The organism is Shewanella sp. FDAARGOS_354 (assembly GCF_002209245.2).
Taxonomy (GTDB): domain Bacteria; phylum Pseudomonadota; class Gammaproteobacteria; order Enterobacterales; family Shewanellaceae; genus Shewanella; species Shewanella xiamenensis.
The window spans coordinates 1,268,774-1,384,116 of sequence record NZ_CP022089.2 but is presented as its reverse complement, the minus strand read 5'-3'; the positions used below and the strand labels follow the sequence as shown (position 1 = coordinate 1,384,116).

96 protein-coding genes, 2 tRNA genes and 4 pseudogenes (2 of these 102 running past the window's edge) are annotated in these 115,343 nt (G+C 45.2%); 59 read left to right on the top strand and 43 right to left on the bottom strand.

Translation table 11 applies throughout. The annotated features are described in order from the left end of the window. Window positions 1-1,312, top strand: the 3' end of a protein-coding gene (locus tag CEQ32_RS06270) for a TonB-dependent receptor (RefSeq protein ID WP_088585715.1). The gene continues 1,346 nt to the left of window position 1, outside the view; 1,312 of the gene's 2,658 nt are visible here — the last part of the coding sequence; the start codon falls outside the window, past its left edge; the stop codon is at window positions 1,310-1,312. A gap of 98 nt (window positions 1,313-1,410) precedes the next feature. On the opposite strand, the gene CEQ32_RS06265 is transcribed toward CEQ32_RS06270, so the two are convergent. From CEQ32_RS06265 to CEQ32_RS06255, 3 genes are all read right to left on the bottom strand, one after another. Beyond that, window positions 1,411-3,021, bottom strand: a complete 1,611-nt coding sequence (locus tag CEQ32_RS06265; protein WP_011787758.1) for an IS1634-like element ISSpu7 family transposase — start codon at window positions 3,019-3,021, stop codon at window positions 1,411-1,413. Window positions 3,022-3,153: 132 nt separating this feature from the next. Continuing rightward, a complete protein-coding gene (locus tag CEQ32_RS06260) occupies window positions 3,154-3,513 on the bottom strand; it encodes a TraR/DksA C4-type zinc finger protein (RefSeq protein WP_037417804.1) in 360 nt (119 codons plus the stop codon). Window positions 3,514-3,654: 141 nt separating this feature from the next. Next, on the bottom strand, window positions 3,655-4,602 hold the full coding sequence (locus tag CEQ32_RS06255; RefSeq protein WP_088585714.1) for a tRNA-dihydrouridine synthase: 948 nt from the start codon (window positions 4,600-4,602) through the stop codon (window positions 3,655-3,657). A gap of 266 nt (window positions 4,603-4,868) precedes the next feature. Here CEQ32_RS06255 and CEQ32_RS06250 point away from each other — a divergent pair, with 266 nt between their 5' ends. The 15 genes from CEQ32_RS06250 (at window position 4,869) to nadE (ending at window position 20,292) form a co-directional block, all read left to right on the top strand. Then, window positions 4,869-5,297, top strand: coding sequence for a hypothetical protein (locus tag CEQ32_RS06250; protein WP_037417772.1), 429 nt, complete (start codon window positions 4,869-4,871; stop codon window positions 5,295-5,297). Between the two features lie 91 nt (window positions 5,298-5,388). Beyond that, window positions 5,389-6,228, top strand: a complete 840-nt coding sequence (locus tag CEQ32_RS06245; RefSeq protein WP_047540409.1) for a DUF692 domain-containing protein — start codon at window positions 5,389-5,391, stop codon at window positions 6,226-6,228. After that, window positions 6,228-6,968, top strand: coding sequence for a DUF2063 domain-containing protein (locus tag CEQ32_RS06240; RefSeq protein ID WP_037417766.1), 741 nt, complete (start codon window positions 6,228-6,230; stop codon window positions 6,966-6,968). Before CEQ32_RS06245 ends, CEQ32_RS06240 begins: the two co-directional genes overlap by 1 nt. Before the next feature lie 157 nt (window positions 6,969-7,125). Next, window positions 7,126-7,248, top strand: a complete 123-nt coding sequence (locus CEQ32_RS23195) for a hypothetical protein (protein ID WP_011072094.1) — start codon at window positions 7,126-7,128, stop codon at window positions 7,246-7,248. A gap of 100 nt (window positions 7,249-7,348) precedes the next feature. After that, window positions 7,349-7,717 carry a YbaN family protein gene (locus CEQ32_RS06230; protein ID WP_037417764.1) on the top strand — a complete coding sequence of 123 codons (369 nt, stop codon included), beginning with the start codon at window positions 7,349-7,351 and terminating at the stop codon, window positions 7,715-7,717. Between the two features lie 180 nt (window positions 7,718-7,897). Beyond that, on the top strand, window positions 7,898-8,449 hold the full coding sequence (apt, locus tag CEQ32_RS06225; RefSeq protein ID WP_023265726.1) for an adenine phosphoribosyltransferase: 552 nt from the start codon (window positions 7,898-7,900) through the stop codon (window positions 8,447-8,449). A gap of 129 nt (window positions 8,450-8,578) precedes the next feature. Beyond that, the gene (dnaX, locus tag CEQ32_RS06220) at window positions 8,579-11,632 is read left to right on the top strand and encodes a DNA polymerase III subunit gamma/tau (protein WP_088585713.1); all 3,054 of its coding nucleotides are present in this window, start codon (window positions 8,579-8,581) and stop codon (window positions 11,630-11,632) included. A 169-nt stretch (window positions 11,633-11,801) separates the two neighbouring features. Then, window positions 11,802-12,131, top strand: a complete 330-nt coding sequence (locus tag CEQ32_RS06215; protein WP_007648738.1) for a YbaB/EbfC family nucleoid-associated protein — start codon at window positions 11,802-11,804, stop codon at window positions 12,129-12,131. A 12-nt stretch (window positions 12,132-12,143) separates the two neighbouring features. After that, window positions 12,144-12,743, top strand: coding sequence for a recombination mediator RecR (gene recR / locus CEQ32_RS06210; protein ID WP_055647120.1), 600 nt, complete (start codon window positions 12,144-12,146; stop codon window positions 12,741-12,743). Between the two features lie 279 nt (window positions 12,744-13,022). After that, complete coding sequence (htpG, locus tag CEQ32_RS06205) at window positions 13,023-14,936, top strand: molecular chaperone HtpG (RefSeq protein ID WP_088585712.1); 1,914 nt, start codon at window positions 13,023-13,025, stop codon at window positions 14,934-14,936. A 117-nt stretch (window positions 14,937-15,053) separates the two neighbouring features. Further along, window positions 15,054-15,917: a co-chaperone YbbN gene (locus CEQ32_RS06200; RefSeq protein ID WP_088585711.1), complete on the top strand. Its 864-nt coding sequence runs from the start codon at window positions 15,054-15,056 to the stop codon at window positions 15,915-15,917. Window positions 15,918-16,058: 141 nt separating this feature from the next. After that, a complete protein-coding gene (adk, locus tag CEQ32_RS06195; protein ID WP_037417813.1) occupies window positions 16,059-16,703 on the top strand; it encodes an adenylate kinase in 645 nt (214 codons plus the stop codon). A gap of 80 nt (window positions 16,704-16,783) precedes the next feature. Then, window positions 16,784-17,830 carry a ferrochelatase gene (hemH, locus tag CEQ32_RS06190; RefSeq protein WP_181159813.1) on the top strand — a complete coding sequence of 349 codons (1,047 nt, stop codon included), beginning with the start codon at window positions 16,784-16,786 and terminating at the stop codon, window positions 17,828-17,830. Window positions 17,831-18,020: 190 nt separating this feature from the next. After that, the gene (locus CEQ32_RS06185) at window positions 18,021-19,325 is read left to right on the top strand and encodes an inosine/guanosine kinase (RefSeq protein WP_088585710.1); all 1,305 of its coding nucleotides are present in this window, start codon (window positions 18,021-18,023) and stop codon (window positions 19,323-19,325) included. Window positions 19,326-19,461: 136 nt separating this feature from the next. After that, the gene (nadE, locus tag CEQ32_RS06180) at window positions 19,462-20,292 is read left to right on the top strand and encodes an ammonia-dependent NAD(+) synthetase (protein ID WP_088586953.1); all 831 of its coding nucleotides are present in this window, start codon (window positions 19,462-19,464) and stop codon (window positions 20,290-20,292) included. Between the two features lie 89 nt (window positions 20,293-20,381). Here the strand turns inward: nadE and CEQ32_RS06175 are convergent, their stop codons facing one another. Then, window positions 20,382-20,906 (bottom strand): DUF6942 family protein, encoded by a 525-nt coding sequence (locus tag CEQ32_RS06175; protein ID WP_088585709.1) that lies wholly within the window; start codon window positions 20,904-20,906, stop codon window positions 20,382-20,384. A 172-nt stretch (window positions 20,907-21,078) separates the two neighbouring features. Between CEQ32_RS06175 and CEQ32_RS06170 the strand changes: the two genes are divergently transcribed. Continuing rightward, a complete protein-coding gene (locus CEQ32_RS06170) occupies window positions 21,079-22,554 on the top strand; it encodes an alpha/beta hydrolase (RefSeq protein WP_088585708.1) in 1,476 nt (491 codons plus the stop codon). Window positions 22,555-22,748: 194 nt separating this feature from the next. Continuing rightward, a tRNA-Pro gene (locus tag CEQ32_RS06165) sits at window positions 22,749-22,825 on the top strand. Window positions 22,826-22,974: 149 nt separating this feature from the next. Here CEQ32_RS06165 and CEQ32_RS06160 read toward each other — a convergent pair. The 6 genes and pseudogenes from CEQ32_RS06160 to CEQ32_RS06135 all read right to left on the bottom strand — a co-directional run bounded on the left by CEQ32_RS06160 (window position 22,975) and on the right by CEQ32_RS06135 (window position 31,804). After that, window positions 22,975-23,250, bottom strand: a complete 276-nt coding sequence (locus CEQ32_RS06160) for an integrase (RefSeq protein WP_082458947.1) — start codon at window positions 23,248-23,250, stop codon at window positions 22,975-22,977. Window positions 23,251-23,728: 478 nt separating this feature from the next. Beyond that, window positions 23,729-23,938 (bottom strand): hypothetical protein, encoded by a 210-nt coding sequence (locus tag CEQ32_RS06155; protein WP_088585707.1) that lies wholly within the window; start codon window positions 23,936-23,938, stop codon window positions 23,729-23,731. Between the two features lie 211 nt (window positions 23,939-24,149). After that, window positions 24,150-24,533, bottom strand: coding sequence for a VOC family protein (locus tag CEQ32_RS06150; RefSeq protein ID WP_088585706.1), 384 nt, complete (start codon window positions 24,531-24,533; stop codon window positions 24,150-24,152). Window positions 24,534-24,649: 116 nt separating this feature from the next. Further along, complete coding sequence (locus CEQ32_RS06145) at window positions 24,650-26,767, bottom strand: alpha-amylase family protein (protein WP_088585705.1); 2,118 nt, start codon at window positions 26,765-26,767, stop codon at window positions 24,650-24,652. A gap of 87 nt (window positions 26,768-26,854) precedes the next feature. Next, window positions 26,855-28,836: pseudogene (locus tag CEQ32_RS06140) on the bottom strand (glycoside hydrolase family 13 protein). Window positions 28,837-28,968: 132 nt separating this feature from the next. After that, a pseudogene (locus tag CEQ32_RS06135) lies at window positions 28,969-31,804 on the bottom strand (TonB-dependent receptor). Between the two features lie 497 nt (window positions 31,805-32,301). On the opposite strand from CEQ32_RS06135, the gene CEQ32_RS06130 reads away from it, so the two are divergent. From CEQ32_RS06130 to CEQ32_RS06115, 4 genes are all read left to right on the top strand, one after another. Next, window positions 32,302-33,924, top strand: coding sequence for an alpha-glucosidase (locus tag CEQ32_RS06130; protein WP_088585704.1), 1,623 nt, complete (start codon window positions 32,302-32,304; stop codon window positions 33,922-33,924). Window positions 33,925-34,063: 139 nt separating this feature from the next. Beyond that, window positions 34,064-35,332 carry a sugar MFS transporter gene (locus tag CEQ32_RS06125; protein ID WP_088585703.1) on the top strand — a complete coding sequence of 423 codons (1,269 nt, stop codon included), beginning with the start codon at window positions 34,064-34,066 and terminating at the stop codon, window positions 35,330-35,332. Window positions 35,333-35,483: 151 nt separating this feature from the next. Continuing rightward, window positions 35,484-36,698, top strand: a complete 1,215-nt coding sequence (locus CEQ32_RS06120; RefSeq protein ID WP_037418205.1) for an RsmB/NOP family class I SAM-dependent RNA methyltransferase — start codon at window positions 35,484-35,486, stop codon at window positions 36,696-36,698. A gap of 335 nt (window positions 36,699-37,033) precedes the next feature. Beyond that, window positions 37,034-39,289, top strand: a complete 2,256-nt coding sequence (locus CEQ32_RS06115; protein ID WP_088585702.1) for an EAL domain-containing protein — start codon at window positions 37,034-37,036, stop codon at window positions 39,287-39,289. A gap of 83 nt (window positions 39,290-39,372) precedes the next feature. On the opposite strand, the gene CEQ32_RS06110 is transcribed toward CEQ32_RS06115, so the two are convergent. Together CEQ32_RS06110 and asnS are read right to left on the bottom strand one after the other, a co-directional pair. Then, entirely contained in the window at window positions 39,373-40,383 is a 1,011-nt protein-coding gene (locus tag CEQ32_RS06110; protein ID WP_088585701.1) for a D-alanine--D-alanine ligase, read from the bottom strand. Window positions 40,384-40,627: 244 nt separating this feature from the next. Next, window positions 40,628-42,028 carry an asparagine--tRNA ligase gene (gene asnS / locus CEQ32_RS06105; RefSeq protein ID WP_037418214.1) on the bottom strand — a complete coding sequence of 467 codons (1,401 nt, stop codon included), beginning with the start codon at window positions 42,026-42,028 and terminating at the stop codon, window positions 40,628-40,630. A 195-nt stretch (window positions 42,029-42,223) separates the two neighbouring features. On the opposite strand from asnS, the gene CEQ32_RS06100 reads away from it, so the two are divergent. Then, the gene (locus tag CEQ32_RS06100; protein WP_037418216.1) at window positions 42,224-42,559 is read left to right on the top strand and encodes a hypothetical protein; all 336 of its coding nucleotides are present in this window, start codon (window positions 42,224-42,226) and stop codon (window positions 42,557-42,559) included. A gap of 24 nt (window positions 42,560-42,583) precedes the next feature. On the opposite strand, the gene CEQ32_RS06095 is transcribed toward CEQ32_RS06100, so the two are convergent. Further along, window positions 42,584-43,171, bottom strand: coding sequence for a CoA pyrophosphatase (locus CEQ32_RS06095; protein WP_088585700.1), 588 nt, complete (start codon window positions 43,169-43,171; stop codon window positions 42,584-42,586). A gap of 24 nt (window positions 43,172-43,195) precedes the next feature. Beyond that, on the bottom strand, window positions 43,196-44,599 hold the full coding sequence (pabB, locus tag CEQ32_RS06090) for an aminodeoxychorismate synthase component I (protein WP_088585699.1): 1,404 nt from the start codon (window positions 44,597-44,599) through the stop codon (window positions 43,196-43,198). Window positions 44,600-44,720: 121 nt separating this feature from the next. Here pabB and CEQ32_RS06085 point away from each other — a divergent pair, with 121 nt between their 5' ends. The 4 genes from CEQ32_RS06085 to CEQ32_RS06070 all read left to right on the top strand — a co-directional run bounded on the left by CEQ32_RS06085 (window position 44,721) and on the right by CEQ32_RS06070 (window position 50,160). Next, on the top strand, window positions 44,721-46,265 hold the full coding sequence (locus tag CEQ32_RS06085; protein WP_037425222.1) for a fumarate hydratase: 1,545 nt from the start codon (window positions 44,721-44,723) through the stop codon (window positions 46,263-46,265). A gap of 261 nt (window positions 46,266-46,526) precedes the next feature. Then, window positions 46,527-48,578: an alpha/beta hydrolase family protein gene (locus CEQ32_RS06080; protein WP_181159828.1), complete on the top strand. Its 2,052-nt coding sequence runs from the start codon at window positions 46,527-46,529 to the stop codon at window positions 48,576-48,578. Window positions 48,579-48,710: 132 nt separating this feature from the next. Then, on the top strand, window positions 48,711-49,169 hold the full coding sequence (locus CEQ32_RS06075; RefSeq protein WP_037425217.1) for a GNAT family N-acetyltransferase: 459 nt from the start codon (window positions 48,711-48,713) through the stop codon (window positions 49,167-49,169). Between the two features lie 55 nt (window positions 49,170-49,224). Further along, window positions 49,225-50,160, top strand: a complete 936-nt coding sequence (locus tag CEQ32_RS06070; RefSeq protein WP_037425214.1) for a M14 family metallocarboxypeptidase — start codon at window positions 49,225-49,227, stop codon at window positions 50,158-50,160. A 162-nt stretch (window positions 50,161-50,322) separates the two neighbouring features. On the opposite strand, the gene adhE is transcribed toward CEQ32_RS06070, so the two are convergent. Continuing rightward, entirely contained in the window at window positions 50,323-52,923 is a 2,601-nt protein-coding gene (gene adhE, locus CEQ32_RS06065) for a bifunctional acetaldehyde-CoA/alcohol dehydrogenase (protein ID WP_088585697.1), read from the bottom strand. Between the two features lie 316 nt (window positions 52,924-53,239). On the opposite strand from adhE, the gene CEQ32_RS06060 reads away from it, so the two are divergent. The 13 genes from CEQ32_RS06060 to CEQ32_RS06005 all read left to right on the top strand — a co-directional run bounded on the left by CEQ32_RS06060 (window position 53,240) and on the right by CEQ32_RS06005 (window position 69,349). Continuing rightward, window positions 53,240-53,872 carry a YchE family NAAT transporter gene (locus tag CEQ32_RS06060; protein WP_011072194.1) on the top strand — a complete coding sequence of 211 codons (633 nt, stop codon included), beginning with the start codon at window positions 53,240-53,242 and terminating at the stop codon, window positions 53,870-53,872. A 256-nt stretch (window positions 53,873-54,128) separates the two neighbouring features. Then, window positions 54,129-56,123 carry a methyl-accepting chemotaxis protein gene (locus CEQ32_RS06055; RefSeq protein WP_088585696.1) on the top strand — a complete coding sequence of 665 codons (1,995 nt, stop codon included), beginning with the start codon at window positions 54,129-54,131 and terminating at the stop codon, window positions 56,121-56,123. Between the two features lie 203 nt (window positions 56,124-56,326). After that, window positions 56,327-56,414, top strand: a tRNA-Ser gene (locus tag CEQ32_RS06050). A gap of 352 nt (window positions 56,415-56,766) precedes the next feature. After that, window positions 56,767-58,002: a tyrosine-type recombinase/integrase gene (locus CEQ32_RS06045; RefSeq protein WP_069455092.1), complete on the top strand. Its 1,236-nt coding sequence runs from the start codon at window positions 56,767-56,769 to the stop codon at window positions 58,000-58,002. Window positions 58,003-58,129: 127 nt separating this feature from the next. Further along, the gene (gene mntA / locus CEQ32_RS23050; protein ID WP_028760130.1) at window positions 58,130-58,528 is read left to right on the top strand and encodes a type VII toxin-antitoxin system MntA family adenylyltransferase antitoxin; all 399 of its coding nucleotides are present in this window, start codon (window positions 58,130-58,132) and stop codon (window positions 58,526-58,528) included. A 15-nt stretch (window positions 58,529-58,543) separates the two neighbouring features. Next, entirely contained in the window at window positions 58,544-58,972 is a 429-nt protein-coding gene (hepT, locus tag CEQ32_RS23045) for a type VII toxin-antitoxin system HepT family RNase toxin (RefSeq protein ID WP_028760129.1), read from the top strand. A gap of 434 nt (window positions 58,973-59,406) precedes the next feature. Further along, entirely contained in the window at window positions 59,407-62,292 is a 2,886-nt protein-coding gene (locus CEQ32_RS06035) for an AAA family ATPase (RefSeq protein ID WP_088585695.1), read from the top strand. After that, window positions 62,289-63,695 (top strand): DUF7017 domain-containing protein, encoded by a 1,407-nt coding sequence (locus CEQ32_RS06030; RefSeq protein WP_069455090.1) that lies wholly within the window; start codon window positions 62,289-62,291, stop codon window positions 63,693-63,695. The genes CEQ32_RS06035 and CEQ32_RS06030 overlap by 4 nt, the downstream gene beginning before the upstream one ends. 63 nt (window positions 63,696-63,758) lie before the next feature. Continuing rightward, window positions 63,759-64,937 (top strand): PD-(D/E)XK nuclease family protein, encoded by a 1,179-nt coding sequence (locus tag CEQ32_RS06025; protein WP_069455089.1) that lies wholly within the window; start codon window positions 63,759-63,761, stop codon window positions 64,935-64,937. Between the two features lie 490 nt (window positions 64,938-65,427). Continuing rightward, the gene (locus CEQ32_RS06020; RefSeq protein WP_069455088.1) at window positions 65,428-66,519 is read left to right on the top strand and encodes a cytoplasmic protein; all 1,092 of its coding nucleotides are present in this window, start codon (window positions 65,428-65,430) and stop codon (window positions 66,517-66,519) included. A 118-nt stretch (window positions 66,520-66,637) separates the two neighbouring features. Further along, complete coding sequence (locus tag CEQ32_RS06015; protein WP_080612395.1) at window positions 66,638-66,850, top strand: helix-turn-helix transcriptional regulator; 213 nt, start codon at window positions 66,638-66,640, stop codon at window positions 66,848-66,850. A gap of 37 nt (window positions 66,851-66,887) precedes the next feature. Beyond that, window positions 66,888-68,357, top strand: a complete 1,470-nt coding sequence (locus tag CEQ32_RS06010; RefSeq protein ID WP_069455087.1) for a YfjI family protein — start codon at window positions 66,888-66,890, stop codon at window positions 68,355-68,357. A gap of 314 nt (window positions 68,358-68,671) precedes the next feature. After that, complete coding sequence (locus CEQ32_RS06005; RefSeq protein WP_069455086.1) at window positions 68,672-69,349, top strand: inovirus Gp2 family protein; 678 nt, start codon at window positions 68,672-68,674, stop codon at window positions 69,347-69,349. Between the two features lie 146 nt (window positions 69,350-69,495). Here the strand turns inward: CEQ32_RS06005 and CEQ32_RS06000 are convergent, their stop codons facing one another. From CEQ32_RS06000 to radC, 9 genes are all read right to left on the bottom strand, one after another. Then, on the bottom strand, window positions 69,496-69,789 hold the full coding sequence (locus tag CEQ32_RS06000) for a type II toxin-antitoxin system RelE/ParE family toxin (RefSeq protein WP_011071641.1): 294 nt from the start codon (window positions 69,787-69,789) through the stop codon (window positions 69,496-69,498). Continuing rightward, a complete protein-coding gene (locus CEQ32_RS05995) occupies window positions 69,777-70,061 on the bottom strand; it encodes a CopG family ribbon-helix-helix protein (RefSeq protein ID WP_011920070.1) in 285 nt (94 codons plus the stop codon). Before CEQ32_RS05995 ends, CEQ32_RS06000 begins: the two co-directional genes overlap by 13 nt. Window positions 70,062-70,347: 286 nt before the next feature. Then, on the bottom strand, window positions 70,348-71,070 hold the full coding sequence (locus CEQ32_RS05990; RefSeq protein ID WP_069455085.1) for a lecithin retinol acyltransferase family protein: 723 nt from the start codon (window positions 71,068-71,070) through the stop codon (window positions 70,348-70,350). Between the two features lie 79 nt (window positions 71,071-71,149). Continuing rightward, on the bottom strand, window positions 71,150-71,716 hold the full coding sequence (locus CEQ32_RS05985) for a site-specific integrase (protein ID WP_037430233.1): 567 nt from the start codon (window positions 71,714-71,716) through the stop codon (window positions 71,150-71,152). A 108-nt stretch (window positions 71,717-71,824) separates the two neighbouring features. Continuing rightward, window positions 71,825-72,232 carry a DUF2787 domain-containing protein gene (locus tag CEQ32_RS05980; protein ID WP_088585694.1) on the bottom strand — a complete coding sequence of 136 codons (408 nt, stop codon included), beginning with the start codon at window positions 72,230-72,232 and terminating at the stop codon, window positions 71,825-71,827. Between the two features lie 189 nt (window positions 72,233-72,421). Then, window positions 72,422-72,835 carry a DUF2787 domain-containing protein gene (locus tag CEQ32_RS05975; protein ID WP_088585693.1) on the bottom strand — a complete coding sequence of 138 codons (414 nt, stop codon included), beginning with the start codon at window positions 72,833-72,835 and terminating at the stop codon, window positions 72,422-72,424. Window positions 72,836-73,072: 237 nt separating this feature from the next. Beyond that, window positions 73,073-73,429 (bottom strand): type IV toxin-antitoxin system YeeU family antitoxin, encoded by a 357-nt coding sequence (locus CEQ32_RS05970; RefSeq protein WP_122040745.1) that lies wholly within the window; start codon window positions 73,427-73,429, stop codon window positions 73,073-73,075. Window positions 73,430-73,571: 142 nt separating this feature from the next. Continuing rightward, window positions 73,572-73,934: a hypothetical protein gene (locus tag CEQ32_RS05965; protein ID WP_088585692.1), complete on the bottom strand. Its 363-nt coding sequence runs from the start codon at window positions 73,932-73,934 to the stop codon at window positions 73,572-73,574. Window positions 73,935-73,974: 40 nt separating this feature from the next. After that, window positions 73,975-74,469 carry a RadC family protein gene (gene radC / locus CEQ32_RS05960; protein ID WP_192959155.1) on the bottom strand — a complete coding sequence of 165 codons (495 nt, stop codon included), beginning with the start codon at window positions 74,467-74,469 and terminating at the stop codon, window positions 73,975-73,977. 134 nt (window positions 74,470-74,603) lie between these two features. Between radC and CEQ32_RS05955 the strand changes: the two genes are divergently transcribed. From CEQ32_RS05955 to pglX, 11 genes and pseudogenes are all read left to right on the top strand, one after another. Continuing rightward, on the top strand, window positions 74,604-74,813 hold the full coding sequence (locus tag CEQ32_RS05955; RefSeq protein WP_192959167.1) for a helix-turn-helix transcriptional regulator: 210 nt from the start codon (window positions 74,604-74,606) through the stop codon (window positions 74,811-74,813). Window positions 74,814-74,959: 146 nt separating this feature from the next. Then, a complete protein-coding gene (locus CEQ32_RS05950) occupies window positions 74,960-75,916 on the top strand; it encodes a hypothetical protein (RefSeq protein WP_088585690.1) in 957 nt (318 codons plus the stop codon). 26 nt (window positions 75,917-75,942) lie between these two features. Beyond that, entirely contained in the window at window positions 75,943-76,986 is a 1,044-nt protein-coding gene (locus tag CEQ32_RS05945; RefSeq protein ID WP_088585689.1) for a helix-turn-helix transcriptional regulator, read from the top strand. Then, a complete protein-coding gene (locus CEQ32_RS05940) occupies window positions 76,983-77,684 on the top strand; it encodes a hypothetical protein (protein ID WP_011626014.1) in 702 nt (233 codons plus the stop codon). Before CEQ32_RS05945 ends, CEQ32_RS05940 begins: the two co-directional genes overlap by 4 nt. Before the next feature lie 307 nt (window positions 77,685-77,991). Next, window positions 77,992-78,510: pseudogene (locus tag CEQ32_RS05935) on the top strand (WYL domain-containing protein); the annotation flags it as partial. A gap of 110 nt (window positions 78,511-78,620) precedes the next feature. After that, on the top strand, window positions 78,621-79,829 hold the full coding sequence (locus CEQ32_RS05930; RefSeq protein WP_001206290.1) for an IS4-like element IS10A family transposase: 1,209 nt from the start codon (window positions 78,621-78,623) through the stop codon (window positions 79,827-79,829). 15 nt (window positions 79,830-79,844) lie between these two features. Next, window positions 79,845-80,207, top strand: a pseudogene (locus CEQ32_RS05925) (WYL domain-containing protein); the annotation flags it as partial. 16 nt (window positions 80,208-80,223) lie between these two features. Further along, window positions 80,224-81,024, top strand: a complete 801-nt coding sequence (locus tag CEQ32_RS05920; RefSeq protein ID WP_088585688.1) for a BrxA family protein — start codon at window positions 80,224-80,226, stop codon at window positions 81,022-81,024. Beyond that, window positions 81,008-81,556 carry a hypothetical protein gene (locus tag CEQ32_RS05915; RefSeq protein WP_001115853.1) on the top strand — a complete coding sequence of 183 codons (549 nt, stop codon included), beginning with the start codon at window positions 81,008-81,010 and terminating at the stop codon, window positions 81,554-81,556. The genes CEQ32_RS05920 and CEQ32_RS05915 overlap by 17 nt, the downstream gene beginning before the upstream one ends. Before the next feature lie 12 nt (window positions 81,557-81,568). Further along, the gene (gene brxC / locus CEQ32_RS05910) at window positions 81,569-85,258 is read left to right on the top strand and encodes a BREX system P-loop protein BrxC (RefSeq protein WP_088585687.1); all 3,690 of its coding nucleotides are present in this window, start codon (window positions 81,569-81,571) and stop codon (window positions 85,256-85,258) included. 4 nt (window positions 85,259-85,262) lie between these two features. Continuing rightward, on the top strand, window positions 85,263-88,379 hold the full coding sequence (pglX, locus tag CEQ32_RS05905; RefSeq protein WP_226871882.1) for a BREX-1 system adenine-specific DNA-methyltransferase PglX: 3,117 nt from the start codon (window positions 85,263-85,265) through the stop codon (window positions 88,377-88,379). 9 nt (window positions 88,380-88,388) lie between these two features. Here the strand turns inward: pglX and CEQ32_RS05900 are convergent, their stop codons facing one another. Beyond that, window positions 88,389-89,597 (bottom strand): IS4-like element IS10A family transposase, encoded by a 1,209-nt coding sequence (locus CEQ32_RS05900; protein ID WP_001206290.1) that lies wholly within the window; start codon window positions 89,595-89,597, stop codon window positions 88,389-88,391. 110 nt (window positions 89,598-89,707) lie between these two features. Between CEQ32_RS05900 and CEQ32_RS05895 the strand changes: the two genes are divergently transcribed. From CEQ32_RS05895 to CEQ32_RS23035, 5 genes are all read left to right on the top strand, one after another. Beyond that, window positions 89,708-90,343 carry a hypothetical protein gene (locus CEQ32_RS05895; RefSeq protein ID WP_226871881.1) on the top strand — a complete coding sequence of 212 codons (636 nt, stop codon included), beginning with the start codon at window positions 89,708-89,710 and terminating at the stop codon, window positions 90,341-90,343. A 12-nt stretch (window positions 90,344-90,355) separates the two neighbouring features. Then, window positions 90,356-92,659 carry a PglZ domain-containing protein gene (locus tag CEQ32_RS05890; RefSeq protein WP_088585685.1) on the top strand — a complete coding sequence of 768 codons (2,304 nt, stop codon included), beginning with the start codon at window positions 90,356-90,358 and terminating at the stop codon, window positions 92,657-92,659. A gap of 38 nt (window positions 92,660-92,697) precedes the next feature. Next, window positions 92,698-94,749: a protease Lon-related BREX system protein BrxL gene (gene brxL / locus CEQ32_RS05885; RefSeq protein WP_122040744.1), complete on the top strand. Its 2,052-nt coding sequence runs from the start codon at window positions 92,698-92,700 to the stop codon at window positions 94,747-94,749. Between the two features lie 254 nt (window positions 94,750-95,003). Then, window positions 95,004-95,231, top strand: a complete 228-nt coding sequence (locus CEQ32_RS23040; protein WP_226871880.1) for a HEPN domain-containing protein — start codon at window positions 95,004-95,006, stop codon at window positions 95,229-95,231. A 95-nt stretch (window positions 95,232-95,326) separates the two neighbouring features. Then, window positions 95,327-95,647, top strand: a complete 321-nt coding sequence (locus CEQ32_RS23035) for a hypothetical protein (protein WP_226871879.1) — start codon at window positions 95,327-95,329, stop codon at window positions 95,645-95,647. Window positions 95,648-95,759: 112 nt separating this feature from the next. On the opposite strand, the gene CEQ32_RS05875 is transcribed toward CEQ32_RS23035, so the two are convergent. Further along, the gene (locus CEQ32_RS05875; RefSeq protein WP_088585684.1) at window positions 95,760-96,041 is read right to left on the bottom strand and encodes a hypothetical protein; all 282 of its coding nucleotides are present in this window, start codon (window positions 96,039-96,041) and stop codon (window positions 95,760-95,762) included. 41 nt (window positions 96,042-96,082) lie between these two features. Continuing rightward, complete coding sequence (locus tag CEQ32_RS05870; RefSeq protein ID WP_088585683.1) at window positions 96,083-97,366, bottom strand: metallophosphoesterase; 1,284 nt, start codon at window positions 97,364-97,366, stop codon at window positions 96,083-96,085. 140 nt (window positions 97,367-97,506) lie between these two features. Between CEQ32_RS05870 and CEQ32_RS22935 the strand changes: the two genes are divergently transcribed. The 3 genes from CEQ32_RS22935 (at window position 97,507) to CEQ32_RS05860 (ending at window position 98,878) form a co-directional block, all read left to right on the top strand. Beyond that, window positions 97,507-97,662, top strand: coding sequence for a hypothetical protein (locus CEQ32_RS22935; protein ID WP_192959154.1), 156 nt, complete (start codon window positions 97,507-97,509; stop codon window positions 97,660-97,662). Between the two features lie 230 nt (window positions 97,663-97,892). After that, entirely contained in the window at window positions 97,893-98,081 is a 189-nt protein-coding gene (locus CEQ32_RS05865; RefSeq protein ID WP_037427785.1) for a hypothetical protein, read from the top strand. Between the two features lie 563 nt (window positions 98,082-98,644). Next, a complete protein-coding gene (locus CEQ32_RS05860) occupies window positions 98,645-98,878 on the top strand; it encodes a DUF6538 domain-containing protein (protein ID WP_226871878.1) in 234 nt (77 codons plus the stop codon). A 121-nt stretch (window positions 98,879-98,999) separates the two neighbouring features. Here the strand turns inward: CEQ32_RS05860 and CEQ32_RS05855 are convergent, their stop codons facing one another. The 16 genes from CEQ32_RS05855 to CEQ32_RS05780 all read right to left on the bottom strand — a co-directional run. Beyond that, entirely contained in the window at window positions 99,000-99,350 is a 351-nt protein-coding gene (locus CEQ32_RS05855) for a YdbL family protein (RefSeq protein ID WP_037417891.1), read from the bottom strand. A 24-nt stretch (window positions 99,351-99,374) separates the two neighbouring features. Next, window positions 99,375-99,575, bottom strand: coding sequence for a YnbE family lipoprotein (locus CEQ32_RS05850; RefSeq protein WP_011072131.1), 201 nt, complete (start codon window positions 99,573-99,575; stop codon window positions 99,375-99,377). Window positions 99,576-99,587: 12 nt separating this feature from the next. Next, window positions 99,588-102,836 (bottom strand): YdbH domain-containing protein, encoded by a 3,249-nt coding sequence (locus CEQ32_RS05845; RefSeq protein WP_088585682.1) that lies wholly within the window; start codon window positions 102,834-102,836, stop codon window positions 99,588-99,590. A 221-nt stretch (window positions 102,837-103,057) separates the two neighbouring features. Then, window positions 103,058-104,245, bottom strand: coding sequence for an aromatic amino acid transport family protein (locus CEQ32_RS05840; RefSeq protein WP_088585681.1), 1,188 nt, complete (start codon window positions 104,243-104,245; stop codon window positions 103,058-103,060). A 664-nt stretch (window positions 104,246-104,909) separates the two neighbouring features. Continuing rightward, window positions 104,910-105,545 (bottom strand): bifunctional phosphoribosyl-AMP cyclohydrolase/phosphoribosyl-ATP diphosphatase HisIE, encoded by a 636-nt coding sequence (hisIE, locus tag CEQ32_RS05835; RefSeq protein ID WP_088585680.1) that lies wholly within the window; start codon window positions 105,543-105,545, stop codon window positions 104,910-104,912. A 54-nt stretch (window positions 105,546-105,599) separates the two neighbouring features. Then, complete coding sequence (hisF, locus tag CEQ32_RS05830; RefSeq protein WP_088585679.1) at window positions 105,600-106,373, bottom strand: imidazole glycerol phosphate synthase subunit HisF; 774 nt, start codon at window positions 106,371-106,373, stop codon at window positions 105,600-105,602. Beyond that, on the bottom strand, window positions 106,355-107,092 hold the full coding sequence (hisA, locus tag CEQ32_RS05825; RefSeq protein WP_055648614.1) for a 1-(5-phosphoribosyl)-5-[(5-phosphoribosylamino)methylideneamino]imidazole-4-carboxamide isomerase: 738 nt from the start codon (window positions 107,090-107,092) through the stop codon (window positions 106,355-106,357). The genes hisF and hisA overlap by 19 nt, the downstream gene beginning before the upstream one ends. A gap of 103 nt (window positions 107,093-107,195) precedes the next feature. Further along, complete coding sequence (gene hisH / locus CEQ32_RS05820; RefSeq protein WP_023267314.1) at window positions 107,196-107,846, bottom strand: imidazole glycerol phosphate synthase subunit HisH; 651 nt, start codon at window positions 107,844-107,846, stop codon at window positions 107,196-107,198. Between the two features lie 148 nt (window positions 107,847-107,994). Then, window positions 107,995-109,086 carry a bifunctional histidinol-phosphatase/imidazoleglycerol-phosphate dehydratase HisB gene (gene hisB / locus CEQ32_RS05815; RefSeq protein ID WP_011716856.1) on the bottom strand — a complete coding sequence of 364 codons (1,092 nt, stop codon included), beginning with the start codon at window positions 109,084-109,086 and terminating at the stop codon, window positions 107,995-107,997. 82 nt (window positions 109,087-109,168) lie between these two features. After that, window positions 109,169-110,359: a histidinol-phosphate transaminase gene (gene hisC / locus CEQ32_RS05810; RefSeq protein WP_088585678.1), complete on the bottom strand. Its 1,191-nt coding sequence runs from the start codon at window positions 110,357-110,359 to the stop codon at window positions 109,169-109,171. A 66-nt stretch (window positions 110,360-110,425) separates the two neighbouring features. After that, complete coding sequence (gene hisD / locus CEQ32_RS05805) at window positions 110,426-111,727, bottom strand: histidinol dehydrogenase (protein ID WP_055648612.1); 1,302 nt, start codon at window positions 111,725-111,727, stop codon at window positions 110,426-110,428. Window positions 111,728-111,730: 3 nt separating this feature from the next. Continuing rightward, entirely contained in the window at window positions 111,731-112,630 is a 900-nt protein-coding gene (gene hisG / locus CEQ32_RS05800; RefSeq protein WP_055648633.1) for an ATP phosphoribosyltransferase, read from the bottom strand. Between the two features lie 666 nt (window positions 112,631-113,296). Further along, on the bottom strand, window positions 113,297-114,124 hold the full coding sequence (locus tag CEQ32_RS05795) for a hypothetical protein (protein WP_088585677.1): 828 nt from the start codon (window positions 114,122-114,124) through the stop codon (window positions 113,297-113,299). Between the two features lie 65 nt (window positions 114,125-114,189). Further along, entirely contained in the window at window positions 114,190-114,516 is a 327-nt protein-coding gene (locus CEQ32_RS05790) for a hypothetical protein (protein ID WP_088585676.1), read from the bottom strand. Window positions 114,517-114,584: 68 nt separating this feature from the next. Next, window positions 114,585-115,037 carry an acyltransferase gene (locus CEQ32_RS05785; RefSeq protein ID WP_088585675.1) on the bottom strand — a complete coding sequence of 151 codons (453 nt, stop codon included), beginning with the start codon at window positions 115,035-115,037 and terminating at the stop codon, window positions 114,585-114,587. Between the two features lie 91 nt (window positions 115,038-115,128). Beyond that, window positions 115,129-115,343 carry the 3' portion of a DUF2059 domain-containing protein gene (locus CEQ32_RS05780; protein WP_037417916.1) on the bottom strand. It continues 256 nt past the right edge of the window, so only the last 215 of its 471 coding nucleotides appear in the window; the start codon falls outside the window, past its right edge; its stop codon occupies window positions 115,129-115,131.

Genomic DNA, 115,343 nt, shown 5'->3' with positions numbered 1-115,343 from the left:
TCGTAAGGCGGCTCATACGGGCGTGTATCAAGGTAAGTTTGAAAGCACTCAAATTGATGGACTGGCTTCAACGCTGCTTGTTGATAATGGCGATGTCTCTGTTGCTATGGTCGGTGGGCTTGAATATGAAATGATTAAGTTTAAGCAAACCAGTGATCCAGAGTCTGCTTCGGGCATTATCTCAGGTGGCTCGGGTGGCGATGATGTGGATGCAACCCGTGATCGAAGTGCAGCTTATTTAGAATTCCAAGTTGGCTTACCCGCGAATGTTGAGTTATCGGCCGCCGTTCGGTACGAGCGCTATGAACAGGAAGGATCGCTCACTGGTGCCCAAGGGCAAGTAGTTAATTCATCAACCTTTGATGCCGTAGTGCCTAAATTTGGTATTAGTTGGCGCCCCGTGGATAGTTTGTTACTGCGTGCCAGTTACGGTGACTCCTTCCGAGCACCCAATATGGGTGAAATGTTCTCTTCACAATCTTTAAGTTTTGAAAAAGCCGTCGATTCGCTTTGGTGTAATGAGCCAGGTAATGTGGATGCGGTTTATTGTGCGACCAGTAATCAACACAAAACTTGGTATGGTGGTAATCCCGACCTTGAGGCTGAGGAGGGTAACTCATTGACGTTAGGTGGCGTGTGGAATGCTACTGATAATTGGAATATCGAATTATCCTACTTTTCGATTGCCTACGAGAATAAAATTGAGTCGATAAGTGTGAACGACATACTGCGTGATGAAATTAAAAATGGTTCATCACCTTATGTTCACCGTGGTTCCGATGGCAAGATTGAATATATTGAAGCGGGTGTGCGCAACTTAGCGACGGTTGAAACGTCAGGTATTGATTTTGTCACAGCTTATAACCTAGAAACGGGGATCGGTGATTTCAACTTCAGACTCGATTTAACCCATGTTTTGGATTTTAAAAAGCAAGATAATGCCGAATCAGAAATGATTGATTATGCCGGGCTTACTGATTCGCCTGATTGGCGTGGTAATTTTGCAACCAGCTGGAAATATGACGATTTTTCTGCGGCCTGGACCGTAGTGTATATTGGTCGTCAATCGGCTGATTACTACAATCAGTTAGAAGAAACCGATGTTTACGTCGATTATTCAAACTACTTTAAACACAACATCCAGTTTGCCTATAACCATGCTTACAATGGTTCAATCACGGTTGGGGTGAATAATGTGTTTGATGCCGATGCACCAAACTTTTATACCTATGCTGATTACCGTGATGTAAACGTTGGACTGTATGATGTGTTGGGCCGTACTTACTATTTGAGAATTAACCAGAAGTTTTAAGTTATCCTTCTCCCTGGATAACTCAAACCTCCGCTTGCGGAGGTTTTTTTGCTTGTGGAATATAGAGACGCTGCTTAATCCGACATTCCGCAGCTAATTTAGGAATAAACTACCTCATAGAATCTACCGAGTAATTTGAGTAGTTGTGTTTGGTGATCTTGAAGTCCAGTGATGAACCTTTGGCCGTTAATCTCTAGCGTATCTATGCCTTCGAATTGCAAGAAGACCCAACGTGCCGTCGGTCTGGAGGTCGTCTTGTTCTTTACCATACTTGGGAAGAACGCTTCGGTTTGTGCGAGTTGTTCTCTGATTTTGTGTTCTAAACTAGCGTAAACAAGCAAGCTCAACGTCATTATCATTAGCAACGCTTCAATGCGCTCAGGCTTTTTCAAGAAGATGGAAGAGGTTAAAAACTCAGGGCTTTTTAGAAAACGGAAGCCGCGCTCGACTTTTTGTTGCGATTTGTAATGTGCTAGAAGAGCCGCCATGGTGAGTGCTTCATTGTCGGTGTCATTCGTCGCGAGGATAAACATGCCTACTTTGAGCTTAGCCAGTTTTACTTTTTCTAGGTCGGTGAAGGGGGCGGCTTCGATAAAGTATTGGTATCCTGTCGGTGCTTCATCTGTCTTTGGGCGGCCCGAATGAGAGTAAGTCGGCTGTTTGATGAGAGTGCCTTGTTCAAACCCAAGTAAGTCACATTGTTTCTTGAAATCGTTAAACGCTAATTCTGCGTCAACTTCACAAGCGAATGGTTTTTTACTTAGCTTTTCCAACGCTTTGATTTCTTTTGCTATGTTTTTCTCTAAGTTCTTGAAGAAAGTGATTTCTTCCCGCTTGGTGGCCTGTTCACTGTGAACGAGCAACCAACGTTGATTGACCTTTCCGTAATCCGAGTCTATCCAACATCCTGAGTAGCCATGACCGATAGTGCTTAATTGCTCTGGCTCTAGCGCAAGTAGTGCTTGTTTTGCGAGCTTGATGGTCATGGGGACACGGGTAATGAATTTTTGATTTTGCTCATCTAGCGAGGAGATGCTTTCTTCGGTGTACAAAGCGGCATCAGCGATAAAGTAACGACTATTTTGCGCGGCTTTTAGGCAATGTATGTGTCTTTTAGTGACTTCAGCGAATGCCTTGGCATCATTGGTGTTACCACTCAGTGCTTGCATGTAAACAGGAATACCTGCTTGGTTTTCACAGATGAGTTCAAGCACGACTTGGTTAAGCTCTGGCCTATGATCCCGACTATAACCTCTTACAAGCTTAATCACGTTGGTGTTTTCATCTTGTGCATACTCACCATCAACGTGGAAGCTAGTGATATCAAGATGAACAGAATCGGTCGTCAAGCCCAGTTTATCAACAACACGCTCAGCAATAACCTGATAGAGCGCTGAGACATCGGCTTCGTATAGAGCATCTAATGTGCGGCCTAGTACATCATCAGTCAGGTGGTGTGCTTCAATGTCTTTGGCGAGTAGCTTAGATACAGGCTTGGTCTTAAAAAAGTCCGAGAACATGTGCAGTGTTCTGCTATGAAAGCCAAGTCCATTTAGGAGCATGGCCAATACCGCGTCACCATGAGAAACATTGTGGTCAGAATATTTTGGGATAACGGCATCTATCATCCGTGGCAGGCCAATTTCGTGACAAAAGGCGGCAATGAGACCAAGGTGATCTAAGCGTTTAATAACAGGATGGGTAGACATATTTTGAGACCGTCAAATAGCAGTAATAGATCAAAACTGTCGATCGCGGTCAAGATGGTGTCGTAGTTTTTATGAAAAGCTGATCGCCAGATCACACTATTTAAATTCTGGAATTAGCTGCGGAATGACGGCTTAATGACTCAGGCGCAGTTCATGACGATGCTCATGCTGGTAATGCTCAGCGCAGCAACTGCAACGTTGTTCGGTAGGATCTTGCATTAAACGTTCAGCTTCGATTTCAGTTTCGCAATCGGAACAAAGGCCATAAAGACCTAAGTCAAGTTGGCAGAATGCGGCATCGAGGCGGTTTAAACGACAAAATAGCGGGTGATCGGCAAGGTGGCTCTGTGCCAGTCGGTCGATGAGTTCCCCTAGGCTGAGGTTGGCACAATGCGTCCCAAGTATTTCAATAAACTGAGGGAGCGCGCCGATTTCCTTCCTTAGATTAGCTTCAAGCTCTGACAATTCTTGTCTGATATGGGTGGTGCTCACGTAAAATCGCCTGTTTTATCTGACTCTGGGCATTCAGTCTAATAGTTCCACTACCAACGACTATGATAAAGATCAAGTATCTGTACGATTTTTAGGGGTAACGTGGTGGTTAACATAAAAAACCACCACTTTTGTATGGGGTTACTGGCTTAGATGTTGTTGCGCTTGTTCTAGCACACGCACAATGTCTTCAGTAGTTTTATAGATCCTAAGTTCCCGAAATAGGGTATCTGCCTCGGGATATTGGCGATTGAGATAACTAAACCACTGCTTAATGCGCGCTGGATAATAATCACTCTTACGGCCACTAAGCTCCCTTTGGGTATAACTGAGCATTAATTGTAACGTGTCAGCCCAACTGTAGGGCGTTGCACCGGTTTTTATGGTGTCTGCAAGATTGGGGAGCGAGATCGCGCCGCGGCCAATCATGATACTGTCGCACCCCGTTACTTCCATACAACGTTTAGCGTCCTCACTATTCCAAATCTCACCGTTGGCAATTACTGGTATTGGCAAACGTTTGCGCACTTCAGTGATGTATTCCCAATAAGCGGGCGGTTTGTAACCATCAACCTTACTGCGGGCATGGATAGCAAGCTCTGTTGCGCCCGCTTCATAAACGGCCAGCGCATTTTCCATAAACAGGGATTTGTCTTCGTAGCCTAAACGGATCTTGGCTGTCACCGGATGCTCAGCGGGCACTGCTTGGCGCATGGCGCGCACAATATCGTGAATCGTATTAGGGTATTGCAGCAACACCGCGCCGCCATTACTGCGATTGACCATCTTGGCAGGACAGCCAAAGTTTGCATCTACGCCGTGGGAGCCAAGCTCAATTGCGCGCATGGCGTTTTCGGCCATGCAATGAGGTTCTTGGCCTAAAAGCTGTACGCGGACTGGGGTACCCGATGGCGTATAGCCACCGCTCAGTAGCTCTGGACAGAGTTTAAGAAAGACCTTTTCAGGTAATAGTTGGTCAACGACGCGCACAAATTCGGTGACAAGCAAATCGTAAGGGTTAATCGACGACAAAATATCTCGCATTAAGTCATCAACCACGCCTTCCATCGGAGCCAAAATTACCCGCACTGCTACAAACCCATATAGAGGAACAAAGGGCGTGCATTCTATCCTATTGGCTTGCTGTTACAAAGTGCGCAGAGAGGCTTGGCAACAATGACAACTATTTATGGCTATTTAATTGGCTAAATTCAGCTTCCTATCAGCATATTTTGATAATTTCTGTGATTTGGTGATATTTTTTGAAATGAAACTAAAGCGGTGCAGGTCTTTTGCAGTAAGCCAACGATAACCCTATTGTTGGTCACCATTAATCAATAAAAGGAAGCAAGAATATGAAATCAGTTAAGCAAACCGCGGTTGCAGTGGCATTAGGTACAGTGGTGGTTGGTTCAGCGTTTACTGTTAACGCGCAAACAAATTTATTTGGTTTTGAAACCATGGAATCAGGATATCAACTCGTTGGTTCTGAAGGTAAGTGTGGTGAGGGTAAATGCGGTGCAGATATGAAAAAAGCGGCTGCAGAAAAAGCTAAAGAAGGTAAATGCGGTGAAGCAAAATGTGGCGCCGATATGAAAAAAGCGGCTGCAGACAAAGCTCACGAAGGTAAGTGTGGTGAAGCAAAATGTGGCGCCGATATGAAAAAAGCAGCAGACAAAGCTCATGAAGGCAAATGTGGTGAGGGTAAATGCGGTGCTGATATGAAGAAAGCCGCTGAAAAAGTTGACGCTAAAACTGAAGCCGTAAAAAAGGAAGTCAAATAAGTTCAGTTGTACTTAGTGAGGTACTGCCCTAGCACATGGCCAGCCTATGCTGGCCTTTGTTTAGCAGCATCCAATTAAAGGGGTTAAAGCAATGCAAGATCGTGGATTAGTTGGATTAGGGTTACGGCGTGAAATGCTCAGTGAGTTTTGCCAATCGCTGCCGAGTGCTATCGATTTTTTAGAGGTTGCCCCTGAAAACTGGATGACGCTAGGTGGAAAATACGGTAAACAATTTAGACAATTAACTGAACAACATACCTTTTTTTGCCATGGTCTGTCGCTCTCAATCGGTAGCCCTGAGCCGTTGGATCTTGAGTTTGTTCGCCGTATTAAAGCTTTTATGGACTTACATCAAATTGATGTCTATTCAGAGCATTTGAGTTACTGCTCAGGAGCTGGCCATTTATACGATCTGATGCCTATTCCTTTTACCGAGGCCGCCGTTAAGCATGTCGCTCGGCGAGTTAAGCAAGTCGAAGATATTTTAGAACGACCGCTTATTTTGGAAAATGTCTCCTTTTATGCGGCGCCCAGTGCGCAGATGACTGAGCTGGCGTTTTTGACGGCAGTGCTGGAAGAAGCCGACTGCAAACTCCTGTTAGATGTGAATAATATTTATGTTAATTCGATAAATCATCAATATGATGCGGCGGCATTTTTAAAGGCGATGCCAACTGAGCGGATTGCCTACTTGCATATCGCAGGACATTTTAAAGAATCAGAAGAATTATTGATTGATACCCACGGCAGCGATATCAACGCCCCTGTATGGGCGCTCCTAGATAGTTGCTATGCCATGCATGGCGTATTACCCACCTTGCTCGAGCGTGACTTTAATCTGCCGGCAACAGCGCATTTATTGGATGAAATTAATCAAATTCATACTTACCAAGCCCAGGCCAAAAAAAATCTAGCGAAGAGGATTGCCTAATGGATTTTAAGCAAGTACAGCAATCCTTTATCGATTATATTCGTGATCCTAACAATTCCGTGCCGATCGGTGTACCTATTGAGCGGATGCAGGTTTACCGAGAGCTATTTTTTAATAATGTGATGGGTTTTGTTTCTAATGCCTTCCCCGTACTCAAAAGCTTATACACTGATGCGCAGTGGCAAACCTTAGTGCAGGCTTTTTTTAGTCGACATGATTGTAAATCACCGATTTTTATCGATATTGCTGGAGAGTTTTTACAGTTCCTGCAGTTTCAATATTCTCCAATAAACATTGATCCGCCCTTTATGCTGGAACTTGCGCACTATGAATGGCTTGAACTACGGGTGGCAACTGCGCAGCAAGATAGCCGCCAAGTCCTGATTGGTAAAGAGGGAATTACGCATCAAAATCTATGTTTAGCCGCAACGGCAACCGTGGCGCAATACCAGTACCCAGTGCAGCAAATACGGCAAGATTATCGCCCAGAAGCTCCTCTGCCGCAGCCAGTGTTTTTTTGCCTGTATCAGGATGAGGCAGGTGAGGTAGGCTTTTTGCAATTAACGCCTTTAAGCGCGCAAGTACTGGGTTATTTAACCGAAAAGGGGCAGAGCACCTTTAATGAATTGATTCAATGGTTGGTGTCGACTTATCCGCAAATGCTTACAGAGACCTTAACTCAAGGTTGTTTACAGTTACTCGAACAACTAACCGCTAAAGGTATCGTTCGCGGAACATAGAAAGATATGGTGCTTAAGTACGCAAAATAATTGCAATAACCATACAGAAAAAGGGTTTTTGTTGGTGTGGCAAACCGCTACAATGACGCCCGTTTTGTGATCTTAATCACTGTATGATTCCCGCGCACTTATCTACGCACACATTTGAGGAGCTGTAATGAGCAGTCAGCCATTTAAAGACCCATTTAACGTTATGTATTTTATTGGTTTTATTTTAGTCTTACTGTTGCCGACACTACCAGCAAGCCTGACTTGGTTAAAGCAATTAGGCTTAATTTAAGCAGGTTTTAATCTCAAATTGAGTATACTACTGGCCACTCTGAGAGTGGCTTTTGTTTTTGAGGTTCGAGGCATTTACACACTATGATTATTTACACGCTATGATATTGAAACGTGGTTTGTTTTTATTGATAGGCTGCCTTGCGCTGGGCCTTGGACTGCTAGGTATTATCGTGCCACTGTTACCGACGGTGCCGTTTATTTTACTCGCCGCTTTTTGCTTCGCCCGTTCAAGCACTCGCTTACATCAGTGGTTAATGACACATCCTTGGTTTGCCGATGCGCTCACCCAGTGGCAAGAGCACCGAGCCATGCGCCCAGGCCTTAAACGCAGGGCTATGCTACTCTCTGGCCTCAGTTTTAGTGTCAGTATTCTTGTTGTGCCAATCGTATGGGTAAAATTGTTGCTGTTAACCATGGCAATCGGGCTTCTCTGGTATCTGAAAACGATTCCTGAAATCGAATCCTAAGCACATTTGATCTAAGGCACAAATTGATAACCAATTCGTCACTTGAATACGCTGCTAGTTGCAACTCAAACCAAAGCGGCATAAGCTTTGTGCGAATTATTAAAGCTCGTCCACACTCGCTGTGGACGTTTTGTTTTTACTGCCAGCAATAAGCGTGGCGAAACGATTAAGTTAAATTAAATGGCTATGAATACAGAAACCTTATCCTTGATAAAGCAAAGCATTAAAACCATTCCTAATTATCCTAAGGAAGGGATTCTATTTCGCGATGTAACCAGTCTGCTGGAAAATGCTGCAGCCTATAAAGCGACTATTGATTTATTAGTTGAGCATTACCGCAACAAAGGCTTTACCAAGATTGTGGGTACCGAAGCCCGTGGTTTTCTGTTTGGTGCACCTTTGGCGTTGGAATTAGGTATTGGTTTTGTGCCAGTTCGTAAGCCAGGTAAACTGCCACGCGCGACGATTAGCCAAAGCTATGAGCTGGAATATGGCCACGATAGCCTTGAAATCCATACCGATGCGATTACCGCTAACGACAAAGTGCTAGTGGTTGACGACTTGCTGGCCACGGGCGGTACTATCGAAGCCACGGTAAAACTTATCCGCCAACTCGGTGGTGAAGTGCAAGATGCCGCCTTTGTGATTTCGTTACCTGATTTAGGTGGTGAGGCTCGTTTAACTGCCTTAGGTCTTGAGTTGGTTAAACTTTGTGAGTTTGAAGGCGAATAATTCTTCAGCCAAAGGCGCCTAGGGATAGTTTAATGGCATGTCGTTAATTGACATGTTATCTTGCAACTATCTCGGGGCGCGATCCCCTTTTTTGTACCAACATTCTTGTCATGCACATTGGGGAGTTCCATGTCATATCAGGTGTTAGCCAGAAAATGGCGCCCTGCCACATTCGAACAGATGGTCGGCCAAAGTCATGTGTTGCACGCATTAACCAATGCGTTAACCCAGCAACGTTTACACCATGCGTATCTTTTTACTGGCACGCGCGGAGTGGGCAAGACCAGTTTGGCGCGTCTCTTTGCCAAAGGTCTTAACTGTGAGAAGGGCGTAACGGCTTCCCCCTGTGGTGTGTGTGGCAGCTGTGTTGAAATTGCCCAAGGCCGTTTTGTTGACTTAATTGAAGTCGATGCCGCCTCGCGCACTAAAGTCGATGACACTCGTGAACTCTTAGATAATGTGCAATATCGTCCGACCCGAGGCCGTTTTAAGGTTTATCTGATCGACGAAGTACACATGCTCTCACGCAGTAGTTTTAATGCGCTGCTAAAAACCCTTGAAGAACCGCCAGAGCATGTGAAGTTTTTGCTGGCGACCACCGATCCGCAAAAGCTGCCGGTGACTGTGTTATCCCGCTGTTTGCAATTTAATTTAAAGAGTTTAACCCAGCAGGAAATTGGCACTCAGCTACAGCATATTTTAACCCAAGAGCAATTGCCCTTTGAGCACGAAGCCCTAACTCTGCTCGCCAAAGCGGCCAATGGCAGCATGCGTGATGCTTTAAGCTTGACCGATCAGGCCATCGCCTTCGGTGGCGGCACGGTAATGCTCAACCAAGTGCAATCTATGCTGGGCAGCATCGATGAGCAGCATGTGCTGGGCTTACTTAAAGCCTTAACCGATGCCAATATTGGCGTATTGATGCAAAGCTGCGCCCAGGTGCTCGCCTATGGCGCGGACGCCCAAGAAGTGCTGCGTAGTTTACTGGAATTACTGCATCAGATTACCCTGACACAATTTGCGCCAGCCGCCGCGCAGCAATCCCTTTATAGTGCTCAAATTCAGGCCTTTGCCGAGCAGTTAGCGCCTGAACAAGTGCAGCTGTATTACCAAATTTTACTGACTGGCCGTAAAGACTTACCCCATGCGCCGGATCCTAAATCGGGCCTCGAAATGGCGCTGCTGCGAGCGGTGGCATTTGTTCCCGAAAAGCCAGTAAAACGTTGGCAAGTCGAAGACACAGCTAAGGTAAGTTTGCCTTCTCAGCAGCCAATGTCTGCGACGCCCACATCAAATATGCCCGCGGTAGAACAGACGGTTAATCAGGCTGTGGCTGAAAAAAAAACTTCGCTAACTTCCGCCGTTGATTCCCTAGCTTTGCCACAAGTTGCAGCAACGTCTGCGCTTGCTACGGCTTCACTCGTCGAAGCATCGCAACAAGCTTTATCCGATGAGGATGCGGTTGATGAAGCGTTAGCACTCAATGCCGCATTGATTGCCGAGCAGCAAGTGATTTTAAGTCAAGCCCAAAGTCAGGGCTTTGGCGCAAATGTGGATGTTGTATCGAATACTGAGACAGAAGTAAGTGCTGTTTCTATGCCTGCATCAAATACTGATGCTGAACATCATCAAGCCGCGGTTGTTGATACCGCTAGTGTTAACCTTAAGCCTTACGCCAACCAGTTAACAGAACCTACAGTGGCATTATCTAATGAAAATGATGTCGAGGAAGAGACTCAAACGAGTGTTAACGAAAGTGTAGATAAGTTAACGCCTGATGCTTATTCAGCTGAGTCTTACGGGCAATACGATTATGCCGCCGCGCCGCTGGATGCTTATCAAGATGATTATGCGCAATTTATATCTGAGGAGCAGGGCGCATTCTCTGATATAGAAGATAATTCGTTTAATCGCGACAGTGCTCAGTCTATTGATCATAGTCATGTTGTGCATGAGTCCGCTGTTCATGGACATGCCGCTCAAGCGTCTGCGACACCAGCGCAAAAGTCGCAGTCTATTGCCGAAAGCTCTGCTTCAACAAGCCCTCTGGCTTCAACAACTCCTCCGGCTTCAACTACAGTATCCCTCGATGATGACGATATTTTATCGGCGGTATTAGCGGCGCGCGACTCCTTACTATCCGATCTCGATGCGCTCAGCACCAAGGATGGTGATGGAAAAAAGCTGGCAGCGGAAGTTAAGGTTAACCCCCCGAGTCAGAATGGCCATACTGCGCCAGTCTCTCACGCGCCAACACATAAAACGCCTTCAGTTGATGCATCTATTGAGCGGCAAGTTGTCAGTAACGAGTCCGATAACGACTTTGAGCTGCCCTTTGACGACGATTTCGAGGCCGAGATCCATCTTGAGTCACTATCCAATGTCACGCCGACTCCGCAGTTTGATCCAAACGATCGCCCGCCATGGGAAGAGGCACCCGTCGTTGCAACGGATGAGGCAAGCCCATTGGCTGCTAGCTCACACCTACAAAGTGGTGTGAGCGCGCCGCAAAAATCAGTTGGTGCGGCAGTATCTGGGCATGCTTCGGCTCAAACCTCGACAATCGATACCGAAGTGGAAGAGATTAAGACTGATCTGCAACGCACTGAAGCAAATACCGTGCTGCAACCGTCTCAGACACAGGAATTATCACAGACGCAGCAACGGACCCAACAGTCACCGCCAAGCGAGACGGTTTCATCGGCGTCATTCACCGCATTAGCACTGGCGCAATCGATTACCGGTCATCCGCTCGATTTGCATTGGTACAAGCTCATGGCGAGCCTCGATATTGGCGGTCGTGTGCGTCAGTTAGCGGTCAATTCGATTTGTCAGCAGCAGGCTAACCCCTTGCCATTACTGCTAAAACCCGATCAGAAACACTTGGCGGCGCAGGTGGCCATTGAGCAGCTCGAGCAAGCCTTAACCGCAGCCCTTGGGAACCCAAGGCAGGTTGAGGTGGTCATAGGAACCGATCCTACGCGGGAGACGCCCTTAGAGATGCGCAAACGTTTTCACCAAGAGTTACTGCAACAGGCGCAGCAGTCGCTAATAATGGATGACAATGTGCAATGGCTGATTAACCGCTTTGGGGCTGAGCTTGAGAAGGATAGCTTGCTCTATCCGCCTGAACTGTTAAATCAGCGCAGCGGGCTTATTCCTGCGTTACCTGAGCCCGAGTAATATTTCCTCTATGTATATGCTGCGTGGAATGGCAGAGTTTGTTAAAAACGCGCTATCAAGATCATAAGTTTAGCGATGGGATCGCGGCATTGATTGCCAATCCCATTTATTTCAGTAAGATTAGCCAGCTTAAAAGCTTGCGACTAACCCTAATAGAAGAGAAATGACTATGTTTGGAAAAGGCGGTATGGGCAATCTGATGAAACAAGCCCAGATGATGCAAGAAAAAATGGCAAAAATGCAGGAAGAAATTGCCCGCATGGAAATGGTCGGTGAGTCAGGTGCAGGTCTGGTTAAAGTGACCATGACAGGCGCACACACAGTGCGTAAAGTCGAAATCGACCCAAGCTTGATGGAAGACGACAAAGAAATGTTGGAAGATTTGATCGCGGCAGCCTGTAACGATGCAGCACGTCGCATCGAAGAGAATCAAAAAGCTAAAATGGCCGAAGTGACTGGCGGTATGCAATTACCACCAGGCATGAAAATGCCATTTTAATTGAGATAGACAATGAAATTTAGTCCACTGCTAGACGAGTTAATTCAGTCCCTACGTTGTTTACCAGGGGTTGGGCCTAAATCGGCGCAACGTATGGCGTTTCAATTACTTGAGCGAGACAGGAAAGCTGGGCTTAAATTAGCCTCTGCCCTGTCGAGTGCCATGAGTGATATCGGTCATTGTCAGTCTTGCCGAACCTACACTGAAGAAACGTTATGTCCGATTTGTGCTAGCCATAAGCGCGGCTCGTCTTCGACAATTTGTGTGGTCGAAACGCCAGCCGATGTGTTAGCCATTGAAGCAGGTGGACATTTTACGGGTCGCTACTTTGTATTGCTGGGCCATTTATCCCCCCTCGATGGCGTGGGGCCTGAAGAGTTAGGCTTGGCGCTATTAGAGCGTCACTTAGCCTCTGGCGATGTTGCTGAGCTGATTTTAGCGACCAATCCAACGGTTGAAGGTGAGGCCACAGCCCACTTTATCGCCGATATGGCAAGGCGCCACAAGGTGCTGATCAGCCGCATCGCCCACGGTGTGCCCGTGGGTGGTGAGCTGGAATATGTCGACAGCACCACCTTAGCGCTGTCCTTCAATGGGCGTATCCCGCTGTAGCCTGTGATGGCCTAAAGAATAAACCCGCTGGCCCTGTGCTCGCGGGTTTTTATTTTATAGCTGTATTTGTTTAGCGAACACGCCCTAGCGTGTCTAGGTCTAACATTCCTTTCTTAATTCTGACATAGGGATAGCGTAATTTCGGTTTGATACTGCCTTATTTTTCGCCATTTGATCTGTGATTTTATCTCCCCCCTTGAAAAGTGGATTTGCAGCCCCATTTTATAAAGCACTGAGCGTTTGCTTTAACCAAATTGCGTAACAAATAAGGAAAATTTCATGTCACAACAAGAAACTCATGGTTTTCAAACTGAAGTCAAACAGCTGTTGCATTTGATGATCCATTCTTTGTATTCCAACAAAGAAATTTTCTTGCGTGAACTGGTCTCTAACGCTGCGGATGCGGCCGATAAGCTGCGTTACCTTGCGTTAACCAACGACGCGTTATACGAAGGTGACGGTGAGCTACGTGTGCGTATCAGCGCAGACAAAGAAAAAGGCACTGTGACCATCGAAGACAACGGCGTGGGTATGACCCGCGATGGCGTGATTGAGCATTTAGGCACGATCGCCAAATCGGGCACCGCTGAATTCTTTAAAAACCTCTCTGGCGAAGCCTCAAAGGATTCGCAGCTAATCGGTCAATTCGGTGTGGGCTTCTATTCCGCCTTTATCGTAGCGAAAAAAGTCACCGTTCGTACCCGCGCGGCAGGTCATAAGGCCGATGAAGCCGTATTGTGGGAATCCGAAGGTGAGGGTAGCTTCACCGTTGAAACTATCACCAAGGCGAGCCGTGGTACTGAGATCACCCTGCACCTGCGTGATGAAGAGAAAGAGTTTGCCGATGAGTGGCGCCTACGTTCCATCATCACTAAATACTCAGACCATATTTCAATCCCAGTAGAAATGTGGCAGGAAGGCACCCCTGAGCGCGATGGCCCAGACGGTGAAAAAATTCCTGCAACCGAAGGCTATTGGAAGGTCATGAACAAGGCGACTGCGCTGTGGATGCGTAATAAGTCTGAGGTCACTGACGAAGAATACCAAGAATTTTATAAGCATATTTCCCACGACTACACAGACGCTCTGCTGTGGAGTCATAACCGCGTTGAAGGTAAACAGGAATACACTAACCTGTTGTATATCCCTTCAAAAGCGCCGTGGGATCTGTGGAACCGCGACCGTAAGCATGGCCTGAAACTCTTTGTTCAGCGCGTGTTTATTATGGATGACGCTGAGCAGTTTATGCCATCTTACCTGCGCTTTGTGCAGGGTTTGATTGACTCAAACGATCTGCCGCTAAACGTGTCTCGCGAGATTTTGCAGGACAACCACATCACCAAAGCGATGCGCGCCGGTATCACTAAGCGTGTGCTGGGTATGTTGGAAAAACTGGCAAAAGACGATGCGGAAAAATACCAAAAATTCTGGGCCGAATTTGGTCAAGTGTTGAAAGAAGGTCCAGCGGAAGACTTTGCAAACCGTGAGCGTATTGCAGGCTTACTGCGTTTTGCGTCGACCCATACGGGTAGCGCGGCACCGACTGTGTCACTCGATGACTACATTAGCCGCATGAAGGAAGGCCAAACCAAGATTTATTACATCGTTGCCGATAGCCACGAAGCCGCTGCCAACAGCCCACACTTAGAACTGCTGCGTAAGAAAGGCATCGAAGTGTTGCTGATGTCAGAACGTATCGACGAGTGGTTAATCAACCACTTAACTGAGTACAAAGAAAAACAATTGCACTCAGTCACCCGTGGCGAGCTGGAATTAGGTGAGCTGGAAGATGCGGCCGAGAAGGAAGCGCAGGAGAAACTCGCTGAAGAGTCTGCACCACTGATTGAACGCATTAAAGCGGCATTAGGCGCTAGCGTGGCCGATGTGAAAGTCACTTCACGCTTAACCGATACCCCAGCCTGTGTGGTCACGGGTGAAGGTGAAATGTCGACGCAAATGATCAAACTGATGCAGGCTGCCGGCCAGCCAGTGCCAGAGGTCAAGCCGACGTTTGAGATCAACCCTGCGCACCCATTAGTGTCGCGCCTTAATGATCTTCAAGATGAAGCCGCCTTCGCCGATTGGTCGAATCTGTTATTGCAACAGGCGCAATTGTCGGAGAAGGGCAGCCTAGCAGACCCATCGGCCTTTATTAAGCTGATGAACCAAATGTTATTGGCAAGTCTGAAGTAACACATTCGGGGCACTTGGGTCGAGACACAAGTGCCCCGATTCACTTTTAGGCACCAAGAGTCGCATTACCCTAGGGCATTTCCCCGTAGAGGTGCCAGTTTGGGAGTAAGGAAAACCATGGACAATATCCTCGATCTAACGAAAGACAATATTCAGCAAGTGGTTGATGCTTCGATGCAGCAACTGGTGGTGATGGTGTTTTGGGCCCAGCCACAGCCGCAGAGTGTTGCCATGGTGCAAACACTCGAGCAACTTGCCACCCAGCATGCTGGCCGTTTTGTGCTGGCGAAAGTGAACTGTGAAACTGAGCTGGAAATCGCGAACTATTTCCGCATTCAAGCACTGCCGACCACCTTAGTGCTCGATAAGGGCCAACCAATCGATGGCTTTGCGGGCATGCAGGAGGCGGCGCAGGTGAGCGCTATGCTGGAGAAACACTTGCCTCCGTTATGGCAATTGCAGCTTGAGCAAGCCAAAGCCTTGTTAGCCTTGAGCCAAGTATCGGCGGAGGATTTAACCACTGCGGCCGTGTTGCTGAAAGACGCCTATAGCGCCTCAAATCATGCTGCTGAGGTGAGTTTGGTGCTCGCCGATGTGTATTTGATACAGGGTGAACTGGCTCAAGCGCAGACTTTACTCGAACAGATTGGCCTTGCCGATCAAGACAGTTATTACCAGAGCTTAAAGGCGAAATTAACCCTTGCCTTGGATGCGGCAGACACACCTGAAATTCGTGATTTACAGCAGAAGTTCGAGCATAATCCGCAAGATTTAGTGTTATTACTCGAACTTTGTAAAGCCTTGCATTCGGCTCACCGCGATGAAGAAGCACTTGCGCATTTATACGGTGTGTTATCTAAAGACTTGAATGCTGAAAATGGCAAAGTAAAACAAGTCTTTATGGAGATTTTAACCGCCCTTGGTCAAGGTAATAGTCTTGCTAACCAGTACCGTCGCAAGCTGTATACCTTGCTCTACTAAGGATAAAATTTGCCACAAAACTGCGATTTATTTGCGGTTTCTGAGGCTAAAGTCGAAGCTAAAAGCCTTCTCAATGGCGGTCAGATGTGCGAAGATCGCCGCCCTAAGAAGAATATCAATGCGAAAAAGAGGACTCTTGAGATGCGCATTATCCTATTGGGCGCCCCAGGTGCCGGTAAAGGTACCCAGGCCCAGTTCATTATGGAACAGTATGGTATCCCACAAATTTCTACTGGCGATATGTTACGTGCTGCTGTTAAAGCCGGTACTCCGCTGGGTTTAGAAGCGAAGAAAGTGATGGATGCAGGCCAACTGGTTTCTGATGATCTGATCATTGGACTGGTTAAAGAGCGCATCGCACAGGACGACTGTGCTAAAGGTTTCCTGTTAGACGGTTTTCCACGCACTATCCCGCAAGCGGATGCGATGGCGGCAAACGGTATCAGCATTGATCACGTGATTGAAATCGATGTGCCAGACGAAGAAATCGTTAAGCGTATGAGCGGCCGTCGCGTTCACCCAGGTTCTGGCCGTGTTTACCACGTGGTATTCAATCCACCTAAAGTGGAAGGCAAAGACGATGTGACTGGCGAAGACTTAGCGATTCGTCCAGATGACGAAGAAGCCACAGTGCGTAAGCGTTTAGGCATTTACCACGAACAAACTAAGCCATTGGTTGAATACTATGGCAAAGTGGCTGCGGCGGGTCACACTCAATACCATAAATTTGATGGTACTCAGTCGGTTGCGGCTGTGAGTGAACAGTTAGCCAGCGTGCTGAAATAAGCATCATTCACTAAATTCGAGAACAAGTTCTCATATTAAGAAAAAGCCTGCGATTGCAGGCTTTTTTTATTGGCAACTGAATGTTAGCCTGCCGAGGTATTAGGCTGATAAAAGGTAACACATTGACTTCTCCCTCTCCTGCGTTTGGCGTGTTATTGGTCAATCTCGGCACGCCCGATGAACCCACTCCCAAAGCGGTTAAGCGATTCCTCAAACAGTTTTTAAGTGATCCTCGGGTCGTCGATTTGTCCCCTTGGCTGTGGCAGCCGATTTTGCAGGGGATAATCCTTAATACCCGACCCGCCAAGGTGGCCAAACTATATCAGAGTGTGTGGACAGAGCAGGGCTCGCCGCTGATGGTGATAAGCGAGCAGCAGGCACAAAAATTAGCCACGGATCTGAGCGCGACCTTTAATCAAACCATTCCCGTTGAACTCGGCATGAGCTATGGTAATCCTTCGATTGATAGCGGCTTTGCCAAACTCAAAGCCCAAGGCGCCGAGCGTATCGTCGTACTGCCGCTGTATCCGCAATATTCCTGCTCAACTGTCGCTAGTGTGTTCGATGCGGTGGCGCAGTATTTTGCTAAAGTGCGCGATATTCCTGAGCTGCGCTTTAGCAAACAGTATTATGATCATAAAGCCTATATCGCGGCGCTGGCACATTCAGTGAAACGCCATTGGAAAACCCATGGCCAGGCCGACAAGTTGATTTTATCCTTCCACGGTATTCCGCTGCGGTATGCCACTGAAGGCGACCCATATCCTGAGCAGTGCCGCACTACGGCCAAGTTACTGGCACAGGCTCTGGGATTAACCGATGGACAATGGCAGGTGTGTTTCCAATCCCGCTTCGGCAAAGAAGAGTGGTTAACCCCTTATGCCGATGAACTGCTGGCCGATTTACCCCGCCAAGGCGTGAAAAGCGTTGATATAATTTGCCCAGCCTTTGCCACTGATTGCCTCGAAACCTTAGAGGAAATTTCTATTGGTGGTAAAGAGACTTTCCTGCATGCGGGTGGTGAGGCCTATCACTTTATTCCCTGTTTAAATGATGATGAGCTCCATATCGAGCTGCTCAGGCAATTGGTGCAAGAACAAGCTCAACCTTGGATACGCGCAGAATGACGGTAAATTTCTCCCGTTGAAACCTAAACACGGCCTAGTTTCATGCTGATTTTATGGTAGAATCTGCGCCCTTTGTGGCTCGGGAGTGGATTTTTTATCTCTCTAGCCTAGACTCATTATTTTTAGGACACAATGAGCCAACGCTCGTTGTAATGCCCATTAGCATGGATGCCAGGAAAAGAGAGCCACTATGAAGTTTCCCGGTCAGCGCAAATCGAAACATTATTTTCCGGTCAAAACCCGTGACCCATTGCTTGAGCAATTAACGCAGCAACCTCAACCTTTTGCGACTTATATCAGCGGTATCGATCAAACCTTAGTGGATATTGAAGCCAAGGTAGAGGATGAGTTGCTCGGCCGTTATGGTTTACCCAAGGGTAATTCGACGCTTATCAATGATGAGCAAGCGCACGCCCTGTATACCGAGCTGAAACAAAACGGTTTGATCAGCGATGAGTTTGCGGGCGGCACTATTGGTAACACAGTGCACAATTATTCTATTTTGGCCGATGACCGCTCTGTGTTGTTTGGGGTGATGAGTCAAAATATCGAAGTCGGCAGTTACGCCTACCGTTATCTTTGCAACACCTCCTCTAAAGTAGACCTTAACTTCCTGCAACCCGTCGATGGCCCCATAGGTCGTTGTTTTACGCTGATTTCTGATTGCGGTGAGCGTACCTTCGCAATCAGTAAAGGGGCGATGGATAAGTTAACCCCAGAATACATTGATAAAGACGTAGTACAGGGCAGCTCTGCCTTAGTATTAACCGCCTATTTAATGCGTGCCAGCGGCGGCGACAGGATCACCGATGCGGCCATGTGTGCGATTGAATATGCCAAAGCAGCCGAAGTCCCTGTGGTATTGACCTTAGGCACACGCTTTTTGATTGAAGAAGATCCGGTTTGGTGGCAAAACTTTATCCAAGAGCATGTGACCATTTTGGCGATGAACGAAGATGAAGGCGAGGCGTTAACAGGGTTTCGCGATCCGCTGCTTGCCAGCGAAAGAGCCCTCGAGTGGTGCGATATGGTGTTAACCACTGCTGGCCCAATCGGGCTTTATACCGCAGGTTATACCGATGATGCCGAAAAGCGCGAGACCACTCATACGCTGCTGCCAGGTGCTATCCCTGAATTTAACCGTTATGAGTTCTCACGTCCTAAGCTCAAGAGTGACTGTGAAAATCCGATTAAAGTCTATGCCCATATTTCCCCTTACATGGGTGGACCGGAGAAAATAGGCAATACCAATGGTGCGGGTGATGGCGCGTTGTCGGCGTTATTGCACGACTTGGCGGCCAATACCTTCCATAAGACCAACGTGCCAGGCTCAAGTAAGCATAAGCGTGATGGCTTATGTTATTCATCCTTCTCACAAATTTGTAAGTACGCTAACCGCGTGGCCTATGAGGTATTAGCGCAGCACAGTCCGCGTTTGTCCCGTGGGTTACCCGAGCGTGAAGACAGCTTAGAAGAATCTTACTGGGAAAGATAAACCAGCATAGGTTTCAGTTAATAAGGGCAATAGCGGCAAACCGTTATTGCCCTTGTTGTTTTTAGGCGCAAATAAATGATAACGTTAGGCGGTTTACCGCTCCCAATAACAGCGAATATTTAAGGTGGAATTTTCGGTGAAAGCGCAGATCTTAAGAGAAATGAAGGTACTCAAGGCGATTGAGCCTGAGTTTGAAGTGCAGCGCCGCGTGGCGTTTATTAAAACCAAGCTCAAAGAGGCCAGCAGTAAGGCGTTGGTATTAGGGATCAGCGGAGGTGTGGATTCATCGACGGCGGGGCGTTTATGCCAGTTGGCCGTTGATAGCCTCAATAGTGAACATCCCGAGGGCGGTTATCAGTTTATTGCAGTGCGTTTACCCTATCAAATTCAAAAAGATGAGCATGAAGCTCAGCAAGCGTGCCAATTTATTCAGCCATCAAAATTAGTTACAGTAAATGTGCATCAAGGTGTTGATGGCGTGCATCAAGCCACCTTAAGTGCGTTTGTTGAGGCGGGACTGAGTATGCCGGATGAGGCGAAAGTGGATTTTGTTAAGGGCAATGTTAAAGCGCGGATGCGCATGATTGCCCAGTATGAGTTAGCGGGATTAGTTGGCGGGTTAGTGGTGGGTACCGATCATAGCGCCGAAAACATTACCGGTTTTTATACCAAATGGGGCGATGGTGCCTGCGATCTCGCGCCTTTATTTGGCCTCAATAAACGCCAAGTGCGCCAATTAGCGGCCTATCTCGGTGCTCCTGAGTCATTAGTTTACAAAGCGCCAACGGCGGATTTAGAGGACAACAAACCGCTACTCGAAGATGAAGTCGCGCTCGGGCTGACCTATGAGCAAATTGATGATTTCCTCGAAGGGAAAGTCGTTGATAAGGCTGTCGAAGAGAAGCTTATCAATATCTATAAGGCCACCCAACATAAGCGCCAGCCCATTCCAACCATCTACGACTGATTTTTACCACTAACCTTGGCATAGGCAATGCTGTCTAGGTTTTCTTTTAAAGCACTCGGCCTATCCGGGTGCTTTTTTATGAAATTTTATCAAGCAGATACGTTTTGTATATGCGAGCGCGTAAGCGCAATCAGGGCATTAGAGTATTGGCGGTAATCTAAGTAGGGCGTGAGTAGCACTTGTTTCTTCTGTACTGAGGAAGTTTGCATTATTTCAGTGACATCTTGCAGCTTACCCTGTGACGCATGCATCAGCGGTTGATAGGCAGTTTGCCGGTTTGATAGTGGTTTATTGAACTGCTCAGCACTCAATCCCAAAGGCTTCGCGGCAGCTTGCCCACACACAATATGAATATTGGCATGGGGCGATGGGGCACTAGCACCTATCAAGAGCATTTGGTGTTTTTTGAGTAATAAGTTGTCGCGATAATTGCGCCAATCTTCACTGGGGGTGCAAATTTTGGCCATAATGGTGAAGATCTTACGCCAGTGGTTACCGTTTAAGGCGATGAGTTCTGCTATCGCGTTATCCTGCTCCCAATGCCAATATGCAGGTATAAGTGGGGGATTGGGGAGATAAAACGCATAGGACGCTGTGGCTGGACCAATATGCATAATAAGTAAAATTTGCGAATATCGAATAAAAGTAGAGCGGATATTAACCTAAATAGAGTAAACCGCCGAAACTAAAATGCCATCAAAACAAATCTTAAATATGAATATTGAGGTTTATTTTTATCTAACCGTATAATCTGCATGCGTATTTTATCGGAATCATGGGGCAGCAATGAAAGCCATTATCATAGGCTCAACTAAACATTTATTTTTCGCTGCCTTTTATGGCTGTTTAGGGATTGCTGTTGCCTTATTAGTGACTGGAATCTATTTTCTCAATGCAAAACCCGATCTGTCCCTCTGGCACACGACTGAGTTAAAACACGAATTCCACTACAACACTAAACTTGATAACTTTCGTGATTACATTGCCTTAGAAGATAAGCTCTTTGCCGAGGTTGATAACAAAGTACTCAAAAAAGTGTCGGCGGCAGATGCATCGCCCGTCAATCGTTATGTTAAAAACAGCCTTGCCGATCCCGCGAGATGGCCACAAAACTGGAATCGCAGTTTTGAATGGCCTAAAACCAATGCGCCTTTTGGCGTATTGTTGCTCCATGGTATGTCAGATTCACCCTATGCCATGTCTAATGTGGCAGCACATTTTAAAGGCAAAGCCCATGTACTTGGATTAAGACTCCCAGGCCATGGCACCATTCCTAGTGGTTTGACGAGCCTGTACTGGCAAGACTTAGCCGCCGCAGTTAATTTGGCAACGGCGCACATGAAACAAGAGCTTAAAGGTAAGCCGTTATTCGTTATTGGCTTTTCAACGGGCGCCGCAGTGGCACTTAACCATGAACTTGAACTGATTAATCAAGATAAAGCGCCCGATTATGCAGGGATGATTTTTATGTCGCCAGCTATTGGGCTTGCTCCAATTGCGGCCGCGGCTCGCTGGCAAAGTTGGATAGGTCGCCTGCTCGACTTAGATAAGTTGCAATGGAATAGTATTCAGATGGAATACGATCCCTTCAAGTACATGTCTTTTGCCGTCAATGCCGGGGATGTCGTCTACCAATTGGCGTTACGTAACCAGAGTTTGTTAAGCGGATTAACGCCTTTGCAGCGTGAACAAATCCCATCGATTTTAAGCTTTCAATCTGTTGCCGATGCAACGGTATCTAGCGCAGCTGTTGTGAGTTTGTTGTATCAAACGCTACCGCAAAAGGGCCATGAATTAGTGCTATTTGATATGAATCGTACCGTTATCAACAGTAAGTTAATGACTAATGATCCACTACCCGCCTTGTTACCAACAGCTTCTGACAACATTCATTACCGTGGCACGCTGATTGAAAATATCAATAGCGAAACGACTCAGGTTCAAGCTCGGGAATTTGGATTTAGGCCACAGGATGAGTCGTTATCTCAGATTAAACACCTCCCGCTTTATTGGCCTGCGGGCGTGTATTCACTCTCCCATGTTGCGTTACCTTTTGCTGAAAATGATGGCCTATATGGCATGTCAAGCAATGAGAAGCTAACCCGCATACAAATAGGCGCAGCCGCTTCCCGTGGTGAGCGAGGCGTTTATAGTGTGCCTGCTTCAGAAATGTTACGTCAAAAATGGAACCCCTTTTTCCCTTATATGATGGACCGAATTGAACAATATCGAAGTGCACATATGCCGAATGAGGCACACTGAAAGGTATAATAGTTTGAAAATGTAGTCATTCAGGCCAGAAACTAAGCAGTTGATCAAACAGACTTCACTAAGCACTTGCGTTGATTGAAACCAATTGCTAAAGTCTGCGTCACTTAAGGTGAACCCCACTCGATAGCATCTTAAGTAATAAGTACTTAAGCTGACGTCATACAGTTTTATTAAGTACAATATTTCGGTATGTAGCGCAGCCCGGTAGCGCACTGTCATGGGGTGTCAGGGGTCGGAGGTTCGAATCCTCTCATACCGACCAAATTCATAAACAAAAAAGCCTGCAATCTTAATCAGTTGCGGGCTTTTTTGTGTCTGCTTGTTTATGCAAGGGTGGACTAACGGGGGACTAATGGGGGACTAACGGAATTCAAAAATTCTTTTTCCAATTAGTACTTTGCCTTAGTTTTATTAATGGCTGAATTTAATCTCAGCATGTGGAACTTCGGTCCATTGCAGGTGATCCCGCACATAGATTTTGGTGGACTTGGCATCGGTGTGAGCCATCCGACCTTGAGGGTCAACACCCATATCAGAAAACAATCTGGCAGATAGCGCGCGGATCTCGTGGAAGGTTGGGCGCTGGCTCATTTCTAAATGGTCGCACAGACCTAACTCATCCCTTAATGCCGAAAAGGCTCTGCTAAGGTAATTAGGATCAAGCTGATAGCGGTGGTCTGTGGCCACACTTTGCTTATTTTGTTTGTCTGGTCGGCGATGAACCACATAAGGGCAAAGGAACCCATCGCGACTCTTATCGATAATGGGGGATTACCATTAGCGAGACGGCCGCCCCATGGCCGCTCTTTGGCATCCATGCCATCGCGGCATTCGTGAATCCATTCACATCAGACGGGGCGGCCCAGCATCCACGGATGGACTTGAACAACATCCGTGTTTAACGGCCAGTTCGCCATCTGATAGGCAGGACGCCTGAATGTCGTACAATGCAGGGACGCATGAGAACGACCATGGCTCTCGTTCATAAGCTTAGAAACCCTAGGTTTCTATTCACCGTGTCGATGAGCAAATGCCATGGCTCGCCATAAGCTAATACCTGCAAAGCAGTTTTAATTTTTAAGAAGTTATCAACCACTCAGCTTTATTTTAACCCTGCCAGTTATTCATCGCATTTCTGGCTTTGAGTATTTCTACTACTTAAAAATCATATTCTTACAAAATAGGGGAGTACGATAAGGGCGATGCCGATGGTGATAAGTAGCGCGAGATTGGTGACAAAATAAGGGTAAATCATCAGGGTGAGGCCGACGGTCAGAGGGATGGGGGCGGCTTGGCGTTTGCCGTAGGTGAAAAAGCCAAGACCAAAGAGGCCAAAGACTAAACTCCATAACAATAAAGCTGGATTATCAAACACTTCGAGTTCCTCTGTGATTAGTGTTTAGTAAGCGCCGACCTGTTACTGTGCCATTTGTTGGTCAAACGATGAGCTAGTGCTGCGCCGCTGAATTGAGTCTACTGCTAAAACTCCCTTGGCGTAATTAAGCTTTATTCATCTTATTCGTTGCGTGAATCCACTATTTTAGTGCACTGTTTTATTTATATTTTTAATACAGTAAGGATTCAGGTTATAGCTCATATAACTCTAGGGGTAAGCCGTCGGGATCGCTAAAGAAGGTGAACTTTTTGCCTGTGTATTCGTCGATGCGGACGGGTTCGACGGCGATATCATGGGCCGTAAGATGCTCGATCGTGGTTTCAATCGATGCGACGCGAAAGGCAAGGTGCCTAAGACCGCAGGCTTCGGGATAGCTAGGGCGCTTGGGAGGATTGTCGAAGGAAAACAACTCGATTTGGCTCATATCCGGCAGTTGTAAATCGAGTTTGTAGGACTGACGCGCCTCACGATAATGCTCTGCCAGCACGCTAAGGCCAAGAATAGTCACATAAAAATGTTTGGACTTTTGATAGTCACTGCAAATAATCGCTGCATGGTGAATGCCGAGTAACATGGTTTGCCTCTGTGCTGTTTAACTGATTAAGGCTAGTGTGTTTTAAAAAAGCCAGAGTCACAACGGTGTGTGACTCTGGCGCTAACCTAAGATTTTTATCTTACTTCGCTAGTTGGCTAATGGGCGAGTTCAAATATCGCGGAGGACAGAGGGGCAAGTTGCAACTGAACTTGACCTTCACCTTGTTCGACGATTAACTGCGCCGTATGGTCTTCCAGTAAATCCTTAAGCTGATAGGTTGCATCGGTTAACTGCCATTGCGCAATCAGAGATTGGGGCAGTTTAAGTGAAAATAACTTGGCTTGGGTTTGACTAAAGTTACTGATAATAATCAGCTTTTTGCCTTTGTTAACGGTGGTATTGGCCTCAAAGCGGACAAAAGCGAAGGTTGAGTCATCATAACCCGTTGCGCTGCCATTGTTTGTCTTATTGCTAGCCTTTGCTGCCGACATCGCGCTACGGTTGGCAGCATCTAGCGAGTCATATTGCCCTAAGAGCGCGGGCGCATTCTGCCCCGTACTGAGGTTCAATAATTTTTGGTAATAGGTGCGCAGCGCGACTTCTGCTGGAGTAGATTGGCCGCCATCAAATTTACCTTGATTCATCCAGCGCTGATGGGCGGGGACGCCCGCATAATCAAAAATACTGGTGCGCGAAGCATGGCCAAAGCCTAGGTTTTGCGTCGCCGCTTCTCCTACTTCTTGACCAAAATAAATCAAGGTAGGTGAGGTACTTAAGGTTGCTGACACCACCATGGCGGGCAGGGCGTAGCGGGGATCGACCGCATCCGTTGAGGTGTTACCAGTTAAGGCGCCTAAGAAGGCGGCATTAGCGATGCGCTGCTCGTCGTGGTTTTCTAAAAAATGCAGCATATGCGAGTCGATATCTTGCACTTTGGCCTGATCTGCGGCGATCTGCGCGGTACTTTTTTGCCCTGCCATAATGGCTTTGAGGGTGTCGTAAAGATCGACCTTGTCGTAGAGGTAATCCATTTTGCCGAGCTGAATATAGTCGCGATACATCGCTGGGTTATAGACCTCAGCTAAGATAAAGGCTTCGGGATGGCTATGTTTTATATGACTATTTAAATAGCTCCAAAACTCGACGGGCACCATTTCGGCCATATCGTAACGAAATCCATCGACTCCCATCGCTAACCAATACTGGGCAATTTGATTGAACTTGATCCAAGAGTTATGTAATTCACGGGTTCGTTGTTGCCAGAAATCGTAGTGCTGCTCGGCGCCGAGGGTGGCATAGCGGGGCGGCAGTGCGGGGAAATCATGGCTGCCATCGGGGCGGACACCGTAATTGATTTTAACGGTTTCATACCAGTCGTTCATATCCGGCTTGGCAAGGCGTGAGCCGTTGCCCGTCCATTTGGCGGGGATCTCTTCAAATTGACCATCACTTAGGGGATGCGATTCGCCGCCTAACGGTTTGAGGCTATCAGGCAAATCGGACACTTGAAAACCAGAGGATTGCTTGTTATCAATCACATAGTAAAAGTTATTATGCTTTGCATATTCAAGGGTTTGGTTATCGTCTTCACCAAAATCGCGCACGCCCTCGGGCTTAGTGATGGAATAGTAATTACGCGCCACATGGTTGGGCACTATATCGATAATCACCTTTAAGCCTTGCTTGTGGGTGCGCTCGATAAGTGCCTGAAACTCCTGTAGGCGCTTTGCGGGATCGACGGCTAAATCGGGGTTTACGTTGTAATAATCTTTAACCGCATAGGGCGAGCCTGCGCGGCCTTTAACCACATCGGGATCATCATTACTGACGCCAATCGCGCTGTAATCGCCAATTAAAGCGTGGTGGGGCACACCCGTATACCACACATGTGTAACACCTAAGTCTTTGATACTTTTGAGCGCTGTGTCATCAATATCATTAAATTTACCCACACCGTTTTCGCTAATCGTGCCCCAAGGTTTATTGGTGGTGTTTTTATTGCCATAGAGTCGGGTAAAAATCTGATAAACAACGGGTTTGTACTTATTTTCTTGCTCGACATTGTGATGGGCTGACAGGATTTCGCCTTCGGCCACATTGAGATTGGCAGGTAGGGTTTTAGCCGCCACTGAATCCAACCCGGTTGCTTGAGTGGTGATTACTGGTGCGGCCATGGTGTGAAAGGCGCTAATGCTGCTGAGGGCCAGTACGCTTAATCCCTGTTGCCAGCGATAAGCGCGACGTTTGCTGCTGTTAGATAATAGAAAATTCAAACTATGTTCCTTTACTGACTTGGCGGCCAAACTATGGTTTGGCCGCGTTGTTAGCTAAGCATGCTTAGCTGCTTCATTGAGTATGGGTTATTGATGATTGAGTTCAAGCAGCATAACGCCAGCATGCGGCAGAATAACTGATTGATTCAGCTTGAACTTATCCCCTGTGAAGACTGAATTTGCCGAGCTATTGCCTGCCAATACCTTGCTAAAGCGGCTTAACTCCAGTGTTTGTGCTTGGTCGTTTTTGTTGTAAATCACCATCACTTTATCCGCATCGGCTTGGTAGCTGGCATTTTCCGCTGTGGCATGTTTAGCGACGCATCGAAATTGCACATAAATGCCGTTTTGCGGCACAAAGTGCAGTAAATCGCCCGTTTGCAGCACGGCTGAATGTTTACGGTAATTGAGTAGGGTGCGCACAAACGCAAGTGCTTGCTGCTGTTTTGCGTTTAGCCCTTTACCGCTAAAACCGTTGACCTTGCTATTGGCAAAGCCACCCGGAAAATCGCTACGCACTACACCGTCGTGGCGGCCTTCGGTCGGGCTGGTCATCAACACTTCGGTACCGTAAAACAGCTGTGGAATGCGTTTGGCCGTTAACACATAGGTGAGGGCCATTTGATACAGCGGCAGGTTTTCTTTAAGCAGACTATAAATCCGATTGGTATCGTGGTTGCCTTCAAAGAGGACTAACTGGCTTGGGTTTGCATACACCACATCATTAGCTAACATCTCGTAAAGCTTGATAAAACCAGTATCCCAACCTTCGGGCTCGTTGAGGCTTTCAACCAGCTTTTCATAAAGTGGAAAATCCATCAGGCTCGGCAAATCTGAGGTATAGCCATCGGCATTGATTTTGCCTTTTTGCCAATAGGCGACGGTAATGGGATTGGCGGTCCATTCTTCGCCGACAATATTAAAATGTGGGTATTCTGCCATTAAGGCCTTTGACCATTGGGCTAAAAAGGCTTTATCGGCGTAGGAGTAGGTGTCTTCGCGAATGCCCGAAAGCCCCGCGTATTCCACCCACCAAATGCTGTTTTGAATAAGATAAGTGGCAAGCTTCGGGTTGCGCTGATTGAGATCGGGCATCGAATCTACAAACCAACCGTCGACAAAATCCTGTTTATCCTGCGTGTCGGCGTAGGGATCTTGAACTGTAGTGCGTCTATGACTGGTAAAGCTCGGGCTGGTAGAACTGGCCGCAGGAGACGTTGTGGCGTTTTTTGCATCGGGATGCTGCGGGTAATTGAGCCAGTCACTGCTCGGTAAATCCTTAGCCACCAATGGTTTGAGCCGATATGGTTAAGCACGACGTCTTTAATTACTCCAAGGCCATGTTGTTTGGCCTCAGTGACTAACCTTTGGTAATCCTGATTGCTGCCAAAACGCGGGTCGACCCGATAAAGATTAGTAATGGCGTAACCATGATAGGAGTATTGGGCTTGGTTATTTTCAAGCAGTGGGTTGATCCACAGCTGAGTGACGCCCAGTTTGGCTAAGTAATCTAAGTGCCGGCGAATACCTTCGATATCGCAGCCATGGCGACCATCGGAATTTTCTGGCGCCGCATGCTCGAGCATATCGGCTTGATTATCATTGCTTGGGTCGCCATTGGCGAATCGGTCAGGGGTAATAAGGTAAATCACATCTTTATTGCTAAAACCTTGGCGCTCCCGGCTGCCATCAGCCCGCGCAGCTAAAGTGTAGGGCAGTTGGAAGAGCTGCTTGTCGCCAGCGAGAATGCGGATGTCAAAGGTCTGCGGTTTGGCTTGGCGCAAATCTAAATTGATAAACAAATAATGGGGATTATCCGTCTGCTCAATCCCTTCAAACACCACATCTTGGCCAGCTATCTCAACCTTAAGCAGCGTTGCATCCGCGGGCAGTGCATCGCTGTGGAGCATCAGTTGCAACTTAGGATTATGCATGCCCGCCCACCAAGAGAGCGGCTCAAGATGCAAAGATGCTGTACTGCTGACGGGGCTATGGCTGGCCTGTGCTAGAGCATATAAGGGAGAAGAGGCGGTTAACACAAGGGCGAAGAGTAGACTGTGACGTATCATACTATGGGCCTTTTATCGGGTGAGGTTTTAAGAGTGACTTTTGAAATGAATGTCGGCGTGTCATCTCACTTTTGTTATACATAAAAAATGAAAAGCCTGCTTCAGTGTGAAGCAGGCTTTTTTTACTCTGTCTTACAGAGAGTAGGTTAAACCAAGGAAATATTGTCTACCGAAGTATTGAATCGTCCCGGTTTGATGTTCTTCACCAAAATAGGTTTTGCTTGGTTCATCAGTGAGGTTATTGATTTGGAATAGGAATTTAAGGCCGTTATCCAGCGCGTAAGAGGCCTGATAATCCACAACTGTTTCCGCATCGAAGAATGCCAATTGAGATTCAACAGCAACTTGTTCTGAAACATAGCCACTACGATATCTCATGCTGACTCGAGTATCGAAGCCATCCAGGGTGTAGAACAATGTGGTATTCAACACATCTTCTGAAAGTCCTGGCAATGGAATGGTCAGGTTTGAACCACTTAAGTCGGTGGTAAATTCCACTTCACTATCGGAGTAAGAGTAGCTACCCGTGAAGCCTAAGCCATCCAACGGTGATGGTAGGAAATCAAACACTTGGGTATAACCTAACTCGATACCGCGGATATAGCCGCCTTTATCGTTGTTGATGGCTGTTTGATATTGACCTTCATTTTTTACAACTGGGAATTCAACACCATTATCGATAATGGTATCGGGAACGATAAAGCCATTCGCTTCAAAATCATAGTGTTGAATGGTGAAATCGTTAATGAAAGATTTAATATCTTTATAGAACAAGGCCACAACAACCGCACCTTCAGACTCTTCAAAGTAGTGCTCGTAGGACAAGTCATATTGATCCGCATAGAAAGGATCTAATAACGGACTGGTGTTACCCCACGCATTGTACTTTTTATATCCAGCAGTGGAGGCATTATCGTACCAAGACCCCATACCAGACTTTAATTTGTTAATCGGAGGACGTGACATCACTGATGCCGCAGCAAAACGTAGTTGATCGTTTTCAGTCAGGTGGAAGGTTAAGTTTAGTGATGGCAGGTAATCGGTATAGGTTTGGCCAACTTCATTGCGGATATAATCCGTGCTCACAACGCCCAGTTCATCGGTAATGGCTTCACCTAAACCATAACCTACTTGCTGTAAGCCGGTACTGCTTTGATCGGTATTAACAACACGAACACCTAGGTTACCTGTGACCTTAATATCTGCGATATCAAAGTCCAAGTTAGCTTGCACGTAGCCTGCCAATACATCTTCATTGACCGCGCCGCTTTGGATCATGGTCCAGTTATTTGACCAGTTCGCCGTTGGAGTGAAAGGTGATTGACCTGTTGCCGCGAGTTGCGCATTGACCAACTCAATTGCTTTATTAAAGTCAATAGCAAGGAAACTTGGGTAACCTGAGAGTTCTCCTCCAAAATCAACCACTTTAGCCATATCGCTGTTGAGCGTTAGAACTGGTTGGTTATTTGGATTTGGATCATATTCAAAACCGTAGCCTGCTTGTGAGCGTTGAGCGTTAAGCGTTAAACTCACGCTCAGCATAGCGCACACCAAAATCAACTGAAGACACAACGCCCATGTCTAAGGCATAGTTAAAGTCGAGTTTGTAGGCAACCAGATCGTTTTGCTGATTATAAGGCCACATTCCCACTTGTTTTAGACCCAGAGTGGTGGTGTCGGTATAGTCGTTGCTAAAGCTGACATCAGCAGGGTTTAAGCCATTCAGTTGATACGTAACAGATTCTGCAGAGCGTACTTCATTACCAATGTCATCGTACACTATGGCGCGGGTGCCGCCGTTAACGAATTCACCATCGGCTTTTGAATAGCTCACATCGGCTGCAACTGTCAATGCACCGCCGTTATTCCACTCAATGTTTAAAGAGCCAGAGGTGAGTTCTGAGTATTTAGAATCATTATCGTTAATTACGAAAATAGAAAAGTCGTCAGTACTATTGGTCCCCACAGAAACAGTACCACCTGTCATAGAACCATTTTCGACAACGGCATCACTGATAGTGCCATTTTTCAATGATTTAACGCGGAAACCACGGGCAAAGTTTTCTGAGGTAAATTTAGAGTGGAATAGATCGCCTTTCAGGCTCAGATTATCGGTCGGTTGCCAATGGATAGCAGCCATATAGCCATCACGGGTATCGTCGCCGCCTTTTTGTTGTAGTTCAAAACCTTCGCTAATTGCTTCATTGATACCGTCAGCGTTAACGTCTTTTTTATCATCATTAAAACGTAAACCAATGAACTGACTCGCAACGTAAGGCTGATACAGGTGGGCATAACCCACTGCAACCCCTAAGGTGTCTTCGAGGAATTTACCTTGATAAGCAAGGCTTAACCGATTGCCGTATTGCTCTGCATCAGAGATTTCATCAGCACGATCATTAAAACTGCCACGGGTGTTGATATTGAATGATTGGTCTTTGTCACTTTTAAGCGGGTCGGCGGTTTTTAATTCAACTGTACCAGCAACACCGCCTTCGATCAGCGAGGCTTTTGGGGATTTATAAACAGCCGCTTGACTGATTAATTCGGATGGATATTGGTCAAACTCAATGGCACGTTTACCGCCAGTGGTGACTTGTTCATGACCATTTAGAGTAGCAAACACGAAATCGCCATCGAGACCACGGATGTTCAGACCACTGGCTTGACCGCCAGTACGAACGGCGGTGACGCCTGGTAAACGGGTTAACGCATCGGCGATAGATTGGTCGGGCAGAGCGCCGAGATCATCGGCAGAGATAGATTCAGCGACGGTATCGCCAAAACGTTTATCATTGAGCGATTTGATTACACTGGTTCTGAAGCCTTTAACTTGGATTACTTCAATTTCTGCATCTTTTTTAGCTTTTACATCTTTATCTGTTACCGCATCTGCTGCGTAGGAGTGCATACTGGCGCCTGCAGCAACAAGTGCTAAGGTCAGCAAGCTGGGTTTAAATCGCATCATTTCTATCTTCCCCTTGAAGTCGCTTTTAACCGCTTATGTAGAGCGTTTTATCGTTATTACCGCATTGTATTTACGGCATTTTTTGGTATTTCGGCGCTTAATTGACTGCATAAGTGCTGCGTTTATGACCAAAATGTTATGCAACGGTGAAGATACTACTCCCGGTAATCTTGACGTAACAATATTGTGCATACGTATTCAATAGGCTGAAGACAGGATCAAAGTCGGATTTTGTATAAAAAATGTATTAGCTAAATCATAAATGGATATGCGTAACTCTATGTTAATAAAAATTAAATTCTTACCTGATTGAAGCTTAGTATCTCTTGTCTCCTTTGCATACGTATGCAGGTGTATTGAACCTTATTTCCTTCTTCACGTATGCTCGCTGTCACAAATACAAGCCGTAGCGCCTTTACTCCGCAGTAACATTACTGTAACTGCCTGTTAGTGAGTTCTTGGGTTAGCTCGCTGAAGAATAAGGATAAAGGGGCATTATGAGTGAGTTAACCTGGTGGCGTGGCGCCGTAATTTATCAAGTCTATCCACGCAGCCTTTTAGATACCAATGGTGATGGCGTAGGCGATCTTCGCGGGATCATCACTAAGTTGGATTATATTGCCAGCCTGAATGTGGATGCCATTTGGATTTCACCCTTCTTTAAATCCCCTATGGCCGACTTTGGTTACGATATTAGTGATTATCGCGAGGTCGATCCTTTATTCGGTTCGATGCAGGATTTCGATGAGCTGATTGAAAAAGCCCATCAACGCGGTATTAAAGTCATTATCGACCAAGTGTTAAGCCATACCTCGGATCAACATGCGTGGTTTATCGAGAGTCGTGAGAACCGTACCAATCCTAAGGCCGATTGGTATGTGTGGGCGGATCCGAAGGAAGATGGTACCGCACCCAATAATTGGTTAGCGATCTTTGGTGGTTGCGCTTGGGAGTGGGAACCGCGCAGGCAACAATATTATCTGCACAACTTTTTGCGCAGCCAACCCGACATAAACTTCCACAATCCTGAAGTTCGTCAAGCCGTGTTAGATAATGTGGAGTTTTGGCTGAAGAAGGGTGTCGATGGTTTCCGCTTAGATGCCATTACCTTCTGTTATCACGATGAGCAGCTTCGAGATAATCCGGCAAAACCCAAGGATAAACGCCAAGGGCGGGGATTTAGTGAAGATAATCCCTATGCCTATCAGTACCATTATTACAATAACGATCGCCCACAAACGATTCAGTTTATTGAAGAATTACGCCAACTTATCAATCGTTATCCAGGCGCTGTGACCTTAGGTGAAGTTTCTGCTGAAGACTCACTCGCTGTAATGGCTGCCTATACCAAGGGCGAAGATCGGTTACACATGGCTTACAGTTTTGAGTTGCTGACCGATGACTACAGTGCCACTTATATTCGCCAAACGGTAGAAGCGCTGGAAGGCAGTATTGGCGATGGCTGGCCCTGCTGGGCAATCGGTAACCATGATGTGCAGCGGGTAGCGAGCCGTTGGGGGCGTGGTAAGCAAATACCCGATATGGTGAAAATGCTTAATGCGATGCTTTGTTCGCTGCGTGGTAGTGTCTGTAGTTATCAAGGGGAAGAGCTTGGCTTAACCGAAGCGCCAATTGAATTTCACGAGTTACAAGACCCTTTCGGCAAAACCTTCTGGCCGATGTTTAAGGGGCGAGATGGTTGCCGTACTCCCATGCCATGGGAGCAACATGCAGATTTTGCAGGCTTTAGCCAAGTAACCCCTTGGTTACCAGTGACAAGCGAGCATCGAGCTCTGGCAGTTGATGTACAAGAAGCAGACCCCGCATCTATGTTACATGGTTATCGTCAGTTCCTTGCATGGCGCAAAGGTTATCCTATTTTGATTGAAGGGGAGATAGCCTTTCTCGATGCGCCAGAGCCGTTATTGGTGTTTGTGCGTAAACTTGGGGAACAGAAGCTATTGGTTTGCTTCAACCTATTAGACACTGAGACTCAGTTGTCGCTAGCAGGGCTTAAGTTACAGCAAGAATTAACTGGACATGGTTTAAAAACCGCACACTTGCAGGGTGATAACTTGATATTTTCAGCCTATGCCGGCTTCTATGCACTATTGGTCTAGTTGGTTGTATAAGTTAGCGGTCTTCCAGCTATGGCCTCAAACAAGCAGTGACAACTCGATTGTTACTGCTTGTTGTTTTACGTAAACGCCTAAGGGACATACCCTTTAGATAATAAAAACATGATTAGAGAGCACAACTATGGCGTCATCTATTAACACCAGCAGCCACACGAGCAGCGTGAGCGAGGCGGGAAACGGTAATTATCGTTTTGCGTTAGTCTCATTGACCTCACTGTTTTTTATGTGGGGCTTTATCACTTGTTTGAACGATATCCTGATCCCCCATCTTAAGGCGGTGTTTTCACTCAATTACACCCAAGCGATGTTGATCCAGTTTTGTTTCTTTGGGGCTTATTTCTTGGTATCTATTCCCGCAGGTCAACTTGTTAAACGACTTGGCTACCAAAAAGGGATTGTCACAGGCTTAGTGATTGCCAGTATCGGCTGTGGCTTGTTTTACCCTGCCGCATCCCTTGCAACCTACGGTTTATTTCTCGGCGCACTTTTTGTGCTTGCCTCAGGCATCACCATTTTACAGGTGGCAGCCAACCCCTATGTCAACGCCCTTGGTAGCGCAGAAACTGCATCGAGCCGTTTAAACCTGACACAAGCTTTTAACTCACTTGGCACCACAGTTGCGCCGTTTTTTGGGTCTATTTTGATTTTATCGGTGGCGGCAACGGCGTCTTCTGAATTAGCGCAAGCCAATGCCGAGGCGGAAGTCGTTAAACTGCCTTACTTGTTGCTCGCCGCAGCTCTTGCCGTACTTGCCATCATTTTTGCTAAGTTAGATTTGCCAGTGATCCGTGAACATACTGAAACAACTGGTGGGGTTCAAACCCATTTAGGTAAAACCAGCGCACTACAAAGCACGCATTTAGTGCTGGGCGCAGTGGGGATTTTTGTCTATGTGGGCGCTGAGGTTTCTATCGGTAGCTTCTTAGTCAACTTCCTTGGTGAATCACACATAGTCGGTATGCCAGAAGAACAAGCGGCCCATTACATCGCCTATTACTGGGGCGGCGCGATGGTCGGACGTTTTATTGGCTCGGCTGTGATGCAAAAAATCCCCGCAGGCACAGTGCTTGCATTCAATGCCTTTATGGCGGCATTGTTAGTGTTGGTGGCCATGACAACCAGTGGCAGCATTGCCATGTGGGCGATTTTGGGCGTGGGATTATTTAACTCAATCATGTTTCCGACCATTTTCAGCTTAGCACTGCGAGATTTAGGTCCCCATACTTCTCAGGGCAGCGGTATCCTCTGTTTGGCCATTGTGGGCGGTGCGATTGTGCCATTATTGCAGGGCGTGTTAGCCGATAACTTAGGCATCCAACTGGCATTTATTCTGCCTGTGGTGTGCTATGGTTTTATTCTATTCTATGGTGCTCGGGGCTCCAAAATGTAAGAGCATTTGAGTGTTTTATGAAAGCGATCCCTGTGATCGCTTTTTTATTGGGCTTTTGCGGTGCTTAATAGCAACTGAGCATCTGTTTACTTGCGTATTCGTGCCTGACCTCCTATGATCCCTCGGTTTTATTACTCACGGTGACCTGTAAATGTTGAATTCTCCGCTTTCTGCCAGCTCGAATGAATTAGTGATCAATATCTTAGCTATGGTGCTAAGCGAAGGAAAACCCTTAGACCGGGCTTATTCTCAGCATTTTTCAGGATTAAAGTTAGTACCCGCCGAGCAGGCGCGGATCGCGACTGTAACGGGCGATATTCTACGCCGCTTAAATCTTTACTGTTTCTTAGCCGACATCAAGCCGGAAGAAATGGCGCGTTTAGGCTCAAAGCTACTTAATGTGTGGCACTTATTTCACGCGCTGGAACTGCCTAAAATGCAGTACTCACTGCCAGTGGATACTGATGATTTAGCCGCGCGTATTGAACAGGCTAAAACTAACCCCGTACTTTGGGACGGTTGCCCGGAATGGTTAGATACCATGGGACATGAGCAGTTGGGGGCTTCGTGGGAAAAAGAGCGCGCGGCCTTAAGCACGCCACCTAAACGTTTCCTGCGGGTTAATGGTTTAAAAGTCACCCGTGATGAATTAACGCAAAAATTAGCGGCCGAATTTGTCTCAACTCAAGCGGTCGAAAGCGTTGATTCTGCCCTTGAAGTGACATCGGATTCGGCACTGTTTCGTACTAATAGCTTTAAAGATGGCTTATTTGAGCAGCAAGATGCGGGCTCACAACGGGTAGCCGCTGCGCTCGATGCCAAACCGGGTATGCGAGTGATTGATGCCTGCGCTGGTGCTGGCGGAAAAACCTTGCATATTGCTGCACAAATGCAAGGTAAAGGGCGTTTGTTAGCGATGGATGTGGAGCAATGGAAACTCGACAATCTGAAAGAGCGCGCCCGTCGTAATGGTGCCCACAATATTGAAACACGGTTAATTGTCGGTTCTAAAACCATTAAACGCTTAAAACTTAGCGCCGATCGCGTCCTGCTCGATGTGCCCTGTTCTGGCCTTGGGGTATTAAAGCGTAATCCCGACGCCAAATGGCGTGATACCGCTGAACGTTTACCTGTGTTGATGGAACTGCAAAAGCATATTCTCAGCAGTTACAGTCGCATGGTGAAGGTCGGTGGCATTGTGGTGTACGCGACTTGCTCGATTTTCCCCTGCGAAAACCGCGGTCAAGTGGATGCCTTTTTAGCTGAAAATCCCAATTTCCGTTTACTCGAGGATGAAACGATCAGTCCAGCCGATACTGGTTTTGATGGTTTTTATCTCGCAAAGCTTGAACGCATTCAAGAATAAACCGCAGTATATTCGCCTAATTTCCTAGAGGGTTGACGCTTCGAGATTACATGAAGTGTGCCCTTGCTAGAGCATGCTCGCGAAATGCGCTGTGATGTATGGTTGTTCTTATGGGAGGTCGAGTGGTTTTAAAAGACTTTTAGTGTAGGGACTTGCAACCCAATTGCGGCAAAAATAACCCTTTAACGTCAATATTCCTTAGACTAAAGCAACCTTTGGTTACACATCGAAAGGTTGCTTTAGCTTGTTTATACTCCTAAAATTCACTTCTAATTTACAAAGGTTAATCGACCTTAGTAATGTCGTTAACTTACACGCTAACTGACAAGGGTACTATGGACGAAGGAATGCAGGTTGTAGGTGCGGTTGGTGAGTTAAGTGCCCCGTTTAATCAAAACGTTAGCCTCGAGTGTTACAACGGTATTCTTTCAATGCTGCTCAATGGTGCGCCATTGGCAGAAATTCTCCATGCCTTAGTGTTAAAAATTGAAGATCAACGCCTTGGCACCCACGCCTCGGTCTTATTGCTCAGTGAGGACGGTAAAAGAGTGCTCATGGGGGCCGCGCCCCATTTACCTGATAGTTATAATCAAGCTATCCATGGCGTCGAAATTGGCCCTGAGGCCGGTTCCTGTGGTACCGCGGCCTATACGGGGGAAAGGGTGATTGTTGAGGATATCGAACATCATCCTTATTGGGCCTTGTATAAATCCTATGCACTTGTGCACGGGCTAAGGGCATGTTGGTCTGAACCCATCAAAGATTCTCAAGGCAAGGTGCTTGGCACCTTTGCAATGTATTACAAAGCGATTAAAGCCCCAACGGCTGCGGATTTGACCTTAATTGCTGAAGCGGCAAGGTTAGCGAGTCTAGCAATAGAGCGGAGTCGTTCATTGGAATTCCAGCGGCTTGCAGTGAAAATATTTGATCGCTTACCACTTGCGCTGGTGATCACTAACGCAAAGCATTCCGTTCTTTATGCCAACGATGCGTTTAAACAAATGGTTTGGCCACAAATTGATAATATTCAAGATTTTAATCCTGAGCAAATTTTTTCCCCCTCCGAACCTCACGAAATCGCTTCACTGTTTAAGCATCTTGCTGAGGGGAAAATGTGGCAGGGAGAACTGATTGGGCAACGTAATAATGGCGAGACTTTTTATCTCGATTTAACCGTCACGGTTTTTCGTGAATCCCATAGTAGCGAAAACGGCTTTGCTTGGCTTTTTTCCGATGTCAGCGAACGTAAAAAGGCCGCTCAACTTATTAAATATCAAGCCAATAATGATTCATTAACTGGGCTTGCAAATCGCAATGCTTTATTTAGACAAATCCAAGAGCTTATTTGTGCCGATAGCCTAACGCCTGGCTTTAGCTTTATGTTGATGGATTTGGATAACTTTAAACAAGTAAACGATACCTACGGTCACGACAAAGGCGATGTCCTCTTAGTGCAGATGGTGGAACAGGTTAAAACTTGTTTGAACGAGCAGGCGGTGTTTGCACGCTTAGGTGGTGATGAGTTCGCCATCCTACTGCCAGGGGTTGTGACTCAAAGAGAACTGTCGCAACTCGCTGATAAGATCAATAAGCAAGTTTATCGACGTTATGAATTATCCCTCGATAAAGGCGTTTATAGCTCTGTGAGTATTGGTATTGCGCGATTCCCTGAAGATGCCCTCGATTTAGAGCAACTGTTAAACTGCGCTGACCAAGCGATGTATATCTCTAAGGCGAATGGCCGTAATAGATATCATTTTTTTACCGAACAAATGCAACAAAATGCAGAGCGTATTGCTAATTTACACACGCTACTTAAGCAAGCATTAGAGCAAAAAGCTTTCGAGTTGTACTTTCAACCGATAGTCGATGCGACAACGGGGCTCATTGTGCGTGCTGAGGTGCTACTGCGCTGGCAGCATGAAGGACAGTTTATTTCCCCCGATGAGTTTATCCCCATTGCTGAAAACAGTGGTTTAATTGTCAATATTGGCCGTTGTGTACGCCAAGCGGTGATGCAAACCATTATTGAAATGCAAGCGCTCGGTTGGCCGATGAGTTTAGCGATTAACGTGTCGACCTTTGAATTTTGGTCTCATGAGTTGCAGGATGAGTTTTGTGATTCGTTCGCCGATATTATTGAAGGTTTAGGGGTAGAGGATTTTCCCTATGAGTTGATCACCTTGGAGATCACCGAATCCCTGTTAATGAAAAAACATACTCATTTAATTCAAGTGCTTAATGAGTTACGTGGTCGAGGTATTAACATTTCCCTCGATGATTTTGGCACGGGTTATTCTTCGTTGTCTTATTTAGCGAATTTCCCTATTGATCAAATTAAGATCGACAAGAGCTTTATTGATAGGCTCTCGGAAGGTGAGCGACATCTTGCCTTGATTGAAGCGATAGTACGCTTAAGTCATGCACTTAATCTGCGAGTCACCGCGGAAGGGGTTGAAACTCAAGAACAGCTTAAGGTAATGATGGATAACCATATTCAAGAAATTCAGGGTTATCTATTTTATAAACCCATGCCCAAGGCAGCATTTTTTGAATTACTGGCGAAACAAGCGGCCATGTCGCCGCGTTGATCATCATCACTATGTATCATCTCAAACAATAAGAGCGCCATTGGCGCTCTTATTGTGACTAAACCTTTCTCTGATTAAGGTGGTTACTTTGCCGCTAACTGGCTGTTAATCACTAAACTTAAGTATTGGGTGAAATCATGCCCATGATTTTGCAGCATCTTAGGGAACATCGAAATGGGCGTCGAACCTGGGAAGGTATTGATTTCGTTCAGCAGGATTTCATTGTCCGCGGTTAAGAAAAAGTCGATACGGGACAGGTGACGTAACTTCATGCCTTTAAAGGCTTTAATCGCATAGGCTCGGATCTGATCGCTGATTTCAGTCGGTACATTTTGCGCGACGACATCGGTTCGGGCCTTACTGTTTTTCGCGTACTTTTCATCGAAGGTGTAGAAGGTATTGCTATCGCAGATGATTTCGCCGGGTAGGGTGGCGATCACTTCACCTTGATATTCGTAAACTGCGACTTCAAGTTCACGGGCTTTAATGGTTTTTTCAACAATCACGTAGGGCGCATAACCAAAGGCATCTTTGAGTACTTCGCTCACTTTGCTAGCCTCATCCACCTTATAGCAACCGACCGATGAGCCCTGAGACGCAGCCTTTACGAAAATTGACCCCCAATTTTCAAGTGCCGCTTGAGTTTGAGCAATAGCTTCATCATCGTATTGATTTAAAAAGATATAAGGCGTGTTGGGAATGCCTAAGGCGCTGAACCACATTTTGGCGGTGATCTTGTTAAAGCAGTTACTGCTCGCTTCGGATTCGCAGCCAAAGTAGGGCAGTTGAATAAGATTAAAGTAAGATTGAATATCACCCGTCTCACCTGGGTAACCGTGAATACAAGGGATCACATAATCCACGGGCCAAGGGGCTTTGCTCTCGTCACGAAAGCGGATCTCACGGTTATTGGTCAGCTCGCAGTTATCGCCTACGGCGGTTTGGTATTGGCCAAATTTATCCAGTACCACACGTAGTACATTGAACTGTTCTGATTTTGCTAACGAGGTTTCAAAATAATTAGCCGACAGTAGGGAAATATCGTGTTCCGCACTTCCACCGCCGCACAGCAAAAGTAAATTGATCTTTGACATTATGATTCCTCGATTGAGCAAAATGCTGTTGAGTTGCTTCGTGCAACTACGCCACTAACATGCAACTGGACTATTCAGAAAATAACGACACTGTATTAGCCGCTGCCATCTTAGATTTCTTCGCCCCTAAAGCGCAAGGACTCTGGCTAAGCTGTTTGATTGAGTGATGAATTTTAGCGCAGTTTGACAGCAATAAAAAACGCGCTGTTAGCGCGTTTTAAGGACAACTTTCTAAGAAACGATATTAGAAGTTCGCGGTACGTGGTGCACGTGGGAATGGGATCACGTCACGGATGTTCGATACGCCAGTGACGTAAGACACTAAACGCTCAAAGCCTAGACCAAAACCTGCGTGTGGCACTGTGCCATAACGACGAAGATCGCGGTACCACCAGTAATCCTCTTTGTTCAGATCCATTTCCTCTAAACGCATATCCAGCACGTCTAAACGCTCTTCACGTTGCGAACCTCCGATGATTTCACCGATGCCAGGGGCTAACACGTCCATCGCAGCAACGGTTTTACCGTCTTCGTTAAGGCGCATGTAGAAGGCTTTGATATCTTTTGGATAGTTCTTCACAACCACTGGGGCTTTAAAGTGCTCTTCGGCCAGATAACGCTCGTGCTCAGAGGATAAGTCGATACCCCAAGACACTGGGAATTCGAACTCACGGCCACATTTTTGCAGAATATCTACTGCATCGGTGTAATCCACTTGGGCGAAATCGCTCGAGACGAAGGATTGCAGACGCTCAATTACGGTTTTATCCACGTGTTGGGCGAAGAATTGCAAATCGTCCATACGCTCAGCTAATACCGCGTTGAAGGCGTATTTCAGCATGCCTTCAGCGAGACTGGCGATATCGCTTAAGGTGGCGAAAGCCACTTCGGGCTCAACCATCCAGAATTCCGCTAAGTGACGGCTAGTGTTTGAGTTTTCAGCACGGAAAGTCGGGCCAAAGGTATAGATTTTTGACAGGGCGCAGGCGTAGGTTTCGCCGTTTAATTGGCCCGATACGGTTAAGAAAGCCTCTTTACCGAAGAAATCTTTGTCGTAGTCTACTTTGCCATCACTGGTGCGTGGCAGGTTTTCCATATCCAGTGTGGATACACGGAACATTTCACCCGCGCCTTCACAGTCAGATGCGGTGATCAGCGGTGTAGATACCCACACGAAGCCATTTTCGTGGTAGAAACGGTGAATGGCTTGAGATAAACAGTTACGTACGCGAGCAACGGCACCAATGATGTTGGTACGTGGGCGTAAGTGCGCCAATTCGCGTAAATGCTCAATAGAATGACGTTTAGCCGCCATTGGATAAGTGTCTGGATCTTCAACCCAGCCAGTCACTTCAACTTGAGTCACTTGCAGCTCATAGGCTTGGCCCGCGCCTGGAGATTCAACAATCTCACCGGTTACGATCACCGAGCAGCCAGCGGTTAGCTTTAACACTTCGTTGTCGTAATTTTCTAAGCTATTTGGCACGACACCTTGAATAGGATTGAAGCAGGAGCCGTCATAGACTGCCAAAAAAGAGATGCCAGCTTTAGAGTCACGACGAGTTCTTACCCATCCACGTACGGTGACTGTAGAACCGACTGCGTGCTCACCTTTAAATACAGAAGCGACTGATGCAATACTCATTGTTGCTTAGTTCTCCAACGAAACGTTTTATATGAAAATTTTGGAGGTTTATATTACCTTGCTGGTGGCTTTTCTCAAGCTGAAAAAGGTATCCTGAGGTGAATATTACCGCTATTAAGCAATATATACCCAATCAACCACAATCCGACATCTTTAGGTTGTTTGGTTATCGTGCGTTAAACGTTTGGAGGCGATATGAGAAAAGTTAAAATATTCCAGCTCATCCTCGCGACATTATCTATTTTGGGTTGGACATTGGCAGTGTACGCGCTGATGGTGTTTGGCGAGGCTCGCCCCGAACGAGAGGTCGGGTCCTACTTGAGTCGCGGTGAAACCTTCAGGCACTATTGGGACCCAAGTGAAACCGAATTACTGCAATATATCATCTGGGGCTGTGGTGCGATAAGTCTGATAAGTCTGGCGTTTAACTACTATGTTGCCCACCACAGTAAACTGGGTTATTGGTTTAATATTCCCTTGCTGCTGTTAACGTCGTTAGTGGCGGGCTTATATGTACATTTTGTGATTTAAATTATCCAAAAGAGCAATCCGGCTTTACAGCATCTCCTCGGGCAGACTCACATGCCGACAGAGGTGATCGATGATCGCTGCTGTCGCTCCCCAGATAAAACGCTGTTGATACGGGATAAAGTGTACGCTGTAATAACGGCCTTTGCGTAAGAATGCGTTACGATGCCGATGGCTTGGTTCGATAAAAAAACTTAAAGGCACGGTAAAACAATCGGCAACCTCGCCTGGATCGAGTCTTAAGGTAAAATCTTGCTTGATGATCCCGACCACTGGGGTAATTTCAAACCCAGTAAAGGTATTGTGGGCAGGGAAAGTACCTATCACATCCACATTTTCTCGGCAAAGACCAATTTCCTCTTCGGCTTCTCGTAATGCCGCCATAATCGCACTTGGATCACTGGGTTCAATCTTTCCTCCCGGAAAACTGATTTGCCCTGGGTGCGCCCGAAGATGCATGGGTCTTTGGGTTAAAATCAGATTGAGCTCGCCTTGGATTTCCTGCAAGGGAATTAACACCGCCGCTTTTCGCAGTCCTTGGTGAGGGAGCGCCGCCGGATCTTGCTTAGCTAATGGGTGTAGATTGAATCTGAGTCTAAATTCCGTTTGATCCATAGGTTTCCCACTCATTCCTGTCGATTATTGAGGGCTATCTAACAAGGGTAAGATTCGACTGACTTTATCGAAGCTTTCTTGATATTCGGCATCGACATTGGAGTCGGCGACGATCCCTCCGCCAGCCCAACAATAGAGCTTGCCGCGCTCGGCAACAATAGTGCGGATGGTAATGCTCGTATCCATTTGCCCATCTTGGCTGATATAGCCTATTGAACCACAATACAGACTGCGGCGTGAGGGTTCCAGTTCTTCAATAATTTCCATGGCGCGAATTTTGGGGGCGCCGGTAATTGAACCGCCGGGAAAGGCTGCCCGCAGTAAGTCACTGGCGTGGTATTGTGGATCGAGTTTAGCGGTGACGGTACTCACTAAATGGTGCACAGCCGGAAAACTTTCTATGGCAAATAAGTGTGGTACTTGCACTGACCCGGGCGCCGCTACTTTGCCGATATCATTACGTAGCAAATCCACAATCATCACGTTTTCGGCGCGATCTTTAGGGGAGTTGGCGAGTGTTTGTGCCACCTGTTTATCCCGCTCTGGATCGGTATGACGCGGCAAGGTGCCTTTAATCGGTTTGGTTTGAATATCATCCCCGCGCAGCTGAATAAAACGCTCAGGCGAAATCGATAAAATCGCGTTGGCCTCAAGCCGCATAAAGGCAGAGAAGGGCGCCTGATTGGCACTGCGCAGTTTGCAGTAGGCGAGCCATTCATCGCCTTGATACTCAGCTTCAAATCGCTGAGTTAAATTAATTTGATAGCAATCACCGCTTTGTAGATATGCCTGTACTTGATTAAATTTTGAGGTGTACTGGGCTTTGGTGAGTTGCGCCGACCAAGGGCTTGTGAGACTAAACTCAGTCTGTTTTGTGGTGTTGGCTATTTTTGCTTCAATTATGTTCAATTGAGTATCGAGGGCGGCATCGCCTAAATAGTGCACCATAAACCAGCTTTGCTGCTGATAATCAAAAATCAGTGCCCAGTCGTAAAAGCCAATATTCATCTCGCCGAGGTGAATATCCTTAGCCGCTGTGCTGGGGAGCTGCTCAATTCGGCGGCCTAAATCATAACTAAAACTGCCCATAGCGCCACCACTGAAGGGCAAATCGCAGGCAAAGGATTGTGGATACCAATAGCGCAGCAGCTGTTTGATCAGCGAAAAAGGGTCATCCTGCGGGCTGAGGTGAGTCGGTTTGGTTAATTCAGGCTGATGAACTTGAATGTCAGTCTGCTCGCCTTGGGTGATCAGGGTGGCGATGGGGCCTGCGCAAATCATATCGAATTTAGCGTCCTGATGGGCCGCATTGGCCGAGTCGAGCAAGATGGCCCAAGGCTCGGCTGCAAAGTGTTCGAAGATTGCTGCAGTGCTGAATGTCCAGTCAAGTTGGCGTACTGCCAGCGGTAATGCCGCCCTATTTGCCATCTATTAACCCTATCTAAAAATGTGATGTAGCCCAAAAAGATGGGAAAGAGTATCATATTGGCCCAGAAAGAATTACACAAAAAACAAGTAAGGCCCTAAAGGCTGCTGGAGCGCACCTACTATGTCATCTCACCATGAAACGTCTGAAAATGTAGTGATTAAACAAGCCGACTTCATTGAAAGTGTGGCCGATGCCCTGCAATACATCTCCTATTACCATCCCAAAGATTTTGTCGATGCCATGAGCGAAGCTTATGAGCGTGAGCAAAGTGCGGCGGCGAAGGATGCGATTGCGCAAATTTTGATTAACTCGCGTATGTCTGCCGAAGGCAAACGTCCACTGTGCCAAGACACGGGTATCGTGACTACCTTCGTTAAGATTGGTATGGGGGTTAAGTGGGACAAAACCGATATGACCGTGCAGCAAATGGTCGATGAAGGTGTGCGTCGTGCTTATACCAATCCAGATAACCCACTGCGTGCATCGATTGTGGCTGATCCTGCGGGCAGCCGTAAAAACACCAAAGATAACACCCCATCTGTGGTGCATATCGATATGGTGCCCGGTAATCATGTTGAAGTCGCTATCGCCGCCAAAGGCGGCGGCAGTGAAAACAAAGCCAAGATGGTGATGTTAAACCCATCTGACGATATCGCTGCTTGGGTTGAAAAAACGCTGCCAACGATGGGCGCGGGCTGGTGTCCTCCAGGTATGCTCGGCATCGGTATTGGCGGCACCGCTGAAAAAGCGGCCGTGCTGGCGAAAGAAGCGCTGATGGAAAGCGTGGATATCCATGAGTTAATGGCGCGCGGTGCACAAACTACCGAAGAAAAACTGCGTTTAGACATTTTCGAACGTGCTAACAATCTCGGTATTGGTGCGCAGGGCCTTGGCGGGTTAACCACAGTGTTAGACGTGAAAATCAAATCAGCACCTACTCATGCAGCATCCAAACCTGTGGTGATGATCCCGAACTGCGCGGCAACGCGCCACGTTCACTTCCATTTGGATGGAACTGGTCCTGCTGATCTTACTCCACCATCGCTGAGCGACTGGCCAGAAATCACCCGCGAAGTGGGCAGCGATGTGCGCCGTGTTAACTTAGACACTGTCACACAAGCGGATATTGAGCAGTGGAAGAGCGGTGAAACCATTCTGTTAAGCGGTAAAATGCTGACCGGACGTGACGCTGCCCATAAGCGTATCCAAAGCCTGATTGAAAGCGGCGAAGGTTTACCTGAAGGCGTCGACTTTACTGGCAAGTTTATCTACTACGTTGGCCCAGTTGACCCCGTCGGTAATGAAGTTGTCGGTCCTGCAGGACCTACAACTGCGACCCGTATGGACAAATTCACCGATCTGATGCTAGAAAAAACTGGCCTGATGGGCATGATTGGTAAGGCTGAGCGTGGTCCTGCGACCGTTGAATCTATCAAGAAACACAAAGCTGTTTACCTGATGGCCGTTGGCGGCGCGGCTTACTTAGTGTCAAAAGCCATTAAGAAATCCCGCGTTGTGGCTTTTGCCGATTTAGGTATGGAAGCGATTTACGAGTTCGACGTTGAAGATATGCCTGTGACTGTAGCGGTTGACTCAAACGGCGTGAATGCCCATGAAACGGGGCCAGCGATTTGGAAAGTCAATATTGCTAACGCCAAAGCGTAAGCGAATGTCATCCTTGCAAAAGTGTCGTTTTTTTAAGCGGGATTTGAGCAAGATAGCGAGGCGAGTGTTACTCAATCAGACCATTCGCGATTGACTGACAATTTGTCACAAAAAAATCCGCTCAAGTACGCCTTTTGGCTTGCTTGAGCGTTTTTGTTTCGTTAGTGTGGCAAACTTATCTTCATAGAGACGATTGATGTTCGTTTTGACCGTTCATTCGGTACAACTACCGAATGTGTTTAACAAAAGATGGATATAACAATGAAAATAGCTCCTCTCCTATTGGCGCTTGGCGCAGCAGGTTTGGCCTGCTCTGCCCACGCGGCCGATCCTAAGCCTTTTACTGTGCAACAGCTGGTTAAACTCAACAAATTGCATTCAGCCGTGGTATCTCACGACGGTACAAAACTGGTCTACGGCCTGAAAACCGTTAATGACAAGGGAGAGGCAAGCTCGGATTTATATCTTCTCGATCTGATGCAAGCAGACGCGAAACCGCTGCAGCTCACCTCCGCTGCGGGTACAGAGCACGATGTCAGCTTCGCAAACGATGACAAATCGATTTATTTCCTCGCCAGCCGCAGTGGGTCAAGCCAACTGTTCCAACTGCCATTAACCGGCGGTGAAGCGCAGCAAGTTTCTGATCTGCCACTGGATATCGATGGTTACAAACTGTCAAACGATGGCAAGCAAATCGTGCTTAGTATGCGTGTCTTTCCAGAGTGTAAAGACTTAGCGTGCTCAAAAGACAAGTTTAAGGCTGAAGAAGAGCGTAAATCGACGGGCCGTGAATACAAGCAGTTGATGGTACGTCACTGGGATACGTGGGAAGACCATGCCCGTAACCACTTATTTGTCGGCGCCCTCAACGGTGAAAAGCTGACTAAAGTGGTTGATATCACTCAAGGCTTAGACACCGAAACGCCGCCTAAACCGTTCTCAGGCATGGAAGAAGTGACTTTCACCCCAGATGGCCAATATGTGGTGTACAGCGCCAAGGCGCCAAGTAAAGATCAAGCTTGGACTACCAACTACGATTTGTGGCAGGTGAGTGTGAACGGTGGTAAAGCCACTAACTTAACCGCGGATAACATCGCTTGGGACGCCCAGCCAACATTCTCAAGCGATGGTCGTTATATGGCGTACCTCGCGATGACTAAACCTGGCTTCGAAGCTGACCGTTATCGCATTATGCTGCGTGATACTAGCACCGGACAGTCGAAGGAAGTCGCACCGCTGTGGGACAGAAGCCCAAGCTCGCTGATGTTTGCACCGGACAACCGCACTCTGTATGTGACGGCGCAGGATATCGGGCAAGTGTCTATTTTTAAAGTGAATACTCAATTTGGTGATGTGCAGTCTGTCTATAGCGACGGCAGTAATAGCCTGATTGCGATCGCCGATGATCAACTGATTTTCGACAGCAAAACCTTAGTTGAGCCGGGCGATCTGTATCGCATCAACACCGACGGTCAAGGCCTGAAACGTCTAACCGAAGTCAACAAAGACAAACTGGCCGAAATTAAATTCGGTGAATTCCAACAATTTAGCTTTAAGGGTTGGAACAACGAAGATGTTTACGGCTACTGGATCAAACCTGCCAACTACCAAGAAGGCAAAAAGTATCCGATTGCATACCTAGTCCACGGCGGTCCGCAAGGTTCATTTGGTAACGGTTTCAGTGGCCGTTGGAACGCCCAGTTATGGGCCGGTGCGGGTTACGGCGTTGTGATGGTGGACTTCCACGGTTCAACTGGTTACGGCCAAGCCTTTACCGATTCTATCAGCCAAGATTGGGGCGGTAAGCCATTAGAAGACTTACAAAAAGGTCTGGCTGCGGTGAGCCAACAACAAAAATGGCTCGATCCACAAAATGCCTGTGCCTTAGGTGGCTCTTACGGCGGCTACATGATGAACTGGATCCAAGGTAACTGGAACGATGGCTTTAAGTGCCTCGTTAACCACGCGGGTCTGTTCGATATGCGCTCCATGTACTATGTGACCGAAGAAGTCTGGTTCCCAGAGCATGAGTTTGGCGGCACTTATCAGGATAACAAAGCGTTATATGAGCAGTTCAACCCCGTTAACTATGTCGAAAACTGGAAGACGCCAATGCTGGTTATCCATGGCGAGAAGGATTTCCGTGTGCCTTATGGTCAAGGATTAGCAGCATTTAGCTTTATGCAGCGTAAGGGGATTCCATCTGAATTGCTGATTTTCCCTGATGAAAACCATTGGATCTTAAAGCCAGAAAATCTAGAACAATGGTACGCGAATGTGTTCCGTTGGATGGACAGCTGGACGAAAAAGTAATCGAGGATGATGGACTTAAATTCGCAGTGTACTAAGTCCCATTAACTTGTTGCCAAAGCCAGAACCCTGTTCTGGCTTTTTAATTGTCTCCAGTTGAATGCGTAGTTAAACACACTCAGTTAAGGAATAAAGATGCTGATCAGAGCGGCGAGTACAACAGATATTGAAGCGATAAGCGCGTTAATCACTCAGCTTACACAGGTTTATATCGCTCCCACTTGCACTAATATGGGCGCTGAAACCTTAGTCAACGCCATGTCGGTTGAGTCGGTGGCTCATTATTTTGCCTTGGGTTATCAATATCATGTTGCAATGAATGAGGCTGGCGAACTTGTCGGTGTGGTGGGGATGAAGGATAACAGTCATCTTTATCATCTATTTGTGGCGGATATTGCCAAGGGGCAAGGCCTGTCGCGTCAGCTGTGGGAGCATGCTAAAGCTGAGTGTCTTGCGAAGGGGAATCCCGGCACATTTACCGTTAACTCGGCGGTGAATGCGCTGCCTGTCTATCAGCGCTTTGGCTTTATTGCGCAAAGTGATATTCGTGAGCGTGGTGGGATCCGCGATATTCCGATGCAACTCGTGCTTTGAGCTATAACAATCTTTAACCATAAGACCAAAACATAAAATCAGAAGAAGAGAACCTATGGCGAATGTGAGTTTTTACCCAATCGGGACAGTCGGTGAAAAATGGGGCGATGCCGAAAAGGCCGCATGGTTTGCTAGCACGCAAATTAAGCGTTCTTACCAAGACAATGTTGTCACGCCACTAAAAGCGATAGAGTCACAACTGGCCGCATTAGGGCTGAATGTAGTGCAATATGGCGCTTTATCGATTGATCCAGCGCGTTACCCTTTATTTGCGGTCAAATCAGCAAGCTTTGATCCGAAAAAGATAACGGTATTAGTCACAGGGGGCGTACACGGCTACGAAACCAGTGGCGTGCATGGCGCCTTGGCTTTTTTGGCTAACAACGCGGCTCACTATGCTGAGCGGGTAAACTTAGTGGTGGCAGTGTGTGTAAGCCCTTGGGGTTATGAGACTATTAATCGCTGGAACCCGAAAGCTATCGATCCAAACCGCTCGTTTTATGCTAATAGCCCAGCAGAAGAGTCGGCAGCACTGATGGCACTGGTGGCAAGCGTTCCACAAGGTTTTGATGTGCATGTGGATTTACATGAAACCACCGACTCGGATGAGGATGAATTTCGTCCAGCCTTGGCCGCGCGTGACGGCAAAGACTTTATCCCTGGCACTATACCTGATGGTTTTTATGCTGTAGGCGATACCGAAAATCCGCAGGATGCGTTCCAAAAGTCGATTATCGATGGCGTGAGCAAAGTGACTCACATCGCGCCTGCCGATGACAAGGGCGAGATTATCGGCTCGACAGTAGTACAACACGGGGTGATCAATTACCCATTGAAAGCGCTAGGTTTATGCAGCAGTGTGACGGGGTGTATTTATAACACCACCACGGAAGTGTATCCCGACAGCCCATCGGCCACGCCTGCTGAGTGCAATTTAGCTCAAGTTGCGGCGATTACCAGTGCCATCGACTATGTGTTAGCACTGAATTAATTGAGTTTGTTACTTATTTGATATCAAGCTAGCAAGTCAATCGTAACGTTGTGTACTGTGTCATCAATTGATTTTGCTTAAGTTAAAACGATAAAAGCCCTCAAACGAGGGCTTTTGCATTTAACGTTTTTCTTGTTCCCTAAACGCTATATCCACTAAGCACTATTGCTCGGTGAAGGGACGGCCATAGTAGCTGTCGAGTAGTAGCTGTTTTAGCTCGCTAATTAGCGGATAACGAGGGTTAGCGCCAGTACATTGGTCATCGAAGGCATCCTCGGCAATCATATCTACTTTGGCGAGGAAGTCGGCTTCGTTGACTCCCGCTTCTTGGATAGATGCTGGAATGCCCAGCGTCTTCTTGAGTTGCTCGATTTTTTCCAGCAATTTCTCGACTTTTTCCGCATCTGAGTTTCCACCTAAGGCTAAATGATCGGCAATGGCCGCGTAGCGACAGAGGGCTTTGGGTCTGTCGTATTGGCTGAATGCGGCTTGCTTAGTGGGTAAGTCGGTCGCATTAAAGCGGATCACGTTACTAATGAGTAGCGCATTGGCCAGCCCATGGGCTAAGTGAAACTCGGCGCCCAGTTTATGGGCCATAGAGTGACAGATCCCAAGGAAAGCGTTGGCAAAGGCGATACCAGCTATAGTCGCGCCATTGTGGACTTTTTCACGGGCGATGGGGGATGCGGCGCCGAGCTGATAAGCATCGGGCAGATATTTGCACAGTAGGTCAAGAGCTTGCAGAGCTTGACCATCGCTGTATTCATTCGCCATTACACTGACATAGGCTTCGAGAGCGTGGGTGATCGCATCAATTCCGCCGAAAGCGGTTAAGGATTTCGGCATATCCATCACCAGATTTGGGTCAACAATCGCCATGTTTGGGGTGAGTTGATAGTCGGCGATGGGGTATTTTTTACCGGTTTGTTCATCGGTCACCACGGCAAAAGGTGTGACCTCAGAGCCAGTGCCGGAAGTGGTCGGGATCGCCACCATAGTCGCTTTGACGCCCATTTTAGGGAATTTATAGATACGTTTACGGATATCCATAAAACGCAGGGCTAAATCGGCAAAGTCGACATCGGGATGCTCGTACATCACCCAAATAATCTTGGCTGCATCCATGGGCGAGCCACCGCCTAAGGCAATAATCACATCGGGTTTAAAGCTATTGGCCACTTTGGCACCTTGGCGCACTGTGGCCAGTGTGGGGTCGGCTTCCACTTCGTAAAACACTTCGGTTTCAAGACCTTGGGCTTTTAAAATCTTTAAGGTTTCGTCGCAATAACCTTGGTTAAACAGGAATCTGTCGGTCACTATCAGCGCGCGTTTTTTATCACTCAATTCTTCAAGCGCAATAGGTAAGCTGCCGCGGCGGAAGTAGATAGACGAAGGAAGCTTGTGCCACAGCATGTTTTCAGCCCTCTTAGCGACGGTTTTTTTATTGATTAAATGGCTTGGGCCGACGTTTTCGGAAATCGAGTTTCCGCCCCAAGAGCCACAACCTAAGGTGAGTGAGGGGGCGAGTTTAAAGTTGTACAGGTCGCCAATTCCGCCTTGTGAGGCTGGAGTGTTGATTAGAATTCGCGCGGTTTTCATTCTAAAACCAAAGGTTTTCACCCGCTCGGTTTGGGTATCTTGGTCGGTATATAAGCCTGATGTGTGGCCAATCCCGCCTAAGGCGACCAAAGCTTCAGCCTTATCGACGGCGTCATTAAAATCGGCTGCGCGGTACATGCCAAGTAAAGGAGAGAGTTTTTCGTGGGCAAAGGCTTCTGCCTCAGTGATATCGGTGACTTCACCAATCAAGACCTTAGTGGTGTGGGGGACATCAATGCCCGCCATTTGCGCTATGGTCGCGGCGCTTTGGCCGACGATATCGGCATTTAAGCCGCCATTTTTAAGAATGACTTGTTGCATCGCAGCGGTTTGCGCCGCATTTAAGAGATAACCACCATGGGTGGCAAAGCGCTCTTTGACTTGCTCGTAGATGCTATCGACCACAATCACCGCTTGCTCTGAGGCACACACCACACCGTTATCGAAGGTTTTAGACATCAGAATCGAGCTAACCGCACGTTTTATATCGGCGGTTTCATCAATCACAATTGGGGTATTACCTGCGCCTACGCCAATGGCGGGTTTGCCTGAAGAATAGGCGGCTTTCACCATGCCAGGGCCGCCCGTAGCGAGGATAAGATTCACTTTGGGGTGCGTCATTAACTGGTTTGAGAGCGCCACACTGGGCTCATCAATCCAACCGATAATGTCCTTGGGCGCGCCTGCAGCAATGGCGGCATCTAACACCAGTTTAGCCGCTGTGGTGGTCGAGACTTTTGCCCTTGGGTGAGGGGAGAAAATAATCGCATTACGGGTTTTAAGACTAATTAATGCTTTGAAAATGGCGGTGGAGGTGGGATTGGTGGTGGGGACAATCCCACAGATAATGCCCACGGGCTCGGCGATAGTGATGGTGCCGAAGGTGGGGTCCTCGGACAAAATTCCGCAGGTTTTTTCATCCTTGTACTTGTTATAAATGTACTCTGAGGCAAAGTGGTTTTTAATCACTTTGTCTTCAATCACCCCCATTCGGGTTTCGGCGGCGGCCATTTTCGCAAGTGATATGCGTGCATCGGCGGCGGCGAGTGCGGCGGCGCGGAAAATCGCATCGACTTGGGCTTGACTGTAACTGGCATATTCGGCTTGCGCTTTGGCGACGCGCTCGACCATGAGATCCAGTTCTTGGGTGTTGGTTACTGTCATGATTAAGACTCCTAAAAAGATTTAGGGAATGCACGATTCGCTAACTCTTCTTTATGGTGAAAAATTACACCTAAAGCCTAAGCTAAAGTGTGATCTTGCGGTCAATTTAGGGTTTTTATGTAATAAAAATACGTCAGTTGCGATCTTATGTGTCTTTTTTGTCTAAAATAAGCCGAGTACAGTAAACAGATATTACTCAAACTTGTGATTTAACCTCAAAAATCTCATTTTTCAGTCATCTGTGCTTAAGCTACTATACTTGCCCTTAAGTTTAGTTTGATGAAATTGGCGTGACACGCTCAATAAGGATAGTCACTTGGAGTTAACACTTTACGTTAAATTTTTTCTTGGCCTGGTTGCCATTATCAACCCTATTGGTTTGTTGCCAGTGTTTGTGAGCTTAACCAGCCATCAAACTGAAGCCGAGCGTAACCATACGGGTAAAGTGGCTAACTTTGCGGTGGTGGTGATCCTGTTGGTGACCATAGTCGCGGGACAACATATTTTGAATATGTTTAGCATTTCACTTTCGGCTTTCAGGATTGCCGGCGGCACGCTGATCGCGATTATTGCGATGTCGATGTTGCAGGGTAAATTGGGCGAAGTAAAACGTAACCAAGAGGAAGACCGCGAATCTTCGGCTATGGAGTCCGTGGCGGTTGTGCCGTTAGCCTTGCCGTTAATGGCTGGTCCTGGGGCGATTAGCTCGGTGATTGTGTTTGCCGCGGAGCATAATTCATTATCCAATTTTATTGCGATGTTTATTACCGTGATTATTTTTGGTTTGGTGAGTTTTGGCCTGTTTCGAATGGCATCTATTATCTATAAAATTCTAGGTAAAACAGGAATTAACGTGATTACCCGTCTTATGGGATTATTAATGCTCTCGATTGGTATCGAAGTCATTGCCGCTGGGATTAAAGGCTTATTCCCACAACTTTTTAGCTAAAAATCGGAATGCGGGAGGCCATTTCCTCCCGCTGTTGCGGTTGCAGTTTTCATTTGTTTTTATCACACGAAATTTTCTCCCTTGGCCTTATTTATAGCCTTATCTCGAAAAGCCGTTGTAGCCTTGTATTGTCGCAACCATTTGTTTTTATAATAATTAGTATTTTCTAAATTAGCGTTATTCTATCGTTATCATTAACATCCTGTGCTATATAATAGGTTAACAATTTAGCCCTAAGTCGATTAAGGATATCCCTATGAAATGGCAATGGATTGGCAACCTCAGCTTAAAGCAAAAATTACTCATGGTTGTATTGCCCCCTTTATTTGCGTGTTTTTTATATGGCGCGCTATTTCTCATCGAAAAGTATGAATATCGTCAAGAGCTGAAAGTCGTCGTGCAGCTAAGCGAATTGGCGGTGGCAAACAGTAACTTTGTCCATGAGTTGCAAAAAGAACGGGGCATGAGTGCCGGATTTATAGGCTCAGCGGGCAAGGCATTCGCAGGCAAAATACGCAGTCAAAGGCAATTGACAGATACTCAGCTCAAATATTTCCAATCTTTTATTGAAAACCACAATTTACCCGCAGTGTTTGCGCCGAAACTGCGCGATCTAAATACTCAACTCAGTAAATTAGCTTCAATTCGCTCGCAGGTTGATAGCCTGTCAATCAGTGTTGCCGATGAAGTAGCCTATTATACGGCGCTCAACCGAGAGCTACTTGCGATTGTTGATGAGACCGCTAAAACGGGGGCTAATCAAGAAATTGCCATCAAAGCGGCGGCATTTAGTGCCTTCCTACAAATGAAAGAACGGGCAGGGATTGAGAGGGCAGTATTAAGTTCGACATTTGGACAAGCAGGGTTTAAGCCTAAGGTTTACGCAAAGTTTATTACCCTAGTTTCTGAGCAAAATAGCTATTTAGAGCGTTTTATTGCATTGGCAACACCTAATTTGGTTGATGCCATTAACCGCATTCAAAATTCTAATGAAGTCAAAGACGTTGAATCGCTAAGACAAATTGCATTTGACCAAGATAACCAGAAAATTCAACAACAAAATCCAGAAGACTGGTTTGCTAAATCTTCAGCTCGGATTGACAGCTTGCGGGATTTTGAGCAGCAAGTTTCAGCTGATCTTTTGAATATCACCCATGAACGCCTTGCATCTGCCAATCAACAAATGTTTTTTGTGTTGGCGACGTTAAGCTTGGTGCTGATCATTGTACTTTTGCTCAGTTTATCGGTGATCCGATATTTACATACGAGTGTTCATCATCTTTATTCTACGGTTACACAAGCACGAAAACACTACGACCTCAGTGTTCGGTTAAACCACAACAGCCAAGATGAATTTGGTGAACTTGCCTTAGCTTTCAACGAGATGATGAGTGATTTTGAAAACGTTATCTTACAAGTGCGTGCCAGTGCTAGCAAATTACAGCAGGCGGTTGAACAAATGGATGTTTGCACCCATGCCATGGAGCAAGATGTGATGGCAGGCCACAGTGAGGCTGAGCAAGTGGCATCGGCAATGACCGAAATGAGTGCGACCGTTGCCGAAATTGCGAGTAATGCAGTACAGGCATCAGAAGCATCAAATTCGGCTAACCAAGAGGCCAAAACCGGTAACCTTGAAGTTGGCAGAACCAGCAAAGCAATAAAAGCACTCGCGGATGATATTAATGGTGCCTCACAAGCCATCAATGAACTCGATAGAGAAATTCACGGTATTGTGGTGGTATTAGATGTAATTAACAGCATTGCAGAACAAACTAATCTGTTAGCACTTAACGCCGCAATTGAGGCCGCCAGAGCTGGTGAGATGGGTAGGGGTTTTGCAGTGGTAGCCGATGAGGTCAGAAGCTTAGCGCAGCGTTCGCAGACATCGACGTCTGACATCAAGAATATGACTGACAGATTAAAGTCCAGCGCTAATTTAGCGGTAAAAGCCATGAATCGCGGATTAGCACAGGCCAATACCAGCGTCCAAGAAGCGGAGCAAGCAGGTATCGAACTTAAACGTATTGTTGAACAAGTCGATATCATTAACCGCATGAATGAGCAAATTGCGACAGCCACCCATGAACAATCCGCAGTGTCTGAAGATGTAAATCGTAATGCGTTAAAGATCAGCGATATTTACTTAAACACTCAACGTATCTCCGATGAGCTAAGGGAATTGACTAAAGCATTGACCTATGACTCCGAACTCATGTCTAAAGAAGTCCATAAATTTACAGTAAAATAGTGCATTGGTTAATTTTAGCGCCTTGAACGAGGGCGGTTTGTCTAGCAATTGTGCAACCGCCTGAAATCGATTCTTTTTTACTTGACCATACAAAGGCTTTTGCGTACAGTACCGCTCCGTTAACGATGAAAGCTTACACGTTAAGCACTATTCAACTCGATTAACCGTGTTCATTGATACGTAAAAGCTAATGACAACAATCTGGTGAGATGTCCGAGTGGCCGAAGGAGCACGCCTGGAAAGTGTGTATACGGAAACGTATCGAGGGTTCGACTCCCTCTCTCACCGCCAAATTCAAGTTTAAAGACGTCCTAGGACGTCTTTTTTCTCACCTGTATTTTATTAAAATCAATAACTTACCATCCTATATTATTTAATAACATCCTACTGCATCCGAAATTTTTAGTAATGCCAAAAGTAATGCCAAGGAAATTTGATAAATTTTGGCATTACTTTTGGCTTCAAAAATACTCTTTTTTTAATGCCTTTTTTTACTTGATTTTCTCGATTTTATGGCTCAGATTTAACTTGGCAAAATCCTGATTTGTCTGAATTTATTCAGTGATAAGTAATGCTTGATTTTCGAGTGAAAAATGATGCCAAAATCAAGCATTACTTTTGGGTTTAATTTTAGGGGGTAGAAATGGGAAGGAGTATAAATAAGCTGACTGCAAAAGCGGTGCTCAATGCTAAAGCGGAAGCAAAGCCCTATCGATTGTCAGATGGTGGCAATCTCTATCTCTATGTGCGCACTGCAGGGAAAACGTGGGAATTTAGATATATACGTCCCTCCACCAGCAAACCCACCTATTTTGGTTTAGGCTCATATCCTGACGTATCCTTAGCTGAGGCGCGAGATAAAGCGCTAGAAGCGCGGAAAAACTTGGCCGAAGGCATCGACCCTCAATTACTTAAAGTTGAAAACAAATTAAAAGCGGCAACAGAGAACGCTCAAACTCTGAAGCATATTGCACAAATGTGGATGGACTCAAAGCAAGGAAGCATCAAGCCTAAAACCATCGAAGGCAATTGGCGAAAGCTTGAGCTGTATGCCTTCCCTAAACTGGGGAGTATTGCGATTAGCAGACTCACGGCTCCCATAGCCATTGCCGCGCTCAAGCCCCTAGAGCAGAAGGGGCATCTTGAAACGGTTAAACGTACCGCTCAGTTGCTGAATGAAATCATGAACTTTTCAGTTAACTCTGGTTACATTCACGCCAATCCGTTGTCAGGTATTCGAGAAGTTTTTAGAAAAAGCAAAGTAGAGCATCTGAAGGCATTAAAACCAGCAGAGCTAGCTGAGTTGCTGCAGACTATTGCAAACGCCAATTTATTGTTAACGACCCGGTGTTTGATTGAATGGCAATTGCACACAATGACCAGGCCAAATGAAGCGGCAGGAGCGCGTTGGGAAGAAATCGATTTTGATGCCAAACTTTGGACTATTCCTGAATCACGCATGAAAATGAATCGTGAGCATATTATCCCGCTTACAGAGCATACCCTCGCGATACTCGAAACTGTTAAGCCGATCAGTGAACAAAGCCAATTCGTTTTTCCGTCATCTAAAGATCCTAAAAAGCACACAGATCCTGAAACCATCAACAAAGCATTAGGGCGAATGGGATTAAAGGGAAGAACAACGGGGCATGGTTTACGCTCACTGGCGAGCACAACCTTAAATGAACAAGGCTTTGATGGTGATGTTATTGAGGCAGCGTTAGCCCATGTTGATAAAAACCAAATCCGCAGTGCCTATAATCGCACGACCTACCTAGAGCGACGGACCAAGTTAATGGAGTGGTGGAGCAATCATATTGCCACTGCAGCAGTGGGCTCTTTGTCAGTAACAGCTGGTTCAAGAAAATTAGGGGCATGACCTGTAAGGCCGAATAGAGATTATCTCCCTGAGTCAAAACGTTAGGGGACGTGACAAACGAATCTAACCTGTTAAGTCCGACTCAGGGTTGGTACACTTACATCATGACTAACCTAAAGCCAAACTAATGACTATCGAGCAGAGCCAGCATTTGCACCAACTAAACGCTTTAGCTGCAAGCCATCCTGAGGTGGCGGTATTATGGCTTTATGGTTCGCAGGCGAAAGGAAATGCTAGCGAGCATAGCGATTGGGATTTAGCCGTCGCATTCGATCCGGTAAAGGCGGACAGTGTGCTTGATACTCGTATTAGAGCTGAACTGCTTGCTATGGATTGGCAAAGAGCATTGGGGCTAGCCGAAGGAAAGCTTTCCGTTGTCGATATCAACCTTGCACCAATCCCTCTGGCTTTTGGGATCATTAATGCCAATAAACTTATCTTTAGTCGAGATGAAGGTCGAAGAATGCAAGAGGAGTCCCGCATTATGTCGCAAATGGAACTCGATTATTCAGCCCAAAGTCTATAAAGGAATAGTTGTATTATGTCGGATAATGCCTATATCACGTCATTGCGTTTAAGCCTTAGCCGGTATCAAGCCGAGCTCGGAGAGTTACGTCAATTACTTAGTCAGCGTTCCTTATCTAATCTCGAATATCGAGCAGCAGAGCGAACACTACAGGTCTCTATTGAAGCTTGCATTGGCATTGCAAAACATTGGGCTAAGGCACTGGCTGGACATAGTCCGCAGGATGCCTACCAAGCATTTGAGATCCTGTGTCAACGAGGAGCACAACCAGCCGATGAATTAAATGGCTGGCGTAAAGTGATAGGCCTGCGTAATGCACTGGTACATGATTATCTGAATATTGACCCTGAGATCATCCGCAGTGTGATCTCTCAAGGTTATAGCGATAGATTATTTGTCTTTGCAGAGCAGGGATTGGAATGGTTATCTTTGAAGAATAACTAAAGTCTGATTGACTTTCACAGGCTCTCCTAAAGATTGAATTGATGAGTCGACTAGAGTCAACCTGTTCATTCTAAGAAAACAGCTAATTGCCAATTGTTAACTTCGATAAAGAAAAGAATTCAGTGATGCATATCAAGGTGGTTTTTAATAGATCTTGCTAGTTGTTTTTGATTTGTATCCTGTAGTGATCCATTTCAGCTCATTATTTGCATTTAATACTGCCCTGAATTGCCGGAAATTTATCAAGGATAGTCGACGGTTTAGACCTCAAATCTTGGCTCACATTTCTATGCAAATAGTTGATCAGTTTTTGATGCAAATTAACAATTATCGCGCTGGAGTGTGGTAAACATATCCAAGTGTTAGTTACGTTGATATTGAACTGGTAACATTGCGTTGAGGTTAAAAATTTCAGCAACTGGAATGAAGAATGGATGCAAATGAGTAATTTTAACTTTTTAACCGATATAAGGCCTGAATTGGCGGAATTCGGTAAAGGTGCAGAGCTCTATTGTCATGATGATCGGCAGGCGGCGTTGGTGAAACTTAGGTGTTTTACCGAATTCGTTGTTGGGGATATTTACACCAGACTGTCGCTTATTGCCCCTGAAAAAGACGATTTATTTAATCGGTTGCAAAGTTATGAGTTCGCTGATGCTGTGGGTGATAAAGGCATTTTGGCCAAATTGGATGTGTTGCGCCGTAAGGGCAATAAGGCTGCACATTCGTTGAGTGGTACAGCTGATGTGTCAATTAATGAAGTGCATTGGCTAATCAAAGAAGCTTATTTGGTGGGGCGCTGGTACGCGCAAGTGATACTGAATCACCCTATTACTCCTCCTGAGTTTGTTGAACCCGTAAAACCATTAGATCATACGGCTCGCTTAGAGGCAGAGATAGCTCGGCAACGACAGGAAATTAATGCGCGCGAACATGAGCTATTAACTACTGTTATAGAGCATCAATCGGTTTTAGCCGAGTTAACGACAAAAGACGATGCACTTACCAACGTTAAAAAAGAGCTAGCGTTATTGCAAATTGAGCTTGAACTCAAGCAACAAGCATTATTCGTGGTGGAGCACGAGGTATCGGTAGCGCGCATTCGCGAAGATTTCAAAGTAGCAAGTATGGCGTCTGCCTCCAGCTTTGATCTTGATATGAATTTGACCCGTCGCAACATCGATATTTTTGATTGCTTCGAGGATGTAGTACTTACTGATGGGCAAGTACAGATCGTTAAACAGATAGACACTTTTCTGAAAGACACAAGTCAAAACGTGTTTTTGCTTAACGGCTATGCGGGAACAGGGAAGACCTTTGTGACCAAGGGAATTACTCAGTACCTAGATAGAATCGGACGGCAGTTCGCAATCATGGCGCCGACTGGCAAAGCTGCCAAGGTCATTGGGGATAAAACTGGACAAACCGCCTGTACTATTCATCGGATGATTTATAACTACGACAACGTTAAAGAATATGCGGTGGATGGGATTGAAGGCTCAGAAACTTACCGCTGTTACGCAGAACTTAAAGTCAACGCTGACACTGCAGAAGCGGTTTACATTATTGATGAAGCATCAATGGTGTCTGATAAATATTCAGATGGTGAATTTTTCCGGTTTGGCTCTGGGTATCTTTTAAGAGATTTGCTGAAGTACATCAATTTTGACCATAACGATCATAACAAAAAGGTGATTTTTATCGGTGATAACGCTCAGTTACCACCAGTCGGCATGAGCACTTCACCAGCGTTAGATGAGCAGTATCTAAGTGAAAAATATCAAGTAACCATATCGTCTGGTTCGTTGACTGAAGTAGTAAGACAAAAAGGTGAAAGTGGTATTTTAACCAATGCGGCCATGTTGCGTGACGGGTTATCCAAGAATATTTTCAATAAGTTGCAATTCGATGTTAATGGCGATGATGTGTGTAAGCTGTCGTCAAATGCGTTGCTACAGACATACTTATCGTCCTGTGCTGGCAAAGTGAGTAAGACCGGTGAAAACATTATTGTAGCTGGCTCAAATCGGCAAGTAGGTGAGTATAACCGGTTGGTGAGAGAGCACTTTTTTAATGGTCAACTGGAAATGGTTGGCGGGGATAAAATCATTTCAGTGGCAAACCATTATCGAACTGATGCCACTATTACTAACGGTGAATTTGGCATGATTAAGGAGGTACTCTCTCCTGCACCTGAAGTTGTCACTGTGTTTATTACTAACAAAGGTGACGACGGCCATATGGTGAAAGTCAGAGTCGAACTGAGTTTTCGCGATGTTGTGCTTGCTTTTCGTAATGATTACGGCGAACCATTTTTCTTTGAAGCCAAAATTATCGAAAACCTGCTGTATAACGATCACCCCTCCTTATCATCGGATGAACATAAAGCGATTTATGTTCATTTTTTGAATCGGCACCCAGAACTGCGGCGTAAAGGTAATGAGAAAAAACTCAGAGTTGCATTGATGCAAGACCCTTATTTTAACGCGTTTAAAATTAAATTTGGTTATGCGATTACGGCTCATAAAGCACAAGGAAGTGAATGGAAGAATGTGTTCCTGCAGTGCGAAACACATCAAAAGGTATTAACCAAAAACTACTTTAGATGGCTATATACGGCGATTACACGGGCCTCAGACAAGTTGTATGTAATGAACCCGCCTCAACTAAAACTGGGGGATGGGTTAATTATTGCTGGTGGTTATCAGTCCGATCCTGTTCCAATGCCTTCGCACAATATAGAGACCTATCAAAACGTTGAGCCGAGTGACTTAAAAGTCGAGATACCACAACTGCAACGATTGCTGCAGCTTGTTTGTGGATGTATTGAGGGCACCGGGATATCGATAACAGATGTGCTCCACTATAACTACCAAGAACGTTACCAATTCAAGCGTGGGAATGAGCTAGCCTCGATAAGTATCAATTACAAAGGCAACTGGAAAGTTTCAAGTATTAAAAGCATTGGTCAAAGTGGATTTGATGCTGAGCTAACTGCACTACTCGGCCCAGTTGAAGGAACTTTGCTCGATATCCCTGACTCGTCTGAAATTTCACAATTTACTTTTGCGGAACCCTTTTTAGAAGAGTTTTATCACAATGTCAAAGCGCAGATTGACCTTGTTGGGGCAGACATTCATAAGATTGAGCCAAGGGAGTTTTGTGAACGCTATTCCATTGTGAAGCAGGGAGAGTTGGCGGTTATTGAGTTTTGGTACAACAAAGACAGTCAGTTTACCAAAGCGCAGCCGATGCCTAAGTTGAGTAACTCGGCAAGCTTGATTGATGAGATATTAAGCCAGGTCGGAGCCTTGTCATGAACGAGTCCGTGAATCGTACGGTCACAAATTTGAGAAAGAGTGGTGATTTAAAAGGCGCGTGGGAGTTTGGCTTTAAAGCTCTGGAAAATGCTCCGCAAGATAATTACTTGAAGGGGGCATTATTTTGGGTTTGCTACGAGTACATTAAACAATATCAAGAAAAGATTGCTAAACGTGGAGCATCTTCGAAGAATTATCGTCCAAGCAATTATGAGTTCGAGCAAGTTGAGCGGCTATTGAGCACCATCATCAGCTTTAAAATCCCTCTAGGCGGTTTAGAGTACAAGATGTTGTTGGTGCAATTTAAGAAAAACCTCGAATGGTTTCCAACGCTGATCCATTTTGTGCTTTTACATCAAACTGCGCTGTTTGATGAAGAGGCTAAAACCCCATTTCAGACTGAAAAAGGTGAATTACCGAGTTTAATGCTTTCATCTGCAAGACAAGTGGCGAGCGCATGCCTTAATTACCGTGAATTGTGGCGAATCGACATAAAATTTGTAAATGAGTTCATCAACACCACCCGACAGCAGGTTTTAGATACTCAGCATCTGATGTGGCTTGATTACGATCAGGCTAAGTGCTTTATCACTGCAGGAGAATTCGAACAAGCTCGTACCCTTATTCTACCCATTTTACGTAAGAAACAGCAGGAACCATGGGCATGGAGCGTTCTTGCAGAGACTTTCCTTCATGAAAATGTAGATTTAGCCATTAAATTTTTTGCTAAGGGCATCATTTCTGCTCATGAAGTGACATTTAGTTTGCCTCTTCTGCAGGAAGTAGTCCCTTTGCTGCTTCAAACGCAGCGTTGGTTAGAGGCTTCGATGTGCTTGAAAACTGCTATTTTGGCCTATCAAAATCACGGTTGGAAAGTGAAACCCGAGCTAAATCAGCTAGCAATGCAGCCTTGGTATGACGCCAGCGTTAACGAAAAATCCCTGAAGGAATATTTAAGAAGCTTGGCTGTCGATGCGCTGGATTATTTGCATGGACCAGTGGATAAAATCACTGCTGTTATCGAGAGTATTCATAAATCAGGTAAGGGATTTCAGGTGTTTGTGAACAAATCGACCTCTTTATCTGTTCGTATGGGGATTTATAAAGGTAAACGACCACAGGTCGGTGATTATGTTGAACTGTCGATATCAAAAACCAATGGCGAAAAAGAGGTAGTTATGTGCATACCTTGTCCGTCGTGTCAGATTGCAGACGTTTCTCATGTCGAAGGGCAACTCCGCATTGCGCCTAAGGGATTTGGATTCGTGGAGGATTCCTTTGTACCGGCATTTTTGATCGGAGATATTCAAAATGAGTCACAGGTGAGTGCTGTGAGAATTTTGAGTTGGGATAAATCAAAAGCTCGACATAATTGGAAGGCGATTAAGTTAACGCTCATCTAGTAATTCATGCTCGGGAAGTTGCGTTAGCAGTAACGTTTAAATTAAAAACAAGGATGAAACTGTATGCTGGATAGTTTGTTAGTTAACGTAAGTAAGTACGCCGCAAGTCACCAGAATTCACCGATTGAAAATTTTATCACCGAAGCGTTCGCTTGGTTGCTTAAACATGATGATGCTGTACGTAAAGCGTTCAGCGAATTGCTGGCGAAGAAGGCAGTGAATTACGCTCAAGAGATTTCATCGATGTTTCAATCCGTTGATATTGAAACTCAAGTTAATTTTGGCAGTAAGTTCCCGGACTTAATGTGGACGTCAGCTGATGATGACTTCTGCTTGATATTTGAGCATAAAGTATGGTCTGAGTTACATCACAACCAATTAGATAATTATCGCGACTATGCCAAAGAACATTTCAATAAGCCTTTTCAGATAGTTTTGATTACAGCTCACTCTGGTCAACATCGGCAATCTCCAAATATAGCGCTTTGTTGGTATGAGATTGTTGAACTGTTTGGTTCGGTTAGTGATGCTGATGAGAAAACAGTATGGCTAAGAACTGAATTTGTGCATTTATTAAAAAGTAACGGCCTAGTTAACTCTACCCCCTTAAACCCCTTGGCGATTTCTTACTATAACGACGTTAAAAACATTGATAAGCAGCTATATGAGATGGTACGCCGATGCGAGCAGTTGGCATGGCCTTTATGCCAATCAATAAACCGTGATGTGCAGTACCGTCATCCGCCAAGGAATAAAACTGCAAGAGGGCGCTATGATGCCTATGGACGCATAGGCTTGGAATTTTCATACACTGATCCTGATAGCGAAGAAAGCGGTTGGACTCCAGGAGTATTTTGTGGATTTGTGATTGATGGAAATGATCACCAAGTCCCCGATCTTCTTATCGACGGGCCAATAGCCGTTTGTATTGTTAGCGTTAATCCTAAATTGCAGCCGCAGCTTAAATCTAACGGGTGTTATGACTTGCTCGTTGGTGAGTTGATGGAAGCTTTATCGAAAGACTGGATATTGAGTGATAGAACTAGGGTGAGTAAGAAACTTAATCCATGGCATCCGCTTATTATCTATCGTAGCCTCATAAGCTTTCTCGGCGAAACATCCACTATTGATCAACAAACGGCTACCTATTTTTCAAAGATGTCTGAGATGCAAAATCTGTTGATATCTAGCAAAGCATTTGCAGATTTCTGCATCGAAATGCGCCGCTTAAGTAAGGACTAACGAAGTGGTCATGGAAGACCAAATAGAACAACAATATCACGCATTGTTGGCTTGCATCTTAAGTGATCCATTTCAGTTCATGATTTGCATTTTATACTGCCCCGAATTGTCTGAAATTTATCAAGGATAGTCGACTGTTTAGACTTCGAACAGTGGCTCACATTTCTATGCAAATAGTGGATCAGTTTGGGATGCAAATTAAGGAGTTGGATTGAGTTACTGGCGTAAAGTGATAGGCCTCCAGACTCTTATAGTGAAGTGAAAATCAGTAAAGTGAACTTGTTTGCTTAAACTTCCAAGGTGTAGAGTGCTAACTCTTGACACATTACTAAAGCCCACTTTAAGCATTTTTTTACACATGGTCACAATAAAAGGTTGAAAATATTCACGAGTTAAGCTATCTAGTGAGGGAAAATTTTAAAAAACAAATTCATTTTATCTGCTATTTCTGCTACTAATAGCAGAAATAGCAGATAAAATGGATGTGTCAATGCAAAAAATTGTAATGTTATCGGATGTGAAATTAAATACTAGCGTAGATGAAGTTATACAGCATCTTTTGCAAGAAAATAAACCCGTCTTAATTTTTCCTCCTGCTAATATAAATGTTTGGGCTGTCTATGAAAGGCATTCACTTAATATTAGAAATTCTATAATGCGGACAATAAAGAATTCTAAGCAACGAAGGATTTTACCAGAGAGAGATAAAAAGACTGAATCATTTCCTCCGGCGACATTGGTTCCGAAAACAGAATATCTAAGGTTGGGGAGTGATGACTTGGCCGTATTAATAAAAAACGGAATTGTTAATTTGAAGTTCATCACTGAATTCTACCTGCATACTGAAAATCTCGATCATGAATTAGTGAGTAGTGATATATATATAGACAGACATGAAGTACCTATTAACGCTAAAGACTTGGGAATTAATGGGCAGTCAGAATTTCATGAATATACTCATAAAATAAAATTTTGTTTTACGAGGAAAAACTTTAATTTTTTGGCGCGAGAAAATAGTATCGACAATGAACTTGTATCCTTGAAGACTACAATTGATTCAGTCTGTGTTTTTGAACGTGATATTCTTTCATTTGTTAATCAAGCTTTCGAACGAGAGATAGATATTCCTGACATTCCCGAAACAAGTCCTTACTATGTTAAAGATTTCCTAAGTAATAAATCCGATCTGGACCAATTATCTATCTTAGGCTTCCGTTACTATTGGGGGAAAACGGCTAATCCGCCCAAAGTTAAAGGATTGGTAGAGTTGATTATGAATCAACTCGGTTATGCTCAAAAAAAGGCAGAAGCGGCGGCTTTTTTTCTCAACCCTAATCCCGATGGCCTATGCGGTAAAGATAAAACCATTGCAGATGGTTGCCAGTTTCCATACTTAACTTACTGCCTCGAGCGTTTTTGGCATAATCAGGAAAAATACAATAAAAATATTACAGCTGAAATTATAGCGTTTTTAGAGAGAAAAGAAGGAGAAGAAGAAGGTTTTTCGAGTGATAATGCTAAATACGCAGAATTAATTTTAAGACCAAGTAAATTTCTTAGGGGACCAAAAAAACGCATATAATACAATGGATAATGCACCTTAGGTGAGCAAAGGGGACCGTTTTTACCCCGTTTATTCATGCTTGATAACCATCTAATCTCAGGGTTGTAGACGTTTATTCACAACTCTGAGGACGATTATGAACACAACTCTCACAAGCAATTCCATTATTAGACTGAAGACCTTGGTTCAGCTTACAGGGCTTTCGCGTTCAACTATCTACGATAAACTCAATCCCAAATCCCCCAGGTTTGATCCACTTTTTCCGCGAAAAGTTTGTCTTGGCGCTCGTGCCGTAGGCTGGTACATGCAAGAAGTCGAACAGTGGCTGCAAGGTAGAAGATTTTTCTGACCTTACGAGTAATTAACTTTTAAAATAAAGGTGGTTTATGAATTTTTCTCGATATCCCAATTATTTTCCTATCTCGGATGGCAGTTTTCCAAATCTAAGTGCTGCTCCGTTAATGCGCGATGCTTTTTTTGAAACTTTTGAATCTGTTCAGGCTCCATATAGCATGATCGCGTTAGTTCAGCTAAGCACTATTTCAGCTGCTTTACAGGGGGCAGTTAATGTATCGCTCCCAATTAATAAAATATGTCCTGTGTCAATATTGGCAATTACGATAGCCGAATCTGGTGAGCGAAAATCAACTGTTGAAAGCCAATATATGGAAGTGCTTAAGGCAGCACAAAAAGAATTACTGATAGAATTCCGAAGCACACATAATAAATATATAATAAAAAAGGAAATTCATGATGAAGAAGCGGTAAGGCTAAGAAGACGCCTATCAAAGGAAAAAGATGATGAAAAATATGAATTAGCACTTAATGAATTGCAAGCACATCGTGATGCTGAACCGATAAAACCAAGAGCACCCAAATTTCTTTATCAGGATATAACCAAAGAAGCATTGCTTTTAGGATTATATGAAAACTTACCAAATGCATTTCTAGGTTCAGATGAAGGTGGGGTTTTATTTAAAAGTTCTATTATGCGAAATTCCCCAGTTATTAATTCATTCTGGAGTGGAGGGGATGTCAATATAGATAGAAAAACATTAGAGTCTTTTGTGGTGTCTGATGCAAGACTAACGATGCATATCATGACTCAATGGAGTGCATTGCAAGATTTTCTTGGTCGGTCGAAAGATGATTTGAGGGGAAATGGTTTTTTTGCTCGAGCAATAGTGACTTGCCCTATCTCTTTATGTGGTTACCGACAAGTTAGTGGATTTGAGTTTTCTAAGAAAGCGACTGAAAAATTTAACGATAGAATAAAGCAGTTACTATTAAATGTCATTGCTATGGAAGATTATAGGAACAGGGTCACTGTCACATTCTCAAATGATGCTAAAAATGTGTGGCTAGATATTGCTAATGACATCGAAATTAAAATGGGCCCTGGTGGCATGTATGAATGTGCAAAAGACCATGCATCCAAGGTGCCAGAGAATATTGCTAGGGTTGCAGCCTTGATCCATTGTTTCGAACATCCGGGTGATTTTGTAATATCTGTAGAATCCTTGTGGTTAGCCGTTGAGTTGTTAAGTTATTTCTCAAATGATTTTATGCGAGTCTTTTGTCCACCACCAAAATATGTGCTGGATGCATGTGCGCTGAACGAATGGCTGAAACCATTTGTTGCTTCTGGAATAAGATACATGAGGAAAAATTTTATTTTACAGTACGGTCCAAAGTGTATTCGTAAAAAAGCCGATTTACAAGTTGCATTAGATTATCTAAAGCAAAGCAATCCAATAGTTGAATTTTTGAGATTTAAGACTAGAGTAATAGATTTATTATCCCATCAAATACCTGACTGTGATAAACTAGATGAAGATCTGGCGCGCTATTCATGAACGTGCTTTTTAAATCATAATAAACCGCTTTAATTTGTATTATACTATGCATATTAATTCAGAGTGACTATAACTGTTGGTTACTGTTAGTTTTATTGCATAAGTTTAAAATGTTGTTTTAATCTGGTTGGTTTTAGATAGTTTTTATTTAGGGTGTTAATAGTATTATATCTGTGTTTTATATGTTGTTTGCTTAATTTTTAATTTAGTTGTCTGGTGTGCTACATGGGTGTTTTTATTCATCGAAATTAATGTGTTAATTTCGAGTGGTTAACTACACCCTTAAAATAGTGATTGGGAAAGGAGAGTTAGAAATGGGTAGTATTTTTAATAGAAATTTAACGGTGCTAACAACACCTCAATATGATGGATTACACACACTTTCACTTAAGAATGGTACAATTGAAGAGTATTTATTTAACATTCGCTCAGTTATGGATTGCGTTGTGCAGAATTATTCAAAGGTATTTGCGGTAAGAGTTGATCTACGATTTCCTGATATGTTTGAATCGAGTGATACAGCAGTGATCACCCGTTTCTTCGAATCATCGAAAGCCCAGTTAAAAGCGGATTATCAGGCGAAACTGCGAAACACAACTGACGGTCAGGTTCATGCTAGTGAGTTATTTTACATCTGGGTTAAAGAGATCAGCGGAAGGGATAAGTGTCATTACCATGTCTGTTTGTTCTTCAATGGCCATGCGTATAAAAGTTTAGGAAAGTTTGAATTGGGTCGGGCTAATATGTATAACCGTATTCACAAAGCTTGGGCGAGTGCACTAAGGTTAGATATTTCCCATGTTCAAGGGTTGATCCATTTCCCAGAAAATGCTCAATATTTACTGTGCCGTAACCAAGCTGATTTCACTTACATTTACCAAGACTTGTTTAAAAGATTAAGTTATTTTGCTAAAACTGACACGAAAATTTATGGAAATGGCAATCACAACTTTGGTTGTAGTCGTGTCTCGGGTCGGTTACAAAGTTGGTGATTAACTTACTTAGCATGATTGCTGCTAGTACAAATAGGGACGTAAAGGGCAAGGGGCTCAAATCCCTTGCTTTTGTCTTTATAGAGAGCAGCAGTATATTCATAATTGCACATCCATGAGAAAACCTCTTTGCTGATGCATCTCTATCAATATCCGGCTTCTTTTTGGTGACGGATACACAATACGGTCAATCGTTCGCCGCCATCATACTGGTACATTGCCAGATAACCCGTATCACCAAAGTCGATGAGCAGTTCCCTAAAGCTAAAGTCATTGTCATCGATAGGCCGACCAATGTCTGGATAGCTTTCCAGTTTTCTAATGGTATTGATTATGGCGCTGGCAGCCCGTTGTGCGGCAGGGGGATTTTTACTGCGAAGAAACTCACGTAAGCGTTCTAAATCACGTAATGCAGTGGCAGTGAAGACTATTTGTGGCATGTAGGGGCTGCCTTTTCATTTTCACTCCCCCAGGACTCCAGCCAACTTACCACTTCGTCACCGGTGACATGCAAGCCTGATGTCTGGTGTTCTTCCCATGCGCGTAACGCTTCTTGCTGCAAAGCTTCGCGTTTCTCTTCTCTCTCAACGTATTCACGGATCGCTTCACGCATCATCCAGTGTGATGAACGTTTACGGGTTTCGGCTAAATGCTCGACTCTGGCTTTAATATCGGCATCTAATTTAACCGACACGGGTTTGATTGTGCTCATCTGTGACTCCAAAAGTAATGCTTAGTACTACTAGGTAATACCTTAGCATAACGTGGTACAAAAAAATATTGTTTACACGGTATACTTGTTTGCTCGAGCAACGCCATAAAGCTCAAGGATGATAGAAGATAGTTTGTATCGCTTAACTGGGCACTAATGTTACGCCGTCATCACGCTAATCTTCAACGTAATCGCAATAAGGATAAAAACGATAGCGGCGACATGCCGCTTCGTTTATAGGGTTTGGCTAATGGCTGACTTAGCACTCAATACCGTCGCAGAAGCATTATGACCTTAACCAATGCCATGCATCGGCTATCAGCTCTGCACCGGCTTTTACACCATTGATGCCCACTTCTGCTGTCGTCAACACGGTGTTTAAGCCAGTTTCTACACTGCCGGTGACGAGTTTGAGCCCCGCATCGGTTATCTCACCTTGGCGTAAGCAAGCATAACTTTCACCTAGAGTTTGGCTGGTGCCTTTTAGTAAGCATTCGGCAGGCTTAGCGACAAGATCTCCAGGCGTGCCTAGCAGCGTGTTAACGTTATCGGGTAGCCCTAGGTATTCACCAGTCATTTTGATGGCGGTAGAGGCTAACACGACGTTTGCGACAGTCCCCGTGGCCAGCTTTGACGCGCTTCTCCCCAGTAAGCCTGCTCTGGCAGAGCCTTGCAGCGCCATGTGAGTGAGATTACTTACTTGATTGGAGGTGCTACTTCCCGCTAAGCATTCATTAACGAAGTGCTCACAATTGTTGGTAGCTACGCCGTATGGGCTGTGACCCAGCTGACTGCGTGCAAGCTCAATGGCTTGATGAGGAAACAGCGTGGACTTCTTTACTCTAACGCTATGGCCACCAGCAAATTGCTGCAGGTTGATTTCTTCGATGATGCCCTGTTTAGATAAGTGGATCACATGGCCATGACCCACATACAGGCCATGGTGTTCGGTTAAGCCAAGCGGATCGATATTGGTGACCAGATGATCACCTGGATGAAATGTATACATGGTATGGACTCCAAGAAAAACAACGCAGATAACCTTAGGTCGCATCTGCTAATGGGTTGAATAGGGTGTGTTGATTGACTCAGATTTCCAGCTCGACAAAGTCCTTATCGACTTGCTGCTGAGTAATGCCGATATAACGCAGGGTGACCGCTTCCGATTGATGCCGCAGCATGCGCATCACCCGACCAATGTCTTTGCAGGCTTGATACAGGTGATAGCCGCGGGTTTTACGCATCGAGTGGGTGCCCAGGGCTAACTTGATATCGTCACCGACAAAGGCAAACGCTTTGGCGACTGCACGCCGTGTCAGCGGTTTCGCGGGGGCCTGCAGGTCTTTGGCTTGGCTCGAGCGGTGGGATTGGAACAGGTAGATATGTTCAGGGTGACGCTGGTGGATCGCCTCAATCAATGCCAGCGTCTTCGGGTTGAGCTTGATGCTGGCGCGTTTACCGGTCTTCTGCTCAATGATATTTAAGCGGTCGCCGTTGATATCGCTGAACTTGATGGCCAGTAAGTCCGAGATCCTAAGGGCCAGGTTAAGGCCGATATTCCAGACATCGGCCATCTGCTGACCAAAGTGACGTTCGAGCAGGTAACTGATAAGCTTGATGGTGTCGCGGTTCTTGACCGCTTCGACTTCGTTCATGCTGGGTTCCCTCAATTAGCTATGTGATGAATGTGGGTACCAGCACATCGCAAACCCGCATCGGGCCTGCATTGCTTGGTTCCCAAAATACCTTTGTGGGCACCAAGTTCAGTCGGTGCTGACCTGAACCTGGTACACCTCCATCTTGAGGTAGTTGCAAAAGTTCTCCAGCAGCAGCCGTACCTGGCTGTCGGCATGCTCGAGGTAACAGCGGCCAAAGAAGCTGTTGTAGACCTGCTTCTCCTGAAACAGCACTTCCATTTCTTTCTCAAGCTCAGGGAAGGGCCCGCCGCAGTAAGCAAAGTCGGTAAAGTAATTGAGATACCAGCAATCACCTTGGCGGTAGAGATTGATCTCCACTGGGTGATAACCGCCGCTCTCATAGCTGTAGTCGGGATCGCGGTAGTTAAAAGTGACGCTGTTGAGACTCGGGTTATTGAGTGCTGCCAGTTGCTGCTCCAACAATTCATAAAAGTGCTCTGGCAGTGGCAGGATGGTTTCGCGATGTATTTTCATGGTGGACTCCAAAACAAAAAGCCCGCGAACGACAGGCGTTGCGGGCAGGGTAGGTTGTTAACGACAGGGGCTTGTCGCAATGAATTAGACTGATTAGCGCGGGAGTGATGCGCTTGGCCTGTTGATAGCGATAGAACTGAAACCGGTAGATATGATTAGGATGTTCGCGCGAAATGAGGGCGAGGCGAGTTAATCCAAACTCACTTCCACTTGATAGACTTCCATCTGGTAGTAACTGACAAAGTTATCGCTGAACAACTTAATCAGCTCCTGTGATTCCCGCTCCCCAATCCAGCCGCTAAACAGGCTATAGACCTGGTTGCTGTTAAAGCAGATATCGATATCTTTAACCAGTTCAGGGAAGGGATGACCGCGAAAAGCAAAGTCGGTGACGTAGACTAAACGCCAGTGATCTTGTTGTTTCTCAAGCCTGACTTCGACGGGATGAAAGTCACCCGCTTCGGCGCTGTAATCAGGATCTCGAAAATTAAGGGTGATGGCGTTGGCGTCTTTTGGTGTGACGTTGGCCAGTTCCTTTTCAATCACTTGGTAAAAACGATCGGGCATCGCTGGCAGTTGGTTACGCTTGATAGTTAATGTCATGGAATATTCCTTATTTAAAAACGGGCATACGCAAGAGCTAAGGCGTAACTGCGCCTTGGCTCTTGTTGTCTATGCGGTTTGAAAACAGTTGTTGGTCAAGCTGTTTAACGTGAGTCGCTATGGGCTACTTGTTAGGGTTATTAAGCTGGGGGGGAGGGCTAGGTGCTTACAGTTAGGGGATTAGTACTGGCTCACGAGTTAGAACAAGTTATCGAGTGAGGGCGAAGTTGCTGGTGGTCAGTGGCTTAGCTTTGGTTTAGCTTCGGTTTGATAAATCGCAATATACAAATAGCCGTGGCTACCTAAGGTATCGGCCTCACAGGTAAAGCCTGCGTGTTCAATGCTCACGCAGTGCTGCTCAGTAGCATCAATCTCGCCTTCGGCCACCAGCCGCTCAAGCTGTTTAACGATAGCGGGAAAGGCCTCGACAAATTGTTGTTTAATTGCTGATGGAAATTCACCGACAAAGCTTGTGCGGTCATGGAGATAATCCAAGTGCAGACCGCGTAAAATCAGTCTCGCACCAAAGCGGGGAGACACTTTACGGGGCAAGCCCCAGGCGTGCTCAATATCGAAAAGTTTTAGGGTTGTCATAGTGACCTCTATGGTTAAAGGATGAAACTAAGGGAATGGCTTGCTTGTTAGCGGACTAGCGAGAGCGGTGATAAATGCCAAGGCGAGTACAAACGCTGAATACAGCTGGCTAGGGAGCAGGATATCGGGCAGGTAATCGTTTTTAGGTATGCACACTCCAATTAGGCTGTTCATTACTGCCATGGTTAAAGTACACCCCGTTGATCACCCTTTGCCATTCGCCTGTTGGCACACCATAACTGTCACAGGGGCAAACATAGCGGCAAAAGGCAATTTCCTTGGGTAAGTGTTCAACCAAATCACGGTGAAACACACTCAATACGGTTTTATGTAGCTTTGGATTCGGTGCCACAATCGGCTTGCCAATCACTTGGCCCATGGCATTAAGTGGCCGCACAAACATCGGCAAAATGAGTTCAACAGCTAAGCGATTACGCAGCTCAGGAAAAGCAGCGCAGGCTTCGGCAACACAGGCCTGTGAAAAGCTATCGGTAAATTCAATCATGATGGACTCCTTGATTTGGCGTTATAGGTTTAAACACTGGCTAGAGTAAGCCGCGCTCAGCAAAGGACACTGGTGTGCGGCCCACCACGATATGGTCAAGTACGCGCACATCGATAAGTGCTAATGCATCGGTTAATCGTTGAGTGATGTGCTTATCTGCAGCCGAAGGTTCAGACTCGCCGGAGGGATGGTTATGGGCAAAAATCACCGCCGCCGCATTAACGGCCAACACAGCCTTAACCACTTCTCTTGGATAAACACTGGCAGCATCTAACGTGCCAAAGAACAACTCTTTAAACTCCAGTAATTGATGTTGATTATCGAGCAGCATTACCGCAAACACCTCCCGCTCATAACCGCCCAGTTTGTAAGTTAAAAAATCTTTAGTGGCTTGAGGGTTGGTATAGGCGTCCTTCTTCACATAGCGCTCGGCAATGATATTGGCGGCAGAGGCTAGGATCGCTTCGGCAGTTTGCGGCCAATGGTTTATAGGTTGGTCTATTGAGTTGTTAGGTTCAGTCGCTTTTGTTGACATATCAGGCTCCTTGAAAGCGTTAATGGGCTTATGCACTGGAGTGATATATATCTAAAAATATTTGGAAAAGTTAAAAATTACTGGCATATCTAATGGAATGAAACCATTACCAAGAGTTCAGCATGACACTAAACATAAAGCTAATTCGAATAAAAGACGTGATTGACACCACAGGTTTAGCCCGTTCAACCATTTACAAGTATGTCGATAAAGGTATTTTCCCCAAAGCAGTGAAGCTGAGCAGTAGATCTGTTGCATGGGTGGAAAGCGAAGTGCAGGAGTGGATTTTGGAAAGGATAGCGCAGAGGGATGGAGCGGCCTCAAATCGTTCCTCTTCTTGTTAAATCTGCTGCAAAAGTAGTATTAATTTTCTCTCAAAATTTTATCTTTCGACTGATATTGACGACACCATTTGACGTTAAAGCTAGCATCATATTGCTCAGGATGTTGCTTTAGTTGCAGCATTATTTGGCATTTAGGGGTAAACGCTATGATGAGTCAGTATTGGGATGAGCTGTTCAATTACGTTTTTAATGATTTTGTTAAGGGGTGGGATGGTTTGGAGTTAACCTCTCATAATCCGATAATTTTTCTCCAAGAAAGTGATGATTTTTCGGCTATTTATGACTGGAGATCGCAAGAGTTTGAAAACGAGTACTTTGACAGTCTTCTGTTAATGCGTCTGTTTGTAATCTCGTGGTCAAAACCCTTACAGGGCTTAGCTGCATGGTTGAAAAAAGACATAATCTATTCGGCCTCATGCTTCAAATTTTCCCAGCCGTTACTACAGCGACTGTACACTTTATTTTTGGAAGATAATATCTCGCTAAAGCGTCATATACAGAATGGTAGCTTTGCTGGAAATGATGCCACCCCTGCAGCATTGATCACTGCCGCTGAAACCGTGTTGGATCAATACCTCTGTCGATGTGAAAGGCTTAACCGCCGTTTTCGAGGTGACAAGCGTCGTTGGCAGGAGGCAGATTGGTTCGCTTCTGCGGCACTAGAAAATGGTCTAGCGCAAGGTAAAGTTCGGTTCAGAACGAAAAGAGACCGAAAGTTTGATTGTTACTTTGCAGAATTATTTATGGCGGCGACAGTGCTAAATGAGTACTACCCCAAAAGTCCTCTTATCCGTGCTTTGGCAACTGTGCCATTATATTTTCCGGCATCATATGACTACTTTGAGCCCTATTTTCAACGTTATGTGCAAGAGTTATACCTGCGTAATGCTGACCCTTGGTTTCTATTCGAACTGATGCGTCATATTGTGCCCGAAGCGTTTTTATTTCTCTGTAGTAGAACTCTCTTCAGCATGCGTGAGGGAGAAGCTTTAGTGCGTTATTTTGACGAGTTGTATCCGAGTGATGGCTTGATAGGTTGTTCACATACTAAAGCTGAATACTTGCAATGTTTTGGGAAATTGGCTTTGATAAACCCAATATAAGAAAGTTTGGACACAGAGAACGATAGATGACAAACAAGGATGGTTTAAAGTGCCCAAGTAAAACGGTGAATACAGTTCATCGTCAATGGATGATCTTGAAATATCTCTCAAGGACTGCAGAACGTAAGACAACCGAAGAGCTTCGCAATTATTTGACGTCTGAAGGGGTAAACCAGACGCAGCGGACTATTCAACGTGATCTTGCATTTTTGGCAGATATTTTCCCACTGCAATGCGATAGAGACGGCCACCAGGTGCGCTGGTATTGGCAACGTGATAGTCGTACTGAGCTGATGACTGGGCTCTCATTTTCAGACAGTATTTCACTGCTGTTGGTGCAAAGCTCGCTGACGTCGCTGCTACCTAAGTTGTTATTTAAGGGACTAGAGTCGCAATTTACACTAGCAGCAAGTACGCTATCGAAATCAAAAACATTGGCTAATTGGTCCCAAAAATTTGCCAGTATTGAGCCAGACCTTTCCTGCTCGCCGCCTGCTATTGATGAAAAGGTGTTGGAACGAGTACAAAATGCAGTGTTACGCGAACAGCAGCTTGAAGTGAGTTATCAACCCATTCATCAGTCTGGGCCTAAATCTTACCAACTAGCACCTTTAGCATTAGTGCTGCGAGGCCAAGTGCTGTATCTACTGGCAACAGTTGGGAAGCATACAGATGTGCGCCGGTTTGCCATGCATCGCATGCTGGCTGCAGAGCTTTATGGCGAAGCGAATCCAAAACGAGATTTTAACCTACAAACCTATCTCGATACTGGTGGCATGCAATTCACCAGTGAAGGTTCTGTGGGTTTAATAACCTTTAAAGCAAAAGTGAAGGTGCAGCAAGCCGATCACCTTGAAGAACAACCGTTAAGCGACGATATGCAGCTTAGCAAAATTGATGATGAATGGTGTTTATTAACCGCCACCGTTATTGATAGCTGGCAACTGCGCTGGTGGATTATGTCGCACGCTGCCAATGTTGAAGTGATGGAACCAGAAAGTTTGAGAGCAAGCATAATTAAGCAATTAGACAGCGCACTAGCGTTATATTCAAAAAAGGATGAAGAATGAACCATATTGTAGAAGTTACTCAGGATGCTTTGACCCAAATGTTACTCAATGGCTTCGAAGCCTTTGTTATTAAGCATGGAGGCAAAAAGCGCAGTGGCATTGAATTTCATGCTTCGCTGTACGGTGACGTTGAAATCAATGAGGACAAGGGGGAATATCATAACTTAATCCAGTTTGTCTCTGTTGATACTTCCGCCAAAATGGCAAGTGGTTCTGTTGAAAGCCTTAGTGAAGCTGAAGACTTAAAAGAGCAGCTTGCAGAACAGCTGGGCTACTACCGCCTTGGTAATATGCATAGCCATCCCTACCTGATGGAAGAAATGCCATTAGATGAAGTTCGTAAGCGTGGATGTTTATTTTCAGAGGGGGATGAAGCGTACTTTTTGCAGGAATTAGAACGCTATGAGTCAGAAGATGCGTATCTATTGGAGCTGGTTTTAACAATCAAGCAGTTAGATAAACAGAATACGGCTAGAGATGGTCGTATTGATGATTCGGTCATTGAGTTTTCTGTTGGTAACTGTAAATGTTTTCTCCGTGCCCAAGCATTCTCAAAAAATGATGAAGGAGAATTGGTAGAGGAGCCAACAAGACTGAATTGTGAGTACTTAGAAAAATTCACATACATTAGTGCTGATTTTGGGAGAGTAAAAGCTAAGCCGAACCGTAAGAGAGTACTCGAATATAAACCGCGCTAATCGTTTATCAAGAGACACTTGTCGTCCTCAAGTGTCTCTTACTGTTTATAGACAAGTTGTGCATATGGATTGTTAGACCTATCTCAGGTTTGTTAATGTCCGGCGAGTCGAGCCATGCCTATAAATAATTGTTTGAAATTTGAGCACGTTAAAGAAGGCTAACTTTTTGCTTCAAATCACAATTCCACACTTGATAAAAGTAGCCGCTGGGTAAACTAATTGGTAATATTAGCCTACTTAAATTCGGTAGATTGTATAACAATTCTCAGTTTGTTGTACTACCATGTGAGCATGCTAAGGATAGACCTTGACTCAACTAACATTGGAAAGTTTAACGCTTGCGCAGCGCGAGCGACTGGCTCACATTGACTTTGTGTTGATGTTTAAAGGTGAGGCTCGTCGAACCGATCTCGTTGAACGATTCAATATTGCTCCTTCCGTAGCGACCCAAGACTTTGCTCGTTATAAAGAAATTGCCCCGCAAAATGTGGTTTATGATGAAAAGCGTAAGCAACATCTTAAGGCTGCATCTTTTATATCCCTTTTCGATTTTGATGTGATCAGAACCCTAGCCACCTTAAGCCAAGGCTTTGGTGATGGTTTTTCTGGCCAGCGCCCCCCCCCGTTGGCCTGTGAAGCGCCTTATCACCTTAACAAACCGAGTTTATCGATAGTGGCGAAAGTCACTGAGGCCATACACAAAGGCAAAGCCTTGAGCATCACCTATGTGTCGTTATCGAGTGGTGAAACAACGCGTGAAATTGTACCGCATACGCTGGTGGACAATGGACTGCGTTGGCATGTTCGTGGTTTTGACCGCAAGCATAGTGCTGAAGAATCCCCTGATGATTTACAAATAAATCATCAAATTAGAGTGGAAGCGCATCTTGTTGCATGATCAAATGGTTTCGCTAAAAACTACACTTGGACAACAAGATGCGCGAAGCCAATATCCTACAACATTCTTTACACCAATACTGCCCAGAACTTCACCTAAAACGATTAAACAGCTTGATGCTGGCCTCTAAGGCACTGATTGAATGTAAGACACTGACCTTGACTGAGTTAGGTCGAAATTTACCAACCACGGCCCGAACCAAGCACAACATCAAGCGCATTGATCGTTTGCTCGGCAACACGCATCTGCATCAAGAACGGTTAGCTGTCTACCAATGGCATGCCAGCCTCATCTGTTCTGGTAACCCTATGCCGATTGTGCTCGTCGATTGGTCAGACATCCGAGAGCATAAACGCATCATGGCTCTGCGCGCCTCAATAGCCTTCAATGGCCGCTCTATTACCCTGTATGAGAAGTCCTATCCCCTATCAGAACAATGCTCTAAGGCCTCCCACAACGGTTTTTTAGCGGACTTAGCCAAGATTTTACCTTTGCATGTTACCCCTCTCATCGTGACTGACGCGGGGTTCAAAGTGCCTTGGTACAAAGAGGTTGAGGCGCATGGTTGGTTTTGGCTAAGCCGTATTCGCGGTACAGTTCAATTTGCAGATATTGGCGCTGAAAATTGGCGTGCAGTTCGCAGTACACATGACTTGGCCAACGGTCAAGCGAAGAGCCTGGGTTGTAAGACCTTGACCAAAACTAACCCTATCAATTGCCATCTCACGCTTTATCGTAGCAAACCTAAGGGGCGTACAAATCAGCGTTCAACGAGGACTAATTGCCACCATCCATCGGCAAAAACGTACTCAACATCGGCGAAAGAGCCTTGGGTGTTAGCCAGCAATTTACCACCAGAATCTCGGAGCCCAAAGCAGCTGGTAAACCTGTACGCCAAACGTATGCAAATAGAGGAAACCTTTCGTGACCTCAAAAGCCCGGCATACGGCTTTGGCTTACGCCAAAGTCGTACCAACAGTCCAGAGCGATTCGACATCATCCTACTGATAGCGTTGATGGTTCAATGCCTGTTGTGGCTAGTTGGTTTACACGCACAGCAACAGGGCTGGGATAAGCATTTTCAGGCCAATACCATTGGGCATCGAACGGTACTCTCAACGATTCGCTTGGGATTGGAGGTGCTCAGGCGGCCTGATTATCAAATCACGGAGAAAGAATTGCTGGCGGCCTGGGTATTATTCGCCAATCAGTTGCTCAAATATGGCTATGCTATGGCTGATTTATGAGGGGATCCTTCAGAGCATAGTGAATTCCGAGATTTTGTACTAACCAGAATTAAAGCAGCGGTAGTGCTTGAGGATTCCACTCTGTTAGAGATTGAACTTGAGACCCAAGACCGGCAATGGAACAGATTTGTAGAGCTGGAGTTAGTGCCGCACCCACGTATTGAGCACAGCGAAGCGATTGAACTGGATTATGGCATGACGGGTGGCGTTCTAAAGGTTGAGATTAGAGCGGCAACCGCAGGCTATTTGCTTCGCCAATGGCATGTGGATTGTTCTAAAAAGTCCGAATTAGAGCCAAGAGATTTTCAACTGGCGCTGAAAAATCTAGGTGCCTTATATGGTGTGGGAAATTTAAAAATAGCACCTGGTTATGAATAATAAATAAGATATACAAATGAAAGATTTAATAGAGAAAATGAGTGTTCAAGATTATAATACTGCAATTAAAGATATTGCGGGCCTGAAAGACTATACGCTTATTTTTAATATAATTAGCGCCTATTTTTGTGAGCCTAATTTGACTGGCTCGAAGATAAATGATGAAAATGAGTTTGACATTAGAACTTCAAAAACGCGCAATAAAGTAAGTTGGGCGATTAATAAGGCAATTCTGAAGTTCATTAATCAAGACCATGAGCTTTTAATTAAAAAAATTTATCTTTCAGATGCACCTCTAATAGATAAGAAGTTTGGTTTCTTATGGCATCTATGCCTAAATAATAGGTTGTTCAGAGATATCACAACACAAGTTTTCAGTAAAGTGTATTTCACAGGAAGAGCACAGATTTCACAGGACGACATCATTGCCTTTCTAAAAGATAAAATGTCCTCAGCGGACCCTGATTTTCCGCAATGGTCAGAAGATACTTTGTATAGGGTTGCAACAAAGTACCTCAGTTTAATGACTAAGTTTGACTTTGTGACGGCAGGGCGGCTGAAGTCTTTCAATCATATTCGCCCAACACCTGAGGCATTGGTGCTTTTCGTATATTTTTCCAATCTATTCTCACCTGAGATAAAAAATATTTTTGAGCATGAATTGCTTCCTGCAAGTTTTATAGCCAAAGAAGATATTCAAGACCGATTCAAAAGGCTTTCAATGAAAGGCTTTTTTGATATGAGTTTCAATGGTGTAGCGCTCAATGTCGAATTAACTCATACCTATAAGGATATATGCGATGCCCTTTATAGCTGATCACAAACAAAAGTTTGCTGACCTAGACTTTAATATTGAAAACCAAGATCAGCTTCGTCGGCAAGCCAATGGTGGTAACAGTATATTGTTTTCTTATTGTCCAGGTGAGGAAAATTTATACATTGACAAAGCGAGAGATATTTATGAAGAAAAAGCGGAATTCATAGATATCAGCCAATTACTTGTCAGATTTATAGATTCCGATGGCTGGGATGCTTTTTCCGAGTACTACAGAGATTTTATTAACACTCCACATGTTGTTTTTAAATCTGACGATCCAGAACAAGACCTTTTTGACATGATTATTTCAGCCATTAAACAGGCGTGTGAAAAAGATAAGATTCCATTTCTTATTCGAAGTGGTTGCTTGTATGGCACAGGTATAGAGAATGTAAACATAATGGAGCACAAAGATGTTATGCAGCTAAAGCATCCTCTTGTCATTTTCTATCCATCGAAAATATCAGAAGACAATATTTTATTCTTGAATTTTAGACCAGCATCAAAGTATCGCTGTACGTTAGTGAAATAGGGATTAATTTAAATGACAATCATAAATGAAATACTAACGTTAGATCTCAAAGAAGACATTAAAAACGTTATTGACCTTGAAGACCGTTCAGAGACAGAGATTCAACACGAAATCGAGTCATACATCGTTACCGAAGGTATTGGTCGACACCTCTACGAATTTACAAACCAATTCACCTCTAATATTAAAGAAACAGGTGTCTGGCTATCAGGTTTTTATGGCTCTGGTAAGTCATATTTCGGAAAGATGCTGGGTTATATAATAGATAACCAGATTATAAATGGCACCCCTGCACGTGAGCGTTTTATACCGCGTTTAAAAGGTGTAAGTGATGCAGGTCTTATTGAAAATGCCCTACGCAATCTTGACGCAATTAACAGCCGTGTAGTGTTCCTAGATGTTGCAAAGCAAAATACTGAACGTGGATTGGCGTTCACCTTGTTTGCTAATCTACTTAAAAACCTTGGTTTTCGTGATGATATTTACGGTTATATGGAGTTTGATCTGCTCCTAGATGGTAAATACGACGAGTTTAAATCTATTGTCCAAAAACTAGAGTCGAAGGATTGGGATGAGCTAAAGAAAAGTAATCGGCATGTCGCTAGAGTTATGCGAAAGGTCTTTGCCGAAATGGGGTACAGCGAGTCAGATTATGAAGATACTAAAAGCGTCTACAGTGCTTCGATAGAGGATTTTTCTGCCAGTAAATTTAAAATGGAACTGGAAAAATATCTTAAGTTTAATTCAGAAGAAACACTAGTCTTTGTTTTCGACGAGGCGAGTGAGGCTATTAGCCAGAAGAAATTTACGCTTTTAGATTTAGAAGGGATTAGTGAATCGCTATCGAGTATAAGTAATAAAGTTTGGACCATAGCGATTGCACAAGAAAAGCTCGACGACGTGATTAATAATGCTAACGTCAGTCGCAGTAGTTTGACCAAGGTTACCGATCGTTTTAAAACCAAGATTCACCTTGAGTCTACAGAAGTAGACGTCATCATTCGTAGTCGATTACTTCAAAAAACAGAACAGGCAAAACAAGATTTAGTTGCTTATTACCAAAAGAATGAAGGCCTAATCAGCGACGCCACCAATCTGAAATCATCGTTCCCTACGAAAACGGAAACAGCTGAAGATTTTGCGGTGTATTATCCTTTCCACAAATATCAATTCGATATTTTGCAAAAGTTCTTGTTTAGCTCAAACGCTTTAGTTGCTACACAAATTGCAGCACGAGGCATGATTATCACAACATTTGATGTGCTACGTAAGCAAATGCGTGACAAAGAGCTTTATAGCTTTACGCCAGGGTTTGCGATATGTGATGAAGCTCAAACCGCGCCACCAGTTGCGTTGGTCAACAAATACGATACAAGCCGCAAAATATTAAAGGAAAATGGCAGCAGCATTGTTGGCGAGAAACTGCTCAAAACCATACATCTCTTATCTGACTCTGAAGTAGTTGCACCAACGGTTGAAAATATTACTAAAAGCTACATTACTGACATCACTGCTTACTATGAAGTAAAGCCAGCAATCGAAGAAGCGCTAAAGCTGCTGCTCGAAGCAAAAGTATTACTACTATCAAACAACAATTACAAAATCACATCAGATCTTGAGGGCAAAATGCTCGATGAAATGAAAGATTTTGATGTTGAACTTTTCAGCAAAAAGCGTGAACTAATAAAGTACATTAAGGATTTAAAAATCTTCAATGCTGTTGCGTCATACAGCGATGGCAGTGATGTGTTTAAATTTAGCGTGCTGTCGGACCAAGACGATGAGTTAGCACCTGTAGGAAGCAAACACTTAAAGATCACAGCCTATAGCTTGTTCAATATCAGTGATGATCGTCAGGATTTTATTGAACAACTGAAGCTTGATACTCAGTATCAGAAAGAGCTTATTACCTTGGTGCCAGATACTTCAGAATTCTCCCAGATTGATAAATTGATAGGCGAAGTTATGCGCTACGCCTACATGGAGGAAAAATACTCGAATGAAAAAGATGCCGATAAGCGTCAAATTATTCGTGAATTTGAAATTATACGAGAAGAGAAGCAACGAACATTAAGAGGGCTAATTCAAGACGCATATCACAATGCATCCCTGATCTACATGTTCGACGAGCACCTGTTGAACGTTGATACATTTAAGGGAACCATTGCCGAAAACCAGCGAAAAATGGTGAAAAACATCTACACCAAGCGTTTATCAAGTCAACTTTCTGATAGCCTGGTCTCGAAGATTTTCAGTACACATAAAGAAAGCCTGAATAAGTTATTTACCGCTAATGATTTTGCATTCTTCGACGGTCACGGCAATTTTACTGGCGATCACCTTAAAATTGTTGAAGAGATCAACGCTAAGATAAAGTCGCGCTATATGGACGGGAAATCCTTAGAAGCGGACTTGTCAGGTGCTCCATGGGGCTATAGCTACGGAACATTAGTAACGACTCTTGCAGTACTATTCCGTGCCGGTCGACTATCGGTTAAGTTTAACGGCGACACCTATTTTTCTCATGAGCAAAAAGCGGTTCACGATGCCTTTACGAATACCACCAAGTTTAAATCTGCGTCGTTCAAATCGATTACTGCAACGCTAACCGCTGTACAGAAGAACCAGGCAGTACAACTACTGATGGAACTCGAAACACAGGATCATATCGGCAAAAAGGTAGATTGGAATACAAACGATTTTGACTTGGCTGACAGTATTCGTTTGATGGCTGAACATTTTATCAGTGCTATTACCAACCTGAGTGATACTGTTCAAGATTTTGAAGAACTATTCCCCAAAGTGGCAGGTTTAAAACAAGACTTGCAAGGTTTCGCGGGTAAAGTTACCGAGAGTAACTATATCGAAAAGGTTGAGTATCTACTTAATAACAGCGATACGTTCAGCGATGCGGTTCAAGCCATATTAAAAGCTCAGAAATTCATTAAAAAGAACTTTCCTAAAGTTAAAGAATTTAAGCGCTTTATTGACGATGTTCGAAGCGAGCTGATAAAAGCTGATCGCAGTGACAATAACATTGATGAAGCCTATGAAGAATTCGAGCGCTTATTCAAACTGGATATGGTGAAAAACTTTGTCAATCTCCAGCAACAAGTACAACTTGTAAAAGATGCTTATTACAAGTTAGTTAAGACAGCATCTATAGGTATGAGTCACGAGTACAAGGTCCTGAGCGGTAAAATTGAGGCTGCTTTTCGTGAACTTAAGAATTACCCTGCGGCGCCGAACCGACTAAATCAGCAAAAGCTTGATGCCTTAAAAGCCTACGCAGAAAAACGAGTAGTTGGTGAACCAGTACTTGCGTTCAGCATTAGTTGCTCAAATAGTGGTTTTTCTCTCTCCGACATTTTGAATTACACAGCTCAAGCACCGCTAAAAGATAGCGAGCTGCTTATCGTGCAAAGTAGTTTTATCACAGAAGAGCCACAGCCCGAGCCTTTACCCACACCGCAGCCTACACCTAATCGTGATCCCGATGGTAGCGAGCCTGCACCGGCCCCGACTCCAGTTCAATCACCTGCACCGAAACAACCCCGCAAAGTTGCTTTTAAAGTTTCTAGTAAGGTGATGACAGTGCAAGAGTATAAAACCTTGCTGACTACGCAGCTAACGGCGCTTGCTGCGGCCAAGCCCGATGAAGAAATCGAACTAACTATAGATATTAATAGCGAAGGACTGTAAGCCCATGAAATTAGCTGACCACGTAGACCATTTAAGAGAGCTGATTGAAGCCGCCTTCGATAAGCAATTTGCTAGACTGGGTTTTAGTAAGACCAAGCAAATGGACGCCATCCAGGTAGAAAAACTACCAGAGGAAGTTAAAGCTAAGCGTGAGCGCTTCGCCGTGATGCTGGATAATCATATTGGTGAAACCGGTGGCTATGAAAGTGCCAGAGAAAAGCTACTGGATGAATTAACGTTTACGTTATTCAACCGCCTTGCCGCCATAAAGGTGATGGAGGCAGCAAGCTTATTTCCGCCCATATTAACAAAGCAGAAGGAGCATGGTGATCGTTCATTTGGCCATAAAGCCTGGCTAGAAATGAATCCGCACATGCGTGATGAAGAGCTGGAAGGTATTCGCGATTATTTAAAATCAGCGTTTGACGAACTTGGTCAAACGTTGCCGTTGTATAGCAAAGCCTACCCTTATGCGCTTTTACCTGATGCTATTAGTTTAAATGATATTATTGACGCCTTTAATGTGGTTGATACTGACGCGCAAGCTAACGAATCATCAGAAGAGACCATCTGGCAAAGTGATGATGTTCTCGGTTGGATGTACGAAAGCTACAATAACGCCAAGAAAAAGGCCCACAAAGACAGCGGTGATAAAACCGAATACAACAAGGTATCACTGCAATCGCAGGTGTACACGCCGCGTTGGGTGGTGCAGTTCTTAGTGGAAAACTCACTGGGTAAAATGTACCTCGAGATGTACCCGCACTCTGAGATTAAACAGCGCTATAAAATTGCCAATGCACCAACAACGCAAATACGATCACTTAAGCCTTTACATGAAGTGCGCACTATTGATCCAGCTTGTGGTTCGGGCAACTTTTTATTGTATGCCTTTGACTTCTATTACGAGCTTTATCTGGACCAAATTGAAAACTATGGTGCAGACTATGATGAAAAAGACATCCCTAAACTCATCATTGAAAACAACTTGCACGGTATCGACCTAGACGATCGCGCTATCCAGTTAGCACAGCTTGGTTTATTTATCAAAGCCAAGAAAAAGCGCCGTACAGTCGGTGAGTTGCATTTCAAAGTGGTATCGTCCGATTTCTATCTGCCTGAGTATGCAGAAGTAAAGCATATCTTCGAACAGGGAAATTTGGTATCGGCTCAACAGCGGGAGTTCATTGAGAAAGTATGGGCTGATCTCATGCAAGCCTATAAGTTTGGCTCGCTGATTCATATTGATAAAGAGTTAAAAGAACAGCTATCTCAAGTAAAAGAACGTGCGCTTGGCGAAACGTTTGATTCGACACAAAAGCTAAAAAAGAAAATTGTTGAAGGGGATCTTTTTGCAGCAGCAGACTATGCCGAGCACCAAGAATTTGCAGAAAATTTCTTTGCAAATTTGTTTGCTGCGGTAGAGCAGTATGCTCGAACAGAACGCAATACTTTCTTAAGTGGCAAAACGCGAGATGCGATTACATTCTTAGAGCTGTTAACCACTGAATACGATGTTGCAACCGCTAATCCTCCATACACGGATAGTGCGGACTTTGGGCCAGACCTAAAAGAATTCATCGAAGACAACTATAAAAAACCATACAAATTCAACACCAACTTGTACGCCACATTTATCAAGCGTTGCTGCGAACTTACAGATAAGGAAGGTAAGGTCGCCATGGTTCATCCGCCAACATTTATGTATATCAAGACATTCGAAGATGTCCGAAAATATATGATTGAGAAAACGAGCATCGATCTATTCGTGGAGTGGGGCTATTTGGGAATGTTCCATCAGTCAGCTCGAGTTGATGCCGCGATGTATGTCCTTGATAAAAATAAACAAGAGAAAGACTCAACCTTTATCAAGTTGAACCACATTTATGAAGGCAAACGTTATAACGCTTTTGTTGAGGCATATGATAATTTGATCGATGGTGTAGCTTACCAAAATAATTACACCATCCCGCAATCTAAACTAAAAATTATCAAATCATGGCCGTTTATCTATTGGATTTCTGATGAGTTTAGGGGAAAGTTTGAGCATAGTAGCTTCGATGATACAGCGATGGTTGTTTCAGGGGTAAAAACTGGTGATAACGATAGATTGTTAAGATTCTGGTGGGAAGTTGACCCGTCTGATATTTCAGTTGCCTATTTGGAAGACAAGAAAACATGGGTACCATACTCAAAAGGTGGCGACTTCAATAAATGGTTTGGTAATATTTGGTTGTGTGTTAATTATAAAAATGACGGACAGGAAATAAAGAAGAGCAAAAACTATAATCTTTTACTGCCAAGTAAATCTTTTAAAAAAGGAATTACATATTCTGCTACATCAACCAAAGGGGTTTCTTTCAGGCTTTTAGAAGAGCATTGTCTCTTTGATATGAAAGGTTCTTCAATTATTTTCTCCGACTCAACTAAAACAGAATATGCTCTTGCTTTATTAAATTCGAAACTTAGCTCATACATTGCTAACTGTTTAAATGGGACAGTAGAAACGCAAGTTGGCGATATAAAGCGCATACCTTATGCGGAAAAAAATAAAAATAAGATAGAGAAGCTGTCAACTGACAGCATCAATATTAAGAAGCATCTACAAAAATATTCGCTGGTTGAGTATTTATTTAAAGCTAGTCCATTCGATATTTACGCAAGAGACTTAGATTATAAAAAATCAATATTTTCCTATCTAATCTATGAAAATCACTTGTTAGCACAGGTTCTAATCAACGAAGCTATCATGAATGAGTTGATCTTTCAGGTTTATAATCTAACAGAGCACGACAAACTTATGGTGCTGGCAAAAGAAGGTCAAAGTATAGGAGGTCTTCCTGTTTCGAACGAAGCGAGAGATGCCTATCTGGCGGAAGAAGCTACCATAGAGTTTCCTATGGATGCGATTCGAGATTTTGTATGGTCACTTCAAACCAGAGAGTTTTCTGACGAAGAGCGAGAGTTGGTTGAAAGCGAATTCTTAAACCTTTACCAGGACAATAACGATCTGGAAGCGTTTTGTATTCGACATCAGATCAACCCAATAAATGTTTGTTATTGGTTTAAGCAGAGCAATAAAATTCCTCTTCAGCGGATGCGTAAGCTGGCTATGGACTGAAGGATCCCCTCATAAATCAGCCATAGCATAGCCATATTTGAGCAACTGATTGGCGAATAATACCCAGGCCGCCAGCAATTCTTTCTCCGTGATTTGATAATCAGGCCGCCTGAGCACCTCCAATCCCAAGCGAATCGTTGAGAGTACCGTTCGATGCCCAATGGTATTGGCCTGAAAATGCTTATCCCAGCCCTGTTGCTGTGCGTGTAAACCAACTAGCCACAACAGGCATTGAACCATCAACGCTATCAGTAGGATGATGTCGAATCGCTCTGGACTGTTGGTACGACTTTGGCGTAAGCCAAAGCCGTATGCCGGGCTTTTGAGGTCACGAAAGGTTTCCTCTATTTGCATACGTTTGGCGTACAGGTTTACCAGCTGCTTTGGGCTCCGAGATTCTGGTGGTAAATTGCTGGCTAACACCCAAGGCTCTTTCGCCGATGTTGAGTACGTTTTTGCCGATGGATGGTGGCAATTAGTCCTCGTTGAACGCTGATTTGTACGCCCCTTAGGTTTGCTACGATAAAGCGTGAGATGGCAATTGATAGGGTTAGTTTTGGTCAAGGTCTTACAACCCAGGCTCTTCGCTTGACCGTTGGCCAAGTCATGTGTACTGCGAACTGCACGCCAATTTTCAGCGCCAATATCTGCAAATTGAACTGTACCGCGAATACGGCTTAGCCAAAACCAACCATGCGCCTCAACCTCTTTGTACCAAGGCACTTTGAACCCCGCGTCAGTCACGATGAGAGGGGTAACATGCAAAGGTAAAATCTTGGCTAAGTCCGCTAAAAAACCGTTGTGGGAGGCCTTAGAGCATTGTTCTGATAGGGGATAGGACTTCTCATACAGGGTAATAGAGCGGCCATTGAAGGCTATTGAGGCGCGCAGAGCCATGATGCGTTTATGCTCTCGGATGTCTGACCAATCGACGAGCACAATCGGCATAGGGTTACCAGAACAGATGAGGCTGGCATGCCATTGGTAGACAGCTAACCGTTCTTGATGCAGATGCGTGTTGCCGAGCAAACGATCAATGCGCTTGATGTTGTGCTTGGTTCGGGCCGTGGTTGGTAAATTTCGACCTAACTCAGTCAAGGTCAGTGTCTTACATTCAATCAGTGCCTTAGAGGCCAGCATCAAGCTGTTTAATCGTTTTAGGTGAAGTTCTGGGCAGTATTGGTGTAAAGAATGTTGTAGGATATTGGCTTCGCGCATCTTGTTGTCCAAGTGTAGTTTTTAGCGAAACCATTTGATCATGCAACAAGATGCGCTTCCACTCTAATTTGATGATTTATTTGTAAATCATCAGGGGATTCTTCAGGGCTATGGAGTTTCTTGCAAACATGATACGCGAAATTCTAACTGAAGATGAAGATGGAATCATTCCGCTGGTGCCTAATGCTGGAGAGAAAGTCCTGCTTGATCGCATCGAAGAAAAATTTTTAGAAAAAGGCTTTAGTTCTGCTCAATATTCGAGCTTTGACACGGTAATTGGTCGTCCCATACATGAATACCTGAACAGAAGTTTTTTTGCGGAACTATCCAATCACTTGAATATGTTCCCGAACCTACCAAAAACCCCATTTATCTGGCATTTAACCAGTGGCCCAGAGCAAGGCTTCGATTGCTATATCATCATATACAAATGGAGTCGCGATAACTTGCTGCGATTGCGTTCTGTTTATATCGAAAACCGTGAACGCGCTTTGCAAAACCGCCAGAGTGATATTGCTGGCAATGAAAGCGCGGAAGCGCAAAACGAGAAAGATCGTATCTTTAAGCAATTGAAAGAAATCGACGCCTTTAAAAAGAAAATCGACGAACTATTGGCTGAAGGTTACAACCCGATTCTTGATGATGGTGTAGGCAAAAATATTGCGCCTTTACAGAAAAAGAAAATGCTGGCTTATGACGTATTGAATGCAGGCCAGCTAAAAAAATACTTGAACGCTGATTGGTAAGGATGCCCGACTATGATTGATACTTGGTTTAAAGAGGATTTAGCGCGCATCTTGGAACAGCACCCTGTAGCCGTGTTTATTGATGAAAGCGGCGAGGCGGAGTTTCTAATAAAGGGCCTGAAAGGACACTGTGAGGTGTACCTCACCAATGGCGAACTCGACGAGCTGGAAGCGAAATATCGCATTGAAAAAGCCCTGCAAGAGCATCCTAAATCTGAGCACAAGTACGTTATCTATACGCAAATCAGCAAAGAAGACCTAACCTTTGCACGTGAGTACTGTGAGACCAATGGTTGCATCGAAATTCGTTATTTGCAGAACTACATCAAAGATAAAGTTCACCGGACCTTAAACTTAAATATTAACTTGCCGAAAGACGAGTTGATCGCTGCTGCAAAAGTGAGTGTGGGTAAAGACCGTACCTACTGGATGGACTTAAGCCACAAAGGGGCCTCTGAAATCTTTGATTTAGACAAGGAACTGCTGCCCTTTGTTCATGACCCCGAAAACTATGTCACTGAAAAATACGATTCACAGCTGCGTGAAACCTTTTACCGCAAGGTTAATGAGCTGCTAGGCCAAGAATATATCGATAAACCTGCATCTACCCTGGCGTCTGAAGTTGTATCTGCGATGTTAAAGGGCTTGGCGGATAATGACTGTGATAAAACGTTGTTATCGGTTTACAACAGTTGGCTTGATTCGGTGAGTTATCGCAATTCATTTGGCTCATACCTCGCCAAACATAAGTTGGATTCAGCGTTTATTAACAGCAGTGCTATCTGGCAGATCAATCCCGACCACCCATTTAGGCAGGTGGATGAAGCTTGGTTAAAGGAATTAGGCAATAAACTGGCTAATAAATCTTTGACTAAAGGAGAGTCAGCACAACTAGTTGCGAGGCTGAAACAACGCCATCAAAGCAAACAGGCACAAGCGCTGGGCATTGTGTTTTGGAACGACATTATTACTTTGCTCGACTTTGATCCGAAGGATATGGCCTATTTAAGCAGCTTTGCTGAATGTGTTGAGTTTTACAAAAGACATTTCTGCCCGCTTGATACTGCCATACGTAATTTGTACACCGAATTTTTGCAACAACGTGACAGCCTTGAGCCTTTCCAAGAGCTTTACAAAGAGTACGTTACGCTGTTTTTAGATAAGTGGTTCCAGTATTTCAGTCAGTACCGGGAAGATCAAACTGGCATTTTACAAGCCATTATTGACCGCGACATCCAAATTGATCGCCCAGGAAAGAACAGCAAAATAGCCGTGATTGTAGGCGATGGCGTGGCCTACGAAATTGCCGAACAGGTTGCTATCAAGGTGAAACAGCTATGCAGCCATAGTGAGCTTACACGCAAGCATATTTTGGCCGACTGCCCCTCTGAAACTGAAAACAACATGAGTCATATCTACATGGCTAATGGTGTGGTTGAGGCTGTTCAAAACAAGCGCGAAAAATATCTCTCAGCCCAAAACTCTGGCATTAATATCGACTATATCCGTTTGGATGAAGTGAGTGATCAGGCTCTATCGGGTCAGGTGCTAATTTGTACCTATAAAGATATTGATGACATGGGTGATAAGCTCAATCATAAGGCGCTGAAATACTTCCCAGAATCTATCGATTTTTTTGCTGAAAAGATTAATCAGTTGCTCAATATCGGCTATACCAAAGTGTATTTAATCACCGACCATGGTTTCGTGTTGACTGGCTTGCTAAGCGAAGCCGATAAGATAGTGGTTAAGCCTTCAGGGCAAAACTACATTGACGAACGCTTTATCTGGACCAGTGACAAGCAAGAAAGTTTAATCCCTCAGTTTATTGAAGTAGCAAAGGCCTACAAAGATTACAACTATCTTTACTTTGCCCGCAGCATGAACCCGTTCAAAACCCCTGGCACTTATGGCTTTGCGCATGGAGGTTTAGCACCTCAGGAGTTGGTGACGCCTTATTTTTGTTGGGAGCAAGAAAGTGATGTTATGGGAGAGCTGCCTGTAACCATTGCGAACAAGCATGACTTGGTCAGTGTAACTGGAGAGCTGTACCAGCTAAAACTGCGGGCTGAATCGGGTGAAGGAAATATGTTCACGCTTGACCGTAAAGTGATGTTGTTGTTCTTTGCTAACAAAACCCAAGTGAACAAGAGCGATGTTATTACCGTGCAGAGTAATGCTCACGTTACTAAAGAGTACACCTTTGATGGCCATGAGGAGTTAGAAGTGCAACTGGTAGATGCGATTACAAAACAGCAGCTTGATCGTGTTCTTATTAAAAAGAATAACGACCGCGACCTTGGCGGATTATTTTAAGGTCAGTTATGTTAAAGAATGCGATAGAGGAATAGGCGATGGCCGTTTTGAACGATTTAGATCACAAGCTGTTAGAGCACTTTCGAGGCTATGTGGTAAAGAAAGACTTAGTGCGCATGGTAAAAGTTGGTGCCAACGTACCGGTGTTTGTATTGGAATATTTAATTGCTAATTCCTGCTCTACTGATGATGAAGAAAAAATTAAAGTAGGCATGGAAAACGTTAAGAAAATTCTTGGCGAGCACTACGTCAACCCTGAAGAAAGTTCTCTAATACATTCTAAAATAAGAGAAAAAGGTCGATTTAAAATAATCGATAAAATTTCTGTCAAACTGGATTCGAAAAAAGATATCTATTGGGCTCAGCTTCAAAATAGCAACATTAACAACGGTAATATCCGTGATGGTCTTGTGAAAGAGCATGAGAAAATGTTGATGGGCGGTATCTGGGCCATTATTGACGTCGAATATGACCCCGACATCAAAATTGGTCAAAATATCTATCCGTTTGTAGTGACCAATATAAAGCCTATTCAACTGTCGACCTTTGATAACAGTAAGATTATCCAGAAAAGGAATGAGTTTTCGAGAGATGAATGGCTGAATGTATTGCTGCGTAGCTGTGGATATGAGCCTGATGCTGAAGGGATGACAGCCCGCGTAAAAATGCTGTTACTTGCACGTCTGTTGCCAATGGTCGAGAGTAATTTTAACTTTGTAGAGTTAGGTCCGCGGTCAACAGGTAAGTCGTTCGTTTTTAAAGAGCTTACACCTTATGCCGTGCTTATATCTGGTGGACAAGGCACCGTTGCCAAGCTGTTTGTTCACGGTTCAACTGGCAAAGTCGGTGCTGTTGGTCAATGGGATGCGATATGTTTCGATGAGGCAACGGACAAGATCTTCAAAGAAAAGGATGCTGTTCCTTTAATGAAGGACTATATGGAGTCTGGCTCGTTTTCGCGAGCTGGTGCAGGAGGTGAAATTACTGGTGTTGCTTCCATAATCCTAAACGGCAATATAAATCAACCAGTTGAGACGGTATTGCAAACATCTCATCTATTTAGCCCGCTTTCTGATGAAGTGAACAACGATACTGCATTCCTTGATCGTATTCATTTTTATCTGCCTGGGTGGGAAATGATCAAGTTTGCTCCTAAGCACTTCACATCTAATTTTGGTTTCAGTACAGACTACTTCTCAGAAGCATTGAAGTCGTTTCGTCGCGTTACATACACTGATGCTCTTGAAAACTTTTTTTCACTAGGTTCACACTTGAAACAACGTGACACCAAGCCAGTGAAAAAGACGGTATCGGGTCTGATTAAACTGCTACACCCGAATGGTGAATACACCAAGGAAGATGTACGCGAATACCTCGAGATTGCTCTTGAAATGCGACGTCGCGTGAAAGAACAGTTAAAGCGAATCGGTGGAATGGAATTTTGGGACACGAATTTTTCTTATATAGACAAAGAAACGCAGGAAGAGCACTTTGTTGGCTTGCCTGAGGAAAAAGGATCTCACTTAATCGAAAATACGCCTCTGCCGCCTGGCGTTTGTTACACCAGTACAAGTGATGGTGACAATGTCGCGCTCGTGCGTATTGAAGCTGTTAGTACCTCAGGTTCTGGCAAGTTGAACATTTCCGGTGTCAGCAGCGTGCCGGTTAAAGAGAACATCAAGAACACTTATCAGTACATCAAAGCCAACGAGAAGACCATTTTAAGTGAAGTTCATTCGCTAAAAAATTATGATATCACTGTTCAGGTTACCAACATGCTAGGCGCATCTGTCTCTACTGGTATTGGTTCAGCAGTGTATATCGCAATAGTGTCTGCGTTATACAAAAAGAACTTAAAACCCGGCTTGGCGGTCCTTGGTAATATCTCTGTTGGCGGTGCCATCGAGCGTGCAATCAATTTTGCTGACAAAATCACGATGCTTTCTGAGAATGGAGCTAAATCGGTAGTTGTTCCTATGGATAACCTTGCCGAGCTGGCTAATTTACCAGCAAGCGTTTTAGGCCATACCGATGTGCCGTTTTACCAGAATAACCAGATGCTGATGCAAAAGGCGATATTGTTGGATTAGTTTGGTTGAGTTCTAGTAGATGAATAACTGGAGATAGGAGGGAGTTAATTGGTACATTAGACGCTAGTACATCTAAGCGTATAATCGTTGCCGGATATGGTGAGTGAAGGTATAAGGAATTGCAGAATCGAAGTACGGTTATTGATTGAATCGCTAGTCGAACGATTGTTTGCTTAAATGTGGTAACTCGTTTATGGGTAACATATTGAACGAGTTATCATTGCTGAGAAAAATCTTAAAAGGGACAAATAGCAATGGATTTTGTACAGCTAAAAAATCAACAAAGGATATTACGTGAACAGTTTCCGACTAATCTCAACTTGCGAGTTCATCGAGCGTTAAGCTGGTTGCAACGAGCTGAAATGGCGGATGATGACGATGGTCGTTTTATTTTTCTCTGGATAGCATTTAATGCTGCTTATGCCACTGAAATTGATGAACGATTTAAATTGTCAGAACAAGAATCTTTTAAAGTTTTTTAGAGAAGCTGTGCGAGTTAGATAAACAAAAACAGATAGATCTGTTAGTTTGGCGGGAATTTTCGGGGAGTATCCGTATCTTACTTGATACCCCGTTTGTGCTACAAAGTTTTTGGGATTTTCATAGTGGTAAAATAACTGAAGACAAATGGAAAGAGCGGCTTCAACAAGGTAAGAAGATGGCGAGTCACGCCTTATCGAGTGGTAATACTCCTATTCTGCTTGGTGTTATTTTTAACCGCCTTTATACGATGCGCAACCAATTAATCCATGGCGGTGCAACATGGAATAGCTCTGTTAATCGTAAGCAACTTAAAGATTCTGCTAGTTTACTCAGCAAACTTGTACCATTGATTATAGAAATAATGATGACTCATCCTGAAACACTTTGGGGAGATGCATGCTATCCTGTGGTATAAAAGCTAGGCGTACAGTCGATGAATTGCTACATGGTCGATTCATAGTCATGCATTCTGACTCGAGAATAAGCGCTTGGTTTGGATGAGCTTATGTACACAAGCATTTTGTGATTTAGTAACCCCAATCGGATCTTGAAGTCAGTTCTTGGATATTGGTGATGTTGCCATCGGCTTCGGTGAATGGAAAACCTGTGGACAGTTCTATCCCTAATGCATATGCATCGCAGCATGGGCAAATAGCATAAAAATCCTTCCCCTTTGCTAACACGCTCTCTGGAATCGATTTAATCGACGGACACAGCTCTAGTATCTCGAGCAATGTCTGATGGCTAATGTCTACTCGGGGAGTACTACACACTTTGCAACTATCACCCACTTTCAAATATCGTTTCATATATATTTCCTAATTAAGAGGTTGTTGATATATCTCTGCGCTCAATCCAGCACTGAATTCATCACCAGCCGTAAGCGCTTGGCTAATCGGTCTGCAGCGTCAGACTCCAACTCCTGATTGAAATAGCTTTTGGTTATACCCATCAGATAGCAGGATAACTCCTCCCAGCTAGCTTGTTGGGCCAACGTCGCCATAGGGGTTATATAGTCGTCATATTCATCGCGGCACTCATCGAATCCGTTGACGAAGGCTGGATCCCAATGGTTCAGTAGACACTGACGAATCTCCTCGCATTTTTCTGGCTTCAATAGTGCAGGGGTATAGCGATCGGCAAGCTGGTCAAATAACAGCCTCATCGCCGCAACTCCCTTTTGACCAAACTCCATGTCGCTTAAGTAGTTAAAGTTTCGCTCATGCAGTTGATGTTGCGTCTCATCATTCCACCAACTGTAAGCCACCAGCTCTCCTTGCACACTGGCCGCGTTGTAATCGACACATACCACCTTAGCGCTGAGTGGCGCAGGGAGTCCTGCTAGGGTGTAGTGACCAATAACAACGGGTATCTCGATTATCGGATTGCAATGTTCATCAGCCAGTGGAATAGGGGGGATACTATTGACCATATTGGGCTGTACTTGGGCTATATCTCTATAGGTTTTGGCCTCTTCACTCCACCATTTAATCCGGACTCTGTGACGCTCAGTCCCCGTTTTATCCTGGAAGCTATAACCCTGTGGTAATGCTAATTCTGGACCCTTGAGCAAGATTTCACATAGCTGATATAGCTCGTGCCGCTCGTCGAAGGCATTGGGCCAATGCTCAACCTTCAAGCTGTTATCCTCGTTGAGATATGGCAGAATTCTTTGGATGGTCGCCTCGTGCCAGCAAGCATGAATAGCTCTGACATGACCAAAATCATAAAAGAGAGGCAGCTTCATAAACCAGTCAATCCAAGCTTTATGCAACTCACTTCCCTCGTCCACATCTTGAAGGAAAAGTTGATGCTGTTTGCGGTTGTTATCATTGTGGCGGCGAAGCGGTAAGCCTGTATCTGGGTGCTTTAGTGCCCAACCCACGGCATTAAATTCATGGTTTCCCATCAAGCAACATGCGAGTCCCTGATCGCATAGATCCTTGACCAAGGTTAAAACCCCTTGATGATCGATTCCGTTCTCGTGGCCGTTATCGATCAGATCGCCGATGAAAACCAGCTGGCGACGTTCTTGAAGCAGATCCGCAATAAAATCGAGATGCTCGAGCAGTGCACGAAGCTTTCCGTTTTGCCCATGAATATCACCGATAAAAATCAAATCTTGTCGCGTCATAACTCACCAGAGATCAAACTGTGAAAAAACTTAGCCATAAAGAATAGGGTGCATAAACTCCGGATAAGAACATTCGAATAAATGGCCCTCGTTGAGCTCAGAATTTTAGACCAAGAGAAACCCATTACACCGGAGTGCCTATGCATAAATTAGTAGAAGTATATTATTATGTCGATGATTTTTTGATGTTTTTATTCGATAATGGGAAAGTTATGTTAACCGTTGGTATACTTCAACGTACTGACCGCATGACAATGAGCGAAGTGATGGCTAACATCATACTTTCACTTTCTTAAATAGACTCGTCCTAATTCATGTTGGTACTTTTAAACTCATTTAGAGAGAGTACTTCAGCAAATAAAATATCTTAGCGTGATTATTCACTCGCTTTTAAGTTTTAGATTTGTCGAGCATGTGGGGAAAGTCTGACCGAAGCTGTCCTAATAAGATAAGTAAGGTATCCTAGGTTGCCCCTGTGTGTTAGTTTGGTTGTGCAAGTATGAAAAACGGAAAAATGAGGTAATTTATGAAACTGGCAGAGGTAATCGAAGCGTTAGAGTTTAACGATTATCAATATACTATTCAGGGGAATGTTATCCGAAGTGGTGGTTTCACCATGATTATTGAAGATGACGTTATCAAAGTAACCAAGCCCTATCATGCCCCAATAGAATTTAATGATTTGGATAAGTTTAATTATTTCTTATCGTTATAAAGAAATTGAGAAGAGATGATGTTCATAATTCGTTGCCAGTTACAGAGTAAGATTCTTTTTTAAGCTTCACTGCTTGGCTGTTAGTGATAACCCCATTACTCAAAGAACGTCTGATCTAGGTATTGAAGCTATCAAAATAAATCACAGATGTGCGCATATTGGTCAAAAATGACGACTAGCGTAAATTGTGTCAAAATTTATATTGACTTTTGAGATTATGTATAAAAGTTATTTAATACAAATGCTTACCTTGTTATTTTGAACTGGAGTTGAGGAGTCGAATTCTCAGGGTAAGACATTGGTCTAATTGAAGAAAATATCAAAAATCGGAAGTAATGCAAAAAGTAATGCAGTCCTGCATGTAGTGTATATTAGTTATATTTTTCAATACGTTATATCATGAAGCAGACTCCCTCTCTCCCGCCACATTCTAAGAACCCGATCACATGGTCGGGTTTTTCTTTTCTATCATAACCTATGAATTATAGTTGCTAAATCCAATGGCTCACCAACCTTTGGCACCTTAAGGTGGTACAAAAGGGTGGTACAAAACGATGGCATTTATGACTCAACCATACCACGATCTAAAGTCTGGGATCTGGAAAATCCGTAAGGAAATTTCAGTGCATTTACGTCCGTTCCTTGATGGCAAAGTAGAGCTAAAACGAAGTCTAGGGACTAAGGATGCCTATGAAGCTAAAACAACTGCGGGTGGTGTGATTGTGGAGTTTGAGTCAGCTATAGCTTTGTTACGTCAAGAAAAAGAGCAGAAAATAACACCTGTACTGTTAGTTTGAGGGAGCAAAGCCATCAGGAGGATTACCATGCACGTGGCGGTCGATCTCGATAAACAAAACGCCTGCAATTGCAGGCGTTCTTCGATGGGCTTAGTCGGTGCTCAATTGTCATTAAAACAGGCTATTTCTTAACCCATTTGCCTTGAGCATTTTGCACATAGTTGCCTTTGTCTGTAGCCGCGATGGCTTTTTCACCAGCTAATTTGGCGACATCTGCGGCTGAAATATTATTCTTTTTGGCGATGGTTTCGTAGTGAGCGCGGCGCTTGTTGTTGACTTCATCCATCACGGCTTTGGCATCGCTATTATTTTGCACTAGACCTAAATAGCCATTGAGTTGCTCACCTAAGTAACCTTGGGATTTGGCTTCCTGCAATGACATGGCAAGGGCGTTTAAACTGAATAAACTCAGTCCGAGCAACAGGAGTAATGTTGGCTTTTGTAGCAGGGTCTTGAGTGACATTGATTTCATCGTATATTCCTTAATTCTTTGTGATTAGAACAACTTATCATCTGACAGAAGCTGGTCTAGCTCCTTGTCCACTTTGATTTTTATCTCGTGTTCAATTTTCACATTGAGATTAATCACAATCGGTTTATCCGGCGGCTCAATTTTTACTGTAGGCGCACAGCCTTGCAATGTGCCCAGTAGCAGCAATGCACCTAAACTAACTTGCTGTAATTGAATGATCTTCACTGAGGGTTCCTTTTACTTCACGGATTTTTCGATTCTATCCTGCAGATCGTTACCAATCTGAAGGCTCCTGAATAATTGCAGCATGTTCTCTTCATGAGAGTAATTCAAGTGGATAGGGCGTTCAATCCCTTTGCTGCGACCTTTGACTTCCACTAATAGGTTGGCATCGCCAGTTTGATCCATATCGAAACTACTGGATAACTGGCTGTATTCTAAGTGTTCGAGTGCCGAAAATACAAAGTCGAGATAGGGTTGTGATTGGCGCATTTGATCGACCGCTGGATTGCCAGATATGGCAATTAAACCGCCAGGCGCGCGGGCCGCTAATTGGCCGCCGCTGATCGACACTTTACCATCGACTAAGTCCACGGGTAACACGCCATCGAATATGCCATCGGCATAGATGCCTATTTGGGGTTGAATTCGCAGTACTTCTTCAAGATTCATGCCCTGCAATAACAAGTAAGCGTGGGATTTATCCTGTAGTTTTAAATTAAAATCCGGTAGTAAAAATTGGCCGTTCAATACTTTACCCTTGGCGGTCATCGACACGTCGGTATCACTTAAGCCCGTGAGTTGTTGCAGCCAATTATCGGGAAGCTTCTCTGCATCTTTGCCTAGGACAATATCGGCCTCTACTTCGATATCGGTCAAGGGGAAGCCGGGATCAAACAAGTTAAAGTTTATCATGGTCTGCGGGCAGTTCAGTCGACTTAAACTGCTGAAATCACCTGATGCTTGCGGCGTTTTATAGGATTGTCCCCAAGTGAACTCGCATTGGGCCTGTAATTTACCGCCCTCGAAGAGAATGTCTTTGTAAAAACCTTCCAGCTCGGTCATCGATTGGGTAATTTGCATCGCAAATTGGGTTTGTTCGGGCTGATGTGTCAGTTTAAATTGTGCCTGTAATTGGTTATGCCCGGTCATATTAAACTCAGTGGGTAACGGCTGGGTTTGATTAAGCAAAGATAGTGCCTCTGTCATGCTGGTATCGGCAACCCACTGGCCAGTTAACAGCAGCGGCAAGTTTGCATTGGCGAACTGCAATTGATGATGGCTTTGAAGTTGAACATTGCCGACTTGCCACTGTTCATTGCCGATAAGCGTGTTATTTTTCCAATGTAAATCTTGCACTAGGGCTAAGTTATCCAGCTTAAGCACAGTTTGTTTACGTGTACGTCCCTTCGCCGAGAGCAGCTTTTCAATTGATAACTGTTTGGCTTGCCAGTGGAGTGTATTTTTGATTTGGCTCGATTGAATCGCTGTTAAAAAAGGATTTTGGCTCGAAAAATTCACTGCCACGCCCTGTGATAATCCAAGGGAAAAATCCTGCACTGTTATATCGCTGCGGCTACTCAGACTGGTTTTTGTGCTGTTAATTAAGGCCTGCGTTTGGTGTTGTGCATGGGTATTGTCTATTGCAAGTGTTTCTACCGCTTGGCTAAAACGCAGTTGTGCCAGCGTGAGTGACATTGGAGGTAAGTTAAGCGCAAATTGACTCCCCACCGCGGTAGTCGCATCCTGTGCTGAAAATGATGTTGAGCTAAATGTGAGTGGAGCCATGGCATTTAGCTCAATATTGCCTAAGCCCAACTGGGTTTGTTTATTTTGGGTAACAGATGCTCGTGTTGCCTTATCTAGCTGAATATCCCTAAGTGTTAATTGCAGTGTATCCGTTGACTCAGTAGAGAAGGGCGCTGTTTTAAGTTGCCAATCGATGCCTTGGACTGACTGTTTAAGATCCATCGTTCCGGCAGTTTGCAAAGCGCCAGAGCCCCAATTTAACGCTTGAGGTGCATCTTGCCAGCGCTTGTGTAAGTCAAGGTCACGTAAGTTGAGCGGAGTATTTTGTTTAAGCGCGATGTGCCACTGCGTTTGCAACATCCATGTATCCGACTCTTTGGTTAAGTACTTGTTATTTAAGCGAGTGTTTGTTAGGCGAATGTGCGTCTCGAGTTTACTGCCTAAGGTGGATAATTCCACCGCGGGTAAGGTTAACGGCTCATATGATTTTGCTAATGCATAATGCAGCGGCTCAGTCATCAAGAATACCAGTCCAATCGGGGACTGGGTGCTTTTAAGCCCTGAGAGTAAAGTGTTAAGCGCTTGATAGTCAGTATTATTTAATTGCAAAGAGTGATTTAGGGCATCTAATAACAGCGCTTGTTGCGCGGCATTGGGCGTTAACGCAAGGCTAAAAGGCTCGAGTGTTAGATTCAGTGCTGCTAATGGACCACTGACATTAAACGCCAGTGTTGGTTGTGGTGCTAAGGTGAAGTCTGCAAAATGCGCCAAAGTGACACTCGGCTGGATAAACTGATGGTCACTCTTTATATCGCCCGTCGGGAGCTTGAAAGTACTTTGCGAGACTAACTGACCACTCAGTGTCACGCCAAGCGCTTGCCATTGTTCGTCCCATTGTATCAATTGGCTAAGAATACTGGTTGGCGTTTGGCGCAGGCTAATTTGATGCAGGCTCTCCAGCAGCGGCGCTATGTTCAGTTCACTTTTTAACGTCCATTCATCGCTGCCGAGTGTTGCAGCTAAGCTGATAAGCGGCTCGTCTTCATGGCTAAAGGCGGTGGTTAATTGTCCATAATGATTAAGGCTTAGTTTTTCCATCACCAGTTGATAGGCGCTGTGATTGGCTTGCGCTTTTAGCTTCAGTGTGGTTTTACCTATCTCAATTAAGGGTAATGAGTTGATGTTTAGCGCTATTGCGGGCGTTTGTTCATCGGCAATGTTGGGGCTTCGCTCAAAGAGTGATTGACCGAGCTCCACTTCAATCTCACCTGTACTAATGCGTTTGATTTTTTGGCTCAAGACATCAAGCTGGGCCAACTGGAGTAGTTCTGCAATACTTTGGGGCCAGCTTAATGCCAGTTGAATATCGAGATTTTTTACCACTAAGTGCGAGTCATGCACGCGCAGGTTGGCTGAACTGACTTGCCAATGTGCTAAGCCCATTTTTCCTAAGCGAATATCGGTCAGCTCACTGTCCATGCCGCTTAAGGCATAATTGGCGGCACGCAGAATAAGGGTTTCGGTCTCACTATTGACAATCCATACAGTAAGCGCAATACCCGCTAACATACTTGCCACTGTGGTGGCGATAAGGCTTTGTTTGACGCGCTTTTTGATTGTTGTTTTGCGTCTAGGCACGCCAGTTCCTACCGCTTGGGAATGTGACGTAGCAGCCGAGCTTGCCTGCGGTGCGGGTTCGGCGCTAGCCTTTTTCAGTGGTATTGGCGTCTTAACCATGTGAGTCGAATATCATCCTTATCATCAATGCGCTGTCGTTCACTCTAGTGCTGGCGATTGGAATACCAGCGATAAAGGGGCGTGGGATGAACGCCAGTTTAACACTCCACTACGTGGCTGACTAATTTTGCGATGGGTCTTGCTATGGGCAAATGAGGTTGAGTGCCTACTCAATCATCTTGATTTTACAGGCACTTATTCTGTAGTGACCTAAACCGATGTTAACCGAATAATTGGGCGCCAATGACGGCAAGGCCTGACACGAGTGCAAGCACTAAGCCTAATGTTCCCCCTGCGACGCGGTAGCCTTGGGGAAGATTGGCGTTATCCCGTTGTTTTCTTTGTACCCATACCATGGAAACAGGTAAAAAAATCGCGAGGATCACTAGGGCAATTGCCGCATAACCTAGTGCGGTAATAAATCCCTGTGGGTAAAAAAGGGCAAAGCCTAATGGCGGCACAAAAGTGATCGCCGCGGTAATACTGCGACCCGTCGCATTATCTTCTTGCCTTAAGTTGGCGGCTATAAAGTCAAATAGACCTAGGCTAACCCCTAAAAAGGAGGTTGCCAGCGCCAGATCGGCAAACACACTGATCGCTGAGCTTAAGGATTGACTGTGCAGTACACTGGCTAACTGATTGATAAAGCCTGAAAGACTCTGATTTGTCATCAGTTGGCTTTGGCTGAGCACGCCTTGGCTGCCCAGTTGCCACAGCAGGTAAATCAGCAGCGGTAATGCCGAGCCGAGCAACATGATTTTGCGCAGGCTTTTAACCTCAACGCCTAAGTAGCGCACTACAGATGGAATCGAACCATGAAAACCAAAGGAGGTAAAAATCACTGGAATGGCTGACACGATAAGCCCTTGTTCCAGTGGCAATTCGAGTAAATGTGTGCCTTCGACCTGTGGCAGTAATAACGTCAGCATCAAGATTAACGCAATGATTTTCAAACTAAAGAGCAGGCGGTTAATTAAATCGACGCAGTGGGTGCCTAAACCCACAATCGTACCAACTAGGAGGGTAAATAAGATGGCGCCCGCCTGTGGCGGCAGATTTAATCCTAACCAAGCATTGAGCTTTTGATTGACTTGCTCGCCGCCACCCGCGATATAGGCGGCGCACAGGGCGTAGAGTAAAAACATCAGGGCAACACTGGCAATCACTTGGCCTTTAACGCCCAAAAGCGTGCGGGCTAATTGGTTCAGGCTGGCATCACTCGGGGCAAATTGATGGATTTCAACCATAAGTAGGGCGGTGTAGGCCATTAATGCCCAGAGGATTAGCATAATCATGCTCGATACACCAAAGCCGAGTCCTGCTGAGGCGATGGGGAGTGCGAGCATGCCCGCGCCAATGGTGGTGCCTGCGATCAGCAGTAAACTGCCGAAAAATTTATTTTGTGTCATAACTTACGCTCAAACGTCTTAATGAATGGCTCGAATATCTCAGTTAAAAGAGATAAAGGCTTAAGCAGAATGGCGGCGCGATACGGCGGCTGAGAGTAGTACTTGTGTGAGTACAAAGCGTTGGGTTCGTGGCGCAATCTGCGGATCGTTGGGGATATGGCCACAATGGAAGGTCTGGCGAGTGTGCCTATCTATGCCATTGCGGCTACAGATAGGGATAATAAGCTGTTGTAATACACATAAAACGCGCCTTTGATTGGGGTTAATTCGACACTTAAATTACATCTAATGACTTAATCACATCTAATTGCTTGGTCACATCACATAACGAAGGCAATTCGGCCTGTTTTTAAAATTTGTCTTAAATGTTAATAAGTTGAGTCAACGCCTCGATGCAGGTATCGAGTACGCTGGCTACGATAGGCAGTTAAGATGTACTTGTCAACCATTACAACAGTATTTTGCTGATTTTTTGTCAATTACGGTGTGATGGCTGATGAGAAACTGTGCGGTTTTAGGATTCACTATTTTGGGGGAAGGGTTTTAAGGCGCATGATAGAGGGTGGGATGTGGTGTTGGCTAACACTGCGTAAATAGAAGGTTGTCTGCCGCAGACCAAAAAGGCTTGCGGCAGATACTGGTGCAGTAGTGCTTAGTTTTTAGCTTATTTTCGCAGTGCTTTTTGATGGCGAGCGAGTAGATTAGCCGTGATATCACTTAAGCTCAGTTGTTGATCTTCAAGCAGCACTAATAAGTGGTACATGAGATCTGATGCCTCATTAATCAGCTCTTCTTTATCGTGAGTCGCAGCGGCCAAGGCGGTTTCTAATCCTTCTTCACCGACTTTTTGGGCGATGCGTTTGGTGCCGCGCGCAAATAAGGAGGCGGTGTAGCTCGATTCTGGACTTTGCCCTTTACGTGATGTGATAAGTTCGGCCAGATTGTTTAAAAACGGGTGAGCTTGGCCATCGAGCCAGCAGCTTTCGGTGCCTTTATGGCAGGTTGGACCATTGGGCAACACCTGCACCAACAGGCTGTCGTTATCACAGTCTTTATCGATGGCGACCAATTTTAGGGTATGGCCCGAGGTTTCGCCCTTGGTCCATAAACGTTGTTTAGAGCGGCTAAAAAACGTCACATCACCGGTTGCCAGAGTTTGTTCTAGCGCGGCTTTATCCATATACCCGAGCATTAATACCTTGCCTGATAAGTGGTTTTGGATAACAGCAGGGATAAGCCCATCCTGTTTGTCCCAATCCAGCTCGCTCAAATCTGACTTAGTGTTTGTTTGCGTTGACATAGTATTCACTCTTAATCTATTTGTAGAACCTAGAACCTAGAACCTAGAACCGCTCTAGCGTCTAATCGCGATGCCTTCGGCCGCTAAATACTGTTTTAACTCGCCGATATTGATAATGGCCTTATGGAACACGCTGGCTGCCAGCGCCGCATCGACCTTCGCATCAATAAACACATCGCGAAAATGTGCCATAGTGCCAGCGCCGCCCGAGGCGATTAAGGGCACATCGCACAACTGGCGTACTAGGCTTAACTGCTTGATATCATAGCCGCCGCGTACGCCATCTTGGTTCATCACGTTGAGCACGATTTCGCCGCAGCCGCGTTTTTGCACTTCTTCAACCCAGTCTTGGGTGTACCAAGCGGTTTCTTTGGTGGCGGCTTCATCGCCGGTAAATTGCTTCACTTTATAACTGTCGCTTGCCGCATCATAAAATGAGTCGATGCCAATCACGATACATTGGCGGCCAAACTCATCCTGCAGGCGTGAGATTAAACTCGGGTCGCTCAGGGCAGGCGAGTTGACTGAAATTTTATCCGCGCCAAAGGCGAGTAGCTCGCGGGCTTGGCCGATGGTTTTAATTCCACCCGCCACGCAAAAGGGGATATCGATTTGCTCCGCTACTCGGCTCACCCAAGACTTATCGACTACACGATCGTGGGCACTGGCAGTGATATCGTAAAACACCAGTTCGTCGGCGCCCTCTGCGGCGTAACGCGCCGCGAGTGGCACTATATCGCCAACAATTTCATGGTTGCGAAACTGTACGCCCTTAACCACGCAGCCATCTTTCACATCTAAACAGGGGACTATTCGTTTGGCCAGCATTGGATTGCCTCCGCCACATTAAACTGATTGATAAGTAAAGCTTTACCGATAATGATGCCCGCGGCGCCACTGTCTCTGACGGCGGCAACATCCTCAAGGGTGGCAATGCCACCCGAGGCTTGCCACGCGATATTGGGATAGTGGCTGGATAGCTCGCGGTAGAGTGCGGTATTGGCGCCTGTGAGGGTGCCATCGCGGCTGATGTCTGTCACCAATGCATGTTTAAGCCCCACTTGGCTAAAGTCTTCGACGATAGATTCTAGACTCTTACCGCCACCGCTTTGCCAGCCAGAAACCGCAACGATTTTCTCGCCGTTCTGATTGATATTGACATCCAGTGCCAGGCAAATTGCTTCGCTGCCAAACTTGTTAAACCAGCCTTTGACTAACTCAGGCTCTTTGACGGCGAGCGAGCCTATCACCACACGTTTAACCCCAAGGGATAATAACTCGGCGACTTGCTCTTCAGTGCGGATCCCACCGCCCACTTGAATATTGGCGTTAAGCCCAGCAGTCAGCTTAGCAATCAAAGCCGTTTGGCGTTTTGTAGGATCTTTCGCGCCAGTTAAATCTACTATATGCAGCCAGCTTGCCCCTTGGTCTTGGTAGGATTGCAACTGGGCCAGTGGGCTTAAATCAAAGGTGGTCTGCTGCCCATAATCCCCTTGATAGAGCCTAACTACCTTGCCATCAATTAAATCAATTGCTGGAATGATCATCTGTTGTCCTTAAATTCTTTTGGTGCATTTGCTACCGCGCTTTATTGCTGAATGTTGTGGCTGAAAAATGCTGGTTCATCCCAAACACAATAAGCGATTGCATTTACTGCATTTTTAAAAAGTTACCTAGGATTTGTGCACCCACGGCGGCGCTCTTCTCGGGGTGAAATTGCACGCCCATAAAGTTGTCTTTACCGATGGCGGCGCTAAAGTCCTCACCATAACGGCATTGTGCCAAGGTGTAGTCGCTTAATGGCGCGCGGTAGCTGTGAACAAAATACACGTAACTGCTGGCCGGAACACCGGCAAACAGCGGGTGAACCTGAGACGGATTGCTAAAGGTCAGTTGGTTCCAGCCCATGTGCGGCAGAGGTAAACCTTCGGCCTTAAGTGCTTGACGGTCTAGCTCGTCAATCTCGGTTGGAATAATGCCTAGGCATTGGCAATCCAGCGCTTGGCCGCCGCGTTCTTTAGAGAGCAGGGTGAGCATTTGCATCCCTAAGCAGACCCCCAGCACGGGTTGAGTTAACCCTTGGATTAATTCGACTAAGGCTTTTTCAGTTAATGAAGCCATTGCGGCGCCAGCGCTGCCAACACCTGGCAGTACCACTCGTTTGGCGGCTTTAATGCTGGCTTTGTCATCGGTGACTAACACCTTAGCGCCGAGGCGCTCAAAGGCGAAACGGACCGAACTTAAGTTAGCGCAACCTGTGTCTATGATGACAACATCAAATTCATCTATGTTTGCTGACATTGGGTTTTCCTATTGATGGGTCAGTGGGGGAAGTGGCTTGTCGCCGCATTTCCTAAACTGCCCCTCGTTAAAATCATCACGCTTTGTGTTATTTGCTCATGTACCTATTTTCAGTCAAGAAGCAGATAACAAATGTTTTAGCACGGTGTTAGAGCACGCCTTTACTCGATGGTAAGACATCACCTTCGACTTTTACGGCCTGACGCAGCGCGCGGCCCAGTACTTTAAATAGCGCTTCGACCTTGTGGTGATCGTTGTCTCCTTCTGCGGCCACATGTAGGGTGCAGCGTAGGCCATCGGCAAAAGAGCGGAAAAAGTGCGGTACCATTTCGGTAGCCATTTCACCGACTTTTTCACGTTCAAATTGGGCGGCGAATTTAATAAAAGGCCTGCCGGAAAGATCCAGTAAGCATTCGCCTTTGGCCTCATCCATCGGCAAACTAAAACCAAAGCGGGCAATACCGCGTTTATCGCCCAGCGCTTGGCGCAGCGCATCCCCAATTGCCAATGCCGTGTCTTCAACGCTGTGGTGATCGTCTATCTCCAGATCGCCATCGACATTCACCTCCATTTTGAAGTTTCCGTGGGTGGCGATTTGATCCAACATATGGTCGAAGAAACCAATGCCAGTGTTAATGGCGCCTTTGCTGGGATTGTCGAGATCGACAGTCACGCGAATATCGGTTTCCTTGGTGGTGCGAACCACAGTCGCGGTGCGGCCCTTGTTGAGTAAGGCATCGGCAATCGCGTCCCAGCCAAGACTGCCACGCTGATATTGAAAGCTTTTAATCCCCATGGCATTGCCCAGTTCCACATCTGTGTGTCTGTCACCAATCACGGCGGACTGGGTAAAATCGATGGTGCCTTGGGTCAAAAAGTCTTTCACCAGTCCTAGTTTGGGTTTGCGGCAGCTGCAATTTTCATCGTTAAAGTGCGGGCAGATGAGCACATCTTCAAACTTAACCCCTTGGCTAGACAGGATTTGCATCATCATATTGTGCGGTGCATCGAAATCTTCCTGCGGGAAGGAAGGGGTACCGAGCCCGTCTTGATTGCTAACCATCACCAACCTAAACCCAGCTTTTTGCAGGCGCAGTAAGGCGGGGATCACTTGGGGCTCGAATACCAGTTTGGCGAGGCTATCGACCTGTTTGTCGGTGATTGGCTCTTCAATCAAGGTGCCATCACGGTCGATAAAAAGTATTTTCTGGGCGACATTTGGGGTAAATACTGGGTTCATGCTGCTACCTTTCAATTCAGTTTGTTATCTTTATAAAATCAGTCTATTAGGCCAATGCTGTTACAAGACTTGCACCCAAAGCTCACAGCTTTTGCGATTCAAAGAGCGACACTAAGCGGTCGGTGTCAGACTGAGAGCTAAAGCTAAAACGAATGGCTTTAGCTAGCCTTGGGTCCTTATAGGCCCGCGCGACAATGCCATTGTCGATAAGCAGCTGTGTCACTGTTGCTACGTCGTCAAACTCGGCTAAGACATAGTTGCCATTAGGTTTTAGCACGGCGCCGCCCCATTGCTCACAGTACAAATTCAGCGCCGCCGCGAGTCGCTCGCCCTGAGAATTGAGCTCATTCACTTGGGTTTTCATCCGCGCAATCCCAGCAGCTGATAGCGCTTGCACGGCCACTTCACTTACGGGCAATGGCACGGGATAGGGCGCAATTACCCGCATGATGATTTCGATAATCTCTTCATTGGCAAGCAAAAAGCCGCAGCGCGCGCCTGCTAAGGCAAAGGCTTTTGAGAGGGTGCGCAGTACAACGAGATTTGGGTAAGACTCGAGTAAATCCGCGACGCTATATTCTGGGCAAAATTCGATATAAGCCTCATCGACCACGACAATGGAGTCGGGTAGGGCTTGGATGGCTTGCTCTATGCGCGCCTTATCAATCACAGTGCCAGTTGGGTTATTGGGATTGCAGATAAACACTAACTTAGCGCCGCGCGTGGCCGTTGCAAAGTCGGATGGGAGACCGTATTCAGCCGTTAAGCTTAACGCCTTAACGCCCACATTAAAGGTTTGCGCGCTAATGGCGTACATGCCGTAAGTGGGCCCAAAGGTCGCAATGGAATCGATGCCTGGGACACAAAAGGCCCGGATCAGCAGTTCGATGGCCTCATCGGCGCCGCGGCTGGCGACAATTTTGCTTTCCACTACACCGCTATATTGGCTATAGGCATTGATTAACGCGGGCGGTTGGCACTCAGGATAACGATTTAACTTAGTTAAATCGAGCTCGCCGACGGCCACATTATTAAAGGGCGATTCGTTAGCGTTGATCCAAATATCCCCACGACCACCCAGCCTGCGAGCACTTTGGTAAGGCGTTAACTCGAGCAGTTCGGGCCGTGCAAGACGTGCGGCAAGGGTTGTTGGCTCGATGCTTGTGTTATCGAGAGTATTGTTATCGAGAGTGTTGCTGGCGCTATTGGCGCTCTGAATATTTGTCACTGGCACATTACTCGTTGTTGCTTGGCTAGTTGGCACTTGGCTCATCCTATTCATCCTAAGTCTTGCTATGGCTTTAATTAAGCGTACTGTTGATTGCGTTACTTATTTCCATCAGTCCTTAAGACTGGCTAAGCGTATCGCGACCGCATTTTTATGGGCATCGAGTAACTCATTGCTGGCAAGGGTCATTACCGCTTGCCCGAGTCCGAGCAGGCCCTTGGCACTGAGTTCTTGCACCGTAAAGCGGCGGCTAAAGTCTGCCAAGGAGAGGCTAGATACCGCGCGGCTATAACCGTAAGTTGGCAATACATGGTTAGTCCCACTGGCATAATCCCCAACCGATTCAGGTGTATAGGCCCCTAAAAACACTGAGCCTGCGGCGCGAATATGATTTAGTACGTCCCGTGGGAAGCGGGTTTGAATAATTAAGTGTTCGGGTCCATAGCAATTCGAAACGAGCGCCGCTTCTTGCATATCTTTTACCAAAATGGTGCGGCTGCCTTTTAGGGCCGTCGCAGCAATCTCTTGGCGCGGCAGGGCGGCCAGTTGCGACTCGAGCGCTTGATTGACAGCTTGTGCTAATGGCTCAGAATCCGTGACTAAAATGACCTGCGAATCTGGGCCGTGCTCTGCTTGCGAAAGTAAATCTGCGGCAATAAACTGCGCATTGGCATCGCTATCGGCAATCACTAATACCTCAGAAGGGCCTGCGGGCATATCAATAGACACAGTGCAGCGACCGTCCTGCGAGACTAAGCGCTTGGCTTCGGTGACATAACGATTGCCTGGGCCAAAAATCTTATCGACGCTGGGAATCGTTTCAGTGCCAAAGGCCAGTGCGGCAATGGCCTGCGCGCCGCCCACTTGATAGATTTCGGTGATCCCACAGGCGTTTGCCGCATACACAATTGCATCGTTAATCGGCGGCGGACTCACCAATACGCGTTTTTCGCAGCCAGCAATTTTGGCAGGCAGGGCCAACATCAGTACGGTTGAGATTAATGGGGCGCTGCCACCGGGAATATATAAACCGACTTTTTCAATCGGTTCGCTACGAAGCTCGCAGCGAACCCCCGCTTGGGTTTCAATGTCGATGGGGCGAAATTGCTGCGCGCTGTGGAACACATCAATATTGGCCATCGCTTGGGCAATGGCGGCTTTAAGTTCGGTCGAGACTCGTGCGCTGGCGGCGCTAATCTCGCTTTCACTTAAACGCAGACTGTCGATATTGGCACTATTAAAGCCATCAAACTTTTGATTAAACTCTTTTAGCGCCGCATCGCCACGGCTAGCTACGGCATCAACAATGGCCCGAACACTTTGTTCTAAGCCGCTGTCACCAATTAAAGGTGAGCGTTGGAGCGCGGCTTGTTGTGCATCGACGGATAACGCTGCCCAAGTCAAAATATCCATAGATCACCCCATCATTTTTTCAATTGGCATGACGAGGATTGAGCTGGCACCGAGCGCGGTGAGTTCTTCCATGGTGTCCCAGAATAAATCTTCGGTACTGACGGCGTGAATGGCCACTCGATTAGTATCGTCGTTTAATGGCAATACAGTAGGATTTTCGGCACCGGGCAGCAGGGCGACAATTTGATCTAAAGTTTCAGTGGGCGCGTGCAGCAAAATATATTTACTTTCACGGGCGCGGATCACGCCGTTTACGCGGGATAAAATGCGATCGATTAAGGCTTGTTTGCTCGGCGTTTGGGTTTGGGTTGATTGAATAATGCAGGCCATGGAGCGGTAGATAACTTCAGTCTCGTATAAACCATTGGCTTCAAGGGTTGCGCCAGTGGAGACTAAGTCACAAATGCCATCGGCAAGCCCTGCACGCGGCGCAACTTCAACCGAGCCTTTTAACATACAATCGCGATAATTTATGCTCTTTTGTTGCATAAAACGACGCAATAGATTGGGGTAGGAGGTGGCAATTCTCAAGCCTTCTAGGGATGAGGCATTGGCATAGCTAAATTCGGTTGGTACGGCTAACGAGAGACGGCAGGCGCCAAAATCTAATTGGCGTAATTTTACATATTCAGCTGGCTTATTTAGGGTTTGACGCTCAATTTGCTCTTCTTCGAGCACGTTCTCACCAATAATGCCTAAATCGACCACGCCATCCATAACCAGTCCTGGAATATCATCGTCACGTACTCTGAGTAAATCGATAGGCATGTTATCTGCGTGTGCGATAAGACGTTGTTCGTTAATGGAAAACTTAACACCGCAGCTCTTGAGTAATTGCTGAGAGTCGGTCGATAGGCGACCCGATTTTTGAATGGCAATACGTAAACGGTTTGATTCAGTCATAATTTTATCTCGCTCAAAGTTAACAAATTCAAAATGATATTCTTTCGTTTCACGCTTTAACTGGTTTATCGGCACCGCCAGTAAATGTGGCGGTTAACATATTGAAATTAATTACTAATTATCTATTAAATCGTTAGTTAAAAAGCCCAAAAGCAAAAACCCCCAGAATTCCTTCCAGGGGTTAGTGATCATCTTTGAATCAGTCCGCCAGAAGGATATAGTCCTTCGGCAGTGAGCGTCCGAAGGCTACCGCATATGGTGGTGATGGTGGTGGATAGCGTTCAGTAGTTGGCTCATATGACTCTCTATACTCTGTGATTATGTTGAATTTGGTGTTGGTGGATACTTATCCATCGAACGTTTTTTTAAGCTAACCGCTTTCTGTGCCGTTTGCAACAGCTAATTTTAACTAAATAAGAATATTTATGCGTTTTGTGAAAATGTTTCATCTTGGTGGTCGCAGGACGATAATCTGCTTATCGCAAGGAGGGGCGAATTAGGGGATTGGCACAAAGCCGATGCTGCGTTTAGACAAATTCGGCTGGCGGTAAGTATGGTAAATCTTGTCTAACAGCGTTCAATCTAGACTGATGATTGAGGATGAGTGTCCCTCGACAAACACGATTAGGCACAGCGCTAATGCTGAATTAGCGCGTGACATCCCTTTTACCCTGTTAAATATTCTCCAAACAGGCGATCAACTGTTTGTTGGCAATATTTGTCTTCACCACGCCAATATTCGGCAAATACCCAGTCATTTTTGCCTTGGCGTTGTCTATAGACAGTATTGGGTTTTAATATTCCCAGACTGGCTAATATTTCGATTAATATTTGTCGCTCAGCTTTACTCGACTTAATCACATTCGCTAATCTTTTCTCTAGTGTACTGGGATAATCGCTCGGGTCTGACGTTTCGATAATCGTTAAGATCTCCCTAAAACAGGCCATATCTTCTGACGTCGGCTCTGGAATATCGGCATTAATAAATTGGCTTAAATCAAAATAGGTATACAAAATATCCCCATGGCGCATGCCGCCCCATTTTATACGCTCGAAATTGAATACGTTAATATCCACCTCGATATAGGATTCGCTTCCTCGGATGCCATATTGACTGTCTCGGCAAATGCCGCAGGTATAGGAATGTGCAGTTGGTTTGCCATCCATATAAGAAGAGCCTGAAATGACAGGTGTGTATTGATGAGATGGGATTTTTTGGGCGATCGCATAGGATGCAAGGGATGAGCGCCAATCCAATCGCCGAGAGGTTAGACTGCTTAAAAATCCTTTTGTTACTTGTGCTTGCGAAATGCCTTTTACTAGCGTTGTGGTGGCAAGGATACATTCATCATGGGAGATAGTTAAAGGATCAAACATTAATCCTTTCGATTTGGCATAGATAAAGTCGGGATCGGAGATACTTCTGTTTTTTACGTCAATCCAACCATTCTTCCAATAGGTGGAGAATAAAATCCTTTTTGCTTTTTTATCCATAGCTGATTCTATTTTATCCTTTAACAATTGTTTTAATTTATCTTATAAAAGCGCAATTAAAGCGGTTAGCTCTCTACATTTATATAAGCATCGTTTTGATAGTAATAACTGACAGCATGAATTATGTCATGCAAGGTAGCATGTGGCAGCTGTTGCACTAAATTAGCCTTGATGCTTTGCAAATCCGCAATGCTTAAAAAGTATTGATAACCTTGAGTTTGCGGGTAGAGAGGCTCATCCTGTTGGTCGCGTTCTTCTTCAAGCTCATCGTCAATGATTAACACCGACATTGTGGGACTTAATGGTTGTTCTAGGGCTTTGTACACATCCAAGTGCCACGAAAAAGAACCAAGTTGGGATAATAGGGTTTCCAAGGTTAATGTTAAGTGCATGAAATATCCTGTTGTGCGAGCATCATTTACATCGTCAAGACCAGTTAATTAAAGTGAAATAATTAGGCTTATGGCCTCAACAGACCCTGCATTAATTCGGTTAACGCAAATGATGAGAAAATAAACAGTAAATTAATCAAAGCCCGCATAATCCAAGGTAATGTACCGTAGGAAAGGCGATATTTATTTGAGGCAATCACTATAACTCCCATGATGCCAAACCAAGGTGTAAAAAAGAATATGGTTTGCCATTTAACCAGAGCAACGGCGAGATCGTGTAGCGCACCACTGACCAAAAAGGTGACAAGTACGGCGAGCCACATCGGCAGAAACTGACTGCTAGGACGCATGACATTACGTGATAAATAATAACCCCAAATCGGATTCCAATAATGCCAAAAAATGGGGAATGACTTAGCACCCAGGGCGCTTGATAGCATATTCCTCATCGAGTGACTGGCACCCAGTGGAACACCATTTCGCTTTTTCACATATTGTGACAAGGATAAGGTCGTTGGCATGGTTAATCTCCGCCTGATGCTTACCACTGAGTGCGTAGCTTGGTACACGTCTCGTAATGTCAGACCTCATGTTCAGATAATTGTTATAGCTTTATTCTTTAATTCCATGCTTTGCGAGAAAAGGTCTAATACGCTCAATTAATTTAGATTGTTTTGCTTGTGCTTCTTGCATGGCGATTTGTGCTCCAGTTTGCATCAATTGTGGCGTTTTTTCTAAGAGTTTTTTACCTGTAGAAGTTTGATAAAATTGGGTTATTTTAATGATTTCTTCATTTGTGAAAGCCTCTGAGTACTGTTTTTTTAATT

Bases quoted from the DNA above. Each gene is read 5' to 3' on its own strand.
- CEQ32_RS05890 (WP_088585685.1), top strand. From the start codon at position 90,356: ATGATTGATACTTGGTTTAAAGAGGATTTAGCGCGCATCTTGGAACAG.
- CEQ32_RS05945 (WP_088585689.1), top strand. From the start codon at position 75,943: ATGACAAACAAGGATGGTTTAAAGTGCCCAAGTAAAACGGTGAATACA.
- CEQ32_RS06015 (WP_080612395.1), top strand. From the start codon at position 66,638: ATGAACACAACTCTCACAAGCAATTCCATTATTAGACTGAAGACCTTG.
- CEQ32_RS06075 (WP_037425217.1), top strand. From the start codon at position 48,711: ATGCTGATCAGAGCGGCGAGTACAACAGATATTGAAGCGATAAGCGCG.
- CEQ32_RS06245 (WP_047540409.1), top strand. From the start codon at position 5,389: ATGCAAGATCGTGGATTAGTTGGATTAGGGTTACGGCGTGAAATGCTC.
- CEQ32_RS06215 (WP_007648738.1), top strand. From the start codon at position 11,802: ATGTTTGGAAAAGGCGGTATGGGCAATCTGATGAAACAAGCCCAGATG.
- CEQ32_RS06170 (WP_088585708.1), top strand. From the start codon at position 21,079: ATGAAAGCCATTATCATAGGCTCAACTAAACATTTATTTTTCGCTGCC.
- hisC (WP_088585678.1), bottom strand. From the start codon at position 110,359: ATGAGCCAAGTGCCAACTAGCCAAGCAACAACGAGTAATGTGCCAGTG.
- CEQ32_RS05930 (WP_001206290.1), top strand. From the start codon at position 78,621: ATGCGCGAAGCCAATATCCTACAACATTCTTTACACCAATACTGCCCA.
- CEQ32_RS05965 (WP_088585692.1), bottom strand. From the start codon at position 73,934: ATGATTGAATTTACCGATAGCTTTTCACAGGCCTGTGTTGCCGAAGCC.
- recR (WP_055647120.1), top strand. From the start codon at position 12,144: ATGAAATTTAGTCCACTGCTAGACGAGTTAATTCAGTCCCTACGTTGT.
- CEQ32_RS06250 (WP_037417772.1), top strand. From the start codon at position 4,869: ATGAAATCAGTTAAGCAAACCGCGGTTGCAGTGGCATTAGGTACAGTG.
- CEQ32_RS05975 (WP_088585693.1), bottom strand. From the start codon at position 72,835: ATGACATTAACTATCAAGCGTAACCAACTGCCAGCGATGCCCGATCGT.
- CEQ32_RS06110 (WP_088585701.1), bottom strand. From the start codon at position 40,383: ATGTCAAAGATCAATTTACTTTTGCTGTGCGGCGGTGGAAGTGCGGAA.
- adhE (WP_088585697.1), bottom strand. From the start codon at position 52,923: ATGACAGTAACCAACACCCAAGAACTGGATCTCATGGTCGAGCGCGTC.
- CEQ32_RS06100 (WP_037418216.1), top strand. From the start codon at position 42,224: ATGAGAAAAGTTAAAATATTCCAGCTCATCCTCGCGACATTATCTATT.
- pabB (WP_088585699.1), bottom strand. From the start codon at position 44,599: ATGGCAAATAGGGCGGCATTACCGCTGGCAGTACGCCAACTTGACTGG.
- hisH (WP_023267314.1), bottom strand. From the start codon at position 107,846: ATGTCAGCAAACATAGATGAATTTGATGTTGTCATCATAGACACAGGT.
- CEQ32_RS05995 (WP_011920070.1), bottom strand. From the start codon at position 70,061: ATGAGCACAATCAAACCCGTGTCGGTTAAATTAGATGCCGATATTAAA.
- CEQ32_RS06130 (WP_088585704.1), top strand. From the start codon at position 32,302: ATGAGTGAGTTAACCTGGTGGCGTGGCGCCGTAATTTATCAAGTCTAT.
- CEQ32_RS05795 (WP_088585677.1), bottom strand. From the start codon at position 114,124: ATGGATAAAAAAGCAAAAAGGATTTTATTCTCCACCTATTGGAAGAAT.
- CEQ32_RS06200 (WP_088585711.1), top strand. From the start codon at position 15,054: ATGGACAATATCCTCGATCTAACGAAAGACAATATTCAGCAAGTGGTT.
- CEQ32_RS06070 (WP_037425214.1), top strand. From the start codon at position 49,225: ATGGCGAATGTGAGTTTTTACCCAATCGGGACAGTCGGTGAAAAATGG.
- radC (WP_192959155.1), bottom strand. From the start codon at position 74,469: ATGTCAACAAAAGCGACTGAACCTAACAACTCAATAGACCAACCTATA.
- CEQ32_RS06025 (WP_069455089.1), top strand. From the start codon at position 63,759: ATGCTGGATAGTTTGTTAGTTAACGTAAGTAAGTACGCCGCAAGTCAC.
- hisB (WP_011716856.1), bottom strand. From the start codon at position 109,086: ATGAACCCAGTATTTACCCCAAATGTCGCCCAGAAAATACTTTTTATC.
- hisG (WP_055648633.1), bottom strand. From the start codon at position 112,630: ATGACTGAATCAAACCGTTTACGTATTGCCATTCAAAAATCGGGTCGC.
- CEQ32_RS05865 (WP_037427785.1), top strand. From the start codon at position 97,893: ATGAAACTGGCAGAGGTAATCGAAGCGTTAGAGTTTAACGATTATCAA.
- hepT (WP_028760129.1), top strand. From the start codon at position 58,544: ATGTCGGATAATGCCTATATCACGTCATTGCGTTTAAGCCTTAGCCGG.
- CEQ32_RS05895 (WP_226871881.1), top strand. From the start codon at position 89,708: ATGGAGTTTCTTGCAAACATGATACGCGAAATTCTAACTGAAGATGAA.
- CEQ32_RS06020 (WP_069455088.1), top strand. From the start codon at position 65,428: ATGCAAAAAATTGTAATGTTATCGGATGTGAAATTAAATACTAGCGTA.
- CEQ32_RS06095 (WP_088585700.1), bottom strand. From the start codon at position 43,171: ATGGATCAAACGGAATTTAGACTCAGATTCAATCTACACCCATTAGCT.
- CEQ32_RS05985 (WP_037430233.1), bottom strand. From the start codon at position 71,716: ATGAACGAAGTCGAAGCGGTCAAGAACCGCGACACCATCAAGCTTATC.
- CEQ32_RS05980 (WP_088585694.1), bottom strand. From the start codon at position 72,232: ATGAAAATACATCGCGAAACCATCCTGCCACTGCCAGAGCACTTTTAT.
- htpG (WP_088585712.1), top strand. From the start codon at position 13,023: ATGTCACAACAAGAAACTCATGGTTTTCAAACTGAAGTCAAACAGCTG.
- hisF (WP_088585679.1), bottom strand. From the start codon at position 106,373: ATGCTGGCCAAACGAATAGTCCCCTGTTTAGATGTGAAAGATGGCTGC.
- CEQ32_RS05790 (WP_088585676.1), bottom strand. From the start codon at position 114,516: ATGCACTTAACATTAACCTTGGAAACCCTATTATCCCAACTTGGTTCT.
- CEQ32_RS06150 (WP_088585706.1), bottom strand. From the start codon at position 24,533: ATGTTACTCGGCATTCACCATGCAGCGATTATTTGCAGTGACTATCAA.
- CEQ32_RS06185 (WP_088585710.1), top strand. From the start codon at position 18,021: ATGAAGTTTCCCGGTCAGCGCAAATCGAAACATTATTTTCCGGTCAAA.
- CEQ32_RS06085 (WP_037425222.1), top strand. From the start codon at position 44,721: ATGTCATCTCACCATGAAACGTCTGAAAATGTAGTGATTAAACAAGCC.
- CEQ32_RS05900 (WP_001206290.1), bottom strand. From the start codon at position 89,597: ATGCGCGAAGCCAATATCCTACAACATTCTTTACACCAATACTGCCCA.
- CEQ32_RS06125 (WP_088585703.1), top strand. From the start codon at position 34,064: ATGGCGTCATCTATTAACACCAGCAGCCACACGAGCAGCGTGAGCGAG.
- CEQ32_RS22935 (WP_192959154.1), top strand. From the start codon at position 97,507: ATGCATAAATTAGTAGAAGTATATTATTATGTCGATGATTTTTTGATG.
- CEQ32_RS23040 (WP_226871880.1), top strand. From the start codon at position 95,004: ATGGATTTTGTACAGCTAAAAAATCAACAAAGGATATTACGTGAACAG.
- CEQ32_RS05875 (WP_088585684.1), bottom strand. From the start codon at position 96,041: ATGAAACGATATTTGAAAGTGGGTGATAGTTGCAAAGTGTGTAGTACT.
- CEQ32_RS05950 (WP_088585690.1), top strand. From the start codon at position 74,960: ATGATGAGTCAGTATTGGGATGAGCTGTTCAATTACGTTTTTAATGAT.
- adk (WP_037417813.1), top strand. From the start codon at position 16,059: ATGCGCATTATCCTATTGGGCGCCCCAGGTGCCGGTAAAGGTACCCAG.
- CEQ32_RS06045 (WP_069455092.1), top strand. From the start codon at position 56,767: ATGGGAAGGAGTATAAATAAGCTGACTGCAAAAGCGGTGCTCAATGCT.
- hemH (WP_181159813.1), top strand. From the start codon at position 16,784: ATGTTAGCCTGCCGAGGTATTAGGCTGATAAAAGGTAACACATTGACT.
- hisIE (WP_088585680.1), bottom strand. From the start codon at position 105,545: ATGTCAACGCAAACAAACACTAAGTCAGATTTGAGCGAGCTGGATTGG.
- CEQ32_RS06230 (WP_037417764.1), top strand. From the start codon at position 7,349: ATGATATTGAAACGTGGTTTGTTTTTATTGATAGGCTGCCTTGCGCTG.
- CEQ32_RS23195 (WP_011072094.1), top strand. From the start codon at position 7,126: ATGAGCAGTCAGCCATTTAAAGACCCATTTAACGTTATGTATTTTATT.
- CEQ32_RS05845 (WP_088585682.1), bottom strand. From the start codon at position 102,836: ATGGTTAAGACGCCAATACCACTGAAAAAGGCTAGCGCCGAACCCGCA.
- brxC (WP_088585687.1), top strand. From the start codon at position 81,569: ATGACAATCATAAATGAAATACTAACGTTAGATCTCAAAGAAGACATT.
- CEQ32_RS05940 (WP_011626014.1), top strand. From the start codon at position 76,983: ATGAACCATATTGTAGAAGTTACTCAGGATGCTTTGACCCAAATGTTA.
- CEQ32_RS06080 (WP_181159828.1), top strand. From the start codon at position 46,527: ATGAAAATAGCTCCTCTCCTATTGGCGCTTGGCGCAGCAGGTTTGGCC.
- CEQ32_RS06000 (WP_011071641.1), bottom strand. From the start codon at position 69,789: ATGCCACAAATAGTCTTCACTGCCACTGCATTACGTGATTTAGAACGC.
- CEQ32_RS06120 (WP_037418205.1), top strand. From the start codon at position 35,484: ATGTTGAATTCTCCGCTTTCTGCCAGCTCGAATGAATTAGTGATCAAT.
- brxL (WP_122040744.1), top strand. From the start codon at position 92,698: ATGGCCGTTTTGAACGATTTAGATCACAAGCTGTTAGAGCACTTTCGA.
- CEQ32_RS06115 (WP_088585702.1), top strand. From the start codon at position 37,034: ATGGACGAAGGAATGCAGGTTGTAGGTGCGGTTGGTGAGTTAAGTGCC.
- mntA (WP_028760130.1), top strand. From the start codon at position 58,130: ATGACTATCGAGCAGAGCCAGCATTTGCACCAACTAAACGCTTTAGCT.
- CEQ32_RS06175 (WP_088585709.1), bottom strand. From the start codon at position 20,906: ATGCATATTGGTCCAGCCACAGCGTCCTATGCGTTTTATCTCCCCAAT.
- CEQ32_RS06055 (WP_088585696.1), top strand. From the start codon at position 54,129: ATGAAATGGCAATGGATTGGCAACCTCAGCTTAAAGCAAAAATTACTC.
- hisA (WP_055648614.1), bottom strand. From the start codon at position 107,092: ATGATCATTCCAGCAATTGATTTAATTGATGGCAAGGTAGTTAGGCTC.
- pglX (WP_226871882.1), top strand. From the start codon at position 85,263: ATGAAATTAGCTGACCACGTAGACCATTTAAGAGAGCTGATTGAAGCC.
- CEQ32_RS05990 (WP_069455085.1), bottom strand. From the start codon at position 71,070: ATGTATACATTTCATCCAGGTGATCATCTGGTCACCAATATCGATCCG.
- CEQ32_RS05785 (WP_088585675.1), bottom strand. From the start codon at position 115,037: ATGCCAACGACCTTATCCTTGTCACAATATGTGAAAAAGCGAAATGGT.
- CEQ32_RS05870 (WP_088585683.1), bottom strand. From the start codon at position 97,366: ATGACGCGACAAGATTTGATTTTTATCGGTGATATTCATGGGCAAAAC.
- CEQ32_RS05970 (WP_122040745.1), bottom strand. From the start codon at position 73,429: ATGACAACCCTAAAACTTTTCGATATTGAGCACGCCTGGGGCTTGCCC.
- dnaX (WP_088585713.1), top strand. From the start codon at position 8,579: ATGTCATATCAGGTGTTAGCCAGAAAATGGCGCCCTGCCACATTCGAA.
- CEQ32_RS05915 (WP_001115853.1), top strand. From the start codon at position 81,008: ATGCCCTTTATAGCTGATCACAAACAAAAGTTTGCTGACCTAGACTTT.
- asnS (WP_037418214.1), bottom strand. From the start codon at position 42,028: ATGAGTATTGCATCAGTCGCTTCTGTATTTAAAGGTGAGCACGCAGTC.
- CEQ32_RS05860 (WP_226871878.1), top strand. From the start codon at position 98,645: ATGACTCAACCATACCACGATCTAAAGTCTGGGATCTGGAAAATCCGT.
- CEQ32_RS06030 (WP_069455090.1), top strand. From the start codon at position 62,289: ATGAACGAGTCCGTGAATCGTACGGTCACAAATTTGAGAAAGAGTGGT.
- CEQ32_RS05840 (WP_088585681.1), bottom strand. From the start codon at position 104,245: ATGACACAAAATAAATTTTTCGGCAGTTTACTGCTGATCGCAGGCACC.
- CEQ32_RS06240 (WP_037417766.1), top strand. From the start codon at position 6,228: ATGGATTTTAAGCAAGTACAGCAATCCTTTATCGATTATATTCGTGAT.
- apt (WP_023265726.1), top strand. From the start codon at position 7,898: ATGGCTATGAATACAGAAACCTTATCCTTGATAAAGCAAAGCATTAAA.
- CEQ32_RS05855 (WP_037417891.1), bottom strand. From the start codon at position 99,350: ATGAAATCAATGTCACTCAAGACCCTGCTACAAAAGCCAACATTACTC.
- CEQ32_RS06005 (WP_069455086.1), top strand. From the start codon at position 68,672: ATGGGTAGTATTTTTAATAGAAATTTAACGGTGCTAACAACACCTCAA.
- hisD (WP_055648612.1), bottom strand. From the start codon at position 111,727: ATGGATATTTTGACTTGGGCAGCGTTATCCGTCGATGCACAACAAGCC.
- CEQ32_RS05920 (WP_088585688.1), top strand. From the start codon at position 80,224: ATGAAAGATTTAATAGAGAAAATGAGTGTTCAAGATTATAATACTGCA.
- CEQ32_RS06035 (WP_088585695.1), top strand. From the start codon at position 59,407: ATGCAAATGAGTAATTTTAACTTTTTAACCGATATAAGGCCTGAATTG.
- CEQ32_RS06010 (WP_069455087.1), top strand. From the start codon at position 66,888: ATGAATTTTTCTCGATATCCCAATTATTTTCCTATCTCGGATGGCAGT.
- CEQ32_RS06265 (WP_011787758.1), bottom strand. From the start codon at position 3,021: ATGTCTACCCATCCTGTTATTAAACGCTTAGATCACCTTGGTCTCATT.